The organism is Hydrogenophaga sp. (genome assembly GCF_051858985.1).
In the GTDB taxonomy this organism is placed as follows: domain Bacteria; phylum Pseudomonadota; class Gammaproteobacteria; order Burkholderiales; family Burkholderiaceae_C; genus Hydrogenophaga.
In genome coordinates, this window is sequence record NZ_JBHYGM010000003.1 from 165,944 (window position 1) to 279,776 (window position 113,833).

General features: G+C 65.7%; 99 protein-coding genes and 1 other RNA gene (2 of these 100 cut by a window edge). 64 read left to right on the top strand and 36 right to left on the bottom strand.

What is annotated here, in order from left to right; translation table 11 throughout:
* The 3 genes from ACTIEY_RS13225 to ACTIEY_RS13235 form a co-directional block, all read left to right on the top strand.
* On the top strand, positions 1-958 hold the 3' portion of the coding sequence (locus ACTIEY_RS13225; RefSeq protein ID WP_439519600.1) for an acyl-CoA dehydrogenase family protein. The gene continues 188 nt to the left of window position 1, outside the view; the window shows 958 of its 1,146 coding nt (coding positions 189-1,146); its start codon lies off the left edge, out of view; the stop codon is at positions 956-958.
* Positions 955-1,446, top strand: a complete 492-nt coding sequence (locus tag ACTIEY_RS13230) for a thioesterase family protein (protein ID WP_439519601.1) — start codon at positions 955-957, stop codon at positions 1,444-1,446. Before ACTIEY_RS13225 ends, ACTIEY_RS13230 begins: the two co-directional genes overlap by 4 nt.
* A gap of 123 nt (positions 1,447-1,569) precedes the next feature.
* The gene (locus tag ACTIEY_RS13235; RefSeq protein ID WP_439519602.1) at positions 1,570-2,190 is read left to right on the top strand and encodes a hypothetical protein; all 621 of its coding nucleotides are present in this window, start codon (positions 1,570-1,572) and stop codon (positions 2,188-2,190) included.
* A gap of 102 nt (positions 2,191-2,292) precedes the next feature.
* Here ACTIEY_RS13235 and ACTIEY_RS13240 read toward each other — a convergent pair whose 3' ends face one another.
* Together ACTIEY_RS13240 and ACTIEY_RS13245 are read right to left on the bottom strand one after the other, a co-directional pair.
* Positions 2,293-3,855, bottom strand: coding sequence for a hypothetical protein (locus ACTIEY_RS13240; RefSeq protein ID WP_439519603.1), 1,563 nt, complete (start codon positions 3,853-3,855; stop codon positions 2,293-2,295).
* Between the two features lie 156 nt (positions 3,856-4,011).
* Positions 4,012-4,764, bottom strand: coding sequence for an SOS response-associated peptidase (locus ACTIEY_RS13245; RefSeq protein WP_439519604.1), 753 nt, complete (start codon positions 4,762-4,764; stop codon positions 4,012-4,014).
* Positions 4,765-4,983: 219 nt separating this feature from the next.
* On the opposite strand from ACTIEY_RS13245, the gene ACTIEY_RS13250 reads away from it, so the two are divergent.
* The 4 genes from ACTIEY_RS13250 to ACTIEY_RS13265 are packed head-to-tail and all read left to right on the top strand — an operon-like array spanning position 4,984 to position 12,557.
* On the top strand, positions 4,984-6,543 hold the full coding sequence (locus ACTIEY_RS13250; RefSeq protein ID WP_439519605.1) for an ATP-binding protein: 1,560 nt from the start codon (positions 4,984-4,986) through the stop codon (positions 6,541-6,543).
* The gene (locus ACTIEY_RS13255) at positions 6,543-9,464 is read left to right on the top strand and encodes a Z1 domain-containing protein (RefSeq protein WP_439519606.1); all 2,922 of its coding nucleotides are present in this window, start codon (positions 6,543-6,545) and stop codon (positions 9,462-9,464) included. The genes ACTIEY_RS13250 and ACTIEY_RS13255 overlap by 1 nt, the downstream gene beginning before the upstream one ends.
* A complete protein-coding gene (locus tag ACTIEY_RS13260; RefSeq protein ID WP_439519607.1) occupies positions 9,454-10,485 on the top strand; it encodes a PD-(D/E)XK motif protein in 1,032 nt (343 codons plus the stop codon). The genes ACTIEY_RS13255 and ACTIEY_RS13260 overlap by 11 nt, the downstream gene beginning before the upstream one ends.
* A gap of 2 nt (positions 10,486-10,487) precedes the next feature.
* Positions 10,488-12,557, top strand: coding sequence for an AIPR family protein (locus ACTIEY_RS13265; protein WP_439519608.1), 2,070 nt, complete (start codon positions 10,488-10,490; stop codon positions 12,555-12,557).
* Positions 12,558-12,591: 34 nt separating this feature from the next.
* Here ACTIEY_RS13265 and ACTIEY_RS13270 read toward each other — a convergent pair whose 3' ends face one another.
* Together ACTIEY_RS13270 and ACTIEY_RS13275 are read right to left on the bottom strand one after the other, a co-directional pair.
* A complete protein-coding gene (locus ACTIEY_RS13270) occupies positions 12,592-14,151 on the bottom strand; it encodes a DNA cytosine methyltransferase (RefSeq protein ID WP_439519609.1) in 1,560 nt (519 codons plus the stop codon).
* Positions 14,151-14,636, bottom strand: coding sequence for a very short patch repair endonuclease (locus ACTIEY_RS13275; protein WP_439519610.1), 486 nt, complete (start codon positions 14,634-14,636; stop codon positions 14,151-14,153). The genes ACTIEY_RS13270 and ACTIEY_RS13275 overlap by 1 nt, the downstream gene beginning before the upstream one ends.
* Positions 14,637-14,910: 274 nt before the next feature.
* Here ACTIEY_RS13275 and ACTIEY_RS13280 point away from each other — a divergent pair, with 274 nt between their 5' ends.
* The 4 genes from ACTIEY_RS13280 (at position 14,911) to ACTIEY_RS13295 (ending at position 24,144) form a co-directional block, all read left to right on the top strand.
* Entirely contained in the window at positions 14,911-16,128 is a 1,218-nt protein-coding gene (locus ACTIEY_RS13280) for an efflux RND transporter periplasmic adaptor subunit (protein WP_439519611.1), read from the top strand.
* Positions 16,129-16,443: 315 nt separating this feature from the next.
* Positions 16,444-19,578, top strand: coding sequence for an efflux RND transporter permease subunit (locus ACTIEY_RS13285; RefSeq protein ID WP_439519612.1), 3,135 nt, complete (start codon positions 16,444-16,446; stop codon positions 19,576-19,578).
* A complete protein-coding gene (locus ACTIEY_RS13290) occupies positions 19,575-22,715 on the top strand; it encodes an efflux RND transporter permease subunit (RefSeq protein ID WP_439519613.1) in 3,141 nt (1,046 codons plus the stop codon). Before ACTIEY_RS13285 ends, ACTIEY_RS13290 begins: the two co-directional genes overlap by 4 nt.
* A gap of 4 nt (positions 22,716-22,719) precedes the next feature.
* On the top strand, positions 22,720-24,144 hold the full coding sequence (locus tag ACTIEY_RS13295) for an efflux transporter outer membrane subunit (RefSeq protein WP_439519614.1): 1,425 nt from the start codon (positions 22,720-22,722) through the stop codon (positions 24,142-24,144).
* Here the strand turns inward: ACTIEY_RS13295 and ACTIEY_RS13300 are convergent.
* On the bottom strand, positions 24,133-24,540 hold the full coding sequence (locus tag ACTIEY_RS13300) for a DUF2784 domain-containing protein (RefSeq protein WP_439519615.1): 408 nt from the start codon (positions 24,538-24,540) through the stop codon (positions 24,133-24,135). The two genes, ACTIEY_RS13295 and ACTIEY_RS13300, sit on opposite strands and share 12 nt — an antisense overlap.
* Positions 24,541-24,688: 148 nt before the next feature.
* Here ACTIEY_RS13300 and ACTIEY_RS13305 point away from each other — a divergent pair, with 148 nt between their 5' ends.
* Positions 24,689-26,023, top strand: coding sequence for a Fic family protein (locus ACTIEY_RS13305; protein WP_439519616.1), 1,335 nt, complete (start codon positions 24,689-24,691; stop codon positions 26,021-26,023).
* A gap of 87 nt (positions 26,024-26,110) precedes the next feature.
* Here the strand turns inward: ACTIEY_RS13305 and ACTIEY_RS13310 are convergent, their stop codons facing one another.
* Genes ACTIEY_RS13310 through ACTIEY_RS13335 form a run of 6 tightly spaced genes read right to left on the bottom strand, consistent with a single transcriptional unit; the run spans position 26,111 to position 32,784 of the window.
* Positions 26,111-27,295, bottom strand: a complete 1,185-nt coding sequence (locus ACTIEY_RS13310) for an ABC transporter substrate-binding protein (protein WP_439519617.1) — start codon at positions 27,293-27,295, stop codon at positions 26,111-26,113.
* Between the two features lie 53 nt (positions 27,296-27,348).
* Positions 27,349-29,205 carry an AMP-dependent synthetase/ligase gene (locus ACTIEY_RS13315; RefSeq protein ID WP_439519618.1) on the bottom strand — a complete coding sequence of 619 codons (1,857 nt, stop codon included), beginning with the start codon at positions 29,203-29,205 and terminating at the stop codon, positions 27,349-27,351.
* Between the two features lie 5 nt (positions 29,206-29,210).
* A complete protein-coding gene (locus ACTIEY_RS13320; protein ID WP_439519619.1) occupies positions 29,211-29,999 on the bottom strand; it encodes an ABC transporter ATP-binding protein in 789 nt (262 codons plus the stop codon).
* Positions 29,996-30,823, bottom strand: coding sequence for an ABC transporter ATP-binding protein (locus ACTIEY_RS13325; RefSeq protein WP_439519620.1), 828 nt, complete (start codon positions 30,821-30,823; stop codon positions 29,996-29,998). The genes ACTIEY_RS13320 and ACTIEY_RS13325 overlap by 4 nt, the downstream gene beginning before the upstream one ends.
* Entirely contained in the window at positions 30,820-31,896 is a 1,077-nt protein-coding gene (locus ACTIEY_RS13330; RefSeq protein WP_439519621.1) for a branched-chain amino acid ABC transporter permease, read from the bottom strand. The genes ACTIEY_RS13325 and ACTIEY_RS13330 overlap by 4 nt, the downstream gene beginning before the upstream one ends.
* Before the next feature lie 12 nt (positions 31,897-31,908).
* Complete coding sequence (locus tag ACTIEY_RS13335) at positions 31,909-32,784, bottom strand: branched-chain amino acid ABC transporter permease (RefSeq protein ID WP_439519622.1); 876 nt, start codon at positions 32,782-32,784, stop codon at positions 31,909-31,911.
* A gap of 168 nt (positions 32,785-32,952) precedes the next feature.
* Between ACTIEY_RS13335 and ACTIEY_RS13340 the strand changes: the two genes are divergently transcribed.
* Genes ACTIEY_RS13340 through ACTIEY_RS13360 form a run of 5 tightly spaced genes read left to right on the top strand, consistent with a single transcriptional unit; the run spans position 32,953 to position 37,115 of the window.
* Complete coding sequence (locus ACTIEY_RS13340; protein ID WP_439519623.1) at positions 32,953-34,356, top strand: acyclic terpene utilization AtuA family protein; 1,404 nt, start codon at positions 32,953-32,955, stop codon at positions 34,354-34,356.
* Positions 34,353-34,727, top strand: coding sequence for an AtuA-related protein (locus ACTIEY_RS13345; RefSeq protein ID WP_439519624.1), 375 nt, complete (start codon positions 34,353-34,355; stop codon positions 34,725-34,727). The genes ACTIEY_RS13340 and ACTIEY_RS13345 overlap by 4 nt, the downstream gene beginning before the upstream one ends.
* A complete protein-coding gene (locus ACTIEY_RS13350; RefSeq protein ID WP_439519625.1) occupies positions 34,724-35,524 on the top strand; it encodes a crotonase/enoyl-CoA hydratase family protein in 801 nt (266 codons plus the stop codon). Before ACTIEY_RS13345 ends, ACTIEY_RS13350 begins: the two co-directional genes overlap by 4 nt.
* A gap of 9 nt (positions 35,525-35,533) precedes the next feature.
* Complete coding sequence (locus ACTIEY_RS13355) at positions 35,534-36,370, top strand: hypothetical protein (protein WP_439519626.1); 837 nt, start codon at positions 35,534-35,536, stop codon at positions 36,368-36,370.
* Positions 36,371-36,380: 10 nt separating this feature from the next.
* Positions 36,381-37,115 carry a type 1 glutamine amidotransferase gene (locus tag ACTIEY_RS13360; RefSeq protein ID WP_439519627.1) on the top strand — a complete coding sequence of 245 codons (735 nt, stop codon included), beginning with the start codon at positions 36,381-36,383 and terminating at the stop codon, positions 37,113-37,115.
* Here the strand turns inward: ACTIEY_RS13360 and ACTIEY_RS13365 are convergent, their stop codons facing one another.
* The gene (locus ACTIEY_RS13365) at positions 37,116-37,556 is read right to left on the bottom strand and encodes an acyl-CoA thioesterase (RefSeq protein ID WP_439519628.1); all 441 of its coding nucleotides are present in this window, start codon (positions 37,554-37,556) and stop codon (positions 37,116-37,118) included.
* Positions 37,557-37,593: 37 nt separating this feature from the next.
* On the opposite strand from ACTIEY_RS13365, the gene ACTIEY_RS13370 reads away from it, so the two are divergent.
* From ACTIEY_RS13370 to htpX, 5 genes are all read left to right on the top strand, one after another.
* Positions 37,594-39,441, top strand: a complete 1,848-nt coding sequence (locus tag ACTIEY_RS13370; protein WP_439519629.1) for an ABCB family ABC transporter ATP-binding protein/permease — start codon at positions 37,594-37,596, stop codon at positions 39,439-39,441.
* A gap of 61 nt (positions 39,442-39,502) precedes the next feature.
* Positions 39,503-40,429, top strand: coding sequence for a LysR substrate-binding domain-containing protein (locus ACTIEY_RS13375; protein WP_439519630.1), 927 nt, complete (start codon positions 39,503-39,505; stop codon positions 40,427-40,429).
* Between the two features lie 13 nt (positions 40,430-40,442).
* Positions 40,443-41,498, top strand: coding sequence for a dihydroorotase (pyrC, locus tag ACTIEY_RS13380; RefSeq protein WP_439519631.1), 1,056 nt, complete (start codon positions 40,443-40,445; stop codon positions 41,496-41,498).
* The gene (locus ACTIEY_RS13385; RefSeq protein WP_439519632.1) at positions 41,480-42,235 is read left to right on the top strand and encodes a DUF3025 domain-containing protein; all 756 of its coding nucleotides are present in this window, start codon (positions 41,480-41,482) and stop codon (positions 42,233-42,235) included. The genes pyrC and ACTIEY_RS13385 overlap by 19 nt, the downstream gene beginning before the upstream one ends.
* A gap of 162 nt (positions 42,236-42,397) precedes the next feature.
* Positions 42,398-43,267, top strand: a complete 870-nt coding sequence (gene htpX, locus ACTIEY_RS13390; protein WP_439519633.1) for a protease HtpX — start codon at positions 42,398-42,400, stop codon at positions 43,265-43,267.
* A gap of 145 nt (positions 43,268-43,412) precedes the next feature.
* On the opposite strand, the gene ACTIEY_RS13395 is transcribed toward htpX, so the two are convergent.
* Both ACTIEY_RS13395 and ACTIEY_RS13400 read right to left on the bottom strand, forming a co-directional pair.
* Entirely contained in the window at positions 43,413-44,117 is a 705-nt protein-coding gene (locus ACTIEY_RS13395; RefSeq protein ID WP_439519634.1) for a glycine zipper 2TM domain-containing protein, read from the bottom strand.
* A 45-nt stretch (positions 44,118-44,162) separates the two neighbouring features.
* Complete coding sequence (locus ACTIEY_RS13400) at positions 44,163-46,028, bottom strand: NAD(P)/FAD-dependent oxidoreductase (RefSeq protein WP_439519635.1); 1,866 nt, start codon at positions 46,026-46,028, stop codon at positions 44,163-44,165.
* Positions 46,029-46,157: 129 nt separating this feature from the next.
* On the opposite strand from ACTIEY_RS13400, the gene ACTIEY_RS13405 reads away from it, so the two are divergent.
* The 3 genes from ACTIEY_RS13405 (at position 46,158) to rnpB (ending at position 48,490) form a co-directional block, all read left to right on the top strand.
* Positions 46,158-46,727 (top strand): DUF2239 family protein, encoded by a 570-nt coding sequence (locus ACTIEY_RS13405; protein ID WP_439519636.1) that lies wholly within the window; start codon positions 46,158-46,160, stop codon positions 46,725-46,727.
* Between the two features lie 26 nt (positions 46,728-46,753).
* Positions 46,754-48,109 (top strand): MATE family efflux transporter, encoded by a 1,356-nt coding sequence (locus ACTIEY_RS13410; RefSeq protein ID WP_439519637.1) that lies wholly within the window; start codon positions 46,754-46,756, stop codon positions 48,107-48,109.
* Between the two features lie 31 nt (positions 48,110-48,140).
* An RNA gene (rnpB, locus tag ACTIEY_RS13415) (RNase P RNA component class A) lies at positions 48,141-48,490 on the top strand.
* Here rnpB and ACTIEY_RS13420 read toward each other — a convergent pair.
* Positions 48,485-49,177, bottom strand: coding sequence for a Crp/Fnr family transcriptional regulator (locus ACTIEY_RS13420; RefSeq protein ID WP_439519638.1), 693 nt, complete (start codon positions 49,175-49,177; stop codon positions 48,485-48,487). The genes rnpB and ACTIEY_RS13420 overlap by 6 nt on opposite strands.
* Before the next feature lie 279 nt (positions 49,178-49,456).
* On the opposite strand from ACTIEY_RS13420, the gene ACTIEY_RS13425 reads away from it, so the two are divergent.
* Positions 49,457-50,176 (top strand): Crp/Fnr family transcriptional regulator, encoded by a 720-nt coding sequence (locus tag ACTIEY_RS13425; protein ID WP_439519639.1) that lies wholly within the window; start codon positions 49,457-49,459, stop codon positions 50,174-50,176.
* Here ACTIEY_RS13425 and ACTIEY_RS13430 read toward each other — a convergent pair.
* The 7 genes from ACTIEY_RS13430 to ACTIEY_RS13460 all read right to left on the bottom strand — a co-directional run bounded on the left by ACTIEY_RS13430 (position 50,173) and on the right by ACTIEY_RS13460 (position 57,632).
* Positions 50,173-51,894: an MBL fold metallo-hydrolase gene (locus tag ACTIEY_RS13430; protein WP_439519640.1), complete on the bottom strand. Its 1,722-nt coding sequence runs from the start codon at positions 51,892-51,894 to the stop codon at positions 50,173-50,175. The genes ACTIEY_RS13425 and ACTIEY_RS13430 overlap by 4 nt on opposite strands.
* 96 nt (positions 51,895-51,990) lie before the next feature.
* Positions 51,991-52,746, bottom strand: coding sequence for an aspartate/glutamate racemase family protein (locus ACTIEY_RS13435; protein WP_439519641.1), 756 nt, complete (start codon positions 52,744-52,746; stop codon positions 51,991-51,993).
* Between the two features lies 1 nt (position 52,747).
* Positions 52,748-53,452, bottom strand: a complete 705-nt coding sequence (locus ACTIEY_RS13440) for a GntR family transcriptional regulator (RefSeq protein WP_439519642.1) — start codon at positions 53,450-53,452, stop codon at positions 52,748-52,750.
* Positions 53,449-54,348, bottom strand: coding sequence for an ABC transporter permease (locus tag ACTIEY_RS13445; RefSeq protein WP_439519643.1), 900 nt, complete (start codon positions 54,346-54,348; stop codon positions 53,449-53,451). The genes ACTIEY_RS13440 and ACTIEY_RS13445 overlap by 4 nt, the downstream gene beginning before the upstream one ends.
* Positions 54,349-54,350: 2 nt before the next feature.
* Positions 54,351-55,250, bottom strand: a complete 900-nt coding sequence (locus ACTIEY_RS13450; protein ID WP_439519644.1) for an ABC transporter permease — start codon at positions 55,248-55,250, stop codon at positions 54,351-54,353.
* A gap of 5 nt (positions 55,251-55,255) precedes the next feature.
* A complete protein-coding gene (locus tag ACTIEY_RS13455; RefSeq protein WP_439519645.1) occupies positions 55,256-56,548 on the bottom strand; it encodes an ABC transporter substrate-binding protein in 1,293 nt (430 codons plus the stop codon).
* Between the two features lie 58 nt (positions 56,549-56,606).
* Entirely contained in the window at positions 56,607-57,632 is a 1,026-nt protein-coding gene (locus ACTIEY_RS13460) for an ABC transporter ATP-binding protein (RefSeq protein WP_439519646.1), read from the bottom strand.
* A 194-nt stretch (positions 57,633-57,826) separates the two neighbouring features.
* On the opposite strand from ACTIEY_RS13460, the gene dapF reads away from it, so the two are divergent.
* The 26 genes from dapF to ACTIEY_RS13590 all read left to right on the top strand — a co-directional run bounded on the left by dapF (position 57,827) and on the right by ACTIEY_RS13590 (position 86,836).
* Positions 57,827-58,702 (top strand): diaminopimelate epimerase, encoded by an 876-nt coding sequence (gene dapF / locus ACTIEY_RS13465; protein WP_439519647.1) that lies wholly within the window; start codon positions 57,827-57,829, stop codon positions 58,700-58,702.
* A 26-nt stretch (positions 58,703-58,728) separates the two neighbouring features.
* Positions 58,729-59,409 (top strand): DUF484 family protein, encoded by a 681-nt coding sequence (locus tag ACTIEY_RS13470; protein WP_439519648.1) that lies wholly within the window; start codon positions 58,729-58,731, stop codon positions 59,407-59,409.
* The gene (locus ACTIEY_RS13475; protein ID WP_439519649.1) at positions 59,406-60,413 is read left to right on the top strand and encodes a tyrosine recombinase XerC; all 1,008 of its coding nucleotides are present in this window, start codon (positions 59,406-59,408) and stop codon (positions 60,411-60,413) included. The genes ACTIEY_RS13470 and ACTIEY_RS13475 overlap by 4 nt, the downstream gene beginning before the upstream one ends.
* A 106-nt stretch (positions 60,414-60,519) precedes the next feature.
* Entirely contained in the window at positions 60,520-60,912 is a 393-nt protein-coding gene (locus ACTIEY_RS13480; RefSeq protein WP_439520291.1) for a DsrE family protein, read from the top strand.
* A gap of 84 nt (positions 60,913-60,996) precedes the next feature.
* A complete protein-coding gene (locus ACTIEY_RS13485) occupies positions 60,997-62,079 on the top strand; it encodes a CobW family GTP-binding protein (RefSeq protein WP_439519650.1) in 1,083 nt (360 codons plus the stop codon).
* A 320-nt stretch (positions 62,080-62,399) separates the two neighbouring features.
* Entirely contained in the window at positions 62,400-63,500 is a 1,101-nt protein-coding gene (gene dksA, locus ACTIEY_RS13490; protein WP_439519651.1) for an RNA polymerase-binding protein DksA, read from the top strand.
* Between the two features lie 42 nt (positions 63,501-63,542).
* On the top strand, positions 63,543-65,429 hold the full coding sequence (locus ACTIEY_RS13495) for an STAS domain-containing protein (protein WP_439519652.1): 1,887 nt from the start codon (positions 63,543-63,545) through the stop codon (positions 65,427-65,429).
* Between the two features lie 100 nt (positions 65,430-65,529).
* Positions 65,530-66,075 (top strand): ATP-dependent protease subunit HslV, encoded by a 546-nt coding sequence (gene hslV, locus ACTIEY_RS13500; protein WP_439519653.1) that lies wholly within the window; start codon positions 65,530-65,532, stop codon positions 66,073-66,075.
* A 1-nt stretch (position 66,076) separates the two neighbouring features.
* Positions 66,077-67,417 (top strand): ATP-dependent protease ATPase subunit HslU, encoded by a 1,341-nt coding sequence (gene hslU, locus ACTIEY_RS13505; RefSeq protein WP_439519654.1) that lies wholly within the window; start codon positions 66,077-66,079, stop codon positions 67,415-67,417.
* 269 nt (positions 67,418-67,686) lie between these two features.
* Positions 67,687-68,112, top strand: a complete 426-nt coding sequence (mraZ, locus tag ACTIEY_RS13510; protein WP_439520292.1) for a division/cell wall cluster transcriptional repressor MraZ — start codon at positions 67,687-67,689, stop codon at positions 68,110-68,112.
* Positions 68,113-68,117: 5 nt separating this feature from the next.
* Positions 68,118-69,044 carry a 16S rRNA (cytosine(1402)-N(4))-methyltransferase RsmH gene (rsmH, locus tag ACTIEY_RS13515; RefSeq protein ID WP_439520293.1) on the top strand — a complete coding sequence of 309 codons (927 nt, stop codon included), beginning with the start codon at positions 68,118-68,120 and terminating at the stop codon, positions 69,042-69,044.
* A complete protein-coding gene (gene ftsL, locus ACTIEY_RS13520) occupies positions 69,041-69,349 on the top strand; it encodes a cell division protein FtsL (protein ID WP_439519655.1) in 309 nt (102 codons plus the stop codon). The genes rsmH and ftsL overlap by 4 nt, the downstream gene beginning before the upstream one ends.
* On the top strand, positions 69,346-71,079 hold the full coding sequence (locus tag ACTIEY_RS13525; RefSeq protein WP_439519656.1) for a peptidoglycan D,D-transpeptidase FtsI family protein: 1,734 nt from the start codon (positions 69,346-69,348) through the stop codon (positions 71,077-71,079). The genes ftsL and ACTIEY_RS13525 overlap by 4 nt, the downstream gene beginning before the upstream one ends.
* Positions 71,080-71,081: 2 nt before the next feature.
* The gene (locus ACTIEY_RS13530; protein ID WP_439519657.1) at positions 71,082-72,635 is read left to right on the top strand and encodes a UDP-N-acetylmuramoyl-L-alanyl-D-glutamate--2,6-diaminopimelate ligase; all 1,554 of its coding nucleotides are present in this window, start codon (positions 71,082-71,084) and stop codon (positions 72,633-72,635) included.
* A complete protein-coding gene (locus ACTIEY_RS13535) occupies positions 72,632-74,068 on the top strand; it encodes a UDP-N-acetylmuramoyl-tripeptide--D-alanyl-D-alanine ligase (RefSeq protein ID WP_439519658.1) in 1,437 nt (478 codons plus the stop codon). Before ACTIEY_RS13530 ends, ACTIEY_RS13535 begins: the two co-directional genes overlap by 4 nt.
* A complete protein-coding gene (gene mraY / locus ACTIEY_RS13540) occupies positions 74,058-75,236 on the top strand; it encodes a phospho-N-acetylmuramoyl-pentapeptide-transferase (protein ID WP_439519659.1) in 1,179 nt (392 codons plus the stop codon). Before ACTIEY_RS13535 ends, mraY begins: the two co-directional genes overlap by 11 nt.
* Positions 75,237-75,336: 100 nt before the next feature.
* The gene (murD, locus tag ACTIEY_RS13545) at positions 75,337-77,121 is read left to right on the top strand and encodes a UDP-N-acetylmuramoyl-L-alanine--D-glutamate ligase (protein WP_439519660.1); all 1,785 of its coding nucleotides are present in this window, start codon (positions 75,337-75,339) and stop codon (positions 77,119-77,121) included.
* Complete coding sequence (gene ftsW, locus ACTIEY_RS13550; RefSeq protein ID WP_439519661.1) at positions 77,118-78,425, top strand: putative lipid II flippase FtsW; 1,308 nt, start codon at positions 77,118-77,120, stop codon at positions 78,423-78,425. The genes murD and ftsW overlap by 4 nt, the downstream gene beginning before the upstream one ends.
* 23 nt (positions 78,426-78,448) lie before the next feature.
* On the top strand, positions 78,449-79,501 hold the full coding sequence (murG, locus tag ACTIEY_RS13555) for an undecaprenyldiphospho-muramoylpentapeptide beta-N-acetylglucosaminyltransferase (protein WP_439520294.1): 1,053 nt from the start codon (positions 78,449-78,451) through the stop codon (positions 79,499-79,501).
* Positions 79,498-80,907 carry a UDP-N-acetylmuramate--L-alanine ligase gene (gene murC / locus ACTIEY_RS13560; RefSeq protein WP_439519662.1) on the top strand — a complete coding sequence of 470 codons (1,410 nt, stop codon included), beginning with the start codon at positions 79,498-79,500 and terminating at the stop codon, positions 80,905-80,907. Before murG ends, murC begins: the two co-directional genes overlap by 4 nt.
* Positions 80,904-81,881, top strand: a complete 978-nt coding sequence (locus ACTIEY_RS13565) for a D-alanine--D-alanine ligase (RefSeq protein WP_439519663.1) — start codon at positions 80,904-80,906, stop codon at positions 81,879-81,881. Before murC ends, ACTIEY_RS13565 begins: the two co-directional genes overlap by 4 nt.
* An 18-nt stretch (positions 81,882-81,899) precedes the next feature.
* Complete coding sequence (locus tag ACTIEY_RS13570; RefSeq protein WP_439519664.1) at positions 81,900-82,706, top strand: cell division protein FtsQ/DivIB; 807 nt, start codon at positions 81,900-81,902, stop codon at positions 82,704-82,706.
* A 13-nt stretch (positions 82,707-82,719) separates the two neighbouring features.
* The gene (gene ftsA / locus ACTIEY_RS13575; RefSeq protein ID WP_439519665.1) at positions 82,720-83,949 is read left to right on the top strand and encodes a cell division protein FtsA; all 1,230 of its coding nucleotides are present in this window, start codon (positions 82,720-82,722) and stop codon (positions 83,947-83,949) included.
* 170 nt (positions 83,950-84,119) lie between these two features.
* Positions 84,120-85,334, top strand: coding sequence for a cell division protein FtsZ (ftsZ, locus tag ACTIEY_RS13580; protein ID WP_439519666.1), 1,215 nt, complete (start codon positions 84,120-84,122; stop codon positions 85,332-85,334).
* Between the two features lie 385 nt (positions 85,335-85,719).
* The gene (gene lpxC / locus ACTIEY_RS13585; protein WP_439519667.1) at positions 85,720-86,643 is read left to right on the top strand and encodes a UDP-3-O-acyl-N-acetylglucosamine deacetylase; all 924 of its coding nucleotides are present in this window, start codon (positions 85,720-85,722) and stop codon (positions 86,641-86,643) included.
* 16 nt (positions 86,644-86,659) lie between these two features.
* On the top strand, positions 86,660-86,836 hold the full coding sequence (locus ACTIEY_RS13590) for a hypothetical protein (RefSeq protein WP_439519668.1): 177 nt from the start codon (positions 86,660-86,662) through the stop codon (positions 86,834-86,836).
* Here the strand turns inward: ACTIEY_RS13590 and ACTIEY_RS13595 are convergent.
* From ACTIEY_RS13595 to ACTIEY_RS13630, 8 genes are all read right to left on the bottom strand, one after another.
* Positions 86,833-88,092, bottom strand: coding sequence for an MFS transporter (locus ACTIEY_RS13595; protein ID WP_439519669.1), 1,260 nt, complete (start codon positions 88,090-88,092; stop codon positions 86,833-86,835). The two genes, ACTIEY_RS13590 and ACTIEY_RS13595, sit on opposite strands and share 4 nt — an antisense overlap.
* A 63-nt stretch (positions 88,093-88,155) precedes the next feature.
* The gene (gene ruvC / locus ACTIEY_RS13600) at positions 88,156-88,704 is read right to left on the bottom strand and encodes a crossover junction endodeoxyribonuclease RuvC (protein ID WP_439519670.1); all 549 of its coding nucleotides are present in this window, start codon (positions 88,702-88,704) and stop codon (positions 88,156-88,158) included.
* Positions 88,701-89,693, bottom strand: coding sequence for a phosphatidate cytidylyltransferase (locus ACTIEY_RS13605; protein WP_439519671.1), 993 nt, complete (start codon positions 89,691-89,693; stop codon positions 88,701-88,703). Before ACTIEY_RS13605 ends, ruvC begins: the two co-directional genes overlap by 4 nt.
* Complete coding sequence (locus ACTIEY_RS13610) at positions 89,693-90,310, bottom strand: lysophospholipid acyltransferase family protein (protein ID WP_439519672.1); 618 nt, start codon at positions 90,308-90,310, stop codon at positions 89,693-89,695. Before ACTIEY_RS13610 ends, ACTIEY_RS13605 begins: the two co-directional genes overlap by 1 nt.
* Complete coding sequence (gene mtgA, locus ACTIEY_RS13615; protein ID WP_439519673.1) at positions 90,307-91,053, bottom strand: monofunctional biosynthetic peptidoglycan transglycosylase; 747 nt, start codon at positions 91,051-91,053, stop codon at positions 90,307-90,309. The genes ACTIEY_RS13610 and mtgA overlap by 4 nt, the downstream gene beginning before the upstream one ends.
* 12 nt (positions 91,054-91,065) lie before the next feature.
* The gene (locus tag ACTIEY_RS13620; protein ID WP_439519674.1) at positions 91,066-91,932 is read right to left on the bottom strand and encodes an energy transducer TonB; all 867 of its coding nucleotides are present in this window, start codon (positions 91,930-91,932) and stop codon (positions 91,066-91,068) included.
* Between the two features lie 34 nt (positions 91,933-91,966).
* On the bottom strand, positions 91,967-94,039 hold the full coding sequence (locus ACTIEY_RS13625; RefSeq protein WP_439519675.1) for a ribonuclease catalytic domain-containing protein: 2,073 nt from the start codon (positions 94,037-94,039) through the stop codon (positions 91,967-91,969).
* A gap of 42 nt (positions 94,040-94,081) precedes the next feature.
* Positions 94,082-94,702: a YqiA/YcfP family alpha/beta fold hydrolase gene (locus ACTIEY_RS13630; RefSeq protein WP_439519676.1), complete on the bottom strand. Its 621-nt coding sequence runs from the start codon at positions 94,700-94,702 to the stop codon at positions 94,082-94,084.
* 23 nt (positions 94,703-94,725) lie between these two features.
* On the opposite strand from ACTIEY_RS13630, the gene rodA reads away from it, so the two are divergent.
* From rodA to ACTIEY_RS13655, 5 genes are all read left to right on the top strand, one after another.
* A complete protein-coding gene (gene rodA / locus ACTIEY_RS13635; protein WP_439519677.1) occupies positions 94,726-95,880 on the top strand; it encodes a rod shape-determining protein RodA in 1,155 nt (384 codons plus the stop codon).
* Positions 95,877-96,773 (top strand): NAD(P)-dependent oxidoreductase, encoded by an 897-nt coding sequence (locus ACTIEY_RS13640; protein WP_439519678.1) that lies wholly within the window; start codon positions 95,877-95,879, stop codon positions 96,771-96,773. Before rodA ends, ACTIEY_RS13640 begins: the two co-directional genes overlap by 4 nt.
* Positions 96,774-96,810: 37 nt before the next feature.
* A complete protein-coding gene (gene tldD / locus ACTIEY_RS13645) occupies positions 96,811-98,271 on the top strand; it encodes a metalloprotease TldD (RefSeq protein ID WP_439519679.1) in 1,461 nt (486 codons plus the stop codon).
* Positions 98,272-98,480: 209 nt separating this feature from the next.
* Positions 98,481-99,614, top strand: a complete 1,134-nt coding sequence (locus ACTIEY_RS13650; RefSeq protein ID WP_439519680.1) for a 3-deoxy-7-phosphoheptulonate synthase — start codon at positions 98,481-98,483, stop codon at positions 99,612-99,614.
* Positions 99,615-99,684: 70 nt separating this feature from the next.
* Positions 99,685-100,005: a hypothetical protein gene (locus tag ACTIEY_RS13655; RefSeq protein WP_439519681.1), complete on the top strand. Its 321-nt coding sequence runs from the start codon at positions 99,685-99,687 to the stop codon at positions 100,003-100,005.
* Here ACTIEY_RS13655 and mpl read toward each other — a convergent pair.
* Positions 99,999-101,387 (bottom strand): UDP-N-acetylmuramate:L-alanyl-gamma-D-glutamyl-meso-diaminopimelate ligase, encoded by a 1,389-nt coding sequence (gene mpl / locus ACTIEY_RS13660; RefSeq protein WP_439519682.1) that lies wholly within the window; start codon positions 101,385-101,387, stop codon positions 99,999-100,001. The genes ACTIEY_RS13655 and mpl overlap by 7 nt on opposite strands.
* An 88-nt stretch (positions 101,388-101,475) precedes the next feature.
* Between mpl and ACTIEY_RS13665 the strand changes: the two genes are divergently transcribed.
* The 7 genes from ACTIEY_RS13665 (at position 101,476) to ACTIEY_RS13695 (ending at position 107,595) form a co-directional block, all read left to right on the top strand.
* Positions 101,476-102,102, top strand: coding sequence for a hypothetical protein (locus ACTIEY_RS13665; protein WP_439519683.1), 627 nt, complete (start codon positions 101,476-101,478; stop codon positions 102,100-102,102).
* A complete protein-coding gene (locus ACTIEY_RS13670; protein ID WP_439519684.1) occupies positions 102,099-102,626 on the top strand; it encodes a TlpA disulfide reductase family protein in 528 nt (175 codons plus the stop codon). The genes ACTIEY_RS13665 and ACTIEY_RS13670 overlap by 4 nt, the downstream gene beginning before the upstream one ends.
* Before the next feature lie 207 nt (positions 102,627-102,833).
* Entirely contained in the window at positions 102,834-103,295 is a 462-nt protein-coding gene (gene accB / locus ACTIEY_RS13675; RefSeq protein ID WP_439519685.1) for an acetyl-CoA carboxylase biotin carboxyl carrier protein, read from the top strand.
* 16 nt (positions 103,296-103,311) lie between these two features.
* Positions 103,312-104,661: an acetyl-CoA carboxylase biotin carboxylase subunit gene (gene accC, locus ACTIEY_RS13680; RefSeq protein ID WP_439519686.1), complete on the top strand. Its 1,350-nt coding sequence runs from the start codon at positions 103,312-103,314 to the stop codon at positions 104,659-104,661.
* 34 nt (positions 104,662-104,695) lie between these two features.
* Positions 104,696-105,580 (top strand): 50S ribosomal protein L11 methyltransferase, encoded by an 885-nt coding sequence (prmA, locus tag ACTIEY_RS13685; protein ID WP_439520295.1) that lies wholly within the window; start codon positions 104,696-104,698, stop codon positions 105,578-105,580.
* A 35-nt stretch (positions 105,581-105,615) separates the two neighbouring features.
* Positions 105,616-106,698, top strand: coding sequence for a DUF3426 domain-containing protein (locus ACTIEY_RS13690; RefSeq protein ID WP_439519687.1), 1,083 nt, complete (start codon positions 105,616-105,618; stop codon positions 106,696-106,698).
* Between the two features lie 15 nt (positions 106,699-106,713).
* Positions 106,714-107,595, top strand: coding sequence for a carbohydrate kinase family protein (locus ACTIEY_RS13695; RefSeq protein WP_439519688.1), 882 nt, complete (start codon positions 106,714-106,716; stop codon positions 107,593-107,595).
* A 65-nt stretch (positions 107,596-107,660) separates the two neighbouring features.
* On the opposite strand, the gene ACTIEY_RS13700 is transcribed toward ACTIEY_RS13695, so the two are convergent.
* From ACTIEY_RS13700 to ACTIEY_RS13720, 5 genes are all read right to left on the bottom strand, one after another.
* Positions 107,661-108,161 (bottom strand): histone H1-like DNA-binding protein, encoded by a 501-nt coding sequence (locus ACTIEY_RS13700; protein WP_086125287.1) that lies wholly within the window; start codon positions 108,159-108,161, stop codon positions 107,661-107,663.
* A gap of 232 nt (positions 108,162-108,393) precedes the next feature.
* Positions 108,394-109,584 (bottom strand): ribonucleotide-diphosphate reductase subunit beta, encoded by a 1,191-nt coding sequence (locus ACTIEY_RS13705; RefSeq protein ID WP_439519689.1) that lies wholly within the window; start codon positions 109,582-109,584, stop codon positions 108,394-108,396.
* 142 nt (positions 109,585-109,726) lie between these two features.
* Positions 109,727-112,594: a ribonucleoside-diphosphate reductase subunit alpha gene (locus ACTIEY_RS13710; RefSeq protein WP_439520296.1), complete on the bottom strand. Its 2,868-nt coding sequence runs from the start codon at positions 112,592-112,594 to the stop codon at positions 109,727-109,729.
* A gap of 464 nt (positions 112,595-113,058) precedes the next feature.
* On the bottom strand, positions 113,059-113,679 hold the full coding sequence (gene ampD / locus ACTIEY_RS13715) for a 1,6-anhydro-N-acetylmuramyl-L-alanine amidase AmpD (RefSeq protein WP_439519690.1): 621 nt from the start codon (positions 113,677-113,679) through the stop codon (positions 113,059-113,061).
* Positions 113,663-113,833, bottom strand: the 3' end of a protein-coding gene (locus ACTIEY_RS13720; RefSeq protein WP_439519691.1) for a sigma-54-dependent transcriptional regulator. It continues 1,329 nt past the right edge of the window; only the last 171 of its 1,500 coding nucleotides appear in the window; its start codon lies off the right edge, out of view; its stop codon occupies positions 113,663-113,665. Before ACTIEY_RS13720 ends, ampD begins: the two co-directional genes overlap by 17 nt.

A 113,833-nucleotide genomic window follows, 5' to 3' on the forward strand; every position in this document is an offset into this window, starting at 1 on the left:
CTGGCGCGCGCGCAACGCCTTGTCTCAAACGCTGGCGCGCTTTGGCGGCAGCGGCGGCGTGATGGCCAGCCTCTTCACGCACAACATCGGCCTGCCGCCCATCCTGAAACACGGCTCGCCCGAGCTGCAGGCCGAGGTCATTCCGCCCGTGCTGCGCGGCGAGCAGATCGCCGCCCTGGGCATCACCGAACCCGGCGGCGGATCTGACGTGGCCGCGCTGCGCACCACCGCGCAGCTCGACGGAGACCACTACGTCATCGACGGCGAGAAGGTGTTCATCACCTCCGGCATGCGCTGCGACTGGATCACCCTCGCCGTGAGGACGGACCTGAACAGCAAGGGCGCCAGCGGCATCAGCATGATCGTGGTGCCCTGCAGCGGACCCGGGGTTTCGCGCAGCCGGCTGGAGAAGATGGGCTGGCATTGCTCCGACACCGCGCACCTGCGCTTCGACGGCGTGCGCGTGCCGGCGCGCTACCGGCTGGGCGAAGAGGGCGCCGGCTTTCGCATGGTCATGACCAACTTCAACGGCGAGCGCCTGGCCATGTCCGCCATGGCGCTGGGGTTTGCCGAAGCGTGTTTCGACGAAGCCCTGGCCTGGGCGCGCCAGCGCAGCACCTTCGGCGCGCCCCTCATCGACCGCCAGGTGATCCGCCACAAGCTCATGGACATGCAGATGCGCATCCACTCCACCCAGGCCTGGCTCGATGCGCTGGGCGACCGGGTGGACGCGGGCGATGCCGGCAATGATTGGGTGGCGCAGGTGTGCCTGCTGAAAAACCACGCCACCCAGACCATGCAGTTCTGCGCCGACGCCGCCGTGCAGATCCTCGGCGCCATGGGCTTCATGCGCGGCACGGTGAGCGAGCGCGTGTACCGTGAAGTGAAGGTCATGATGATCGGCGGCGGCGCCGAGGAAATCATGAAGGAACTCGCCGCACGACAATCGGGCCTATGAGCAAGACCCACACCGCCCCCGCCAAGCCGGTGGAATTCGAACCCGAGTTCCTCTCCGCCCTCACGCAGATGTTCGAGGAAAAGATCGTCTTCAACCACGTGCTGGGCCTCAAGATCACCAGCATCCGCCCCGAACTCGTCACCGCCCGCATCGACATGAAGCCCGAGCTCATGGGCAGCTTCGTGCACAACCGCATCCACGGCGGCGTGGTCAGCGCGGGGTTGGACGCCATGGCCGGCCTGGCCTGCATGGCCGCGATCGGCGCCCGCCACATGGACGAAGCCCCGCTGCAACGCCTGCACCGCTTCGCCAAGCTCGGCACCATCGACCTGCGCGTGGACTACCTGCGCCCCGCCATCGGCGACCACTTCGAACTGCGCGCCGAAGTCCTGCGCCTGGGCTCCCGCGTGGCCAGCACGCGCATGGAATTTCTGGGAGCTGATGGCAAGCTGCTGTCGACCGGGGCGGGCGCTTACATCGTGTCTTGATGGGTCACACGCATGCAACCACCAATTCTGTTCTTCTCATCGCCCTGTTCATGGGTCCCTGCGCTTGCGCTCTGTCTTCTCGCCCACGCTCCGCATGCCCAGGCACAGTCCTACAGGGAGACCATGAGCGCGATGGCGGCGCAGGAGTTCTATGGCGACGTTCAGCGTCGAATCAGCGCTTCCACGCACGATGGCCCCACCTATTACCTGCGTGGAAACTACACGCTCACGCCGGAGCAGGAGCGTTATCTGGAAGAACGGCGCCAGAACGACGAGAAGCTCAACGAGCTCCGCAAAGACCCCGTGCTCATGCGGTATGTCAATGGCCACTGGCAGCACTACCAGGCCAGGTCTTCGGCCCTGCCTGGCGAGTTCTGCGCCGCCACCTACACCAACCTGCACGGCTCCATCACCCTGAACGGGGTCGACAAATCGTGGGAGGGCGGCCTGCTGACCTTCATTGGCAAGAAGATTCCCAGGCCGAACCAGTTTCGTGAGATCACGGCCACCCTCACGCAGTCGGGGGACGCGCCCGCCACCGTGAGAATCTTCAACGCCCCGGCGAGCCCGGCCATGCACGGCCACGGCACGCTCATCTTTGCGGTGCCGAGCATGAAGGCCGCGCTGGCCGGCATGTCGGACAAGCAGGATTTCGTCATCACCATCGAAGGGCAGGAGGTGTTCCGGATGGGATGGAAAGAAGGCAAGGGTGCCCGTGACAACCTGCAGAAATGCATGCGCTGATCGCTGAGTTGGAAAAGGCTTCGGGCCGGCGATCCTGCGGACCCGAGGCCATGGCTTCTCGGCTGTCGTCGTGGTCGTGCAGGGTGCCGTCCTGTCCCATCGCTACAACGAAGGCCCGCCTGCGGACCTGGGGGCATGGCTGGCACGTGATGGGTCGCGCTCTGCCATCAAGGCCCGCCGCCACTGCGGGACGGGTTCGCCGTTCATGATGGCCAGCACCTGCTGTCGCTGAGTGCCTTCGGGCAGCAGGGCGGCAGCATCCTTGAAGGCCTTGATCTCTTCGGCGCCGTAGGCGAGCACCTTCTCGCCGTTCGATGGCGTGAGAAGCTCGCGCAACACAGTGTCTCGATCGGTGCCGTCTTTCATGTGCGGGAGGTAAAAGGCCGCCCAGGCGATGAGATCACCCTGGCTTTTCGAGACGGCAGCAATCGTCTCCGGGTTGAGGAGTTTCGCCAGCGTGGATTGCTTTCTTTCTGTGTCGGGCAGCATGGTGGCCGCTGGCAACGCGTTCATGACATCCCGAGGCTCTGGCCAGTTGCAAAGGGCTTCCAGCGGAGCACCCTGCAGCAGCATGTCCGCCGCCGTCAGCCCCTTCTTGCCATCCTGCTTGTTCCAGTACGCCGTGGCGTACAGCACCTGGCCGAGAGCCACGGGTTCCGGGCGCGCCACTAGCGATTCGCAGGCGGCGCGAGAAGCAAGGGAGCCCATTGCCTGGGTGAGCTGGCCGACATTCGAGACCGACATGGCCGCCATCGCCATTCGCCCTATGGCACGCGGGTCTGCCGATGTCTCCAGGGACTTGCACACCTCTGGCGTGGCGATCCGGTCTGCCAGTTCGGTCTGCAATTGGCCATCGGGCAGGGCATCCACGAGCTTCGCTGCCCGGCCTATGGCCTCGTGTCCGCCGTGGAGACCGCTCGTGGCGGCATTCACCAGCGTATCGAGTGCCCGATCGGAGAACAGACGATCCGCCACCTCGTTGAGCCTTTCCGGGTCCCGTATGAATGACGCAGCGAATGCCATGGATCCAATTTCGACGTGACCGCCTCGATCCGCAACCTCGACACAAGTCTCGTCCGACAGATAGCGTTCCACCAAGTCGCTGCGATGCTCGAGGTTCTGGGTGAGCAAGGCGCCCTCCACCAGATACGCGTTGCTCACAGCGTCTGTGGGCTTTGGTGCGGGACGGGCCGGTATCAGCAGGGTCTGCAGCAGCCGCGCTTTGGTGGCGGCATCTGGTTGCAGTGAGACGGCCCGCGCCGCGTTGGCCAGTTGCGGCACGGTGGCCTCAGCAGCCAGCGTCATGCAGGCTTCTTCCGTCATCAGATGGTTGGCCAATCTCGCCTGCAGCTCGCGGTCGCTGCTTCCACCCTCAACGATGGCACGCGCCATGGTGGCGATGGTGAAGGCATCCGGTTTGGCTGCTGCACCAGACAGCGTGGACGGTGGCAGCAAATCGCGCAGAATCTCCATCTGCTTCTCTGGCGGCAGCGCCAGCACGACCAGGGAGGCCTTGGCGGCCAGCGGCGGAAACCGGGAAATGGTTTCACGGAGCTCGACGGGCGAGAGCTCATCAGCTAAAGCCCTCAGTGCAGATCGGGACGTCGAATCGCGCGCTTTGCGCTCGATCTCATTGCACAGGATGGTCAACTGTTGCAGCGTCATCGAATCGGGGACTGGTGGCATGGTCTGGTGGCCTGGCAGCGCCGGCAGTAGTGAAGATGCCCGGCAGCCTAGGTGGCCTCGTGCAAGCAGGCTGAAAAAGACACAGGCTGTTTGAATGCGGCCACCAAGCGCCACGAAGTGCCGCAAAGCGCCGGCTCAAGAGCGCGGCGGAGGCTTGTCGCTTGGCTCCGGCGCCGCGTCGAACAGATCCATCTGCGGCACCTTCAGCAGCGCCTGCGCCTCGGCCACCGTGCCCGCCAGCCACTGGCCCACGTCGCCCTGCTCGATCGGGATCACGCTGCGCTTGTCCTGCTGGTCTGGCGGCAGCGGCTGGCGCGTGGCCGGGTCCACCTCGGGCTTGTGCATGCGGCCCATGAGCGGGTGGCCATTCGCGTGCAGCGTGAGCATGGTGTAGCTCTCGTGCACCGCGCCCGAGCGGCGGTCCACCCAGCGGTGCCACAGCCCCGCCAGGCCCCAGGGCTCGCCATCGGCCCGCTGGAAGCGCCACCACACATTGCGGCCCGTCTCCCAGTTGGGCTCGTAGAACGCCGTGGCCGGAATGATGCAGCGCTGCCCCCGCGCCCAAGCATCCCGAAAACTCGCCTTGCTCGCCATCTCTTCCGAGCGCGCGTTGTAGGTGGCGAACTTCACATCCGGCGAAACCGCAAACGGCGGAATCAACCCCCAGCGCCCCGCCACCAGCTCCAGAGAGAAGCCCTCCACATCACCCCGCGAGCGCCGCAGAAACGGCCCCGTCTGCCGAGGAAACAACTCCACCCCGAACACCTGACGCAACCACGCCTCGCTGTTGTCGCGGCCAATGTGCCAGGCGCGCTCGATGGCGCCTTGTTCGGGGGAGATGTAGCGGGTGCACATGTGGATGGCCGATGCTTCACACAGACGTGTCATTGCGGAACGTAGATCGCTGCTTAATGCGCGCTTCAATGCACACGCCGTTCCGCGCGCAGACCCTACAAATCGCCTTAAAGGGGATTTTGGCTTTCAAGGAACTATTCCACGAATCTGCTATTGCAGTTGGTTGGGCGTTCGTCCAGAAAATTCTATGCGTCTACTATCAGCAGCATTGGATGCTTAGTTCGACCTTGAACTATTCAGCGAGGAGAACCCATGAGAAGTTCAATAACTCGGGGACTGATTGAAGCAGAACCCATATTTTCCCCGAAAGAGGAAGCGCATAGCGATCGCGCTGCTCCGAATCCTGCGGCCTTGATTGAGGCGATGCGCTCTTTGGGCTACACCCTTGAGACTGCAGTAGCCGACATCGTTGACAACAGCCTCTCACATGGCGCGAGCAATGTTCATATTCAATTTGACTGGGCTGGCCCCGCCTCGACGGTTTCAATTTCCGACGACGGCAACGGAATGAGTGAAAAGCGGTTAGTGGAGGCCATGCGCGCGGGATCACATGACCCGCGTGCGGAACGAGCAGCAGGAGATTTGGGCCGGTTCGGCTTGGGACTGAAAACGGCATCTTTTTCGCAGGCTAGTCGCTTGAGTGTGATGACGCGAGCCAAGGGGCTACCCGAAGCCATCCGAGTCTGGGATTTGCCGCATGTGTCCAAGGTGAACGACTGGCTGCTGTTGCGTGAGGTCAGCGCAAGCGCCTCTTTACAAGCGGAGTGGATGCGTAGCCAGTCCTCAGGCACATGCGTGGTTTGGGAGGGCGTGGATCGACTGGTAGGGGACGCGAGCGCAGATAACGTGAACGCACACAAAGCATTCATGGAAGCAGCCGACCGCGTCGCAATCCATCTGGCTATGGTGTTTGGCGAGTTCCTCATCGGCGCTAGCGCAGTGAAGATCACCATAGGAAATGTTGCGCTATCTCGCTGGGATCCCTTTCTGCGGGATCATTCTGCTACACAGGTACTTCCCCAGGAGCAGCTTGCTGACGGCCGACACGGTATTTCCGTGCAGCCATATGTCCTGCCGCACCACTCGCGACTATCCAAGAGCGAATTCGTGACAGCAGCGGGCGCCAAGGGATGGAACTCGCATCAGGGCTTTTACGTTTATCGGAATCGGAGACTGATCTCTGCAGGGGGCTGGCTCTCTTTGGGACTTACTCGCGATGAGCATCTGAAGCTCGCGCGAATTCGGATCGACTTGGGCAATGAAGTCGACTTCGACTGGAAGCTGGATGTGCGCAAGTCGGTGGCCAGCCCGCCGATTGCGTTGCGGCAGGAGTTGCGACGCATCGCGCGCCTGACGCGTGAACGTGCTCAAGAGGTTTATCGCCACCGTGGGCGGCGAATCGTGGCAGCCAGCCCGGATGACCAATCCACTGTCTGGGAGGCAAGACAGATGCGTGGCAAGACCTTGTTTCGCATCAGTAGAGATCACCCATTGGTCAGGGCATTGACAGGCCCAGATGAAAGTGGGCGCGCCACAGAGGCCCTGCTCAAACTAGTGGAGCAGACGATTCCATTGGCCTCGATCTACATTCGCCATGCTGAGGCTCCGAACGATCAACCGACTCCGTTTGATGACACAAAGGACGCGGCCTTTAAAGAGATGCTTTGTGACCTTTACCAAGGCATGCGGGTGGCAGGGCATAGCCACGAACAGGCAGTGGCTACCCTGTCCACGCTTAGCGCCGTCAAGACCCGACCGCATTTGATTGCCACGCTCCATTCAAATCCTCCTACGCTGTCTGAGCTCGACTGATGAACCTCTCAATCACCAACTTTCTCCCTGACGCTCAAAAAGAGGCACGTGCCCAAGCACGCACTGCCCTGACTCGCTTTCCAAATCCAGATCTGGAACGCATCCGCATCTGCTGCGACAAGGCACGTCGTTTTGTTGAGGAGGACTTCGGCCAAGGGTCTGTGGATGTCGAGGAGCTCGTCGATTACTTCGCTGCCAACAGCAACATCTTCGTGCCTCTTGCACAGACGCTGAAGGATTCAAAAGACCACGTTGATTGGCTAGCAGGGCGTAGGGGAGAGATTCCATGGAAGTTCTGGCAGCGCTATCAGACTTTTCTTCAGTCAATTGAGGAACTGCCAGATCCCGTCATTCGATCCATAGAGGTTCGTACAGAAGGGATTCTGGAGCTACTAGAAGACCCGCGGCGTCCTGGTCCATGGGACAGGCGTGGGCTTGTGGTGGGGAGCGTGCAGTCCGGCAAGACGGGCAACTTCCTAGGACTCGCCAGCAAGGCTCTGGATGCTGGCTACAAACTAGTGATCATCTTGGCAGGCATCCACAACAGCTTGCGCGCGCAGACGCAGATTCGGATGGAGGAAGGCTTGCTCGGTTACAACACTGACTCAAGCCTATTTTTTGAGGAGGCAAGTACGAAGGTCGGAGTTGGCACGCTCGCATTCCCGGATCTTCCGGTGAACTCGATGACTTCCCGAGCAGAGACAGGTGACTTCAAGGCTAGCAACCTTGGGACCGTGATGCACTTGGGCGAAACACCCTTCATCGTCGTCGTCAAGAAGCACGCCAGCATCCTAGAAAATCTGCGAAAGTGGCTAACGCTAAAGAATGGGGTGGAGCTTCCCGACGGAAGCAAACTTGTCAGGGACTTGCCTATGCTTGTAATCGACGACGAGGCTGATCATTCGTCGATCAACACCAGAAAGCTCACAAAGCTAAGCGCAGACGGGATCTCTGCAGAAGAGGTGGATCCCACTCGAATCAACCAGCGTATCCGGCAGTTGCTCCAAGCTTTCGACAAAAGCGCTTATGTCGGTTACACCGCAACACCGTTCGCGAACATCTTCGTGGATCCGAGAGCCAAGCATGAAAAGTTCGGCGAGGATTTATTTCCTCGAAGCTTCATTGTCTCGTTGCCTCCGCCAGAGAACTACTTCAGTGTTGAAAGGGCCTTCGGCAACGACGGGGACTGGGATTCGGGCATTGAGGCTACGCATGGGTTGCCCATAACGCGGCTGGTTGAGGATTTCCCAACAGGGGTCGGTTCCAGTTCCGCGCTCGCTGATTTACCGGGAACGCTCAAGGAGGCGATCAATGCATTCCTTCTTGTCTGTACGGCGCGTCACGCGCGCGGCCAGACGGCGAAGCACAATTCGATGTTGATCCATGTGGCTCGTTACATCGAGGCCCAAAGCAAGATTTCCGAACTTGTTCAGACAGAACTTTTGTTCTTGCAACGACGCATCGCGAATGAACGTGATGATGCAGCAGTATCTTTGCGCGATGAACTACGGAAGCTCTGGGAATCCGACTTTGTGAAGACAACGCGCGACATTGCGGAGTGGAGCTGCCCCGAAATGAGTTGGGGGGAAATCGAGCCGTCGCTCATCGCGGCTATCTCGAAAATTCAAGTTCGCGAAATCAATGGGAGTTCCGGCGACATCCTCGACTATGAGAAACACCGCGATGCTGGCATCAGCGTGATCGCAGTGGGGGGAGACAAGCTTTCGCGCGGACTGACGCTCGAGGGGCTGTCGGTGTCGTACTACATGCGCGTATCGAAAATGTACGACTCGTTGCTGCAGATGGGACGTTGGTTTGGCTACCGGCCTGGCTATGTTGACCTCTGTCGCATATACACGTCCCGAGAATTGATCGCTTGGTATCGTCACATTGCGCTTGCGGAAGCCGAGCTTCGTCGCGAGTTCGAACGAATGGCAGTGATCAAAGCCACGCCCGAGGAGTACGGCCTTCGAGTCCGTACCCACCCCGACGGAATGATGGTGACCGCCCTGAATAAAGCTAGAGCGAGTCAGAAAGTCCAAGTTTCGTACGAAGGAACACTAACCCAGTGCGTGGTTCTCGACACGGCAGTCCACGTACGCAAAAACAACGAGAGTGCGACAACAACCCTGATTCAGAGAATGGGAGACACCAGGATGCGCACCGAAGATGGCTTATCGCCAACGCGTATATGGTCGAGGATAGATGCCGAAGCAGTTTGCGCTTGGCTTGAAGCATTCCAGTCACCCATGGGTACAAACGGTTTCGACTCGCGTCGCATCAGCCAGTTCATTAGGCGGCAGCAAGGGAGCGGCGAACTTGTCGAATGGACGGTGGCCCTGGTCAGTGCTAATGGAGGTGCTGAATCCACGGTTGCAGATCTCAAGGTCCAACTCGCAAAGAGAAGTCATGCAGGAAGTCCTCGAGAGGGGCCGTATACGTTACTCAACAGTAACGTCCTCAACCCTCCAGACCAATGGATTGACCTGAAGGGAGCGGTGCTGGACGAGCTTTGGGTGAAACACCTATTGAAGAAGCGTGCCTTCAAGATAGAACACCATGGCGAGCGTGCGGTGGTCGAAGGCGCGGTGGGACGCGACGCGCTAGAAGTAGCCCAAGAACTGAGCCTACTGCGCTTTGAGGCAGATCGAGAAGCCGGGCGTACTCGCTCCAACCAAACGGCTCCGAAGAAGCCTTTGGGGTCCGTAGTACGCGATATTCGCCCAACGAGTTGCGGACTTTTGCTGATTTATCCCCTCGACAGCTCCCACGCAGGCTTCGTCCCTAGTGACCTGCCGTTCTACACCTGCGCGATAAGCTTCCCCGCTAGCGCGACTGCAGTGCCAATCGAGTATCAAGTGAACGAGGTTTACCGCAGACTGCACTTGGATCAGTTGGAGGAGCCTGATCGTGAGGATTGAGACGCTTGAGCAGTTCTGGCAAGAAATCGAGGCTTCCCCGAAGCCTGATCAGCTGGGCTGGGTGAGGAGATTAGCGAATGCAGGGGCCGTTGTGCCGGTACATGCTGCAGTCGCGTGCCGGGGAGGCACGCGATCCATCATGCTCGATATTCCGGTGACGGCCGTGATCCTTCTCCAGCATCTGCCCTCGACAAGCGGGCTCACAGTTGAACTCGTGCCTGCGCTGCAGAATGTGCCGGAAGGCATGCGAACTTTGGCTGTCGCGTTGGAGGACTACCAGTACGTCGACATTTTCAGCGTGTTCTGCGCCGATGTAGTGGACGGCATTTCGCGATGTGTAAAGGTGCAGGATGCCGTTTTGTTATTGCTTCAACGCTTTCAGCGCTGGCAGCAATTTCTGAGTAAAGCTGTAGATGGGCTGAGTCAACAAGCACTGATTGGTCTGTACGGTGAGCTTCAGGTGTTGCGCGAAATTCTGATTCCGCTCTGTGGGATTGGCATGGTTGCCGCTTGGTGCGGAGCTCAACGAACCCCGCAGGACTTCATAGTGCCAGGTATTTGCGCTGTGGAGGTAAAGAGCACTATGGCCAGATCGATGCTGCGAGTTCGCATCCATGGTGAACGCCAACTGGACGATAACGGACTGACTTCTCTGTTTTTGGTTTGCTTTCGGCTCCAACGGGAGGAGGGAAGCGGGGAAAGCCTGAACCAACTTGTCGACGAGTTGCGGCAGCGAGCCGCGATTGCACCGGAGTTTTCAATGATTCTTGACCAGCACTTGGCCGACGCAGGTTGGTTCGAACGGCATCGTCAACGGTACGAAGCTCAGAGACTGGTAGTCGCGCAGCGGCGCTTTTTTCGCGTCGGCGAAGGCTTTCCGCGACTGCTTCCTCGCTCGTTGGCTGCGGGCATTGATGAAGTCGAGTACCAGCTCGATCTGCGGTCTTGTGAATCCATGGAGTGTGGTTTTAAGGAATTTGAAGCCTCCTTGAGGGCCCTTGAGCTTGCTTCTGGCAAATGACGATGACGCTAAACGACTACTTTCAGCAGCTGCGCAACGAAGTTCTGAACGATGCGGGAACCGACGGTGGCGAGACCTTCGTCGCCGAAGCTTTTACTCGACGCTTCCTCGACCTGCTTGCTGAAGCTGGGGAAATTGCAGATGCGGATGTCAGCTATTACGCGCGCACAGGCATGCGTGTCGATGGATATGCAGCCGACGAGAACGAAGACACACTGGATTTGTTCGTGACGCTTCGCAATGGGGGCGAGGTTCCCGAGCCCATCGAAAAGCTTCGGGTCGATACGACCTTCCGGCAGTTGGCTGGCTTTTATGCAAAGGCGCAGGCAGGCCTGCATGCAAGGATGGAAGAGGTAGAACCAGCCTTTGAGCTCGCACAAAAGATTCACCTCCAGCATCAGCAGAACGAGGGCTTTAGCCGCGTTCGCCTGTTTCTCGTCACTGATGGGATAGTCAATGTCAACCGTCTGCCAGATCCGCCAGAACTTGGGGTGGCGAATGTCACTTTGCATGTTTGGGATTTGGAGCGACTGTTCCGGTGGTACAGCTCGGGCCGGGATCGCGAGGCTATCGAGGTAGTGCTGTCAGATCGTGACTTGCCGCCGGTTAGCTGCTTGGAATTCGACCAGCCCGGAGCAGACTACGTTAGTTATTTAGCGATCTTTCCGGCCGAGGTGCTGGTGTCGATTTACGGACGTTACGGACCACGCCTCCTCGAACGCAATGTTCGCTCGTTTCTGCAGGTTCGTGGTGAGATCAATAAGGGAATCCGCGCCACGATCATGGAGGAGCCGGACCGATTTTTCGCGTACAACAACGGCCTCACCGCAACTGCATCGGAGATCGAGGTAGAGAGGCAGCCGAGCGGTGCTTTGCGAATCACGCGGTTAGTTGACTTGCAGATAGTCAATGGCGGGCAGACTACAGCCTCGCTCTTTCGTGCTGTGCGTAAGGATCGGGCCGATATCAGTCGGATCGCGGTCCAAGTGAAGCTCAACCGGGTGCGTGACCATGAGGCGCTCAGCGAGCTGGTTGGACATATTTCCAAGTTCGCCAATTCGCAGAACAAGGTTAGCGTGTCCGACTTATCGGCGAATGATCCGTTTAATCAGAGACTCGAAGAGCTCTCTCGCACCGTCTGGGCTCCAGCTAAAGGTGGAGCTCAGCTTGAGACGAAGTGGTTTTATGAGAGGGCCCGGGCGCAGTACGCAGATGGACTAGCGAGTGCGGACACACCCGCGAGGAGGTCAAAGTTCGAAAGGGAATATCCAAAAATTCAGCTATTCGGAAAAACAGATGTCGCTAAGTACGAGATGGCTTGGAACCAGTATCCTCATGTGGTGAGCCGAGGAGCACAGAAGTGCTTCGTGGTTTTTAACGAAGAGATAACCAAACGCGGTACAAACTATCGGCCCGAGAAGAGTTTCTTCGTTCACCTCATCGCGCGAAAGATCCTGTTTGACGCCTTGGACAAGATCGTGTTGAAGAAGAAGTACAGCTACAAGGCACAGGTTGTCGCATATGCACTTTCCTGGCTTTCGTTCCAGACGCGAAAGCGATTTGACTTTGATGCTGTGTGGAACGATCAAGCGATTTCGACACCAGTCCTCTTGTTCCTTGAAGACTTGGCCGAGCTTGTGCATCCCGTGATCGCGAGTCCCCCCGGTGGAAAGAATGTGACGGACTGGTACAAAAGTGAAGCTTGCTGGAAGTCTGTTCAGTTGCTTGACCTGTCATTGCCCGAAGGGCTCAAGAGTTTGGTTGATGAATCCTTGTTATCAGAAGCCATTGGTATCGACGCTCCAACAAGCGAGGAAGAGGTCGAGATCATTTGGGCTAGATCCGTCTCCGCCGAAGTTTGGTTCGAGATCTCTGCTTGGGCCAAGAGGACAGATTCGCTCGCATCTTGGCAGCGCAGCATTGCGTTCAGCCTCGGTAAGCTGTCGGGCCAAGGCCGGGCACCCTCACGCAAGCAAGCAACTCAAGGGCGGAGGCTGTATGACGAAGCGGTACGCCAAGGGTTTGCAAGTTCTGCCAAACCCGGCGATGCCTTCCTGGCGCGCTCAGGGTAAACCCCCCATCCCGCTTGTTTGCAACACAATTGTTTCAAGGGCGCTGTGGTCGCTTGGTATTTGGACGAGTGCTTAGGACTTTTGCTACGAGGTGTGCAATTTGATGCGACAGCAGTGATGGCACCGCGTTGCCCACTTGGTGGTACTGCTGAGTGCGGTTGCCTTGGAAAAAGTAGTTGTCAGGAAAAGTCTGGAGCCTCGCAGCCTCTCGGACAGTGAGGCTGCGACATTGACTTGGATCCGGGTGAATGAAGTAGTGCCCATCCTTAGCGATGTGGCTGGTGACCGTTGTGCTCGGTTGGTCGTGGAGCTGCACCCGGAACCGGTCTACAAACTTGCCTGACTCCCAGTTCTTGTGGTCAGGCGCCAAACCTTCCAATGGAAAGTCCTTGTGGCTCTTCGGTGTCCTCTTGTTCAGCAGCCCAAACACCGAAGTGTAGAAGTACCGCCCCAGATCGCTATCCATGTGCGATCGAGATTCATGGTTAAGCCATACATCCAGTCGATCATCCTTTACCCAGTTCGCAAACGTGGAGGGCGATTCCAGTGCTTTTGTTTGTCGATATCGAAGAGCGCCAGTCTCCAGTGTCAGACCGAGCTTGATGGCAGCTCCTCTAAGTTGCAAAGCAAGTTGGTCAAACCCTTTGGACTCCGCATCCACAAGCAGCTTCTTCGCCATTCTTTGAACGACGAGTCTCCACTCATCATCGCTGTCGTTCTTGCTGAGTCTGCTTCTGAGTTGAGGGAGCGAAAAGATGGCGTTCTCGACGGTGAGAGATGGACGCTTTTCAAGCAGGTGTTGCCCCTCGTAACCCAGTTCTTCTCGTACACCCAGCAGGATGACTCGGTGTCTTGCTTGGGGTATTCCATATTTTTCAGCTTCGATGATGAAGGCGTTGGCGTCGATGAAGTCTGGCTCCATGTCAGCTTTGTACGTCGCCTCACTCACTAGGGAGTGGATGGTGTATCTGACGCCATCAGGATTGCCGAGTGCCTTTCCTGGTTCTGCCAGATCTCGCAGGATGTCGTGGAAGACCAGCTTTCCGTTCACCTTTGACGACAGAATCCCTTTCACGTTTTCCATCACAAAGACGGCGGGTCGTGTTGTATTCAGGATCCGCAAGTATTCACGGTAAAGAAAGTGTCTGTGGTCGTTCTCGGCCACATAGTCTCCCTTCCCTCGATTGCGTGAACGCCCCACCAGTGAGTACGCCTGACATGGTGGTCCTCCGATCAGTACGGTTTCGTCTTCTTTCAGACGCGCATTGCGAAGGAGCTCGTCAAGTAGAAGGTTGTGCGCCGGGTCACCGAGAGTCAGCTTGTGGGCTTCGGCCTTTGCTTCTTTCCAGGCGGCTGGCGCGAGATCCCCTGGATGAGCAGCTTCCGCAGAATGGCAGTAGTCATAGTACGCATTCAGCGCTCTTTGGTCACCCTGGATGCGCCTGAAGAAACTGCGGAGCGTCAGCGTCTTGTGTGCGCTCTCTTCCATCTCGGCAGAAACTGCTATCTCATAGCTCTTTCCGCCTGCATGAGAGGCGAAGCCCTCGCCCAGTCCCCCCGGACCAGCGAATAAATCCACGATCTTGTAAGTCATCAATCTGTCTTCTTCTCAGTTTCTATTCGTAGTGTCGGCAGCGCTCGAAGTTCGCCGATCTGCTGGTCAGACTCGATCCAGTCAGTCAGTGCGGTCTGAACATCAAGGAGCGATCTGGTTGTTCTCAGGAAACACTCCCAAACTAACAGCACTCTCCAGCCCATTTCTTGAAGTGCCGCTTCACATCTGGCATCCCGGGCCACATTTGCTTGGAGCTTCCCCGCCCAGAACTCGGGGCGCGTGGTGGGGAGTTTGGCGAAACGGCAATTCAGGTGGTGGTGCCAGAAGCAACCGTGTACGAAAACCGCAATTTTTCTGCCCGGCATGACCATATCGGGCTTTCCAGGCAGATCTCGTCGATGAAGGCGGTATCGGTACCCGGCCGCAAAAAGCGCCTTCCGAACAATCAGTTCAGGTTTGGTGTTGCTCCCGCGAATGCCGGACATCATGGCGCTTCGTTTTTCGGGAGATACGACGTCTACCAAGGCGGTTCCCTGTTGGAGGTCAGAGGGCGAGCAGGTCAATCAAGCCGGTTGATCGTACCAGGTTGCCCCGTGGAGCCAGTCCATTCTTTGGTGTTGCCATTGCTTATCCGTCGACCTTCTCCGGACAAGGGCGACTGTTTATCATGACGCACACCCTGGTCGCCGCGTCGTCTCAGGCCTCCCACCTGCGTTCCAGCGCGCGAGACAGGCATAGCCGCAGAGGCGGCGGTTCCGAGTTCTCCCTCACCCGCCCGCACCTCCTTCTCGTCCGTCCATGCAGTCCGACCGTCACGTTCAGGCCAACACCCCCGCCGCGCGCCAATCCCCCTGGCCACGCCGCGCGCTCTGGGTCGCCCTGCTGCTCGGCACAGGCTTCGCCGCTTGGTGGTTCCTCCTTCGCCCACCCGCTCCACCCCCAGCCACGCGCGGCCCTTGGGACATTCCCATCCCCGTGCGGGTGGAAACGGCGCTGGTGGAGGACTTCACCGTGCAGGCCCGCGCCGTGGGCACGGTGTCGCCTTACAACACGGTCACGGTGCGCAGCCGGGTGGATGGTCAGTTGGCGCGCGTGCTGGTGCGCGAAGGGCAGAAGGTGACCAAGGGCCAGTTGCTGGCCGAGATCGATCCCGAGCCTTTGCGGGTGGCGCTCTCGCAGGCGCAGGGCCAGCAGCAGCAGAACCAGGCCCAGCTTCGCAATGCAGAGAGCGAGCTGGCGCGCTACGACATGCTCTTCAAGCGCGACGCGGTGGCGCGCCAGGTGCTGGACAGGCAGGCCGCGCTGGTGCAGCAGCTGCGCGGCACGCTCAAGAGTGACCAGGCGCAGGTGGACAACGCGCAGTTGCAGCTCTCTTACACGCGCATCGTGGCGCCCATTGCCGGGCGTGTGGGCCTGCGCCGGGTGGACGCGGGCAACCTGATTTCGGCGAACGACGCCAATGGCTTGTTCACGTTGACGCAGACGCAGCCGGTGTCGGTGGTCTTCAATGTGCCCGAGCCGCTGGTGGCCGATGTGCGTGCCGCGCACGACGGCAAGACGCCGCCGCAGGCCGAAGCGTGGGACAGGGACAACCGCGCCCGTCTGGCGCTGGGCCGGCTGGACACGCTGGACAACCAGATCGACGCGGCCACTGCCACCCTGCGGCTCAAGGCGCGCTTCGAGAATGCGGACGACGCGCTGTTTCCCAACCAGTTCGTGAACGTGCGGCTCTCGCTGCGGCAGTTGCCCGGCGCCATCACCATCCCCACCGACGCCGTGCAACACGGTTCGCGCGGGAGCTATGTGTATGTGATCGTGGAGGGCAAGGCCCGGGTGCGGGATTTGTCGCTGGGCCCGGCGAGCGGTGGGCGCACGGTGGTGACGAAGGGGCTGGCTGCCGGTGAGCCGGTGGTGCTGGAAGGGCTCGACAGGCTGGAGGACGGCCGCGCGGTGAACATCGTGCAGCAGGCGGGGCAGGTGCCGGTTGCTTCGCCGCTGGCGCCGGACGCGAAGTGAAACACGTACCGTTCGGGCTGAGCCTATTTCCGTTCGGGCTGAGTCCATCTCGCTTAGGGATGAGCCCATCTCCCTTAGGGCTTAGCCCATCTCCGTTCGGGCTGAGCTTGTGTCCGTTCGGGCTGAGCTCGTCTCCGTTCGGGCTGAGCTTGTCGAAGCCTTTCCACGCCTGCACCACCAGACCCCTTCGACAAGCTCAGGGCGAACGGGAGCGTGGGCAGGCTCGGGCCCTTCGACAGGCTCAGGGCGAACGGGGGCGTGGGCAGGCTCGGGCCCTTCGACAAGCTCAGGGCGAACGGGGGCGTGGGGGCTGACATGTCTACCTCCGCCGCCGCACCGGTTTCCATCTCCCGGCCTTTCATCCTGCGGCCGGTGGCCACCTCGCTGCTGATGCTGGCGATGCTGATTGCCGGTTTGCTGGCCTGGCGGCAGTTGCCGGTGTCGGCTTTGCCGCAGGTGGATTACCCGGTCATCCAGGTGTTCACCTTCCAGCCCGGCGCCAGCCCGGACGTGACCGCGCGCACCGTCACCGCGCCGCTGGAAAGGCGCTTGGGGCAGATTCCGGGGCTGGTGCAGATGTCGTCCACCAGCTCGGGCGGGGCGTCGGTCATCACCATGAAGTTCGCGCTGGAGGTGAACCTGGGCGTGGCCGAGCAGGACGTGCAGGCCGCGCTGCAAAGCGCCAACAGCCTGCTGCCTTCCGACCTGCCCGCGCCGCCGATCTACCGCAAGGTGAACCCGGCGGACGCGCCCATCCTCACGCTGGCCATCGGGTCTGAAACGCTGCCGCTGCCGCGCGTGGTGGACCTGGTGGACACGCGCATGGCGGGCCAGCTCTCGCGCCTGCAGGGCGTGGGCCTGGTGAGCCTGGCGGGTGGGCAGCGCCCGGCCATTCGGGTGCAGGCCAACAGCCGCGCGCTGGCCGCCAACGGGCTCACGCTGGAAGAGCTGCGCACGGCCATTGCCGCGGCCAACAACAACCAGCCCAAGGGCAGTTTTGATGGCGCGTTGCGCAGCACCATGCTGGACGCCAACGACCAGCTCCGCTCCGCCGCCGAATACCAGCGGCTCATCGTGGCCTGGCGCAACGGCGCGCCGCTGCGCCTGGCCGACGTGGCGCAGGTGGAAGAGGGCGCGGAAGACCGCTTTCTGGCCGCCTGGGCCGGCATGGCCTGCGCCGAGGGGCAGACCGATGGCTGTGGTCTCGCACCGGCGGTGCTGCTCAACATCCAGCGCCAGCCGGGCGCGAATGTGATCGCCGTGGCCGACCAGGTGCGCGCGCTGCTGCCGCAGCTCACGGCCACGCTGCCAGCCACCGTCAAGGTGCAGGTGGTTTCAGACCGCACCGAGAGCATCCGCGCTTCCGTGCGTGATGTGCAGAAAGAACTGCTGTTCGCCATTGCGCTGGTGGTGCTGGTCACCTTCGTGTTTCTGCGCACGCTGCCGGCCACGCTCATTCCCAGTGTGGCGGTGCCGCTCTCGCTCATTGGCACCTTCGCGGCCATGTATTTGCTCGGCTACTCGCTCAACAACCTGAGCCTGATGGCGCTCACCATCGCCACCGGTTTCGTGGTGGACGACGCCATCGTCATGCTGGAAAACATTGCCCGCCACCGCGAAGACGGCGCCGCGCCGATGGAGGCCGCGCTCAAGGGCGCGAGCGAGATCGGCTTCACGCTCATCTCGCTCACGGTCTCGCTGGTGGCGGTGCTGATTCCGCTGCTCTTCATGGCCGACGTGGTGGGCCGCCTGTTCCACGAATTCGCGGTCACGCTGGCGGTGGCCATCGGCATCTCGCTGGTGGTGTCGCTCACGCTCACGCCCATGATGGCGGCGCGCATGCTCAAGCGCGCACCCACGCACGACGGCGGGCGCGACTGGCTGAGCGGCACCATCGAACGCTACGGCCGCGGGCTGGACTGGGTGCTGGCGCGCCAGCCGCTGGCGCTGCTGGTGATGGCCGCCACGCTGCTGCTCACGGCGCTGCTGTATTTGTGGGTGCCCAAAGGCTTTTTCCCTGTGCAGGACGCGGGTTCCATCCAGGTGGTCACCGAAGCGCCGCAGAGCGTGTCGTTCGGCGCCATGGCCGAACGCCAGCAGGCGCTGGCCGAGGCGCTGCTGAAAGAGGCACCCGTGCAAAGCGTGTCGTCGTTCATCGGCGTGGACGGCAGCAACGCCACGCTCAACAGCGGGCGCATGCAGCTCACGCTGGCGCCGCACGCCGACCGCTCGGTGTCGGCCAGCGAGCTGATTGAACGCCTGCGCGAACGCGCGCGCGGCATCAGCGGCATCGAAGCGTGGTTCCAGCCGGTGCAGGAGCTGGGCATGGAAGACCGCATCAGCCGCACGCAATACCAGTTCACGCTCAGCTCGCCCGACCGCACGGTGCTGGCCGAATGGACCGGCCGCATGCAGCAGGCGCTGGCCGAGCGCCCGGAGCTGGCGGACGTGGCCAGCAACCTGCAGCGCGAAGGCCTGCAGGCTTTCCTGGAGATCGACCGCGACGCCGCCGCGCGCCTGGGCCTGCGCATGAGCGACATTGCTTCTGCCCTGCAGAGCGCGTTTGGCCAGCGGCAGGTGAGCACGCTGTTCACGCACGCCAGCCAGTACCGCGTGGTGCTGGAGACCGACGACGCGAAGCAGGGCGGGCTGCAGGCGCTGGAAGGCGTGTTCGTGAAGCCGGCCACGGGTGGAGCCAGCGCAGTGCCGGTGCCGCTCTCGGCCGTGGCGCGCGCGGTGGAGCGGCGCGCGCCGCTGGCCATCGACCACCAGGGCCAGTTCCCGGCGGTCACGCTGTCGTTCAACCTCGCGCCCGGCCATTCGCTGGGCGAGGCGGTGGCGGCCATTGAGGAAGTCCAGGTGCAGGTGGCGCTGCCGGCCTCGGTGGAGCTCGCGTTCCAGGGCGCTGCCGAAGGCTTCCGCAACTCGCTGGCCAACACGCTGTGGCTGGTGCTGGCGGCGGTGGTGGTGATGTACCTGGTGTTGGGCATGCTGTACGAGAGCGCGGTCCACCCGCTCACCATTCTGTCCACGCTGCCGTCGGCCACGGTGGGCGCGCTGGCCGCGCTGCTGCTGGCGGGGCGGCCGCTCGATCTGATCGCCATCATCGGCATCGTGCTGCTGATCGGGCTGGTGAAGAAGAACGGCATCATGATGGTGGACTTCGCGCTCGACGCGCAGCGCCGCCTCGGCATGACGCCGCGCGAAGCCATCCACCGAGCGGCGCTGCTGCGCTTTCGCCCCATCCTCATGACGACGCTGGCCGCGCTGTTCGGTGCCGTGCCGCTCATGCTGGCCAGCGGCTCCGGGGCCGAGCTGCGCCAGCCGCTGGGCATCGTCATAGTGGGTGGGCTCATCGTCAGCCAGGTGTTGACGCTGTTCACCACGCCGGTGGTGTATCTGGCGTTTGATCGGCTGACGCGGCGGCGCAAACCGGCGGCGGCGCCATGAACACGCTCGCCCGCTTCTTCATTCGCCGCCCGGTGGCCAGTTGCATGCTCGCCATCAGCATCGTGCTCGCCGGCTTGCTGGCGCTGCGCATGCTCCCTGTGTCGCCGCTGCCGCGCGTGGACTTCCCGGTGATCTCTGTGCGGGCCAGCCTGCCCGGCGCCAGCCCGGAGAGCATGGCCTCCACCGTGGCCGCGCCGCTCGAACGCGCGCTGGGCAGCATCGCGGGGGTGATCAGTATCCGCTCCAGCAGCAACCAGGGCAGCACCAGCGTGACGCTGAACTTCGACCTGGACCGCGACATCGACGAGGCCGCGCGCGAGGTGCAGGCCGCCATCAACGCCTCGCGCGGGCAACTGCCCTCGGGCATGACGGGCAACCCCACGTTCTTCAAGATCAACCCCTCGCAGGCGCCCATCATGGCGCTGGCGCTGTCGTCGCCCCGGCTGCCGCCTTCGGCGCTGTACGACAACGCCTCCACCGTCATCGCGCAGAAGCTGGCGCAGATCGTGGGCGTGGGCGAGGTGTCGGTGGAAGGCTCGTCGCTGCCGGCGGTGCGCGTGCAGGCGCGGCCCGATGCGCTGGCGCACCAGGGCATGTCGCTGGACGACGTGCGCCGCGCCATTGCGGACGCCAACGCCTGGCGCCCGCTGGGCCAGGTGGAGCAGGACGCGCAGCGCTGGCAGATTGCGCTGCCCGAGCCGCTGCGCACCGCGGCCGACTTTGCGCCGCTGGTGGTGCGCAACCAGAACGGCGCGCTGGTGCGCCTGTCCGACGTGGCCGAGGTCACCGACTCTGTAGAGAACCGCTTCACCAGCGGTTACCACAACGACCAGCCCGCCGTGCTGCTCATGATCAGCCGGCGCGCAGACGCCAACATCGTGCAGACGATCGACGCGATCCACGCGCAGTTGCCGCAGTTGCGCGCGCTGCTGCCGGCCGACGCGCAACTCAGCGCGGTGATCGACCGCTCCCCGGGCATCCGCGCCACGCTGCGTGAAGCGCGCTTCACGCTGGTGCTCTCGGGCGTGCTGGTGCTGGTGGTGGTGTGGGGTTTCCTGGGCAGCCTGCGCACCGCGCTCATTCCGGCGCTGGCGCTGCCGGTGGCGCTCATCGGCGCCTTTGCGGTGATGTGGTGGCAGGGCTTCTCGCTCAACAACCTCTCGCTCATGGCGCTCATCGTGGCCGCCGGGCTGGTGGTGGACGACGCCATCGTGGTGATGGAGAACATCCAGCGCCACATCGAACGCGCCCGCGCCGCGCAGGCCGCGGCGGGGCAGAAGGAAGTGGGGCGGCGCACCGTGTGGCGCGCGGCCATGCAGGGCGCGGGCGAAGTCGGTTTCACGCTGCTGGCCATGAACCTCGCGCTCATCGTGGTGTTTCTCTCCATCCTGTTCATGGGCGGCGTGGTGGAGCGGCTGTTCCGCGAGTTCTCCATCACGCTGGTGGCCGCCATGCTGATCTCGCTGGCGGTGTCGGTCACGCTCACGCCCGCGCTGTGCGCCCACGGCCTGCCCGCCGGCCCGCGCACGCGCGCGCCCGGTCCGGTGGCGGGCTTCATCGCCAGCCTGCTGGCCGACGTGCAGTCGGGCTACGCGCGCAGCCTGGGGTTTGCGCTGCGCCACCGCGTGTTCACCCTGCTGCTGCTGGCGGGCACGGTGGCGCTGAACGTGTGGCTGTACGTGGCCATTCCCAAAGGCATGCTGCCGCAGCAGGACACCGGCCAGCTCGGCGCCTTCGTGCGCGGCGACGACGGCTTTTCTTTCCAGGGCATGAAGCCCAAGTCCGACGCCTACCGGCGCATCCTGATGGCCGACCCGGCGGTGGCCGACGTGGCGGGCTCCAGCGGCGGGCGCCACGGCATCAGCAATTCGTGGTTTCGCGTGCGCCTGAAACCGCTGGCCGAACGCGGCGAGTCGGCGCAGGCGGTGGTGGCGCGGCTGCGGGCCACGGCGCCGCCCATGCCCGGCGGCGTGCTCTACATGTCGGTCGACCAGGACATCCGCCTCTCCAGCGGCGGCGGCGAAGGCGAATACCTGTTCGTGATGCGCTCCGATTCCCTGGCCGACCTGCGCGCCTTCACCAAACCCGTGGGCGAGGCGTTGCGCGCGTTGCCCGAGCTGCGCGACGTGGACTTTGGCGCCGGCGAGGACGCGCAGCAGGTGGTGCTGAACGTGGACCGCGAGGCCGCGCGCCGCCTGGGCGTGCGCATGGACACCGTGACGACCGCGCTGAACAACGCGTATTCGCAGCGGCAGGTGGCCACGCTGTACGACCCGCTGAACCAGTACCGCGTGGTGATGGAAGCCGATCCGCGCGGCAACAGCGAACCCACGTCGCTGGAGAAGGTGGACCTGCAGAACGACGCCGGCCAGCGCGTGCCGCTCTCGGCCATCGCCACCTGGAGCTACGGCCTCACGCGCGACCGCGTGCAGCACGACGCGCAGTTCGCGTCCGCCGGCATCAGCTATGCGGTGGCGCCGGGCGTGAGCCTGCAGCAGGCGCAGCAGGCCATCGACCGCGCCGTGGGCAGCCTGCTGCTGCCCACCAGCATTTCCACCGGCGAGCGCAGCGGCGACCCGAGCAGCCTGCGCGCCACGCTCCAGCGCCAGCCCTGGCTGCTGCTGGCCGTGCTGGCCACGGTGTACCTGGTGCTGGGCATGCTGTACGAGAGCCTGCTGCACCCGCTCACCATCCTGTCCACGCTGCCTTCGGCCGGCGTGGGCGCGTTGCTGGCGCTGCGCATCTCCGACACCGAGTTCAGCCTGATTGCGCTGCTGGGCCTGTTCCTGCTGATCGGCGTGGTGATGAAGAACGCCATCCTGATGATCGACTTCGCGCTGGCCGCGCAGCGCACGCGCGCTCTGGCGCCGCAGGAGGCGATTCACGAAGCCGCGCTGCGCCGGCTGCGCCCCATCCTCATGACCAATCTGGCAGCGCTGCTGGGCGCGGTGCCGCTGGCGCTGGGCCTGGGAGAAGGCGCCGAACTGCGTCGCCCGCTCGGCATCGCCATCATCGGCGGCCTGGCCGTGAGCCAGCTGCTCACGCTCTACACCACGCCGGTGGTTTATCTTGCGCTGGAGCGCCTGCGCCGCCGCGTGTGGCGCGAACCCTCGCCCCTGGCCACCCGCACCGCCTGAACCCATGTTGCTACGGATGTCCTTGCCCTCCTTTCGTCTGGCGCCTGCTGCGCTGGCGGCGCTGCTTGCGGCCTGCGCCTCGGTGGACGAACACCGCGCGCCCGACATGGCCTTGCCCACGGAGTTCCTCTACGCCTCGCCGCGCGTGGACGCCACAGCACCCACCGCCGCCATCGATGCCGCGTGGTGGCGCGTGTACGGCGACGCTGAGCTCAGCCGGCTGTTGCAACGCGTGGGCGAGGCGAATGCCGAAATCGCCCAGGCCGAGGCGCGCTGGCGCCAGGCGATGGCGCAGGTGGACGCTGCCCGCGCGCTCGCGTTTCCGCAGGTGGGCGTGGGCGCATCCATCACGCGCAGTGGCGGCAACGCCGCTGCCGTGGGCACGGGCGCGCGGCAGATCTACGCCGCGGGCGCGGATGTGTCCTGGGCGCCCGACCTCTGGGGCCGGGTGGGGCGCACGCGCGACGCCGCCGAGGCGGACGCGGCGGCGCTGGCCGCCCTGCGCGATGCAGCGCGCCTGGCCCTGCAGCTCGCTGCCGCGCAGGGCTATGTGCGCATGCGCGCGCTGGATGCCACGCTGGCGCTGCAGGCGCAGGCCGACGTGGCCTACGCGCGTTCGCTGCAGGTGACGCAGCTGCAATACGACGCCGGTCTGGTGGCGCGCGCCGATGTGATCCAGGCGGAGACGCAACTGCAGTCGCTGCGCACGCAGGTGTTCACGCTGCAGCGGCAGCGTTCGCTGGAGGCCAACGCGCTGGCGCTGCTGGCCGGCTCCACGCCGGCCGAGTTCCCGCTGTTGCCGATCGATGCCGCCTTGCCCGCCGTGCCGCCGGTGCCGGCCGCTCTGCCCGGCGAGCTGCTGCGCCGCCGGCCGGATCTTGCCGCTGCCGAACGCCAGCTCGCCGCCGCACACGCCCGGCTGGGCGTGGCGCAAACCGCCTGGCTGCCCGACTTCACGCTCTCGGCCAGCGGCACGCTGCAGGCCAGCAGCCTCGCGCGGCTGCTGGATGCGCCCGCGCGCGTGTGGTCGCTCGGCCCGCAGATCGCGGCCACCCTGTTCGACGGCGGCGCGCGCCGTGCCAACGAAGTGGCGTTCACCGCCGCGTACGACGAGCAGGCAGCCGCCTGGCGCGGCAGCGTGCTCTCGGCGGTGCGCGAAACCGAGGACGCGCTGGTGCAGGTGTCGACCCTGGCCGAGCAGGAGCGGCAACAACAGCGGCTGGTGGAACTCGCCACCGAAAACGAACGCGTGGTGGGCTTTCGCTACGAGGCCGGCGAGATCAGTTTCCTGGAAGTGGCCACCGCGCAGAACCTGGCACTGTCGGCCCGCCGCGCGGCCATCGACGTGCGGGCGGAGCGTCTGGCGGCCAGCATGGCGCTGGTGGCTGCACTCGGTGGTGGGTGGCAGCCGCCCGCGTCAGCGCGATGAGGCACGGGGCCTGACCCACCACCACGCCAGCGCCACCAGCGCGGCGAACGCGGTGTAGGCCGCCACGAACACCCACCAGGGCGCCTCCCAGTACAGCAGTCGAGACAGCCAGTGCTCGATGAAGCTCTCCTGGTAGCTGCCCTGCCCGGCCATGCGCCGCAGGTCCTGCTCCCACACCGTGAGCGGACACAACTGACCGAGCCAGGCCTGCACCGCAATGAAGCCCATCAAACCCAGGTGCGTCAGCCGCAAACCGAAATGCCGCACCCAGCGCCAACCCAGCGCGCCGCCCAGCAGCACCAGCGGCAGCAGCCCGACCACGAACACGACGATGCCCACGTGCAACGCCAGGATGGCGTCGGCGAGGAGGGTGGCGGTGGTGGGGGAGAGCGTCATTGAGGTCGTGTCGCAGAAAACCGATTCTGGCGACACGTGGTGCGCTTGTGTCGCTGGCGGCGACACAAGTATCTGCTCAAAGCATCGAATATTCGCTCAAATTTGTTAATATGCAGTCATTATGAGCAGATATTGAGCTGATACCAGCATGAAAGTCACGCGCGAACTCGTGCTTGAGGCGCTGCGGCGCCAGGCCGACACCGATGTACCGGGGATGTCTTCCTCGGAGGTGGTTGAAATCACCGGGGGCAGTTCCGCGACCGTGCGCCGTCACCTGGCTGCGCTGTCCGCCAGTGGCGAACTGGTGCGCAGTGGTCATGCGCGGGCGACACGCTATCGACTTGCGATACATCGGCCCCTGCTGGCGGCCGAACCCGACGGGCATACAGGCTGGTCGCCCGCCGCACGCCAACTGCGCCGCCGGCTGGACGTTCCCCTGGCCGCGCGGGACCCCGTCACTTACCAGCGCGACTTCGTGGACCGCTACGTGCCCAACACCACGTGGCTGATGCCGCAGGAACTGGCCAGCGAGTTGTATCGACTCGGACGCCTGCAGGACCAGCAACCGGCGGGAACCTATGCCCGCAAGGTGCTGGAGCAGTTGCTGATCGACCTCTCGTGGGCGTCGTCTCGCCTGGAGGGCAACCGCTACACCTTGCTGGCCACGGAGGAGCTCTTCAAGCGCGGTGGTGCGGGCACCGATGTGGATTCGGTGATGCTGCTCAACCACAAGACCGCCATCGAGTTCCTGGTGGACGCCGTGCCGATGCAGGGACTCTCCACGTCGCTGGTGAGGAACCTGCACGCTGTATTGATGCAGGACCTGCTGGCCGACAGCAACGCGTTGGGCACGATTCGTCAGAAGGTGGTCAACATCAGCGACACGGTTTATGTGCCGACCCAGGTGCCCAGCTTGCTCGAAGAGATGCTGGAGAGCCTGGTCGACAAGGCCAGGCTCATCAAGAACCCCATCGAGGCCGCGTTCTTTCTCTGGGTGAACCTCGCGTACCTTCAGCCGTTCGAGGACGGCAACAAGCGCACCAGCCGCCTGGCGGCCAACATCCCTCTGATGCTCTACAACTGCTCGCCACTTTCGTTCCTGGATGTGGACGTGCACGAGTACGCGCGGGCCATGCTGGGCGTGTACGAGTTCCAAGACGTCTCGCTGGCGGTCGACCTGTTCGGCTCTGCCTACCGGCGCTCGCTGAAGAAATACGCGGTGGTCAGGGAGTCGTTGGGAGCACCCGATCTGACACGGCTGCGTTACCGCGAACGTTTGACCGATGCGATGGGGATGATCGTGCGGGAGCGCATGCCTGTGCAGGCGGCTTTGGAGGAACTGGCACTCTCCGACGACACCGCACCCGGATTCAGGGAGCTGCTGCTGGACGAGTTGAAGAAGCTCGAGGTGTTCAACTGCGCCCGGTACCGCCTGACCCTCTCGGCCACCGAGGCCTGGATTGCAGCGGGCCGGCCGATCTGAACCATAAAAAAAACCGCCAGCACACAAGGCACTGGCGGCTGCACGCAGGGCCTGCCGAGGCAGGCGGCGTCATACCTGTGGTTCAGATCACTTCGCGGCGTCGAGCTTCATGTATTCGCCCACCACCTTCCAGCGGTTGTCGACCAGTTGCGAGTAACGGGTCGCGTTGCTGCCAAGGCGCTTTTGCGGGCCGAAGGTCATCTCGGAGCTGCCGAAGATGTCGGGCGGGATGGTCATGGTGTCCATGGCCTTGATGAAGCTTTCGGTGCTCAGGTTGTTGCCAGCCTTGCCCGCAGCGCGCAGGAAGGCGTCGATGACGGTGTAGCCGTACACCGAGAACACGGTGGGGTCTTCGTTGAACTTGGTCTTGTACTTGTTGGCCCAGAAGCGGATGGGTTGCGAGGCTTCGTCGGTGTAGGGGTTCTGCACCGTCATGGCGGCGTAGAAACCGTTCATGGCCGGGCCGCCCAGCTTGTGGATGAGGTCGGTGTAGGCGGCGCTGGAGCCCACGAAGGTGGGATTGAAGCCCAGGCGCTTGGCGGTGGCGATGCCGCCAATCGTCTCGCGGATGATGGTGCCGAGCACGACCATGTCGCACTGCTCGGAAGCCAGCTTCTGCATCTGGCTGGCGAAGTCGGTGGCGCCGCGCTTGTAGGTGGTTTCCACGGCCAGGCTCATGCCAGCGGCCTTCAGGCCGTCTTCGGCGCCGCGTTTCACTTCCAGGCCGAACTCGTCGTCCTGGTACATGGCGCACACCTTCTTGGCGCCCTTTTCCTTGGCCAGCTTGGGCACCACCAGCTTCATCTGGTCGTAGTAGGTGGCGGCGAAGCTGTACTTGAGCTTGTGGAAGGGTTCGTACATTTCGCGCGCGGCCGTCACCGGGAAGAAGTTGATCACGTTCTTCTGGAACTGCACCGGCATGGCGGCCATGTTCTGCGCGGTGCCGATGTGGCCCACCATCATGAAGATCTTGTCCTGGTTCACGAGCTTCTGCGCGGCCAGCACGGCGTTGCGCGGGTCGTACTTGGAGTCTTCCACCAGCAGCTTGATCTTGCGGCCGTTGATGCCGCCCTGCTCGTTGACTTCGTCCACGCGCAGCATCATGCCCAGGCGAACCTGCTTGCCGAAGCCGGCGATGGGGCCGGAGAGATCCTGGATCGAGCCGAGGACGATCTCGTCCTTGCTCACGCCCTGGGTCTGCGCGTGGGCCGCGCCGGCCGCCAGCGCAAGGGCCGCAGCGGCGGCGGTGGTGAAAGTCGATCGGGTCTTCATGGTGTGTCTCCTGGGGTGGACGGTCAGGGGTTGGAAAGGCGTTGGCTTTTTGGTCAGCGGTACATGGCTTCGATCTGGGGCTCGTACTTCGTCTGCACCAGCTTGCGCTTGAGCTTCATGGTGGGCGTGAGCTCTTCGTCTTCCGCGCTGAGCTGGGTGTCGAGCAGGAAGAACTTCTTGATCTGCTCGACGCGGGCGAACTTCTTGTTCACGCGGTCGATCTCGGCCTGGATGAGCGCCTGCACCTCGGGTGCGCGGGTGAGGCTGGCGTAGTTGGAGAACGGCACGTCGTTGTCCTGCGCATATTTCTCCACGTTTTCCTGGTCGATCATGATGATCACGGTGAGGTAGGGCCTCTTGTCACCGATCACCACGGCATCGGTCACGTAGGGCGAGAACTTCAGTTCGTTCTCCAGTTCACTCGGCGTGATGTTCTTGCCGCCTGCGGTGATGATGATGTCTTTCATGCGGTCGGTGATGCGGAAAAACCCTTCCTCATCGACCACGCCCACATCGCCCGTGTGCAGCCAGCCATCGGCGTCGATGGTCTCGGCGGTCTTCTCGGGCAGGTTCAGGTAGCCCATGAACACGTTGGGCCCCCGGACCAGGATCTCGCCCGTGGCCGGGTCGAGCTTCACTTCGTTGTAGCTCGCGGCAGGCCCGATGCTGCCAGGCTTCATGCGCTCGACCGGGATGCCGGTGGACGCACCGCAGGTTTCGGTCATGCCCCAGACCTCGAGCATGGGCACACCCAGCGCGAGGTACCAGCGCACGAGCTCCGGCGAAATGGGCGCGGCGCCCGTGACCAGGAAGCGCGCTCGGTGGATGCCGATCAGCTTGCGCACGTTGTCCAGCACCAGCAGCCGCGCCACGGTGAAGCGCATGCGAAGGCTCGATGGCACCGGCTGCCCGGCCATCACCAGGTCGGCCACCTGCTGGCCCACGCCGATGGCCCAGGCATAGGCGGCCTGCTGCGCCTTGCTGGCTTCCTTGAGCGTGATCATCACGCCCGAATAGAACTTCTCCCACACGCGTGGCACCGCAGTGAACACGGTCGGCGCGATCTCGCGCACGTTCTCCGGCACGGTTTCCGGGTTCTCGACGAAATTGAGCTTCGCGCCGGTGTAGAGCGAGAAATACTCGCCGCCCATGCGCTCGGCGATGTGGCAAAGCGGAAGGAAACACATGCACTCGTCGCTCTCGCTGCGAGCGATCAGCGTGTTGTAGCCGCGCACGGTGTACACCAGCCCGTGGTGGCTGTGCATGGCGCCTTTGGGTCGGCCGGTGGTGCCGGAGGTGTAGACCAGGATGGCGAGGTCTTCGGGCTTCACGGCCGCCACGCGCGCCTCCACCGCGCCCGGGAACTGCTGCAGGTGCGTGCGACCCAACGCCCGCAGCGCATCCAGGCTCATCACCTGCGGGTCGTTCAGTTCGCGCAGGCCTTCCATGTTGCCCACGACGATCTTCTTGAGCAGCGGCAGCTGCGCGCGCACTTCCAGCGCCTTGTCCAGTTGCTCGTCGTCCTCGACGAACAGCACGGTGGTGCGCGAGTCGGCGCAGAGGTACTGCACCTGTTCGGCCGCGTCGGTGGGGTAGATGCCGTTGGCCACGCCGCCGGCGCTGAGCACCGCCAGGTCGCACAGCACCCATTCGATGGTGGTGTTGGAGAGGATGGACGCGGTCTCATGCGCCTCGAAGCCCAGCGCCATCAGCCCATGGGCAATCTCGCGCACGGCCTCGCCGGTCTGGTTCCAGGTCCAGCTGCGCCAGATGCCGTAGTCCTTCTGCCGCATCCAGATGTTGGGGCCGCGTTCCTTCACGCCGTTCCAGAAGAGCGCGGGAATGGTGTCGCCCTGCAGGACGACCTGCGTCTGCGGCTTGATGCTGGAAAGATCCCAAAGGTTGCTCATGTGCCTTATCTCCAGTTCTTCTTCTTCTTCCACCTGCGCTCGCCGCGCTCACCCGTTTCCTTCATGCCCAGGTAGAACTCCTTGATGTCGTCCTTCTCGCGAAGGTGCGCGCAGGTGTCTTCCATCACGATGCGGCCGTTCTCCAGCACATAACCGTAGTCGGAGGCGTTCAGGGCCATGTTGGCGTTCTGCTCGACCAGCAGGATGGTGGTGCCGCGTTCGCGGTTGATGCGCACCACGATCTCGAAGATCTCCTTCGTGAGCTTGGGACTCAGGCCCAGGCTGGGCTCATCGAGCAGGATCAGGTCGGGGTTGGCCATCAGCGCACGGCTGATGGAGAGCATCTGCTGCTGCCCGCCCGAGAGCAGGCCGGCGTCCTGGGCGGCGCGTTCGCGCAGGATGGGGAAGTAGTTGAACACCGCCTCCATGTCGCGCGCCACGCCGTCGCGGTCCTTGCGCGTGTAGGCGCCCATCAGCAGGTTGTCGCGCACGCTGAGCAGGGGAAACACCTCGCGCCCCTCTGGCACGTGCGAGAGGCCCCGCTGCACGATGGCCGCCGGATCCTGGGCGGTGATGTTCTCGCCCTTGAACTCGATGCTGCCCTTGCGCGGATCGATGATGCCGCTGATGGTCTTGAGGATGGTCGTCTTGCCCGCGCCGTTGGAGCCCAGCACGGTGGCGATCTCGCTGCGGCGCACCTGCAGGCTCACGCCACGGATGGCCTTGATGGGGCCGTACGCGCTCTCCACGTTGAGCAGCTTGAGCACCGGCGCGTCGGATGTCGCAACGCTCATGCTGCCACCTTGTGGTTCTCGCGGCGCAGGCTGGACACGTCGTCCACCGAGCCCAGGTAGGCTTCGATCACGCCCGCGTCGGCCTGCACTTGCGCGGGTGTGCCGGTGGCCAGCTCGGTGCCCATGCTCATGGCGAGCACGCGGTCGCTCACCTTGGAGACCAGGCTCATGTCGTGTTCCACCATCAGCACCGTGATGCCCAGTTCCTTCTGGATGTCGCTGATCCAGAACGCCATGTCTTCGGTCTCTTCCACGTTGAGGCCGGAAGAGGGTTCGTCCAGCAGCAGCAGGCGCGGTTCGGTGCACAGCGCGCGCGCCAGCTCCACCACCTTGCGCACGCCATAGGGCAGGCCGGCCACGAGCGACTCGCGGTGGTGCTGAAGGTCCAGCAGTTCGATGACGTGCTCCACTTTCTCCCGCGCCTCGATTTCGGCCGCGCGCGTCTTGCCGGTGAAGAACAGCTCGCTCCAAAGCCCCGTGCGACGGTGCGTGTGACGACCGATCAGCAGGTTCTGCAGCACGGTGGCGTGCTCGAACAGCTCGATGTTCTGGAAGGTGCGCGCGATGCCCAGCTTGGCAATGCGGTGCGGCGCCTGGTCGGTCAGGCGCAGCGTGCCGTCCGGGCCGGCGTAGTCGATGGTGCCGGTGGTGGGCGTGTAGATGCGGCTGATGAGGTTGAACACGGTCGTCTTGCCCGCGCCGTTGGGGCCGATCAACGTGAACACCTCGCCGCGCTTGACGTCGAAGCTCACGTTGTTCACCGCCAGCACGCCGCCAAAGCGCACGCTGAGGTTTTTTGCTGAAAGAAGGATGTCGTCGTTCATTTCAGTCTGTCGGATTTCTGGAAGGTCTTCTGCCGCTTGAACATGCCCTTGCGGTAGAAGGGGAACAGCTGGAAGTAGGCGCGCACCTTGAGCCAGCGGCCGTACAGCCCCATGGGCTCGAACAGCACGAAGGCGATCAGCACCATGCCGTAGACCGCACCCTGCAGGCCGGCGGCCTGGCCGATGGCTGCGGGCAGGAAGTCCTTGCCCAGCGAAATGAGCTGCGGCATGACGATGAGGAAGATGGCGCCGAGGAACGCGCCGTGGATCGAGCCCAGCCCACCGATCACCACCATCAGCAACAGGTCGATCGACTGGATGATGCTGAACTGCTCCGGCGAGAGGAACTGGATCTTGTGCGCATACAGCGCGCCGCCCACGCCGGCGAGTGCGGCCGAGAGCGCGAAGCTCAGGGTCTTGTAGCGGGCCAGGTGAATGCCCATGCTCTGCGCGGAAATCTCCGAATCGCGGATGGCAACGAATGCCCGGCCGGTGGATGAGCGCATGAGGTTGACCACACCCAGCGTGGCCAGCACCGTGACCAACAGACAGAGGAAATAGAACTCGTTGGTGGAGTCCAGGTCCCAGCCGAAAAGGCTGGGGTAGTTCACCATCAGGCCCTTGTTGCCGCCGGTGAGCGACTCCCAGCGCGCGATGACTTCCTCGACGATGAAGCCGAAGGCCAGCGTGGCCATGCCGAGGTAGATGCCCTTCACGCGCAGCGCCGGCAACCCCACCACCATGCCCACCGCGGCCGAGAGCAGGCCGGCACAGGCCAGCGCAATCGGGAACGGAATCCCTGCATTGACCATGATGGCCTGCGTGTACGCACCCACGCCGAGGAAGGCCGCGTGGCCAAGAGAGAACAGCCCGGTGAAGCCTGCCAGCACCATGAGCCCCAGGCCCACGATGGAGTAGATCAGCACGAAGGTGAGCTGCGCCAGCCAGTATTCCTGGATCACCCACGGTGCGGTGACGAGGAACAGGCCCAGCAGGCTGTACCAGAACCTGTGCCCGCCGTGCTTGGCCAGCTTGATGTCCTGGTTGTAGTCGGTCTTGAAAATAAAGCGCATGACGTGCTGCCCTCAGACCTTCTTGCGCAGCTTTTCGCCGAACAAGCCGTTGGGCTTGAGCACGAGCATGAGCAGGACCACGACGTACGGGGCCACGTCCTTGAAGCCTTCGGGCAGATAGAAGCCCGAGAGCGCCTCGACGATGCCGATAATGAGACCGCCCACGATGGCGCCGGGCAGGCTGCCGAAGCCGCCCACCACCGCCGCCGGAAAGGCCTTGAGGCCGATGAAGCCCATGTTGGCGTGGACGAAGGTGATGGGTGCCAGCAGAAGACCAGCGATGGCCGCCACGCCCGCGGCCAGGCCCCACACCAGGCCGTTCAGGCGCTTGACGGGAATGCCCATGTAGTAGGCGGCGAGCTGGTTCTGCGACGACGCCTGCATGGCGATGCCGAGCTTGCTGTAGCGGAACATGGCGAAGAGGCCGGCGCACAGCAGCGCGGTGGAGCCGATCACCACCACCTGCTCGGCCGACACCACCAGGCCGCCCATGCGCAGCACCTCGTTGGCGTAGGGCACCGGCAGGGTGTGCGTTTCGGTGCCGATGTCCGGGATCATGGTGATGAGACCGCGCAGCACATAGCCCACGCCGATGGTGAGCATGACGATGGAGAACGCGGGTTGCCCCAGGATGGGGCGGATCACCACGCGCTCGAGCACCACGCCGAAGAGCCCCATGCCGATGATGGCCGCCGGCACCGAGAGCCAGAACGGGAAGCCCAGCATGGTCATGGCCGCGAGACCGAAGAAGGCGCCGACCATCATGAGATCGCCCTGCGCGAAGCTCACGGTTTCGGTCGCTTTGTAGATCAGCACGAAGCCCAGGGCGATGAGGCCGTAGATACAGCCCTGGGCCACGCCGCTGATCAGCAGCTGCAGCAATTGCACTCGATGTCTCCTGTGTGTTCTTGTTCGCCTTGGCGGCGGGGTCTGCTGCAAACTTTGTTGCAACCTTCCCAGCAGGTGAGCGCAATTTATAGCTGTCTTGCGTGAGACTGCCGCTAGGGGTTGTCCCCCATCAGGAGTCGCCGACGCGCCATCAAGATGAAGTCCATCATGAAATCCATTCGAATCGGCGCCGGCCTCGGTTTCTACGGCGACCACTGGGAACCCGTGGCCGCCAGCATCGAGCGCGGCGGTGTGCAGTTCATTGCCAGCGACCACCTCGCCGAGCTCACGCTCGCCATCCTGCAGAAGGACCGGCAGCGCGATCCCACGCTGGGCTACGCGCGCGACGTGGTGCCCATGCTGCTCAGGCTGTGGCCGCTCATGCGCGAGCGCGGTGTGCGCTTTGTGTGCAACGCGGGCGGCCTGAATCCTCAGGGTGCGGCGCAGGCGGTGCTGGCGGCCTTTGCCCAAAAGGGCTGGAAGGCGCGCATCGCTGTGGTGAGCGGCGACGATGTGTTGCCGCGCCTGCAGCGCGATGGCACGCCCACCGGCGCGTTCGACCACCTTTTCACGGGCGAGGCGCTGTCGCAGGTGCGCAGCAGGCTTGTGTTCGGCAACGCCTACCTCGGCGCGCGCCCCATCGTGCAGGCGCTCGATGAAGGCGCGGACATCGTCATCACCGGCCGGGTGGCCGATGCGGCGCTGTTCCTGGGTCCGCTGGTGCATGGCCTGGGCTGGACGCTGGAAGGCGCCACCCGCCGCGAAGACCTGGACCGCCTCGCGCAGGGCCTCACCGTGGGCCACCTGCTGGAATGTTCGGGCCAGGGCAGCGGCGGCAACTTCGGCAGCCAGGGCGCTTGGCAGGCCATTCCCGATCTGGCGCACATCGGTTACCCCATCGCCGAAGTGTGGACAGACGGCAGCGCGCTCATCACCAAGGCGCCAGGCACCGGCGGGCGCGTGAACTTCGACACCGTGCGCCAGCAGCTGCTGTATGAGGTGCACAACCCGCACGCCTATGTGTCGCCCGACGTGGTGCTGGACATGGGCGGCATCCAGTTGAAGGACGAGGGCGAGGACCGCGTGCACCTGACCGGTGCGCGCGGCACGGCGCCCACCGACACGCTCAAGGTGGTGGCGGGTTTTCGCGATGGCTACAAGGCCGAGGTGACGTGGGGTTTCTCGTGGCCCGATGCGTGGGACAAGGCGCAGGCCGCGCAGTCCACCATCCGCACGCTGCTGAAAGACAAGCGCGTTCCACATGACGAGCTGTACGTGGAGTACCCAGGCTTGAACTCGGCCCACGGTGCGCTCGCACCGCTGCCGGCGGCCGATGCGCTGAACCAGAGCAACGAAATCTGGACGCGGCTGGTGCTGCGCACGCAGGACAAGGCCGCGGCCGACGGTTTTGGCCGCCTGTTTCCCTGGATGGGACTGAGCGGACCGGCCTACACCTGCGGCTTCACGGGGCTGCACAACACCAGCGAGCTGCTGGGCATCTGGCCCACGCTCATTGCGCGTGCCGACGTGGAAGCCGGCGTGAAGGTCGAGTTCATGGGAGACGCGGCATGAGCACCGTGCGCATTCCTCTCGTTCGAATCGCCCATGCCCGCAGCGGCGACAAGGCCGACTGGGTCGACTTCGGCCTGTTCGCCTGGAACGAAGCCGGCTACCGGCTGCTGGCGCGCGAGGTGAGCGCCGAACGCGTGCAGGCGCATTTCGCGCCCTGGCTCCGTGGCGAGGTGGACGCCTGGCCGCTGCCGAACATCCTGGCGCTGAAGTTCGTGTTGCGCGGCGCGCTGCAGGGCGGCGGCGCGCGCAATCTGCGGCTGGACAACCTGGGCAAGGCGATGGCCGGTGCCCTGTTGAGAATGGAGATCGACGTGACACAGGAAGAACTGAGCGAAGCCCTGAACCAGCCGCGCGTGGGGGTGTGGCCATGAGCACGGTGGATGCGGTGCGCACCGAGAAGCTGGGCGAAGTCTGGGTGGTCACGCTCGACCGCCCCGACGTGCGCAACGCGGTGGACAACCCGACCGCCCGCGCCCTGTTCGACACGTTCCTCGCCTTCGAGGACGACGCGGAGGCGAGGGTGGCGGTGTTCCACGGCGCGCACGGCCACTTCTGTGCCGGCTGGGATCTGCAGTACGGTGCGCGCCTGTCCGAGTCGGGCGACACCGGCGGGCTCGATCTGGATTTCGACGCCAGCGATGCGCGTCCGCTCGGCCCCATGGGCCCTTCGCGCCTGCAACTGGGCAAACCCGTGATCGCTGCGGTGAGCGGCGCGGCGGTGGCCGGCGGCATGGAGCTGGCGCTGTGGTGCGACATGCGCGTGGTGGAGGAAGACGCCTACTTCGGCGTCTATTGCCGCCGCTTCGGGGTGCCGCTGATCGACGGCGGCACCGTGCGCCTGCCGCGCCTGGTCGGCATGGGCCATGCGATGGACCTGATCCTCACCGGCCGCAAGGTGGAAGCCACCGAGGCGCTGCAGATGGGTCTGGCCAACCGCGTGGTGCCCACCGGCCAGGCGCGCGAAGCCGCCATCGCCCTCGCGCGGCAGCTCGCCGCGTTTCCGCAGGCCACGATGCGCGCCGACCGCGAAAGCGCGCTGCGCCAGTGGGACTTGCCGCTGGGCGAGGCGCTGCACCAGGAGTGGGCGCGCGGTCGCGAGCGCATTCCCGACGCGCTGGAAGGCGCGCGGCGCTTCGCTTCCGGGCAGGGGCGCCACGGGAAGTTCTGAGCGGCGGCGATGCAACACGCCTGGCTGCTCGCCGCACTGCTCGCCAGTGGCCTGGCGTACGCACAGCCTGCACCGCTGACGTGTGGCGAGGTGGTGACCCTTGACGCGCAGCCGGGCACCACGCTGCGCTACGCCTGGCAGCCGCCCACGGGCACGGCCTCGCCCACCACCCTGGTGCTGCTTCCCGGTGGCGATGGCTACCCCAGGCTGGACGCGCAGGGGTGCGCACGGCGACTCAAAGGCAACTGGCTGGTGCGCTCCCTGAGCCTGTTTCAGGCGGCCGGTTTCGGCACGGCGCTGGTGGATGCGCCCACCGGCTGGCAGGGCGAGGACGGCCTGGCTGGCTACCGGGTGGACCCGCGACACGCCCAGGACCTGGGCCGCGTGATCGCCGACGTGCGTGTGCGCACCCGGGGCGCGGTGTGGGTGATGGGCACCAGCCGGGGCGCGATCTCGGCGGTGAACGCGGCATCGCGGCTGGTGGGTGATGCCGCGCCCGACGGGATCGTGCTCTCCTCGTCGGTGGTCTCGGGCCAGGTCGGTGCCCGCAAGCCGTGGGTGGCGCATTCGGTGTTCGATCTGCCGCTGGAGAACATTCGCCAGCACGTGCTGGTGGTGGGCCACGCCGCAGATGCCTGCATCCGGTCGCCCGCGAGCCTGATGGCGCGCATCACCGAGCGCACCCAGGGTGCGCGCGAGCAGGTGGTGACCGTGACCGGCGGACCGGGGGGTGCGCACCTCTCCAGCGTGGACGCCTGCGAAGGCCGTTCGCCACACGGCTTCCTGGACCAGGAAGCCGAGGTGGCCGCGGGCATCGAGCGCTTCGTGCGCGGGGCGCGCTATTAGGATCGGGGCCATGCAGCCCGACCTCGCCGACGTCCTGATCCTTCAACACCTCAACGAGGACGGGCCCGGCTACCTGGGTGAGTGGCTCGACGCGCAGGGCGTTGCGTGGCACGTGCGCTGCGCCGAAGCCGGTGAAAGCTACCCGCAGAGCGTGCGCGGCTACCGGGGCCTGGCGGTGCTGGGGGGCGCGTGGAGCGCCAACGACGATCGCACCAGCCTGCGCCAGGCCGAGGCCCTGATCCGCGAGGCCGATTCGCTCGGCATCCCTGTGATCGGGCACTGCCTGGGCGGGCAGCTCATGGCGAAGGCGCTGGGTGGGCGCGTGGAAACGCTGGCCGTGCCCGAAGTGGGCTGGTGGCCGATGGCGCACACGGGCAGTGCGGCGGCGCGCGCATGGTTCGGCGAAACGACCACGCACACGGTGTACCAGTGGCACCAGGATGGATTCGTCGAATTGCCGGCCGGCGCGGAGTTGCTGGCATCGTCGCCCGCCTGCGCCCACCAGGCGTTTGCCATCGGGCCGCACCTGGGCATGCAGTTCCATATCGAGATCACGCCCCGGAAGATCGCCATCTGGCTGGACCAGCCGGGTGAGGCCTACCGGGCAAACGTGCCGCGCTTTCCCGGCAGTGTGCAGGACCCGGATGCCATGAACGCCGCCACGCCCCGCCACCAGCCTGGCAGCCAGGCGCTGGCCGATCGCATCTATGCCACGTGGCGCGCGCGTTGGCCTGAGAGAAACTGATCAGCCAGCCAGCCCGGGCAGGTTCACCCCGTCGCGCGGAATCGGCCGGGGCTTGCCTTCCATGTCGATGGCCACATACGTCAGGCTGGCCTCGGTCACCTTCACGTACTGGCCCTGCGTGAGGAAGCGCTCGGCGTACACCTCCACCTGCACGGTGATGGACGTGCGACCCACGCGCGTGACGTGCGCGAAGAAGCTCAGGATGTCGCCTACCCGCACCGGCTGCTTGAAGATGAACTGGTTCACCGCCACCGTGGCCATGCGCCCGCGCACGTAGCGAGCGGGCAGCACGGCACCGGCCAGATCGACCTGCGCCATGACCCAGCCGCCGAAGATGTCGCCATTGGCGTTGCAATCCGCCGGCATGGGAATGACCTTGAGCACCAGTTCCCGGTCTTTGGGCAGGGTGGTTTCGGGGTTCGGGCTTGATTCGAGTGACATGGGCACAATCTCTGGACGACGATCTCCATTCTCCTGCATGCGCCCCGATTCCTCCGCCCAGCCCGCCATCGCCTTGCCCGCCAACCCTGGCGCGCCCGATCCGAAGGCGGCGCCACGGTCCGACTGGGCCACCCTCAAGCGCCTGCTTCCCTACCTCTGGCAATACAAGGTGCGCGTGGTGCTGGCGCTGGCCTTCATGGTGGCGGCCAAGATGGCCAATGTGAGCGTGCCGCTGCTGCTCAAGCAACTGGTGGACGCCATGACCATCAAGCCCGGCAGCGTGGAAGCGCTGCTGGTGGTGCCGCTGGGGCTGCTGCTCGCGTATGGCTTGCTGCGCCTGTCCACCAGCGTGTTCACCGAACTGCGCGAGCTGGTTTTCGCCAAGGCCACCGAAGGCGCCACCCGCAGCATCGCGCTGCAGGTGTTCGGCCACCTGCATGCGCTGTCCCTGCGCTTCCACCTGGAGCGCCAGACCGGCGGCATGACGCGCGACATCGAGCGCGGCACGCGCGGCGTGCAGTCGCTCATCTCGTATTCGCTCTACAGCATCATCCCCACCCTGATCGAAGTGGCCATGGTGCTGGCGCTGCTGGGCACGCAGTTCGACATGGGCTACGTCTGGATCACGCTGGTCGCGCTGGTGCTCTATGTGACCTTCACCGTGGTGGTGACCGAGTGGCGCACCAAGTTCCGCCGGCAGATGAACGAGCTGGAGTCCACCAGCCAGAGCCGCGCCATCGACTCGCTGCTGAACTACGAGACGGTGAAGTACTTCAACAACGAGAACTTCGAGGCGCGCCGCTACGACGAGGCGCTGGAGAAGTTGCGCCGCGCGCGCATCAAGAGCCAGACCACGCTGTCCATGCTCAACGCCGGGCAGCAGGTGGTGATTGCCGTGGCGCTGGTGCTCATGCTGTACCGCGCCACGCAGGGTGTGGTCAGCGGCGAACTCACGCTGGGCGACCTGGTGATGGTCAACGCCTTCATGATCCAGCTCTACATTCCGCTCGGTTTCCTGGGCGTGCTGTACCGCGAGATCAAGCAGAGCCTGACCGACCTGGACAAGATGTTCGTGCTGCTGGAGAAAGAGCGCGAAGTGGCCGACGAACCGGGTGCGCAACCGCTGGCGCTGGCAGGTCCGCCGGCGGTGCGCTTCGAGAACGTGCATTTCTCCTACGAGCCCGCGCGCGAGATCCTGCACGGCATCAGCTTCGAGATTCCGCCCGGCAAGACGGTGGCGGTGGTCGGGCCGTCGGGTTCTGGCAAGAGCACGCTGGCGCGCCTGCTGTACCGCTTCTACGATGTGAGCAATGCGGACGAGGGTGGGCGCATCACGCTCGACGACCAGGACATCAAGGCCGTGACCCAATCCAGCCTGCGCCAGGCCATCGGCATCGTGCCGCAGGACACGGTGCTGTTCAACGACACCATCGAATACAACATCCTTTATGGCCGCCCGGACGCCGGGCACGAGGCGGCGGTGCAGGCCGCTCAGGCGGCGCACATCCACAGCTTCATCGAACGCCTGCCGCTGGGCTACAGGACCATGGTGGGTGAGCGCGGCCTGAAACTCTCCGGTGGCGAAAAGCAGCGCGTGGCGATCGCGCGCACCCTGCTCAAGAATCCGCCCATCGTGATCTTCGACGAAGCCACTTCGGCCCTGGACTCGGCCAACGAGCGCGCCATCCAGGCCGAGCTGAGGTCCGCCGCCCGCAACAAGACCACGCTGGTGATCGCGCACCGGCTGTCCACGGTGGTGGACGCGCACGAGATCCTGGTGCTGGTGAACGGCGAGATCGTGGAGCGCGGGGCGCATGCAGATCTTGTCGCTCGGGACGGTGTGTACGCGGGGATGTGGGCATTGCAGCAGAGCGGGGCGGATTGAACTGGAGGCTGGTGTAACTCCCACCCGTTGGCCCTTCAGCGCCGCCCCATAATCGCGCGTCATGGAAACCAAATGGCTTGAAGACTTCGTGAGTCTGGCGGAAACCCGAAGCTTCAGCCGCTCGGCGCAGTTGCGCCACGTCACCCAGCCCGCCTTCTCCCGGCGCATCCAGTCGCTCGAGGCCTGGGCCGGCACCGATCTGGTGGACCGGTCTTCCTACCCCACGCGGCTCACGCCCGCCGGCCAGACGCTGTACGACCAGGCTCTGGAGATGCTGCAGTCGCTCCAGAGCACGCGCGCCATGCTGCGCGCGCACACCGCCGCCGCGCAGGACGTGATCGAGTTCGCAGTGCCGCACACGCTGGCCTTCACCTTCTTTCCGTCCTGGCTCTCGGGCCTGCGCGACACCTGCGGCCCGATCAAGAGCCGGCTGATTGCGATGAACGTGCACGATGCCGTGATGCGGCTGGTGGAAGGCAGTTGCGACCTGCTCATTGCGTACGACCACGCCGCGCAACCCATCCAGCTGGATGCCGCGCGCTACGAGATGCTGCCGCTGGGCAAGGAACTGCTGGCGCCGTATGTGAAGCCCACCGCCAAGGGCGCTCCCATGTACGCACTGCCCGGCACCGCCAGCCATCCCCAGCCTTACCTGGCCTATGCCCCGGGCGCTTACCTGGGCCGCGCGGTGGACCAGATGCTCAAGCAGAGCACCACGCCCATGCACCTGGACCGGCTGTACGAGACCGACATGGCCGAAGGCCTGAAAGCCATGGCGCTCGAAGGCCACGGCATCGCGTTCCTCCCGGCCAGCGCGGTGCGCAACGAAGTGGCTGCCCGAAAGCTGGTGTCGGCCGGCGACGGGCTGGAAACCTCGCTGGACATCCGCATCTACCGCGCCCGCCCGCTGGACGCGCAGAAGGGCAAGCGGGCGGTGCAGGTGTTCTGGAGCCGGCTGGGCGAGAGCCTGGGCAGCCCGGCGGTTTGAGACAATCGGGCGCATGAACGCCGCCTCAAGCCCCTCCCCCGACACCCTGACCCTCACCCGCCCCGACGACTGGCACCTGCATGTGCGCGATGGCGACGCGCTCGCCACCGTGGTGCCGCACACCGCCGCCCAGTTCGGCCGCGCGATCATCATGCCCAACCTCAAGCCGCCAGTGACCACGGCGGCGCAGGCCATGGCCTACCGCGATCGCATCCGCGCGGCTGTGCCGCGGGGATTGAGCTTCGAGCCGCTGATGACGCTCTACCTCACCGACAACCTGCCGCCCGACGAGATCGCGCGGGCGAAGGATGCCGGCGTCGTCGCGCTCAAGCTCTATCCCGCCGGTGCCACCACCAACAGCGACGCCGGCGTGACCGACATCCGCAAGACGTACAAGACGCTCGAAGCCATGCAGCGCGCCGGCCTGCTGCTGCTGGTGCACGGAGAGGTCACCTCGCCCGACATCGACCTGTTCGACCGTGAGGCGGTGTTCATCGACGAGCAGCTCATCCCGCTGCGGCGCGATTTCCCTGAACTCAAGATCGTCATGGAGCACATCACCACCCGAGAGGCGGCGCAGTACGTGGCCGATGCCGGCGCACACACGGCGGCCACGCTCACCGCGCACCACCTGCTGTTCAACCGCAACGCCATCTTCACCGGCGGCATCCGGCCGCATTACTACTGCCTGCCGGTGCTCAAGCGCGAAACGCACCGCCAGGCGCTGCTGGCCGCAGCCACCAGCGGCAGCGACAGGTTCTTTCTCGGCACCGACAGCGCGCCGCACCCGGCGCACCTGAAGGAACACGCCATGGGCTGCGCAGGTTGCTACACGGCGCACGCCGCGATCGAGATGTACGCCGAAGCTTTCGATTCGGTGAACGCGCTCGACCGGCTCGAAGGCTTCGCCAGCCTTCATGGCCCGTCTTTCTATGGCCTGCCGAAGAACGCCGGCACCATCACCCTGAAGCGGGAGAGCTGGACCACGCCCGAGAGCTTCCGCTTCGGCCAGGCCGACCTGAAGCCGTTGCGCGGCGGCGAGGCGCTGCCGTGGAGGCTGGTGGCCTGACGCCCTCGCCCGACTGGAGCGCGCCCTGGTTCGCGCCGCTGGCGCACCAGGGCAGGGCGGTGTCGAGCGCCATCGAGAAGGGCCAACCGCTGCCGCAGGCGCTGGGAGCCCAGCCAACCTGTCCCGTGCGTTTCGTCTCGCAAGAAGCGCTGCCGCCCGGTGTGGCCTACGAGCGGTTCATCTTCGACACCGGCCAGGTGCCCACGCGCGAGAACCTGCACGACTTCTTCAACGGTCTGTGCTGGCAGCGCTATCCGCTCACCAAGCAACGGTTGAACCGGCTTCAGGCGACGGAGATCGCCGCCGCCGGCATTGGCGCCGTGCGCGGCCCGGTGCGCGACGCGCTGACGCTGTTCGACGAAAACGCCGCGCTGCTGCAGGCGCCCGATGCGATCTGGAATGCGCTGCTGGCGCGCGACTGGCACGCCTTGTTCGTGACACACCGTGCGCAGTGGGCACATGCGCGCCTGGTGCTGTTCGGCCACGCGTTGCTGGAGAAACTGGCTGCGCCCTACAAGTCCATCACCGCGCACGTGCTGCGCGAGCCGGTGCCGCTCGCCCTGCGGGATGACCTTGCGGCCTGGGATGCCTGGACGGCGGAGCGGCTGAGCGCGCCGTGGCTCGCCAGCAAGCCCTTCACGCCGCTGCCGGTGCTGGGCGTGCCCGGCTGGTGGCCACCCAACGAAGCGCCCGATTTCTACGCCGATGCGGCGGTGTTCCGGGCGCCGCGCGCTTGATTTCCGGGGCGGCGGCCCCATACTCGAATCTCGGTATCATGCGCCGTCCCTGGCGGGGCGGCACCTCGTGCCGACACCCCCGAAGCATCGGGAACCTGAATGGTCCGCAAGGATCACAAGCGCAGCCGGCGACCCCGACGCCGCTGCCACAACGGAGAAAACATGAAGCGCATCCTGCTGTTCGTTCTGACCAACTTCGCCGTCATGGCGGTGCTGCTGGTCACCACCCGTCTGCTGGGTGTGGACCGGTTCCTCACGGCCAACGGGCTGAACCTGACGGCGCTGGCCGGGTTCTCGCTCGTGATCGGCTTTGGCGGCGCCATCATCTCGCTGCTGATCAGCAAGCCCATGGCCAAATTCAGCACGGGTGCGCGCGTGATCAACCAGCCGCAGACGGCCGACGAAGCCTGGATCGTGGAAACCGTGCGCCGCTTCGCCGACAAGGCCGGCATCGGCATGCCCGAAGTCGCCATCTTCGAAGGCGCACCGAACGCGTTTGCCACCGGAGCGTTCAAGAACTCGGCGCTGGTCGCGGTGTCCACCGGCCTGCTGCAGAACATGACCAAGGAAGAGGTCGAGGCCGTCATCGGTCACGAGGTCGCGCACGTGGCCAATGGCGACATGGTCACCATGACGCTGATCCAGGGCGTGATGAACACTTTCGTGGTGTTCCTCAGCCGCGTCATCGGCTACGCGGTCGACGCGTTCCTGCGCCGTGGCAGCGACAGCAATTCCGGTCCCGGCATCGGCTACTACGTCACCACCATCGTGATGGACATCGTGCTGGGTTTCCTGGCCGCCATCATCGTGGCCTGGTTCAGCCGCCAGCGCGAGTTCCGCGCCGACGCGGGCGCCGCCGGCCTCATGGGCCGCAAGCAGCCCATGATCAACGCGCTGGCCCGCCTGGGCGGCCTCACCCCGGGCGAGTTGCCCAAGACGATGCAGGCGCTCGGCATCACCGGCAACCTGGGCAAGTTGTTCAGCACCCACCCGCCGATCGAAGAACGCATTGCCGCATTGCAGAGGAATTGATCCCGCGCGCCGCTTGCGGCGTCACCCCCAAGGGGGGCGCAGCTGGCGGCCTGGCAAAGCCAGTTCCGCGGCTGCTCTCGAACAAAGGCGCGTGACCCGGCCATGAAAAAGCGACCCGGGGGTCGCTTTTTCTTTGGTGGTGAGATCAGCGGTTGCGTTCCCAGCGGTCGTTGTCGCGGCGGTGGTGTCCGTCGTGGCGTGGATGCTGGTAATGGCCCGGGCCCCAGCGGTAGCCATGGATCGGCACCACGGCCTGTCCACCGTAGGGGTAGTACTGCGTGCCGATGATGATGCGGGTGGTGGGCTCCACATACTGCACTTGGGGTCGGTAGGCGGGGTAGGTCACGACCGGTGGCGGCGGGGGCATGGCATCCGCCGGCGTGACGTTCAGGCGCACGAAGCGGCCGGGATCCTGCGGCATCTGAACGCGGTACTGGCGGCCAGCGTATTCGTAGACCACGTCGTACGCCACCGGGCGGTTCTCGTAGTAGGTCTGCGTGCTGCACTGGCGGTAGGTTTCGGTGTGGGGCTGGCCCGGGCCTTCCACCCGATTGCCGACCATGGCACCGCCGATCAGGCCGATCACGGTGGCGGCGGCGCGGCCACTGCCGTTGCCGATGGCATTGCCCATGGCCCCGCCGGCGATGCCGCCAATGAGGGCACCGGCACCGGATTTCTGGCCCTGGTAGGTGACGCTCTCATCGCTGCACACTTCGCGGGGCACAGCCACCTGCTGGATGACCGGCGTGCTGCTGATGACGCGGCCTTGTTCTTCCTGCGCCTGCGCGACGCCACTGCCGGCCAGGGCAAGCAGGCCGGTCATCACGGGAATCAGAACGGGGGTTTTCATGGGGAAGCTCCTGATGGGGGTAGTCTGGACTCTGCGCCCGTCATGTCAAGCCGGCATGCGCTCTTTGTAAAGATTCGTTGCAGGATCGTGAGAAATGCCCAGCAGCTCGCAGGCCAGTGCCTCGGCCACCTTCAAGCCGTCCACCCCGGCCGACAGGATGCCGCCGGCGTATCCCGCGCCTTCGCCGGCCGGATAGAGACCACGGGTGTTCAGGCTCTGCAGGTCCGCGCCGCGCGTGATGCGCAGGGGTGAGGAGGTGCGTGTTTCCACGCCGGTCAGCACGGCGTCGGCCATGTCGTAGCCCTGGATCTTGCGACCGAACACCGGAATCGCCTCGCGCATGGCCTCGATGGCGTAGGCGGGCAGGGCGGGCGCGAGGTCGCCCAGCTTGACGCCCGGCTGGTAGGACGGTTCCACCGAGCCGAGCACGCTGGACGGCCGCAGCTGCAGGAAGTCGCCCACCAGTTGGCCCGGTGCGTCGTAGTTGCCACCGCCGAGCTGGTAGGCGCTCGCCTCCAGGGTGCGTTGGAGCACGATGCCGGCCAGGGGGTGCGCCTGCCCCTGCCGGGCGAGTGCCTCGGCCTGGCTGGCGTAGCGCGTGCCGTCGGCTTCGCCGAACGCCGCGGTCCAGTCGGGGAGGTGCTGCGGAAAGGACAGCGGGAAATCCGTGGGCTCGATGCCCACCACCAACCCGGCATTGGCATTGCGCTCGTTGCGCGAGTACTGGCTCATGCCGTTGGTGACCACGCGTCCGGGCTCGGAGGTGGCGGCCACCACCATGCCGCCCGGGCACATGCAGAAGCTGTAGACGGCGCGCCCGTTCTTCGCGTGGTGCACCAGCTTGTAGTCGGCCGCGCCCAGCAGAGGGTGGCCGGCGTGGCGGCCCCAGCGCGCGCGATCGATCAAACCCTGCGGGTGCTCGATGCGAAAACCGATGGAGAACGGCTTGGCTTCCATGAACACGCCCGCGTCCCACAGGTGCGCAAAGGTATCGCGCGAACTGTGGCCGAGCGCCAGCACCACGCGCTGCACTGGCTGGTGGACGGACTCGCCGGTGTCCAGGCGCTTCACGTGCAGCCCGACCACGCGTTGGCTGGCGCCTTCGCCAGCGAGCTCGAAACCCTGGACCTGGTGCTGGAAAAGGATCTCGCCGCCGAGGGCGATGATCTTCTCGCGCATGGCCTCGACCACGCGCACCAGCTTGAAGGTGCCGATGTGCGGGTGCGCGGTGTAGAGGATCTCGGGCGGTGCGCCGGCTTCCACGAACTCGTGCATCACCTTGCGGCCCAGGAAGCGCGGGTCCTTGATCTGGCTGTAGAGCTTGCCGTCGGAAAACAGGCCGGCACCGCCTTCGCCGTACTGCACGTTGCTTTCGGGATGGAGCACGTGGCGGCGCCACAGCCCCCAGGTGTCCCTGGTGCGCTTGCGCACCGGTTTGCCACGCTCGAGCACGATGGGTTTGAGGCCCATCTGTGCCAGCGCCAGCGCCGCAAACAGGCCACAGGGACCGAGCCCGATCACCACCGGTCGATCGGCCTCATGGGCCGGCCATCCCGCCGGCGCCTCGCCGGGCGCGCGCCAGGCCATGTCCGGCGTCGGCTGCACATGCGGCATGCCCGCGTGTCGGGCCAGCAGAAGAGCTTCCTGCGCGGGATCGGTGAGTGCCACATCGACGATGTAGACCGCCAGCAGGTCGGCCTTGCGCGCGTCGAAGCTGCGCTTGAAGACATGAAGCTGCGCGATGGCGGTCGCTTCGATGCCGAGCGCGGTCGCCGCCAGCCGGTTCAGCGCGTCCACAGGATGCGGTGGTGGTTCCCGGTCGAGGTCGGTCTCCGCGGGCGCGTCGGCGGCGCGGCGGTGTTCGGCCGGCACTTCGGCCAGCGGCAGCTTGAGTTCGGAGAGGCGGATCATGGGTCGTGGGGCTTGTGTTGATCAAGCAGATGACGAAGCCCCGGTATTGTCGTCAATGCCGAACCACCTGCATTCAGCGATGGAAAAATAACCCGGGTAAAAAGATTAAATCCGGGTACAATCCGCCGCATGAACCCATCCAGCCCGGCTTCCTGTACCGCCTTCCTGGGCGCAAGACGCGTGGCGTTCGGCACCTACCACGAGGTCGCCGACGCCCTGGCGGCGCTCGACCTTTCCGCGGGTGGTCTGCTCGTGTTCGATGACGCCACGGGTGCCCAGGTGGATCACCCCTGGCCTCGCGGGAGGGTCGAAAACCCGACGCCGGAAGATTCGGCGCCGGCCGCCGCACCGCAAGTGGGACGTCCGCGCATGGGCGTGGTGGCGCGCGAGGTGACGCTGCTGCCCCGCCATTGGGCATGGCTGGCCGAGCAACCGGGCGGAGCGTCCGCCGCCTTGAGGCGCCTGGTCGAGGAGGCCCGGCGCGTTCATGGGGATCGCGACGGCCAGCGGCTGGCCAAGGAACGCGCGTACCGGTGCATGAGCGCGCTGGCCGGTGGTTTCGCGGGATTCGAGGAAGCTTCCCGCGCGCTGTTTGCTCACGACGCCCAGGCCTTCTCCCAGCGCATCGCCCACTGGCCACCGGACGTGCAGGCGCACCTGGCCTGGCTCGCGCGCGACGCGTTCGCGCCCGACGCCTGACTTCAAGTTTCTTCCATCGGACTTCCATGCAGAACCCACCCCAGCGCCCGCTCTGGCGCGTCTACCTCGTTTTTCTCGTGCCCATGGTGCTGTCCAACATCCTTCAGGGACTGTCGGGCACGATCAATGGCATCTACATCGGCCAGATGCTGGGCACGCACGCGCTGGCGGCGGTCTCGGGCATGTTTCCCATCGTGTTCTTCTTCATCTCGCTCGTCATCGGCATCGGTGCCGGTGCCTCGGTGCTGATCGGTCAGGCGTGGGGCGCCCGCGAGCCTGGCAAGGTGAAAGCCATCGCCGGCACGGCGCTGATGCTCGGCGCGATGATCGGCGTGGGAGCAGCGGTGCTGGGGGTGGTGTTCGCGCGGCCGGCCATGCAGGCACTCGGCACGCCGCTGGACGTGATCGATGACGCTGTGGCGTATGCCCGCGTGATGCTGCTCATCATGCCGCTGCTGCTGGTGTTCATCCTCTTCACGCAACTCCTGCGCGGCGTGAGCGACACCGTCTCGCCACTGCTGGCGCTGATGCTGTCGACCACGCTGGGCCTGCTGCTCACGCCCGCGCTCATCAAGGGCTGGCTGGGCTTGCCGCCCCTGGGTATCCAGAGCGCGGCCTACGCGGGGCTGGTGTCGTACGCGGTGGCGTTGGGCTTCCTGGTGTGGCGGCTGCGCCGATTGGGCCATGTGCTGGCCTTCGACCGCGAACTGCTGGCTGCCCTCAAGCTGGACCGCGCCATCCTGGCCAAGGTGATGCGCATCGGCCTGCCGACCGGTCTGCAGATGGTCGTGCTCTCGTTGTCCGAACTGGTGATACTGGCGCTGGTGAACGGTCACGGATCGCAGGCCACCGCGGCGTATGGCGCGGTCACGCAGATCGTGAACTACGTGCAGTTCCCGGCGCTCTCCATCGCCATCACCGCATCCATCCTGGCCGCACAGTCCATCGGGGCAGGGCGCGTCGATCGCCTGGGCGCCATCCTGCGCACGGGCCTGTGGCTGAATGCCGCGCTCACGGGCGGGCTCGTCCTGCTGGGGTACGCGCTGTCGCACCTGCTGCTGGGCCTCTTCCTGACCGAGCCCGATGTGCGCCTGCAGGCCGAGCACCTGCTGCACATCATGCTGTGGAGCATCCTCGTGTTCGGGTTCCAGGCCGTGGTGGGCGGCATCATGCGGGCCAGTGGTGTGGTGCTGGTGCCGATGGCGATCTCCATCTTCTGCATCGTCGCCATCCAGTTGCCGGCAGCCTATCTGCTCGACGCGCACCTGGGGCTGCCGGGCGTGTGGATCGCGTTCCCGGTGGCCTACGTGGCCATGCTGGTGCTGCAGACCGCCTACTACCGGATGGTGTGGCGCCACCGCAGGATCGAGCGGCTGGTCTGAGCGTCTGGGTGGCAGGGGATAATCGCGCCGTGAAGCGCACCAGGCCGTCGCTGGCACGACATCCCGAAAGGGTGTGCTGGAGGAACGTCCGGACTGCACAGGACAGCGTAGGAGGTAACACCTCTCCACCGACAAGCCCGAAGAGTTCGCTCGACGGGCCCTAAGGTGAGGATCAGAGCAACAGAGACGAGCCGATTCAGTTCGGGTGAAACGGGCAATCTCTACGCGCAGCAATACCAAATAGGCCAGCGTTGACGTGGTTCCGCGGAGCTGGCGGGTAGGTAGCACCGAGCCAGGGAGCGATCCCCGGCCCAGATGAATGGCGGTCACATCCGGGGCAACCCGGATGCACAGAATCCGGCGTAACGGTGCGCTTCACACTTTTGGCTTCCCGCCGTTGCCTTGACCATTGGCGCCCGGTAGCGCATTGGCCACCGCCTCCAGTCCCGCGGTGTCCACGATCTGGATGCGACCGCGCTGGTAGTTCACCAATCCCATCGCCTTCAGTTCCCTGGCGGCCAGCGTCACGCCGGCACGGCGCACACCCAGCATCTCGGCCAGATGGAGGTGCGTGAGCTGCATGTCGACCTGCTGCGATCGCGCGTGACTGAGCAGGATCCAGCGCGCCAGACGGGCCCGGATGTCCTGAAGCTGCGCGGCGGCTGCCAGCATGGCGACCTCCTGGGAAAAGCCCCAGAGGTAGTTGGCGAATACGCGGGTCATGCCCATGCGTCGGTTCGCGAGGCGGTGCATCGCCGCGCCTTCGGCGCGAAACGCGCCCCCGCCTTGTTGCACCAGCAGCGTGAGGCTGCCCGTGCCCATGCCGAACGCGAGCTGGAGTCCGACAGCACCTTCCCGGCCGGCCAGCCCGACGGCAAGCCCGCTGTCACCCTGTCGCACCACCAGTGCCACGCAGGCGCTGGTGAGGAAGTGGACATGGCCATCGTCCTGATCGGGCAACGACAGGACGTCGCCCGCGGTCAGCTCGACCGGCTCGCAGCGGCGCAGCAGCAGGCCTTGGTCGGCCGGCGGCAACTGCGCCACCAGGCCGTTGTGCAACAGGTTCAAACGAGCTCCCGTTCATGGTTGAAAGACAACACTGCGACGAGAGTTCATGGGCTAAGCCGCCAGCGCGAGCGGTCCTCGCGCCGGTGCAGTGTACGTGTCTGCGCCCAACTTCTCACGCAAAGGCCACCGGCGAAACCGGTTCAGCATTTCGCGCGCGCGTTGGCCTTCCGGCCCTTGTGTACGGTACCGAACATTCAAGGATGGCTTTGCGCCTACACTGCTTCACAGCCGGCACCGCCGCCACTGCATCCCCGATCGCCCCCGGGCGGGAGCCTGAAATTGCCTGCCGATCACCCGACCAACCGGCTTCTTGCCGCCCTGTCGCGCGCCAGGGTCCCGCACTGGCATTCGCGCCTCGAGAAGGTCGAACTGGGTGTGCAACACCCTTTGCAGACACCCGGTGAGCCGATCGAGTTCGTGCACTTTCCGCAGGACGCACTGGTGGGGCTGCTGCACGTGGGCCCCGGTGGCGCCGCAGAAGCGCCGGTGGCGCTGGTGGGCAACGACGGCGTGGTGGGCGTGGCCCCTTTCCTGGGTGAGGTGCTTGAAGGCGTGCGGGCCGTGGTGCTGCACCCGGGCAGCGCCTGGCGCCTGCCCACCGCCGCACTGCGCGCCCAGCCGTCAGAGGGCGCGGTGATGCTGCATGTGGTGTTGCGATACCTGCAAGCGCTGAATGTCCAGATTTCGCAGGCCGCGCTGTGTCGGCTTCACCACACGGTGCCGCAGCGACTCTGCCGGTGGCTGCAGGACGCATTCGATCGCGTGCCCGGTGAGACGCTGGACATCGACGTGACGGCGCTGGGCGCCTGGCTGGACGCCGATGGCGAAGCCGTGCAGCAGGCCGCGAACCTGCTGGTCAGGGATGGTGTGATCCGCATGCAGCCGGGCCGCACCGTGCTGCTCGACCGCCCAGCGCTCGCGCTGCGCGCCTGCAATTGCCATGCCCTGGTCAAGCTCCAGGCCCAGCAACTTTTTCCTCAGGCCGACCGAGCCCTCTAGAGGTTGAAACCGCCCAGGCTCTGGATGCGCTCCACGTGCGCCATCAGCGAGCGCTTGGCCACGGGCCACAGCCTTTCGGGCACGTCGTCGTAAGCGAGCTTCACCCAGTCGTCGGCCGAGCCTTCGGGCAGGGCCTGCAGCGCCTGGGCCACCTTGGCTTCGCGCTTGAGCCGGTGCGCCTTGAGTTGTGCGATCGCGGCGCGCGCCCCGCCGTCGACCGGAGCAGAAGGGTTGCCCTCGGTTCGCCGGAGGTCGCCCAGCACGTGCCCGTGCGCGGGCAGGATGAACTCGATGCAGTGGCGTTCGCAGGCGGCGTCGAGCTTGTCCAGCGAATCCAGATAGGCGCCCATGTTGCCGTCGGGTGGGTCGATGACCGTGGTGCTGCCGTTGAGGATGTGGTCGCCGGTGAACAGCAGGCCGTCTTCCACCAGCGCCAGGCACAGGTGGTTGGCGGCGTGGCCCGGGGTGTGCAGGACCTCCAGGGTGTGCGACACCATGCCCTCGCCCGACTGGCCCACCAGCACGATCTGCTCGCCATCGGCCAGCGTGCGTTCCGGTGAAAAGCGGCTGTTCTCGCGCGCCGTGGCGGCGCTCGGAAGACCCAGGATGGGTGGCCGTGCCAGGCCGGCGTCGGTGCACAGGGCCTGCAGGCGCGGCGCGCCAGGGGAATGGTCGGGGTGCGAGTGGGTGCAGACGATGGCGTTGATGCGCCCTCCGGTCGCGCGCCACAGGCGTTCGATGTGTTCGGGTTCATCCGGGCCGGGATCGATCACCACGTGGCCGCTGGCCGGGTCGCCGACGATGTAGCTGTTGGTGCCGGGTCCGGTCATGTAGCCCGGGTTCGGCGCGGTCAGCCGCTGCACATTCTTCAGAAGCTGCACGGGTTGTTCGTGCTGCCAGTCCAGGCTGTGCACGATCTGGCCGTCCGGGCAGACCATGGCGAGTTCGCCGAACGGCGCTTCGTGCTCCATGTGGCGGGATTCGGCGCCGCGCGTGAGGCCCGCGCGCGGGCAACTCGTCCACAGCGGCTGATCGTTTTCCGCACAGGCCTGCAACACCGCCTGCACGCTGGCATAGGCCTGCAGTCGTTCCAGCGTGCGGATGGTGGGGAAGATGATGAAGAAGCCACCGGCCTTGTGCCGCTCCAGCGCATCGACCGGGCGCACCCAGCAGGGCTCGAACTGCTCGGCGTCGTCCGCCACCGGGGCCTGGCCCTCGGGCATGCGCGCCACGAGGAAAGGCACGTCGAAGCGGCGCGGCAGATCGCGGTCGGTGATCCAGTGGGCGAGCACGAACACCCCGGCGCCATCCAGCGTCAGGCCGCGGGCATGGCATTGCTCGGCGAAGGGGGCCTGGCGGTCCAGGGTGGCGATGTCGCTGTCGTCCACGGGCGATCCATCGGCGCGATGGGCGAGCAGCACGCCCAGTTCCTCGAAGCTCTCGCGGATGGCGGCGATCGCCTGCGTGAGGTGCAGGTCGCTCTGCGTGGGTCGGCGCGTGGCGATGGCGTGTGCCGCGGCATCGGCGGCGTCGATGCCACCACCGGGAAACACGTAGGCGCCGGGCGCGAAGCTGGCCGTCATGGAGCGGCGCGTCATGAGCACTTCGACGCCGGGGCGGGCCGGGTCGGTGCTGTCGCGCAGCAGCAGCACGGTGGCGGCGGGGCGAACGGCCACGCTGGGGCGGGAAGAATGCAGGAGTTGGGTGGGTCGGACCATTTCCGCATTTTGCGGCAAGGCGTCCTTGCTCGCCGGCACGCAAACAACGCCGTTCGCACCGAGCTTGTCGAAGTGCTCGCGAAGGCTTCGACAAGCTCAGCCCGAACGGAGGGCGGGTGTGATGCCCAAAGAAGTCATTTCGGACGACAAGTTTTGCCAGGTGACGTCGAAGCCCGCTCGTTCGCGCGCGGGCGGCAGCGGCGCATTGCGCAGGGCCCAGTGCGCGCCTGCCAGCACGCTGTCGATCACGGGAATCGGTACGTCTGCCTGCACCGCCGCCGCCATGCCGGCCAGTCCAGCGCCGCCGAGAATGACGGCGTCCACGCCCAGTTGGCGCGAAGCATCCCGACAGGCCTGGGCGAGCAGGGCGCGTGCGGCCCCCGGGTCAGCGGCGAGTTGCGCGCCCGTGGGTGCCACGGTGTGGATGCCGGCGAGTTGCTGGGCCTGGCCGAGCGCCTGTGCCAGCCGTTGCAGCATGGGTCCCCATCGAACCCCACCGGTGACGATGGCGTAGCGCCCGTGGCGCGCGGCTTCGATGAACGCCGCTTCCGCCAGACCGGTGACGGGCACCGGGCTGCTCTCGCGCAGCGCCATCAGGCCGGGGTCACCGAAGCAGCCGATCAGCACGGCGTCGGGCCCACGGGCTTCGGTCACGAGATCGCAGGCCCAGGCGTCGAGCGTGGCGTGCGAGGCCACCGCGTAGCTGGCCTCGTCGGCGATGTAGGGCGAGCCAAAGCGGGCGGTGACGGTGCGAACGTTCACGTGAAGTCCAGCCGCCTGTTGCACATGGGCCTGCAGCAGCGCACTCACGCTGGCCGAGGTGTTGGGGTTGATGACCAGCAACTGCCGCATGTCAGGGCACGGGGGCGAACAGGCTCTCAAGGTCGGGCAGCTTGCCGCCAGGGGGCGAGAAGTCCAGCTCGGACTCCAGCCGGTCGAGGTGCTCGCGCATCAGGCGCGCGGCCTCTCGGGCATCGCGCAGGCGGATGGCCGCCAGCAGCGCGCGGTGCTCCACACAGCCACAGGCGGTGGCGTCGCGCCGCGCCTGGGCGTGGCTGCTGCTGTAGGTCATGAGGATGAGCGAGGTGCGCGAGACCATCTCACGCAGGATGCGACCCATGGTGTGCTGCCCGGCGCGGTCGGCGATGTGCAGGTGGAAGTCGCCCGAGAGCCGGATGGCGCGGCGCATCTCGCCGGCTTCGCGGGCGGCCTCCTCGTCGCGAATGCACTGGTTGAGCAGCTGGATGTCGTCGCGCTCTGCGCGGTCCACGAATCGCTCGACCAGCTGCGACTCGATCATGCGGCGCACCTCGAACACCTCGCGCGCTTCCTGCTCGCTCGGCTGGGCGATGGTGGCACCGCGGTTGGGAGTGAGGGTGACGATCTGCTCGTTGGCCAGGCGAACGAGCACCGGGCGAATGAGCGTGCGCGACACGCCGAACGCGCTGGCCAGACGGTCTTCCACCAGTTTGGTGCCAGGCGGGAGTCGGTGGTCAAGGATGGCATCGACCACGCGTTCATAGATCGTCTGGTCCGAGCCCGCAGCCGCAGCGGTCATGCCAAGCGTCCTTTTTTCTGCCGCTTGCCCAGCCACAGGGCCAGTGACACTGCCACGCCCATCACCAGCAGGGAGACCACAGTGGTCACGGTGCCCAGCGCGTAGATGGCTGGCGTGGTCACGGTCGAGGTGAGGCCCTGCAGTTCGAGCGGCAGCGTGTTGACGTCGCCAATGGCCTGCGAGGTGCGCGCGATCTCGTCCCAGCTGAGCGTGAAGCCGAACATGCCGATGCCCACCACCGAGGGGCCGATCAGCGGCAGCACCACGTGGCGGAACCCTTGCCAGGGCGTGGCCCCCAGGTCGCGCGCGGCTTCTTCATAGGCGGGGTTGAAGCGGTTGAACACCGCGAACATGATCAGAAGACCGAATGGCAGCGTCCAGGTAAGGTGGGCGCCGAGGGCGGACGTCATGAGGCCAAGTGCCGTGCCGTAGTTCTCCAGCGTGCCGGTGGCGCCCACCGCCTCCAGCAGCCACTTGATCCCGCCATCGAGCAGACGGAACTGCAGGCCGATGCCCAGCGAGACGATGATGGACGGCATGATCAGGCTCGCCACCGTCATGTAGAACAGTGCGTTTCCACCGCGCAGCGGTTTGCGGAACGCCAGGCCGGCGAGCACCGAGAGCACCACGGTGAACAGCATCACCACGCCACCGAGCAACAGCGAACGCAGGAAGGCCGCACCGATGTCCACCGTGCCCAGGCCTTCGGCGAGCTTGTGGAACCAGTGCAGCGAGACGCCGCGCAGCGGAAACGTGAGCCCGCCTTCGGGCCCCTGGAAGCTGAGCACGAAGATGACGAACATCGGTCCGTACATGAACAGCACGAAGAGTGCGAAGACGATCGCCAGGGGCCAGAAGCCGGGGGCGCGAGGTTCGGAAATGCGCTGGGTGGCCATGCTCAGAGCTCCTTTCTGATGTCGACCAGGCGCGTCAGCCCCCAGATGATCATCAGCACGATGGCCAGCAGGATCACCGCGTTGGCCGCAGCCAGCGGAAACTGCAGGTACGAGGTCTGCACCTGGATGATCTTGCCCACCGAGGCAATCTGCTGCCCGCCCATCACGCCGATGGTGACGAAGTCGCCCATGACGATGGTGATGACGAAGATCGAGCCGATGATGATGCCGGTCTTGGACAGCGGCACGATGACGTTCCACAGCGTCTGCCAGCTGCTCGCGCCACTGTCGCTGGCGGCTTCGAGCAGGCTGCGGTCGATGCGCATCATGCTGTTGAAGATCGGCACGATCATGAACATGGTGTAGAGGTGCACGAAAGCGAGCACCACCGAGAAGTCGGAGAACAGCAGCCATTCCACCGGCTCGTTGATGAGGCCCGCGCCCATGAGGCCCTGGTTCACCAGCCCGTTGCGCCCCAGCAGCGGCACCCAGGAAATCATGCGGATGACGTTGGACGTCCAGAACGGCACGGTGCACAGCACGAACAGCAGCGTCTGCATGCCCGGCGAGCGAACGTGGAAGGCGAGGAAATAAGCCACCGCAAAACCCACCACGAGCGTGATGCCCCAGACCAGGAGGCAGAACTTGAGCGTCGAGAGGTAGGTGGAGAGCGAAACGCAGAAATCGCCGTGCTCGGTGAGCACCGAGCAACCTTCAAAGATGGCGGCGTAGTTGCGCAGCGTGAAGCCGGGGATGAGCTCGTATTCGTTGAAGTTCCAGAAGCTCACCATGACGGTGAGCGCCAGCGGGATGAGGAAAAACACCACGAACACCAGCGTGAACGGCGCGGCCTGCCACCAGGCACGCACGGTCTTGATGGGGTTCGTGGTGGAGGTGGTCATGGCGTTCAGGCTGCGACGAACTCGTTCCACTTCCTGACCATGTACTCGTTCTCGTCCATCACCGCGTTCCAGCAGGCGATGCCGCCCATGCGCGCCTCGTAGCTGCCGCCATCGCGCACAGCGCCGGCCTTGGCTAGCACGTCGCCGTTGGGGCTCTTGATGTCCTGCGAGGCGGGCTTGCCTTCCATCCAGTAGGCCCACTCATAGGCTTCCATCTTGGTCTTGGCCGTGTCGAGCACCGCGCTGTAGTAGCCCTGGCGGTTCAGGTAGGCGCCGGCCCAGCCGTCGAGGAACCAGTTGATGAACTCGTAGGCGCCATCCTGCTTGCGCCCGCTGAGCGTGGTGGGCAGGCCGAAGCCGGCGGCCCACGCGCGGTATCCCTCTTTCAGCGGCTGGAAGTTGCAGGCAATGCCCTTGGTGCGCACGGCCGTCACCGCCGGGCTCCACATCGACTGGATCACCACCTCGCCCGAGGCCATGAGGTTCACCGACTCGTTGAAGTCCTTCCACAGCGCGCGGAACTGGCCGGCCTTCTTGGCTTCGATCAGGGTCTTGATCGTCAGGTCGATCTCGGCCTTGCTCATGTTGCCCTTGTCCTTGTACTTGTGGATGCCCTTGGCCTCCACCACCATCGCGGCGTCCATGATGCCGATGGACGGGATGTTCAGGATCGCCGCCTTGCCCTTGAACTCGGGGTTGAGCAGCTCGGCCCAGCTTTCAATGGGGCGCCTGATGAGGTCGGGCCGGATGCCCAGCGTGTCGGCGTTGTAGACCGTGGGGATCAGCGACATGTACTGAGTGGGCGCGGTGGCGAACTTCTTGCTCTTCTCGCCCTCAAGGTAGATCACCTTCTTCGGCGCCGTGCCCTGGTCGCCCACGGTCTTGCCTGCCACCGTGCCGGTGGTGAACAGCGGCGTGATCTTGTCGGCGTTCTTGATCTTTTTGGTGTCGATGCCCTTGAGGTTGCCCGTGGGCACGATCTTCTTCAGCGAGAAGTATTCGGTGTCGATCAGGTCGAAGCTGTTGGGCGCGGTCACGGCACGCTTGGTCACGTCGTCGGTGGTCACGGCCACGTACTGGATCTCGATGCCGGTGTCGGCCTTGAACTTCTCGGCGATGGCCTTGTCCTGGTTCACGGCGGTGCCGAGGTAGCGCAGGACGATCTTGTCTTGCGCGTGCACGGCGGGCGCCATGCCTGTGGCCAGTATGCCGGCCATGCCGGCAGTGCCTTGCAGCAGGCTGCGGCGGCTCAGGCCGGTCGGGGTGGCGAGGGTGGGCTCTTGATCGGGCTTGGACATGGCAAATCTCCTGCGGTGCGGTGGTGGGAAGGAAACGAAAGAAAACGACGCCTGGGTGTCAGGCGTGCAGCGAAGGCGCAAAGCTGTGCGCCTGCCAGGCCGCCCAGCTCAGGCTGACCCGGTCTCCAGGCGCATACGGACGCTGGGCAAAACTCGCCTCGGGCAGCATCACCGAGACGCTCTCTCCCGCATGGCCTTCGGCCAGGTGCAGGCCGAGCAGCACATAGCTGCCCTGGTACTCGACATCGTTCACCGTGGCCGGCCAGCCGTTTTCACCGGCGTCCAGCGGCGCGACGCGGATGTGGTCGTTGCGAACGGCCACCTTGCCCTGCGTGGTCTGCAGCACGTTGTGTCCGCCCATGAAGCGGGCCACGAACTCGCTGGCCGGCCGGTTGTAGACCTCGTGCGGCGAGCCCACCTGTTCGATGCGGCCGTGGTCCATCACCACCATGGTGTCGGCCAGGGCCATCGCTTCTTCCTGCGAATGCGTGACGTGGATGAAGGTCAGGCCCAGATCTCTCTGCCAGCGGCGCAACTCGGCGCGCATCTGCACGCGCAGGAAAGGATCCAGCGCAGAAAGGGGTTCGTCGAGCAGCAGCACGCGCGGCTGCGTGATGAGGGCGCGCGCCAGCGCCACGCGCTGCTGCTGGCCACCCGAGAGCTCACCCGGCTTGCGCGCGCTGAGGTGTCCCATGGCCACGCGTTCCAGCAGGTCCTGCGCCTGCTTGTGGCGTGCGTCCTTCGCCACGCCCTTCATCTTCAGGCTGAACGCCACGTTGTCGAGCGCAGAGAGGTGCGGAAAGAGCGCAAAGCTCTGGAACATCATGGCCGTGCCGCGCCCGGCGGCAGGAAGGTGGGTGATGTTGCGGTTCTCCAGCAGGATGTCGCCGCTGGTGGTGGTCTCGTGACCCGCGATCATGCGAAGCGTGGTGCTCTTGCCGCAACCCGACGGCCCGAGCAGGCAGCAGTAGCTCCCGCTGGCAATGCGCAGGTTGATGGCGTCCACCGCCACGCTGCCTGCGGCGTACTGCTTGGTCAGCGCGATGAGTTCAATGCCGGCGGCCTGGGGCGTGGGATCGTTCATGCAGATCGCATCTGCATAACGCGTGCCAGGCAGTTTGTACGCAGTTTTCACCAGATTGCGTACAAAAAGGCACCCGGTTTGTGCGCACTCGCGCGGTGGAGTCCGGTTTCCATCCATCGCGGTGCAGGTCACCCGCACCAGCTTGTCGCTTCGCGCCAGCCCGGTGCGTGGCCCTCTCGGCAGATAATCCCGCCATGCACATCCGATTCACCAAGATGCAGGGCGCGGGCAACGATTTCGTCGTGCTCGACGAGACGCAGGGACGCCTGGGCCTGAGCACCGCCCAGTACCGCTTCCTGGCCGACCGGCATTTTGGTGTGGGCGCCGACCAGATCCTGAGCGTGCGGCCGTCGCCCGGCGCCGGCCTGGACTTCGAATACGCCATCCACAACGCCGACGGCGGCGAGGTGGAGCACTGCGGCAACGGCGCCCGCTGCTTCGTGCGCTACGTGCACGACAAGGGCCTGAGCCTGAAGAACCCGCTGCGCGTGAAGGTGACCCATGGCGAACTGGAACTGCGCATGCACGCCGACGGCCGCGTCACCGTGGACATGGGGCCGCCGGTGTTCGCGCTGGACCGCGTGCCTTTCCTCTCCAAGGACCTGAAGAGCGACGCCATGGGCGATTTCGAGCGCTGGCCGCTGTCGCTCCCTTACGTGGGCGACGTGCCGGTGGCCGTGCTGTCCATGGGCAATCCGCACGCGGTGCTGGTGGTCGAAGACGTCGAGACCGCCTCCGTGCAGGCCTGGGGTCCGTGGATCGAATCGCACGAACGCTTCCCGCAGCGCGTCAACGCCGGATTCCTGCAGGTGGTCAACCGCGGCGAAGTGCGCTTGCGCGTGTACGAGCGCGGCGCCGGCGAAACCCTGGCCTGCGGCACCGGCGCGTGCGCCGCCGTGGTGGCGGGCATCCGTCTGGGGCTGCTGGACGCCAGGGTGGATGTTCACACCCGTGGCGGTGTGCTCACCATCGAATGGCAGAACAGCCCGGCGCATGACCAGCCGGTTTACATGACCGGCCCGGCCACCACCGTGTTCGACGGCGAGATCGACGTGCCCGATCTCGTTTGAGCGCCTCTACCGTACAGTGCAGGACCATGAACCCCAACCAGATTCCGCCCATCACCGAAGACGACATCGCCAACTACCTGGCGAACACGCCCGACTTCTTCGAGCGTCACGCCAGCCTGCTGGCCGCCGTGCAGCTCACCAGCCCGCACGGCCAGCGCGCCGTGAGCCTGCAGGAGCGCCAGGCGGAGATGCTGCGCGAGAAGATCCGTGGCCTGGAGCTCAAGGCCGCCGAGATGATCCGCAACGGCCATGAGAACACCACCATCGCCGACAAGCTGCAGCGCTGGACCCGCGAGCTGCTCCTCACGCGGGAGGCGGTCGAACTGCCCACCGTGGCCGCGCGCGCGATCGGCGAGCACTTCCTGGTGCCGCAGGTGGCCATCAAAGTGTGGGACGTGGCACCTGAATACACCGATGAAGATTTTGCGCAGGGCGCCAGCGACGACGTGAGGGCCTTTGCCTCCTCGCTCATGCACCCGTATTGCGGTGCCAACCCGGGGCTGGAGGCCGCGCAGTGGCTGGCCGACCCGGCCTCTGCCGCTTCGCTGGCGCTGATTCCCCTGCGCGCCGGCCTGGCTCCGCAGGCCTTCGGACTGCTGGTGCTGGCTTCGGCCGACCACCAGCGCTTTGCCGCCGACATGGGCACCGATTTCCTGGAGCGCATCGGCGAACTCTCTAGCGCTGCGCTTTCTCGGTTGCGGCCATGAGTGAATCCACCAGCGCCGAAGACGCCGCGCTGGTGACGGCCTACCTGAACCACGTTCGCGTGGAAAAACGCCTGGCCGATCGCACGGTCGAGCTCTACACCCTGGACCTGGAAAAACTGGCTGCGCACGCCAGCGAGGCGGGCGTGTCCCTCACGCAAGTACAAAGCCCGCACATCCGGCGGTGGGTGGCGAAGATGCACGGTGGGGGCCGCAGCGCACGCGGCATCGCGCTCATCCTTTCGGGCTGGCGCGGGTTTTACGTCTGGTTGGGGCGCCAGGGCACCATTCATCACAACCCGGTGCAGGACGTGCGTGCGCCCAAGGCCGGCAAGCCCCTGCCCAAGGCGCTGGGCGTGGACGAGGCGGTGCAACTGGCCTCGCACCACGAGGCAGCGGATCACCCGGCACTGGAGGCGCGAGACGCCTGCATCACCGAACTGCTCTACGGCTGCGGCATGCGCATCGGCGAACTGGTGGGGCTGGACGTGGCCGCCAGCGCGCACGCCCGTGGCTGGATCGACGCGCAGGATGGCGAGGCGCACGTGCTGGGCAAGGGTTCGAAACGGCGCAGCGTGCCGGTGGGCCGCCAGGCGCTTGAAGCGCTGGCGCGCTGGATCGAATGGCGCGCCGCGTGGGCGCGCGCCGACACGCCGGCGCTGTTCATCGGTGCGCGCGGCCAGCGTCTCACGCCGCAGCACATTCGCCTGCGGCTCAAGCGCCGCTCCCGGTTGGCTGGCCTGGCCACACCGGTGCACCCGCACATGCTGCGCCATTCCTTCGCCAGCCACGTGCTGCAGTCCAGCGGCGACCTGCGTGCGGTGCAGGAGCTGCTCGGCCACGCCAGCATCAGCACCACGCAGGTCTACACCCGGCTCGATTTCCAGCACCTGGCCAAGGCCTACGACGCGGCCCATCCGAGGGCGCATGCGCGCGGTCCTGCTCCGGCAGCCGCGAACGATCCGCCTTCTCCCGCACCCTCGGGGCGCCCGCGTTCTCCCCGCTGAGACCCTGGTCGGGCCATTGCTTGTAGGATGCGCGATTGCCCATCCCGTGGAGACCGCCGTGTTCAAGTTTCTTGTCGCTTTCAAATCGCTGCTGCTTGCCGCCGTCATGGCCACTTCGCTGCCGGCGCAGGCCCAGACACCGCCCGCCATCAAGGTCGTTTACCACCTGAGCGACGGCATTCCCCAGGCCTCACGCGCCATCGCCAACATTCGAAACCACCTGGCGGCCGATCCCACGGCGAAGATCGTGGTCGTCACGCACGGGGCGGGCATCGATTTCCTGCTCGACGGCGCCAACAACACGGCCAACCAGTCGTTCGCGGGTGCCATCGGCGACCTCTCGGCCAAGGGCGTGGGTTTCTTCGTCTGCAACAACACGCTGGTCTCGCGCAACATCGACGCGTCCAAGGTGGCCATGGAAGCGAAAGTGGTGCCTTCGGGCGTGGCCGAAGTGGCGCGGCTGCAAGCCCGCGAGGGTTACGTCTACCTGCGCCCCTGAGCGGCCCCCTGCACCTGTCACGGGGCTGGCATACACTCCCCGCCTGCTTTTTCGACCCCCCTTCACCGATCGCCTCCGAACGCCATGTCACTCATTCCTGCCACCATCCTCACCGGCTTCCTTGGCTCGGGCAAAACCACGCTGCTCAAGCGCGTGCTCTCGGAGGCCCACGGTCAGAAGATCGCCGTGGTGGAAAACGAGTTCGGTGAAGAAAACATCGACAACGAGATCCTGGTCGCCGACACGCAGGAAAACATCATCCAGATGAGCAACGGCTGCATCTGCTGCACCATCCGCGACGACCTGCGCGCAACACTGCAGGACCTGGCGCAGAAGAAGCGCAAGGGTGAACTGGACTTCGACCGCGTGGTGATCGAGACCACCGGCCTGGCCGACCCGGGGCCGGTGGCGCAGACCTTCTTCATGGACGATGAAGTCGCCGAACAGTACCTGCTGGACTCCATCCTGACGCTGGTGGACGCCAAGCACGCCGCCGGGCAACTCAACGAGCGCCAGGAAGCGCGTCGGCAGGTGGGCTTTGCCGACCAGATCTTCATCAGCAAGTCGGACCTGGTGGACGCCGACGAACTGTCTGCGCTGACGCACCGGCTCAAGCACATGAACCCGCGCGCGCCGATGCGCCCTGTGCATTTCGGCGAGGTGTCGCTCAAGGAAGTGTTCGATCTTCGGGGCTTCAACCTCAACGCCAAGCTCGACATCGACCCCGACTTCCTCAAGGTCGACGATCACGGACATGACCACGATCATGGTCACGATCACCACGATCATGAGCACGGTGAGCACTGCGACCATCCCTCGCACCAGCACGACCACGGTGACCACGGGCATGGCCATCACCACCATCACGACGACGACGTGAAAAGCTTCGTCTACCGCGCCACGAAGCCTTTCAATCCGGCCAAGCTCGAAGATTTCCTGGGCGCCATCGTCCAGGTGTACGGTCCGCGCATGCTGCGCTACAAGGGCGTGCTGCACATGGAGGGCACCGACCGCAAGGTGATCTTTCAGGGCGTGCACCAGCTCATGGGCAGCGACCTCGGGCCGGTCTGGGCCGATGGCGAGCCCCGCGTGAGCAAGATGGTGTTCATCGGGATCGACCTGCCCAAGGACATCCTGGTCCAGGGCCTGGACCAGAGCCTGGCCTGAGGACGCGACTGCGCGTCTTGCGTGCGCCTTCGCTGACCGGCCGAACATGTTGTTTGTCTCGCTTCTCCAACGTCCCGCCTCGGCCGCCGGGAAGGAATCCGGGTTGCCTGAACCAGTGTCGATACAATCGCGGCCCAAGTCGGCAGGCCGGCGTTCTGCCCCGATCGACCTCCGGAGGCGTTCGAAGGCGCTCGGCAAAGGGCGTATAACGACGAGTTTGCCGGCTCGGCCGGTCCGTCGAAGCGCATCTTGGGACCCTGCCCGCAGCAGCGCCCACGCCGCTCGATTCCGCATCGTCAGGAACCCACAGGAGACCCGTTGTGAAAGCCCCGGCAACCAGGACAGCGAAATCAGGCAAACCCGCCGCATCGGGAGCCAAGGCACGCGCGCCGGTGGCCAGGAAGCCCGCACCTGCCAAGGCGCCGACGAAGGCAAAGCCCGCAGCCAGACCCGCGGCCAAGGCGCCCGCGAAGAAAGCCCCGGTGAAGGCGGCCGCGAAACCCGTGGCCAGGAAAGCCGTGGCCAAGCCCGCCGCCAAGCCGGTGGCCAAACCCGTTGCCAAACCGGCTGCCAAGAAGCCCGCCGCTCGCCCGGTGTCCAGATCGCCGGCCGCCAAGGCGCCCACACCCTCCAAGAAGACCCCCAGCGCGGCACCCGCCGCCAGAACCAAGATCCAGCCCGTTGCCAAGGCGGCTGCTCCCAAAGTGATTCCACCGGTTACCAAGGCCGCCCCCGTGGCGGCAACTGCTCCCAAGCCTTCCAGCGCCAAGCGCGCCCCCACCCCGGCGCCCGTGGTGGTGGAGCCCACGCCGCGCCCGTTGGGAAAGCGGGCCGCCAAGAAAGTCATGATGGAGCAGATGACCCAGGCTGCGGTGGTGCCCACCCACGCCCCGGACGCTGCCAAAGCGACCTTTTCCCAAATGAACGAACGCGCCGTCATGACCCCACCCGTGCCCTCATCCATTCAGAAAGACCCCAAGCGGGCCAACAACTGGAAGACCCTGTCGGTTGAGCAACTCACCGACCAGGACGTGCAGGCCATGCCCGACAGCGAGTACATGAGCGACCTGCAACTCGCATTCTTCCGCCGCAAGCTCTCCCAGCTCAAGGCCGACATGCTGGCCAACGCCGGTGAGACCACCGAACACCTGCGCGAGGACACCGTGGTCGTGCCCGATCCTGCCGACCGCGCCACGATCGAGGAAGAGCACGCCCTGGAGTTGCGCACCCGGGACCGCGAACGCAAGCTGCTCAAGAAGATCGAGCAGGCGATCGCCCGCATCGACTCCGGCGACTACGGTTACTGCGAGGAGACCGGCGAGCCGATCGGGGTAGGCCGGCTCATGGCCCGCCCCACGGCCAGCCTGTCGCTCGAGGCGCAACAGCGCCGCGAACTCAAGCAGAAGATGTTCGGCGACTGATCCCGGTCCGGAACCCTTTTCCTTTTGCGGTAACGAACCCCCATGTCCAAGGACGACTCCAACGGCGGCTTCCTGTCCAAGGTGGTGAAGTTCGTTCGCCACCCCACGACGAGTTGGTCGGACCTGGACACCCGCACCGCGGATCGCGAGAGCGAATACAGCAAGGCTGCACTCAAGGAAATGATCGAGCGCAAGCGGCGCAACGACTTCGTGCGCAAGCGCGAGTTCGACATGCTGCGCAAGATCCGCAGTCGCGAGGGCACGCCGGGCGAGGGGCAGGGCATGCGCCCCTCCTTCTTCCAGAGCAGCCTGCCCTCCAAGCCGGACGATCGCGCCGAGACGCTGAAGAAGATCGACGAGATCGAAGCCCAGATGTCGATGCAGTGGTGGAAGACCAAAGGGCCGGATTCTCTGGTGAGCACCGGTTCCGGTCTGAACACCGCACCGCACGGCCCGGGTGGCCCCAATTCGAAGAAGGACGACAACGCGTCCGTTCCCGCGGCGCCCGACCCCAACGTCAAGCAGCGCAAGGCCCAGTACGACGAGACCGAGCCCGGTCCCTTGCCCAACCCGGCCTCTACCGGCCCGAATTCGGCCGCCCAGAAGCTCGAGCGTTCCATGCTGGACACCCAGCCCGCCAGCGCGCCCGCCTCGTTGCGCAAGGCGTGGTCGCCCTCGCGGGAGCGGCAGGTGGCCGAAGCCCCGCCGCCGCCCGCGGCCACGCCGCCGGCCCGCACCGGTTTGATGGCGCCCACCTCGCAGCGACAGTCGGGCAGCCCGGCTTCGCAGTTCTCGGCCTCGCATTTCTATGCGCTGGACGTTCAGGAGATTGCGCAGGATCCGGAGGTCGAGGAGGCCGCCATCCGCTTTGCCAACGGCGACGACGCCGGTGCCGAGGCAGGCCTGCTCGAAGTGCTGGGCGAAGGCGGCGCCAAGGCCGACGAGCAGGAAGACTGGCTGGCGTTGTTCGACCTCTACCGCGCCACGGGCCAGCTCGCGCCGTTCGAAAGCCGGGCGGTGGACTTCGTCAACCGCTTCGATCGCTCCGCGCCGCAGTGGTACGACATGCCCGATGCGGTTTCGCGCATGACGGGCAAGGTCTACACGCCGTCCACCGGCCACAACCGCGCCGTTTGGGTGAGCGAACCCGAACTCGATGCCCACGCCGTGGGAACCCTGCAGAACGTGCTGCTGCGCGCTCCCCAGCCCTGGGTGCTGGACTGGACACCGCTGGAGAGCATGGACCTCAAGGCCGCGCGTGCGCTGCTCGGTATCTTCACCCTCTGGGGCGACCAGGACGTGGAACTCCGTTTCCAGGGAGCGGCCTCGTTCCGCGACCTGCTCAAGAGCCAGACGCCGTCGAGCCGGCGCGATGTGGAGCAGCTCTGGTGGGAGTTGCGCATGGCGGTGCTGCGCATCATGAACCGTCCCGACGAGTTCGAGCTCACCGCGCTCGATTTCTGCGTCACCTACGAGGTGTCACCCCCGGGTTGGGAGAAGCCGCGCTGTCACTACACATCGGTGGCCAATCACCAGCCGGGTGAAGCGGGCCAGTCGGTGCTGGGCGAATCGGTGCTGGAGCAGGTGGCCTCTGGCTACCCTGGCAGCGGTGAGTCCCTGCTCGACAGTCAGGGCACGGAAACCAGCCAGCTCGGCCTGGTGGAACTGTCGGGCGAGATCCGTGGGGATCCGCAGACCACGCTGGATGCACTCGAGCGCAAGCTCAAGGGCGCTGACGTGCTGATCATTTCCTGCCGTCACCTGATCCGGGTGGACTTTTCGGCCGCAGGCACGCTGTTGAACTGGGTCTCCAGCCACCACGCCGAAGGCCGCCTCGTGCAGTTCGTGGATGCCCACCGCCTGGTGTCCGCCTTCTTCCACGTCATCGGTATCACCGAGTACGCCAAGGTCGTCGTTCGCGTCGACTAGTCGCCAAGCGCTCGCGCGTCGCGACCCCGGTACCATCTGTTGCACGGCCCGCCCGCTATGGGCGGTTGCAATTCCCCTGCCTGACCCCAGATCGAACCTCATGGAATCCTTTCACGGCACCACCATCGTCTGCGTCCGCCGGCAGACCCCTCAAGGCGTTCAGGTGGCCATTGGCGGCGATGGACAGGTCACGTTGGGCCACATCGTCGTCAAGGGCACGGCCCGCAAGGTGCGCAAGCTTTACCACGACAAGGTGCTGGCGGGCTTCGCTGGCGCCACCGCTGACGCGTTCACCCTGTTCGAGCGCTTCGAAGCCAAGCTGGAAAAGCACCAGGGCCACCTGGTTCGTGCCGCCATCGAACTCACCCGCGACTGGCGTACCGACCGCGTGCTGCGCCGCCTGGAAGCCATGCTGGCTGTGGCCGACCACAGCGCATCGCTCATCATCACCGGCAACGGCGACGTGCTGGAACCCGAGCACGGCATCGTCGCCATCGGCTCTGGGGGCGCCTACGCGCAGGCTGCAGCCAAGGCGCTGATCGACCACACCGAGCTCAGCGCGGAAGAACTGGTGCGCAAGTCGCTCTCCATTGCCGGCGAGCTCTGCATCTACACCAACATGAACCACACGGTCGAGGTCCTCTGACATGTCCGCCATGACGCCGCAAGAGATCGTCTCCGAGCTCGACCGTTTCATCATCGGCCAGAAAGGTGCCAAGCGCGCCGTGGCCATCGCCCTGCGCAACCGCTGGCGCCGACAGCAGGTCGACGACAAGCTGCGCCCTGAGATCACGCCCAAGAACATCCTCATGATCGGCCCCACGGGCGTGGGCAAGACCGAGATTGCGCGGCGCCTGGCGCGCCTGGCCGACGCCCCCTTCATCAAGGTCGAGGCGACCAAGTTCACCGAGGTCGGCTACGTGGGCAAGGACGTGGACAGCATCATCCGCGACCTGGCCGAGATCGCCATCAAGCAGACGCGTGAAGTGGAAATGCGCAAGCAGCGCACCCGCGCAGAAGACGCAGCGGAAAACCGCATCCTCGACATCCTGATTCCGCCGCCGCGTGGCATGGCGGCCGAGCCGGCCAGCGTGGTGGCCACCACCGAGGGCGCGGCGCGCCAGAACTTCCGCAAGAAATTGCGTGAGGGCGAACTCGACGATCGAGAGATCGAGATCGACCTGATCGAGCAGCGGCCGGCCATGGAGATCATGGGCCCGGCGGGCATGGAGGAAATGGCCGAGCAACTGCGTGGCATGTTCAGCCAGATGGGTGCGACCAAGCGCCAGACGCGCAAGCTGCCGATTGCCGAGGCGATGAAGCTCCTCATCGAGGAGGAGGCCGGCAAGCTCGTCAACGAGGATGAGATCCGCACGCGCGCGCTGCACAACGCCGAACAGAATGGCATCGTCTTCATCGACGAGATCGACAAGGTGACGTCGCGCAATGAGGGGGGCGGCAATGCCGAGGTCTCGCGTCAGGGCGTGCAGCGCGATCTGCTGCCGCTGGTGGAGGGCACCGCGGTCACCACCAAATACGGCGTGATCAAGACCGACCACATCCTCTTCATTGCCAGTGGCGCATTCCACCTGGCCAAACCGAGTGACCTGATCCCCGAGCTGCAGGGCCGCTTCCCGATCCGCGTGGAACTGCAATCGCTCTCCGTCGACGACTTCGAGGCAATCCTCACGCAGACGCACGCCTCGCTGGTGCGCCAGTACCAGGCGCTGCTCGCCACGGAGGGTGTCACCATCGAGTTCAACCCCGAGGGCATCCGTCGCTTGGCGCAGATCGCCTGCGACGTGAACGAACGCACCGAGAACATCGGTGCGCGCCGTCTGGCCACCGTCATGGAGCACCTCCTCGACGAGGTCAGCTTCGACGCCGCCCACCTCAGCGGCCAGACCATCGCCATCGATGCGGCTTATGTCGATGGACGCCTGGGCGAACTCAGCCAGAACGAAGACCTGTCCCGCTACATCCTCTGACGGGTAGGGCGCTTCTGCTGCGCCCTTGCAACTGATTGCCCATACAGCCCTGTCTGCCGCAGGGTTTTCAAGCATCACATGCAGTGCTTGAGCTAAGTGCTTGCTTTTAATGCGCTTTTGGTTCTGCGGAGCCGGTGCACCTTTGCGCCCTAAGTGCTTGATTTCATTGAAAAAAACTGTAGCCGCGCGCTTGCAGCTCCACCGTTTCCTGCTAAAGTGGAGAAAAGTGCAATTAAGTGGTGAAAAGTGTTTTTCAAGGACTGATCGCGGTGTTCCAGGGTGCGTCTCATCTCAATCTCGATGCCAAGGGTCGGCTCTCCGTCCCCACGCGGCACCGTGATGCCCTGGGCGCGGGTTCGAGCCAGCTCACCATCACCAAGCACCCCCATGGCTGCCTGATGATCTTTCCACGCAGTGCGTGGGAGGAATTTCGTGATCGCATTGCGGCGCAGCCCATGTCGGCCCAGTGGTGGAAGCGCATTTTCCTGGGAAACGCCATGGACGTCGAGATGGACGGCACTGGGCGTGTGCTGGTCTCGCCCGAACTGCGCGCTGGTGCCGGCATCAGCCGTGACGTGGTCCTGCTGGGCATGGGCGCCTACCTTGAGCTGTGGGACGCGCAGGCCTATGCGGCGCAGGAAGCCGAAGCCATGAAGGCCGACATGCCCGATGTCTTCAAAGACTTCTCCTTCTAAGGGCGATGGTGCAAGGCACATGGATTCACCACACCGTCCTGTTGAACGAAGCTGTGCAGGCACTGTCGATCAACCCGGATGGTCACTACGTCGACGCCACCTTCGGGCGCGGCGGCCACGCGCGCCTGTTGCTGGGGAGCCTGTCTTCGAAGGGACGGCTGACCGCCTTCGACAAGGATCCACAGGCTGTTGCGGTGGCGCAGCAACTGGCGGCCAGCGATGGCCGTTTTTCCATTCGGCACGAGGGTTTTGCGCAGTTGGCCGCGCTGGGTGCGGCAAGCGCGGACGGCGTGCTCATGGATCTGGGTGTGAGTTCACCGCAGATCGACGACCCCCAGCGGGGGTTTTCCTTTCGCCACGATGGACCTCTGGACATGCGCATGGATACCACGCGCGGCCAGAGCGTGGCGCAGTGGCTGGAGACGGCCGAGGTTTCCACCCTGGCGGAGGTCATTCGTGACTATGGCGAAGAACGGTTTGCTCAATCGATTGCAAAGGCGATTGATCGTCGCCGACAGGAACGGGGCGCTTTTCGAACCACCAGCGAGCTGGCCGAAGTCGTGGCTGGCGCGGTCAAAACCCGCGAGCCGGGCAAGGACCCTGCAACGCGCACATTTCAGGCTCTTCGGATTTTCATCAACGCCGAGCTTGAAGAGTTGCAACAAGCGCTAGAGGCCAGTCTCAACGTGTTGCGTCCCGGAGGAAAACTGGTGGTCATCAGCTTTCATTCGCTCGAAGACCGCATGGTCAAGCAGTTCATGGCTCGCCATTCGCGCGCCGTGGTGGACCGCCGCATTCCCTTTGCCGAACCCGCGCCGATGGCGTTGCGCGGCCTCAAGCGCGTCATGCCCTCCGATGAGGAGGTCAAAGGCAATCCACGCTCACGCAGCGCGGTGATGCGTGTGGCCGAGCGCACGGAGGCGCCGGCATGATCCGCCTCAATCTGGTGCTGCTGGCGGCGGTGATCGCCAGCGCCTTCTACCTCGTGCACACGCAGTACGAATCGCGCCGGCTTTACGCTGCGCTGGACCGCTCGCAGGCACAGTCTCGCAAGCTCGACTCCGAGCACGAGCAGCTGCAGGTGCAAAAGCGCGCCCAGGCCACGCCCGCGCGTGTGCAGCTGATCGCCGCACGCCAGTTGCAGATGCGACCGGTGACGCCCGGCATCACGCAGTACGTGACCGGCGGCCAGCTGCAGCCCGCCCCGGCCGCGGTCGAACCGGGGCGCCGTCCATGAGTCGCAGCATCAACTACTCTGCAAGCCCGCTGCTGGCCAGCCGCACGCCGGTCTGGCGCAGCAAGTTCATCGTGGCCGCGCTGGCTGTGGCCTTTGCCGCGCTGGCTGGACGAGCGGCCTATGTGCAGGTATTCGGCAACGACTTCTTCCAGCGCCAGGGCGAAGTCCGGTTTGCCCGCACGCTGGAGTTGCCCGCCAACCGGGGCCGGGTGCTCGATCGCAATGGCCTCATCCTCGCTTCGAGCGTGGTGGCCCAGAGCATCTGGGCCATCCCTGAAGACGTGGACCGCGCCGAGCCCAAATTGCGGCAGCTGGCGAAGCTGCTGGAGATGCCGATGGCGGATCTGCGCAAGCGGCTGGCCAACGAAGACAAGACCTTCGTGTGGATCAAGCGCCAGGTGGACGACCCGGTGGCCAAAAAGATCGCCGAACTCGGCATCAAGGGCATCTACCAGCGCCGTGAATACAAGCGCGAATACCCCGAAGGCGAAGCCGCTGCGCACGTGGTGGGCTTCACCAACGTGGAGGACATCGGCCAGGAAGGCGTGGAGCTTGCTTTCAACGCCAGACTGGCCGGCAAGAGTGGTTCGCGGCGCGTGATCAAGGACCGGCTCGGCCGCGTGGTCGAAGACGTGCGCGACGTGGTGCCGCCGGTGGACGGGCCCGACCTGCAGCTCTCGATCGACAGCAAGGTCCAGTACTTCGCCTACCAGAAGCTCAAGGACGCGGTCTTGCAGCACAAGGCCCGCGCGGGCAGTGTGGTGGTGATCGACACGCTCACCGGCGAGGTGCTGGCGCTGGCGAACTACCCCAGCTACAACCCCAACCGTCGCCAGAACCTCACGGGCGAGCAGTTGCGCAACCGCGTGCTCACCGACAGCTTCGAACCCGGTTCGACGATGAAACCGTTCATCGTCGGCCTGGCGCTGGACAAGGGCATGGTCACGCCCAACACGCCCATCAACACCGCGCCGGGGCGCATCTCGATCGGCGGCTCCACCATCAGCGATTCGCACCCCAACGAGGTGCTCACGGTCTCGCAGGTGATCCAGAAATCCAGCAACGTGGGCACTGTGAAGATGGCGATGCAGATGAGCCCGCGCGAGATGTGGGAAACCTACGCCCAGGCGGGCTTCGGGCAGAAGCCGCAGGTGCCGTTCCCCGGCGCCGTGGCCGGCCGGCTGCGCCCCTACAAGAGCTGGCGCCCGATCGAGCAGGCGACCATGAGCTATGGCTACGGGCTGTCGACCTCGCTGTTCCAGCTGGCGCAGGCTTACACCGTGTTCGCGCGCGACGGAGAACTCATTCCCGTGACGCTGCAGAAGTCCGCAGACACGGTGGCCGGCGTGCGGGTGTTCAGTGCGAAGAACGCGATGGCCGTGCGACAGATGCTGGGCCTGGCCGCAGGACCAGGCGGTACCGGCTCTCGGGCGCAGACCATGGGTTACTCGGTCGGTGGCAAGAGCGGCACCGCGCGCAAGCAGGAAGGTAAGGGCTACGCCGACAAGAAGTACCGCAGCTGGTTCGTGGGCCTGGCGCCGGTGGAGTCGCCCCGCATCGTGGTGGCGGTGATGGTGGATGAGCCGAGCAACGGTGCCTTCTACGGCGGCGTGGTCGCGGCTCCGGTCTTCAGCGAGACCGTGCAGCAGACGCTGCGCATCCTCGGTGTGCAGCCCGACATGAACGTCAAGCCGCAGATCGTCACCGAAGTGGTGGAAGAGTCGTTCTGACCATGCGCACCATCCTTCACCCCCATGCCGTGGCTGAGTGGCTGCGCGAACGCGTGACCGGCGAACTGCATTGCGACAGCCGCCGACTGCGCGCCGGGGATGGTTTTGTGGCCTGGCCGGGTGCGGCCACCGACGGTCGCCGCTTCGTGGCCGACGCCCTGCGCGCCGGCGCCACCGCGGCGCTGGTCGAGCTCGACGGCGTGGAATCCCATGGCTTCACCGACGAGCGCATCGCGGCGGTGCCTGGACTCAAGGCCTCGGCAGGCGCCATCGCCAGCGCCTTCCATGGCATGCCGAGCGCGGCGCTGGACGTGGTGGCCATCACCGGCACCAACGGCAAGACCTCCACCGCCTGGTGGACCGCGCAGTTGCTCTCGGCCTGCCAGAAGCCCTGCGCGGTGGTGGGCACGCTGGGCATGGGTCGACCGCCGACGGCGGCGAGTCAGGGCGTCGAGCTGGTGCCCACCGGGCTCACCACGCCCGATCCTGTGATGCTGCAGACGCAGTTGCGCCGGTTTGTGGACGACGGGGTGAAGGCCTGCGCGATCGAAGCGTCGTCCATCGGGCTCGTGGAAGGTCGCCTGAACGCCACGCGCCTGCGGGTGGCCGTGTTCACCAACTTCACGCAGGACCACCTCGACTACCACGGCAGCATGGAGGCTTACTGGTCTGCCAAGTCCGCCCTCTTCGACTGGCCTGCGCTGGCCAGCGCCGTGGTGAACCTGGACGATCCGCGTGGCGTGCCGCTGGCGGCCTCGCTGGCCAGCCGGGGGCTGGATCTGTGGACCGTGTCGATCGAAACCGAGGGCGCCGGTGCCGAACGCCTGGCGCGGTCGCGCCTGTTCGCCAGAGCACTTCGCTTCACCGACCACGGTATGGCGCTGCAGATCGGCGAACGTCATGCCCAGGGCCGGGTGCTGGAAACGCACGAGCTCACCCTGCCGCTGGTGGGCCGGTACAACGTGTCGAACCTCCTGTGTGTGCTGGCAACGGCCCGGGCACTGGGCATTGCGCTGCGTCAAGCCGTGCGTGCCTGCGCTGCGCTCACACCGGTGCCTGGTCGCATGGAGCAGGTGTCTGCGACGCCCGGACAGCCTCTGGTCCTGGTGGACTACGCTCACACGCCCGACGCCTTGCACAAGGCCTTGCAGGCGCTGCAGCCGCTGGCGCAGCAGCGCGGCGGCGCGCTGTGGGTGGTGGTGGGCTGCGGCGGTGACCGCGATGCCGGCAAGCGGCCCCTGATGGCGGCCGCTGCCGAAAGCGAGGCGCGCCAGCCCGTGCTCACCAGCGACAACCCTCGCAGCGAGGATCCGCAGGCCATCCTGCGCCAGATGGTGGCGGGACTTTCCAACCCCGCGGCGGCGCTGGTCGAGCCCGATCGGGCGCAGGCCATCGAACTGGCCGTGTCGCGGGCCGACGCGCACGATGTGGTGCTGATCGCGGGCAAGGGCCACGAGGACTACCAGGAGGTGATGGGCATCCGGCGCCCGTTCTCCGACCTACACGAAGCGCGCGAAGCACTGCAGCGGCGCGCCCGCCAGGGAGCCACCGCATGAAAACCATCGGTCAGTTGCTCGCGCAGCTTGGCGCCGCCCGCGTGGTGGGCGATGTGGACCAACCCTTCACCCGTGTGCACACCGACACACGCAGCCTCCAACCCGGCGACCTGTTCGTCGCGCTCAAGGGCGAGCGCTTTGACGCGCATGAATTCCTGCCGCAGGCCCGTGCGCAGGGCGCGCTGGCCGCCATGGCCGACCACGGCCTGGTTGAATCCGGACTGCCTGGCGTGGTGGTGCCCGACACGCGGCGGGCGCTGGGCGAGCTGGCGGGCCTGTGGCGTGCACAGTTCCACCTGCCCCTGGTCGCCGTGACGGGCAGCAACGGCAAGACCACCGTGACGCAGATGATCGCGTCCATCCTGCGCGCGGCCGCTGGCGATGCGGCTCACGCCACCCTGGGCAATTTCAACAACGACATCGGCGTGCCGCTCACGCTGCTGCGCCTGAACGCGGGCCACCGGTTGTCGGTGGTCGAGCTCGGCATGAACCACCCGGGCGAGATCGCCGAACTCGCCGCCATGGCCCGCCCCACCGTGGCGCTGGTGAACAACGCCCAGCGGGAGCACCAGGAATTCATGGCCACCGTGGAAGCGGTGGCGCTGGAAAACGGCCAGGTCATCCTGGCGCTGCGTGAAGACGGCGTGGCCGTGTTCCCTTACGACGACAACTTCACTCCTCTGTGGCGCCGGCTGGCTGCCCCGCGTCGGGTGCTCACTTTCAGCGATGCCGACCCCGGTGCCGACGTCAACGCCGTCAGCGCGCAATGGCAGGGCGGGGCGTGGGCACTGCGCCTGAATTCGGCTGCTGGCCAGGCCGACGTGCGGCTGCACATCGCGGGTCGGCACAACGTGCGCAATGCGCTGGCGGCCGCCGCGTGTGCCCTGGCCGCGGGGGTGTCGCTGGACGCGATCGCTCGTGGGCTGGACGCATTCGAACCGGTGGGCGGTCGATCGCGTGCGCTTTCGTTGCGCGTGGGCGAACGTCAGCTCACGCTGATCGACGACACCTACAACGCCAACCCCGACTCGGTTCGCGCCGCCATCGACGTGCTGGCCGAATTGCCTGCGCCGCGCCTGCTGGCGTTGGGCGACATGGGTGAGGTGGGGGACCAGGGGCTCGCGTTTCACGAAGAAGTGCTGCGCCACGCCCAGGCCCGCGGCATCGAGGCGGTGCACGTCACGGGCGAATGGATGGCGCGCGCCTGCGCCGCGCTGCGTGAAGCGGGCGGCGCCGAACCGATCCACTGGGTCGAGGTGCCGGCCATGGCGGGCGCCGTGTGTGCTGCGGTCACCGACGATCGGCCGGTCTTTCGCAGTGTGCTCGTGAAGGGCTCGCGTTTCATGCGCATGGAGCGCGTGGTGCAGGCGCTGCAGGCGCTGGAGCACGCACGACAGCCCGACAACAACAAGGACAACCCCCATGCTGCCTAGCCTGGCCCTCTGGCTCCAGGGCCTGTCGCCCGAATTCGGTTCGCTGCGGGTGTTCCAGTACCTGACGTTTCGCGCCGTCATGGCCGCGTTGACGGCCCTGCTGGTGGGCTTGGTGGCGGGACCCTTCTTCATTCGTCGGCTCGCCGCGCTCAAGATCGGCCAGCCGATCCGCGAATACGCCATGCAGACGCACCTGAGCAAGGGCGGCACGCCCACGATGGGCGGCGTGCTGATCCTGTTTGCCATTGCGCTCTCCACGCTGCTCTGGTTCGACCTCTCCAACCGCTTCGTCTGGATCGTCTTGCTGGTCACGCTGGGATTCGGCGCCATTGGCTGGGTCGACGACTGGCGCAAGGTGGTGCACAAGGACCCGGAAGGCATGCGCTCGCGCGAAAAGTACTTCTGGCAATCGGTGATCGGCCTCGTGGCGGCCTTCTACCTGGTGTTCAGCGTGTCCGAGAGCAGCAACCTGCGCGTGCTGGAACTGTTCGTCGAGTGGGTGAGCTCGGGCTTCACCGTGGACCTGCCTCCCCAGGCCGGCCTGCTGGTGCCGTTCTTCAAGGAAATCAGTTATCCGCTCGGCGTGTTCGGCTTCGTGGTCATGACCTACCTGGTCATCGTCGGTTCGAGCAACGCCGTCAACCTCACCGATGGCCTGGACGGCCTGGCCATCATGCCGGTGGTGATGGTGGGTTCTGCGCTCGGCGTGTTCGCCTACGTCACCGGCAACTCGGTGTTCTCGCGTTACCTCCTGCTGCCGCACATTCCGGGCGCGGGCGAGTTGCTGATCTTCTGCGCCGCCATGGCGGGTGCCGGCCTGGCCTTCCTCTGGTTCAACACGCACCCGGCACAGGTCTTCATGGGCGACGTGGGCGCGCTCGCGCTCGGTGGCGCACTCGGCACCATCGCCGTGATCGTCCGGCAGGAGATCGTGCTGGCCATCATGGGCGGCATCTTTGTGGTGGAAGCGCTGTCGGTGATGTTGCAGGTCACGTGGTTCAAGTACACCAAGCGCCGCTACGGCACGGGCCGCCGCCTGTTCCAGATGGCACCGCTGCACCACCACTTCGAGAAGAAGGGCTGGAAGGAGACGCAGGTCGTCGTGCGCTTCTGGATCATCACCATGCTCCTGTGCCTCGTGGGCCTGTCCACCCTCAAGCTCCGATGAAAATGAACACCCCTGCCGCGCTTCGCGCGACCCCCTCAAGGGGGCAACACCTGCAGCCCGGCGAAGCCGGTGCTGCGGTGTTTCGCGATGGCGCACGGGCATGCCTGCACGGGAGCGGCTTGTGAACGGTGCCCCTGTCCTTATCCTCGGGCTCGGCGCATCCGGCCTGGCCATGGCACGCTGGTGCCAGCGCCAGGGTGCGCGCGTGACCGTGGCCGACACGCGCGAGGCACCGCCGCAACTCGCCGCCCTGCTGGCCGAGTGCCCGCAGGCCACCTTTGTCTCAGGCACGTTTGACGCCACCCTGCTGGCGCGCGAAGAGTGGCAAGTGATCGCCCGCAGCCCGGGTCTTGCCCCCGCGTCGTTGCAGGCGGTGCTCGACTGGGCCGGGCAACGCAGCGTGGCCGTGGTGGGCGAACTGGATCTGTTCGCCCGCGCACTGGACGAGCTCGCGCAGCGCGAGCGCCTGCCCTACCGGCCCAAGGTGCTTGCCATCACCGGCACCAATGGCAAGACCACCGTCACCGCGCTCACCGGCCTGCTGCTGCAACGCGCGGGGGTGAATGTGGCCGTGGCCGGCAACATCGGGCCGTCGCTGCTCGATGTGCTCACGGCCGCGCTGGATCACGAAACTGCCGCACAGCAGGCCGACGACGAGCGCGCCGCAGCCGAGGCCGTGGAGAATCCGCAGGCCACCGCGGTCGCTGCGCCCCTCGAAGAAGCCCTGGACGAAGACGCGGTCGAAACCGGTGCTGAAGAGCCCTTGCCTGGCGTCGAAGGCGATGACGAACCCCCGACGCAGCTCGTGCCACCGCCCATCGAACCGCCGCAGCCGGCCCACCTGCCGTCGGTGTGGGTGCTCGAACTCTCCAGCTTCCAGCTCGACCGCACGACCGGCGGCGCCTGGGACCGGGTGCCCACCGCATCGACCGTGCTCAACCTCACCGAAGACCACCTCGACTGGCACGGCGACATGGCCGCCTACACCCAGGCCAAGGCGGCCGTGTTCGGCGCACAGGCGCTCATGCTGCTCAACCGCGACGATCCGCTCGTCATGGCCTTGCAGCCTGGCCTGGTGACGGTGAAGGTGGGCAACCGCAACCGCCAGCAAAGCGCGAGGCCGTGGGCCAGTTTCGGCTTTGACGTGCCCACGCGCGCCGGCGACTGGGGCATCGAGACCGTGAACGGCATGGCATGGCTCGTTCGCGCCCACGCGCTGGACGAAACGCGCAAGCGCGGCCGTGGTGCCGACGAAGAGGAAGAGCTTTACCTGCAGCGCCTCATGCCCGTGGACGCGCTGCGCATTCGCGGTCGCCACAATGCGGCCAACGCACTGGCCGCGCTGGCGCTGGCCACTTCCACCGGCGCCGCGCTCGGGCCCATGCTGCATGGCCTGCGCGAGTACCGCGGCGAACCGCACCGTGTGGAACCGGTGGCCATCGTCGACGACGTGGAGTACTTCGACGACAGCAAGGGCACCAACGTCGGCGCGACGCTGGCGGCGGTGCGCGGCCTGGGCGTCGAGCGGCGGCTGGTCGTGATCCTCGGTGGCGACGGTAAGGGTCAGGACTTCGCGCCGCTCGCCGACCCGCTGGCCCGCCACGCCCGGGCCGTGGTCTACATCGGCCGCGACGCCGCCCTGCTGCGCGCGGCCGTGGGTGCCGCGCTCGATGAAGCCGGCGTGCAGCAACTGGAAGCCGGCACGCTGCCCGAGGCGGTGGGCCTGGCCGCACAGCAGGCCCGTTCAGGCGATGCCGTGCTGATGTCGCCGGCCTGCGCGAGCCTGGACATGTTCGACAACTACGTGCACCGAGCGCGCGTGTTCGTGGACGCGGTCCACTCGCTCGCCCTCGAACACGGCCTGAGCCTGGAGAGTGGTGGATGAAAAAGAAGCCTGCACCCGCCAAGCCCTGGCTGCAAAGGCTGCGCGAGAGTCTGCCGCAGCTCGGCGGGCGCGACCTCGCGGGTGCGCTGGCCGGCGGCTCCTCGCGCGACGACCTGCCGGTGCGGCTCTCCAACCGCACCTACGCCGGCACACGCAACGTGGCCGTGCGCGAACTGGGCTTCGACCAGCCCCTGCTGTGGGTGGTGGTGGCGCTGCTGGCCTGGGGTCTGGTGATGGTCTATTCGGCCTCCATCGCCTTGCCCGACAACCCGCGTTTTGCCAACTACGCACACACGCACTTCGTCCTGCGGCACGGCATCTCCATGGTCATTGGCGTGATCGCGGCTATGGTGGCGTTCCAGTTCCCGATGCGTTCGTGGGAAAAGATGGCGCCCTGGCTGTTTGCTGCCGCGCTGCTTCTGCTCGTGCTGGTGTTGATCCCGGGCATTGGCAAGGGTGTGAACGGTGCGCGGCGCTGGATCTCGCTGGGCATCATGAATTTCCAGCCCTCCGAGCTGGGCAAGCTGGCCGTGTTGCTCTACGCCGCCAGCTACATGGTGCGCAAGATGGAGGTCAAGGAGCGCTTCTTCCACGCCGTGGCACCCATGGCGGTGGCCGTGGGCGTGGTGGGCATGCTGCTGCTGGCCGAGCCCGACATGGGCGCCTTCATGGTGATCGTGGTGATCGCCATGGGCATCCTTTTCCTGGGTGGCGTGAACGCGCGCATGTTCTTCCTCATTGCGGCTGTGGTGGTCGGGGCCTTTGCGCTGATGATCATGGCCAGCGAGTGGCGGCGCGATCGCATCTTTGCCTACCTGGATCCCTGGAGCGTGGAGCACGCACTGGGCAAGGGCTACCAGCTGTCGCACTCCCTCATCGCGTTCGGCCGGGGCGAAATCTTCGGTGTGGGGCTGGGCGGCAGCGTGGAGAAACTGCACTGGCTCCCCGAAGCCCACACCGACTTCCTGCTCGCCGTCATCGGCGAAGAATTCGGACTCGTCGGCGTGGTGGTGCTCATTGGCCTGTTCCTCTGGCTCACGCGCCGCATCATGCACATCGGCCGCCAGGCCATCGCACTCGACCAGGTGTTTGCGGGCCTCGTGGCGCAGGGCGTGGGCCTGTGGGTGGGATTCCAGTCCTTCATCAACATCGGCGTGAACCTCGGCGCGCTGCCCACCAAGGGGCTCACGCTGCCGCTCATGAGCTACGGCGGTTCGGCCATCCTGCTCAACCTGGTGGCCATCGCCATCGTGCTGCGCGTGGACTACGAGAACCGGCAGATGATGCGGGGAGGGCGCTCTTGAACCAGCAACCTTGCGCCCTCGTGATGGCTGGCGGGACCGGCGGTCACATCTTTCCGGGGCTGGCCGTGGCCGAAGCGCTGCGCGAGCGCGGCTGGCGCGTGCACTGGCTGGGCGCGCCCGGCAGCATGGAGAGCCGCCTGGTTCCGCCGCGCGGCTTCACGCTGGAGACGATCGACTTTGGCGGCGTGCGTGGCAAGGGTGTGCTCACGATCGCCCTGCTACCGCTGCGCCTGCTGCGCGCCTTCTGGCAATCGCTTCAGGTGGTGCGCAAGGTGCGGCCCGACGTGGTGCTGGGCCTGGGGGGCTATATCAGTTTTCCCGGCGGCATGATGGGCGTGCTCGCCGGCAAGCCGCTGGTGCTGCACGAACAGAACTCGGTGGCCGGCATGGCCAACCGGGTGCTGGCAGGCGTGGCAGATCGCGTGTTCACGGCCTTCCCCCATGTGTTCAAGAAGGCCGAGTGGGTGGGCAACCCTTTGCGCTCCGCGTTCCTGAATCAGCCTGCGCCCGCCGAGCGCTTTGCGGGACGCAGCGGACCTCTGCGTCTGGTGGTGGTGGGTGGCAGTCTGGGAGCGAAGGCGCTCAACGACACCGTGCCGCAGGCGCTGGCCCTGCTGCCCGAAGCCGAGCGCCCCCAGGTCACGCACCAGAGCGGCGAGAAGCAGATCGATGCGCTGCGCGCCAGCTACGCCGCAGCCGGCGTTCAGGCCGAACTCACGCCCTTCATCGACGACACGGCGCAGGCCTTTGCCGATGCCGACCTCATCGTGTGCCGTGCCGGCGCCAGCACCGTGACCGAGATCGCCGCCGTGGGCGCGGCCGCCATGTTCGTTCCCTTCCCCGCTGCGGTGGACGATCACCAGACCACCAACGCCCGCTTCCTCGTGGACGCCGGCGGCGCCTGGCTGGTGCCGCAACCCGAGTTCACGCCCCAGTCGCTCGCGCGGACGCTGCAGACCGTGCAGCGCGCCCAGCTGCTGGAGATGGCGCAGAAAGCCCGACAGATGCAGAAGACAGAAGCCGTGGCGGCCGTGGTGTCCGCCTGCGAGCAACTCGCGAAGGTCCAGACCTCATGAAGCACGCCATTCGACACATCCATTTTGTCGGCATCGGCGGCGCCGGCATGAGCGGCATCGCCGAGGTGCTGCTCAACCAGGGCTACCGCATCTCTGGCAGCGACCTGGGCGAAAGCACGGTCACCCGCCGGCTGGTGGCGCTGGGCGCCGAGGTGTTCGTCGGTCACGATGCGGGGCACATCGAGGGCGCGGACGCCATCGTCACGTCCACCGCGGTCAAGGAAGACAACCCTGAAGTCGTCGCCGCGCACGCCAGGCTCATTCCCGTGGTGCCGCGCGCGGTGATGCTGGCCGAACTGATGCGCATGAAGAAGGGCGTGGCGATTGCCGGCACGCACGGCAAGACCACGACCACCAGCCTGGTCACCAGCGTGCTCGCCGCCGGCCACCTGGACCCCACATTCGTGATCGGCGGACGCCTGAACAGCGCGAACGCCAATGCCCAGCTCGGCTCGGGCGAGTACATCGTGGTCGAGGCCGACGAATCCGACGCGTCCTTCCTCAACCTGCTGCCCGTGCTTTCGGTCGTCACCAATATCGACGCCGACCACATGGACACCTACGGTCACGACTTCGGCAACCTCAAGTCGGCCTTCGTCGACTTCCTGCACAAGATGCCGTTCTATGGCGCAGCAGTGGTGTGCGTGGACGACCCCGCCATCCGCGAGATCCTGCCGCGCATTGCCCGGCCGATCACCAGCTACGGTTTCTCGGAAGACGCTCAGGTTCGGGCCGTCAACGTGCGTGCGGTCGACACCCAGATGCACTTCACCGTGCAACGCCGCAACGGCGTGGAACTGCCCGACCTGGACATCGTGCTCAACCTGCCCGGCGAGCACAACGTGCTCAATGCGCTGGCCGCCATCGGCATTGCGGTGGAACTGGGCGTGGAAGACGCTGCCGTGCAACAGGCGTTGGCCGAGTTCAAGGGTGTGGGCCGGCGCTTCCAGCGCTACGGCGAAGCCTCGCTGCCGGGCGGCGGCCACTGCACCGTGGTGGACGACTACGGCCACCACCCCGTTGAAATGGCGGCCACGCTCGCCGCGGCGCGCGGCGCCTATCCCGGGCGGCGGCTGGTGCTGGCGTTCCAGCCGCACCGCTACACCCGCACACGCGATTGCTTCGAGGATTTTGTCAAGGTCATCGGCCAGGCCGATGCCGTGCTGCTGGCCGAGGTCTATGCGGCCGGCGAGGCGCCCATCGTGGCGGCCGACGGACGCTCGCTGGCGCGCGCGCTGCGCGTGGCGGGCAAGCTCGAACCGGTGTTCGTGGACGACATCGCCGCCATGGCGCAGGCCGTGCTGGACAACGCGCGCGACGGCGATGTGGTGCTCTGCATGGGTGCTGGCACGGTGGGCAACGTGGCTGGCCAGGTGATCGAACTGGCGCAGGGAGTCCAGGCATGAACGGAATGGAGAAGACGGTGGTGAACACGCAGGCGTTGGGCAAGGTCGCGGTGCTCATGGGTGGCAGCTCGGCCGAGCGCGAGGTGTCGATGATGTCGGGCACGGGCGTGCTGGCCGCGCTCCAGTCCAGGGGCGTGGACGCGCACGCCTTCGACCCCGCCGAGCGCGATCTGGGTGACCTCAAGCGCGAAGGGTTCCAGCGCTGCTTCATCACGCTGCACGGCCGCCACGGCGAGGACGGCACGGTGCAGGGCGCGCTGGAGCTGCTGGGCATTCCCTACACCGGTCCGGGCGTGCTGGCATCGGCCATTGCCATGGACAAGGTGATGACCAAACGCATGTGGATCGCCGAAGGCCTGCCGACGCCGCGCTACGTGGTGCTGGCGCCAGGGCACCAGGCGCCCGAGGACACGCGCGGCGTGCCCGATGTGCTGGGCCTGCCTCTCATCGTGAAGCCGCCGCGCGAGGGCTCTTCCATTGGTGTCAGCAAGGTGCGCGGCTATTCGGACATGCACGATGCCGTGGCGCTCTCGGTGCGCTACGACCCCGATGTGCTGTGCGAGGAGTTCATCGACGGCGAGGAAGTGACCTGCCCGGTGCTGGGCACCGGCGAGCACGCGCGTGCCCTGCCGGTGGTGCGCATCGTCGCGCCCGATGGAGCCTACGACTACGAGAACAAGTACTTCACCGACGCGGTCAAGTACCACTGCCCGAGCGGCCTGCCTGAAGCGGAGGAGCGCGAGATCCAGCGCATCGTGCTGGCCAGCTACCGCGCCCTGGGCTGCCGCGGCTGGGGTCGCGCCGACGTGATGATCCGCGCCAGCGACCGCAAGCCCTTCCTCCTCGAGATCAACACCTCGCCGGGCATGACCAGCCATTCGCTCGTGCCGATGTCGGCCAGGGCCGCGGGCCTGTCCTACGAAGAACTCTGCGTGCAACTGATCGCCAGTGCTGCGCTGGACAACCCGGCCTGATCGCCGAGCAACCCTGCCATGGCCACCACCCGACACACCCCGCTGCCACTGGACGTCAGGCTCATGACGCTGGTCACGCACGTGCTCGTGGGGGTGTTCGCGCTGTTGTGCGCCGGTTTGCTGGCCACCTGGCTGGTGCAGCACCCGGTGTGGTCGGTGCGGGCCATCACGGTGCAGGGCGACGTGGCGCACCAGAACGCCGTGAGCTTTCGCGCCCAGCTGGCCAAGCAGATGAAGTCGCGGCTGACCGGCAGCTTCCTCACGGTGGACCTGGGCGAAGTGCGTGAAGTGTTCGAGGCCGTGCCGTGGGTCCGCAAGGCTGTGGTGCAGCGCGAGTTCCCGAACCGCCTGCGCGTCACCCTGGAAGAACACCAGGCGGTGGCGTGGTGGGGCCAGTCGGGTTCGGGCCAGCTCGTCAACACCCAGGGCGAGGTGTTTGACGCCAGTCCGGACGACGGCGATGGCCTGCCCGAACTGGCAGGCCCGGCGGAGCAATCGGGCCAGGTGTGGGCGCTTTACCAGGCCCTGGGCGCCGAGTTCGCGCAGCTGCAGCTGGTCCTGGAACGGCTGGAACTGAGCGAACGCGGCGGCTGGCAGGCGCGCCTGGACAACGGTGCCGTGATCGAACTGGGTCGTGGCACACCCGCCGACCTGATGGAGCGCACGCGCCGCTTCACCGCCACCCTGGGCCAGCTCACCGAACGCTACGCCGGCGCTGCGGTGCAGTCCGCCGATCTCCGCTATCCCAACGGCTACGCCCTGCGCATGCGCGGCGTGACCACCGTCACCGACATCCCCGCCGGGACAACGCAAAACCCGAGGTAATCAAGAAGCAATCATGGCCAAGGAATACAAGGATTTGGTGGTCGGACTCGACATAGGCACCGCCAAGATCATGGTGGTGGTCGCCGAGGTCCAGCCCAATGGCGATCTCAAGCTCGCGGGGCTGGGCGTGTCGGCCAGCCATGGCTTGAAGCGCGGCGTGGTGGTCAACATCGACGCCACGGTGCAAAGCATCCAGCAGGCGCTCAAGGAGGCCGAGCTGATGGCCGACTGCCGCATCGCGCGCGTCTACACGGGCATCACCGGCAGCCACATCCGGGGCATCAACTCCAGCGGCATGGTGGCCATCAAGGACCGCGAGGTGAGTGCCACCGACGTGGCGCGCGTGATCGAGACCGCCAAGGCGATCAACATCTCGACCGACCAGCGCCTGCTGCTGGTGGAGCCGCAGGAGTTCGTGATCGATGGCCAGGAGGTCAAGGAACCCATCGGCATGAGCGGCATCCGCCTGGAGGCCAAGGTGCACATCGTCACCGGCGCGCAGAGTGCGGCGGAAAACATCATCAAGTGCGTGCGCCGGTGCGGCCTGGAAGTGGACCAGCTCATGCTGAACCCGCTGGCATCGAGCCAGGCCATCCTGACGGACGATGAGAAGGAACTCGGCGTGGCGCTGGTCGACATCGGCGCGGGCACGACCGATGTGGCGATCTTCTCGGGCGGCGCGATCCGCCACACGGCGGTGATCCCGATCGCAGGCGACCTCATCACCAGCGACATTGCCATGGCGCTGCGCACGCCGACCAAGGACGCCGAGGACATCAAGGTCGAGAGCGGCTGCGCCAAGCAGTTGCTGGCCGATCCCGACACGCAGGTGGAAGTGCCCGGCCTGGGCGACCGCGGACCGCGCATGCTCAGCCGCCAGGCGCTGGCCGGTGTGATCGAACCGCGTGTGGAAGAAATCTTCTCGCTGGTGCAGCAGGTGCTGCGCGATTCCGGTCACGAGGAAATGCTGTCTTCGGGCATCGTGCTCACCGGCGGCAGCGCCGTCATGCCCGGCATGGTGGAACTGGGCGAAGACATCTTCCTCAAGCCGGTTCGCCGGGGCATTCCCAATTACCACAGTGCCCTGTCCGACATGGTGGCGCAGACCCGCGCGGCCACGGTGATGGGCCTGCTCGAAGAGGCGCGCCTGGCGCGCGTGCGCGGGCACAAGGTGTCGCAGAAGGCGGGCTCCGTGCAGGGCGCCTTCGAACGGGTGAAGAACTGGTTTGTGGGGACGTTCTGATGAACACGATCACCTTCGTTCCTTTCCCGACGCCACGCACCCGACCCAGACCCCGATGTGCGGAATGCACCGGACCGCCTGGCTGAATTCCGACTTCCCGTTTTTCCTGAATCCAAAGCGTTTTATTTGAATCACCGGCGCCCTGAGAAGGGCCACACAAGGAGCACCACATGAGCATCGAAATGATTGAAGTCGAAGAATTCAACCTGGGTACGCAGATCAAGGTCATCGGCGTGGGTGGCGGCGGCGGCAACGCGGTCGAGCACATGATCTCGCGCAGCGTGCAGGGCGTGGAGTTCATCTGCGCCAACACCGATGCGCAGTCGCTCTCGCGAAGCGCCGCGCACAAGACCATCCAGCTGGGCACGAGCGGCCTGGGTGCAGGCAGCAAGCCCGAGAAGGGCCGCGAAGCGGCCGAGGTGGCGGTGGACGACATCCGCGAAGCCATTGCCGGCGCGCACATGCTGTTCATCACCGCCGGCATGGGTGGCGGCACCGGCACCGGCGCGGCGCCGGTGATCGCCCGCGTGGCCAAGGAAATGGGCATCCTCACGGTGGGCGTGGTCACCAAGCCGTTCGACTGGGAGGGCGGTCGCCGCATGACGAATGCAGACAACGGCCTGTCCGAACTGGAAGCGAACGTGGATTCGCTGATCGTGGTGCTGAACGAGAAACTGCTCGAGGTGCTGGGCGATGACGTGACGCAGGACGAGGCGTTTGCCCACGCCAACGACGTGCTGAAGAACGCCGTGGGCGGCATTGCCGAGATCATCAACGAGTACGGCAACGTGAACGTCGACTTCGAGGACGTGCGCACGGTGATGGGCGAGCCGGGCAAGGCGATGATGGGCACGGCCGTGGCTTCCGGCCCGGACCGCGCGCGCATCGCCGCCGAGCAGGCCGTGGCCTGCCCGTTGCTGGAAGGCATCGACCTCTCGGGCGCCAAGGGCGTGCTGGTGCTGGTGACGGCGGCCAAGGGTTCGCTCAAGCTGTCGGAGTCGAAGCTGGCGATGAACACGATCCGCGCCTACGCTTCGCCGGAAGCGCACGTGATCTACGGCGCGGCCTACGACGACAACCTGGGCGACGAGATGCGCGTCACCGTGGTGGCCACGGGCCTGTCGCGCCAGGGTGCTCGCCGCACGGCGCCGCCGCTGCAGGTGCTGCGCACCGGCACGGACAACGTGCCGTTCAACGTGCCGACCGTGAACGCCGCCGTAGGTGGCCCGGGCGTGGGCGCTGCGCAGCCGGACTACAACTCCATGGCGGTGCCCAGCGTGTGGCGCACCAACCGCACGCAGGCGGCGGCCAAGGTCGATGCGCTGGCTTCGGGGGGCATGGACGATTTCGAGATTCCTGCCTTTTTGCGGAAGCAGGCGGACTGAGGGTGGATGGGGTCTGGGTGCGTTTCGCTTGGACCTCCCGGGCTCGCGGGCGCACGGCGCTCTGCTCCGCGAATGTCCTCCGGACCGGCTTCGCCGGTCCTCCCCCTTTATTTCGCTGCGCAGAGCGCCGTGCGCCCGCGAGCCTGTGGCATCGCGGCGCACCAACCTTCCGTATGCCTTGAGGTCGACGCCTGCCGGGGTGAGCGGCGCAGCGAAATTAAGGAGGAGAGGCGGCGAAGCCGACTCGGGGGACATTCGCGGAGCCGCTCACCCCGGTAGGCGTCGACCGTCGCAGCCGGAGAGAAGCCCCAAACAATGCCTTTCTCAATCGCGGCCATCACCTTTCCCAAAAGCACCCAGGCAGCGTAAAACCTAAAATCGTCGAATGCTCGCGCAACGCACCCTCAAATCCCTGACCAAGGCCGTCGGCGTCGGCCTGCACAGCGGCCAGCGCGTGGAGCTCACCCTGCGCCCAGCCGCGCCCGACACCGGCATCGTGTTTCGACGCGTGGACCTTTCGGTGCCGGTGGAGATTCCCGTCAACGCAGAGGCGGTGTCCGACACACGCCTGGCCTCCACCATCTCCAACGGCGGCGTCAAGGTGCACACCATCGAGCACCTCATGAGCGCGTGCGCCGGCCTGGGGCTGGACAATCTCTATGTCGACATCACCGCCGAAGAGGTCCCCATCCTCGACGGCTCATCGGCCTCCTTCGTCTACCTGCTCCAGAGCGCCGGCATCGTCATGCAGAAGGCGCCCAAGCGCTTCATCCGGGTGACCCGGCCGGTGGAAGTGCGCGAAGGTGAAGGGCGCGCGCTCAAGTGGGCGCGGCTCGACCCCTTCCATGGTTACAAGCTGGCTTTCGAAATCGAGTTCGATCACCCCGCCGTCACTTCCACCGGCCAGCGCGTTGAATTCGACTTCGGCAGTGGCCAATACGCGCGCGAGATCGCCCGTGCCCGCACCTTCGGCTTCACGCGCGACGTGGAAATGATGCGGTCCAACGGCCTGGCCATGGGCGGCGGGCTGGACAACGCCATCGTGATGGACGACGTAAAGGTGCTCAATGCCGATGGCCTTCGCTACCGCGACGAGTTCGTCAAGCACAAGATCCTCGATGCCATGGGCGACCTCTACATCATCGGCAAGCCGCTGCTGGCCGCCTACAGCGCGTTTCGCAGTGGCCACGCCATGAACAACCAGTTGCTGCGTGCGCTGCTGGCGCGACCCGACGCGTACGAAGTGGTGAGTTTCGAGCAGGACCGCGAAGCCCCGAGCGGTTTCGCCCAGCTGGCACCCGCCTGGTAAGCCGGCACCACCGCGCATGCTGCTGTTTCGCTGGACTGTCCTGCTGCTGCTGCTTGCCGCGGGCGTGTGCTTCGCCTTCTACATCGGCACGGGTCAGATGCGCTTCCGCAACTGGGGGATCGTCATCCTCAAGTGGACCGTGCTGGCCGCCCTGGGCTTTTTTGCCGTGCTGATCCTCGAGCGCCTGATCTAGGTGCTGACGCGCCGGGCGGCCGGTTTGATCCGCACCGGCAGGCTCATCGATACCACCGCAGCGGCCACCAGCAGGGCACTTGCCGACCCGAACGACACCCAGTGCGTGCCGAACGAGTCGAACGCCCAGCCGCCCATGAGCGAGCTGATGGTGGCGCCCACCTGGTGACCGAGGTAGGTCCAGCCGTACAAGACGCCGACCAGGCGCACGCCGTACGCATCGGCCAGGATGGCCGAGGACAGCGCGATGCTGCCGGCCCAGGCCAGGCCGCCGATGGCCGCTGTGGTGTAAAGCTCCCAGTGCAGCGTGACGGCGGTCATGGCGAAGAAGCCGATGCCACGCACCAGATAAATCGCAGCCAGCAGCGTGCGGCGTGGCATCACATCTGAAAGCCGGCCCAACACCAGCGTACTGAAGATCGCGACCAGTCCGATGGTCCCGATGCCCAGCGAACTGGTCACGGCATCGAAGCCGTGGTCCATCAGCATGGGCATGCCGTGCGTGCCCATCAGGTTCATGCTGAAGCCGCAGGTGAACAGGCCAAACGCGATCTGCCAGAAAGTGGCCGTGCGAAGCGCATCACGCACTCGTGTGAACGGTGGCGGCGCGGTGGCGGCGTTCGCGGTTGCAACGGCGATGTCTTGTGGCCGCTGGTCGGCATGCGTCGGCGCATCGTCGCGCACCACGAACAGCACGGTGGGCAGGGCCAGCAATGCGAATGCCGCCGCGAAGCCAAGCAGGGTGTATTGCCAGCCAAACGCCGCAATCGCCCACGAAAACACGGGCGTGAGGATGGCAATGCCGGCCATGGAACCGGTCGAGAGGAAGAACAGCGCGGTGCCCCTGCGCCGCACGAACCATCGGCTGAGCACCGGCGTCAACGCCACCGGGCTGGTGAACGCCAGGCCGATCGACGAGCACACCCCAAAGGCCAGGAAGAAGCTCACCGGATCGCGCGCGAGCACGGTCCAGATGGTGGAGGCGATGATGATGGCCGTGCCGGTCAGCAGCACGAAGCGCGTGCCGCGAATCGCCACCAGGTACCCCGCCAGCGGCATGCCGATTCCGTAGCAGAGCATGCCGGCGGCCACGATGCCCGAGAGGAGGCTGCGGCTGAAGCCCAGGTCTTCGGCCATGGGCAGGAAAAACGGTCCGATGCTCATGCGCATGCCCACCGTGAGCAGCGTCAGCACGGTGGCGGCAGCCACGATGTTCCAGCCGAAATACCAGGATTCCCTGGGTTGCTGTGGATTCACGTTCACGTCTCCTGGTGTCGGGGAAATATACCCGAGGGAGATGGAATGGTCATACCAAAAGTGTCAGTAGCTCCGTCCACCCTTGTAAGCGCCGTGCGTGCGCGCCTGCAAGGTCGATACCTTGTTGATCGCCATGGTCGTTCGGCTGACCTGCGCGTGCGTGATGGCCAAGCCCAGCGCGTCGGCGGCGTCCTTGCCGGGCAGACCGGGCAACTGCAGCAGGCGCTTCACCATTTCCTGCACCTGCGGCTTGGCCGCCTTGCCATAACCGACCACGGCCTTCTTGAGCTGCAGGGCGGTGTACTCGGCCACCGGCATGCCGTTGGCCACCAGCGCGGTCAGGCAGGCGCCGCGCGCCTGGCCCAGCAGCAAGGTGGCCTGGGGGTTGACGTTGACGAACACGATCTCGCAGGCCGACACCTCGGGCTGGTAGCGTTGAACCACCTCGGAGATGCCGTCGAACAGCACCTTGAGGCGGGCGGGCAGCAGCGCGCCGTCTTTCGGGCTGGTCTGGATGGTGCCGCTGGCCACATAGCTCAGGTGCCCGCCTTCGGTGTCGATCACGCCGAAACCGGTGCATTGCAGGCCCGGGTCGATGCCGAGGATCCTCATAGGTTGAACGTCCAGCGCACCGAGTGGAAGAACACTGGCGCGGCGAAGCACAGAGCATCCACACGGTCCAGCAGCCCGCTGGCCCCGGTGACGGATCGACCCCCGAGGCCCCAGTGCGTCACGCCACGGTCGCGTTTGATGGCCTTCATCACCAGGTGGCCCAGGCTGCCCGCCACGCAGGCAACCAGTGCCATGGCCAGCGCGGGCAAGGGTTTGAATGGGGTGAAGCCCGACAGGGCCGCGCCCAGCAGGCCACCGGCAGCAAGGCCCAGAGCCCAGCTTCGCCAGTGAAAGCTGTTGCTGATGGCTGGGGCTGCAGGTTTGCGCAGCCCGCGTGCCGCCAGGTGCTGCACCAGCATGCAGGTCTGCACCACGAGGACGAGGAAGAACACGAGGAAAGCGGTCTTGCCGGCAAATCCAGGGAAATTCAGCAGCAGCAGCGCGGGCACATGGCTCATGCCGTAGACGCAGACCATGATGCCCCACTGCAGCTTGGCGTTGCGTTCCAGAAAACGCTGTGGGTCGTTGCCGAGGGCGCTCACCACCGGGATCAGCAGAAACACATAGACCGGAATGAACACGGTGAACAGGTTGAAGCGTTCGGTCCAGACCAGCGCGTACTGCAGCGGCAGCACGATGAAGAAGGCCAGCACCAGACTGCGGTGGTCGCCGCGCCGCGTGGGCGAGAGGCTGATGAATTCGCGCAGCACGAAGAACGACACCAGCCCGAACAGCACGATCGCGAACCCTTCGCCCATCGCCCAGCCCACCCAGAACACCAGCACCATCATCCAGGAACTGCGCAACAGGGCCTGGTTGTCCTGCATGAACAAGGCGCGCAGGCCTGTGGCGTCGTCGTCAGCGGCGCGGCGTTCGCGCAGCGACAGCAACACGCCCACGCCGCTGGCGATCAACAGAAGGCCGAACAGCACCACGAAGACGAGGCTGACCTGCTGGTCGGGGGTGAGGTTGCGCAGGAAGGAGCCCATCAGACCTCCCGGAGGGCAATGACGGCGTCGCGCGCGCGCTTGAGGAAATCGGCACGCGGCTCTTCGGCGCCCAGGGCCATCGGTTCACCGAAAGTGACCGAGCACAGCACCGGCACGGGCACCACCTCGCCCTTGGGCATGACGCGCTGCACGTTGTGGATCCACGCCGGCACCAGCACCACGCCGGGAAAACGCTGCGCCAGGTTGTACAGGCCGGACTTGAACGGCTGAGGATCTTCCTCGTGGCCCCGCGTGCCTTCTGGAAAAAGGATCAACGAATCGCCACTGTCCAGGGCCTGGATGAGCGGTGCCAACGGGTCCTCGTCGCCCTTGCGCTCGCGCTCCACATAGACCGCATTGAACACCTCGGTGGTGATCCAGCGCTTGAAGCCGGAAGCGGTCCAGTAGTCCTTGGCGGCGATCGGGCGCGTGATGCTGCGCAACTCCTGCGGCAGCGCAGCCCAGATGAGCACCAGATCGGCGTGGCTCTGGTGGTTGGCGAAATAGATGCGCTGCTCGGCCTTGGGTGGGCAGCCATGCCAGCGTGCCTGCGCGCCCGTGAGCAGGCGGACCAGGCCCAGCAAGAACACGCTCATGAGGGTGGCGGGGATTTTCATGGCGGCGTGACCGCGCCCATGCGCGCGACGATGGTGCCCGTGCGCCGCGCGAGATACGCCGAACCCTGGCGTGTCTCGAAGAACTTGGGCGAGGGCAGCATCACGGCCAGGCGCGCTGCCTCGTGCGGCGTGAGGCGACTCGCAGGCTTGTTGAAGTAACGCTGCGCGGCCGCTTCGGCGCCGAACACGCCTTCGCCCCACTCGACGCTGTTGAGGTAGATCTCCAGGATGCGGCGCTTGTCCAGCAGCGCTTCGAGCAGCAGCGCCAGCACCAGCTCCTGCCCCTTGCGCAGCAGCTGCCTTTCGCCCGAAAGCAGCAGGTTCTTGGCCAGTTGCTGCGTGATGGTGGAGCCGCCCACGATCTTCGGCTCGCGCGCGGGTTTCTCGGGCTGGCGTTCGGCCCGTTTCTCGGCCTGTTGCTGGCGTCGCTCGTTCTTCTGCCAGGCGCCCTCGATCGCCGCCCAGTCCACGCCACCGTGCGCGGTGAAGCCGGCGTCTTCCGAGGCGATCACCGCACGCTTGAGGTGCGGGCTGATCTGCGCATCGTCCACCCACTGGTGGGACCACGTCCAGGCTTTGTCGCTCCCCCGGCTGGCGCCGGCCGTGCGCCAGGCTTCGGAGCGCATGAAGGTGGTGCTGGCCGGGTCCAGGACCACCATCAGCGCGATGCGACCCACGAAGAACAGTTGCAGTGCAACGCCTGCGAGCAGGATCCAGAGCAACCAGCGTCCGAACGATCTCATGCGGTGCAGCGCCTACTGGCCGGAGAGCTGGGTCTGCAGCGTCTCATCTCGCGTGAAGCGGAAACGCGACACGACGACGATCTGGTCGGCCTGGCGGCGCATGGCGTCGTTGAAGCGGCCAAACGCGAGGCTGCGCACGATGGCCTGTGCGCGGCGGTCCAGCAGGGGCGTGCCCGACGTCTGCACGACTTCGGTGTCGAGCACCGCACCGCTGTGGTTGACCGTGATGATCATGGTGAGCTCGCCATACAGCTTGCGTCCACCCGCTTCGGGGAAGTTGGACGTGCCGCGGTCCTCGATCTTGCGGCGCAGCTCGTCGTAGTAGACGGCGTAGACCTCCTCGCGCGTGGCCGGGCTGATGTAGCGCTTCTTGGGCCGGGCGTTCTCTTCATTGATGCGCTTCTCGATCTCGGCGAGGATCTTCACCAGCGCCTTGCGCTTCTGCTCGCGCTCCACCGACTCGCGGCTGGGCGTGACCGATTCCAGGTCGGGCGGGGGCATGGTGGCGAGCTCGCGGCGAACCTGCGCGAGCAACTGGCTCTGCTGCTCGCGCAACGCTTCGATCATGCGCTCGTCTTCCTCGGGCGTGTCTCCGATGCGCGCCACCGTGGCGGGTGGCAACGGCGACGTGGCGCGCCCGCGCTCTGCATCGCCGCCACCCGCGAGCGAGGCCTGCGCAATGGCGGTGGCCTTCTCGGGCTTCTCGTCGCTGCGGGCATTGACCAGGATCACTTCCAGCGGCGTGTCCTGGAACACACGGTTGAAGCCCTCGGGGTTCACGAAGTGAACCGTGAGCAAGGCGGCGTGCACCAACACCGAAACGGCCAGCGCGAGTTGCAGCGTGCTCAGTTGCTTCAGGAACTTGGCGGGAGACTTCACGGGCGCATTATCTGTGTTGAAACCGGCCGGGTGGTCAGTGCGTCGCCGGGTCGGGCGTTTGGGGCGGCTGGGCGGCTTCCTCGGTCTCGTTCATGTCAATGGCCAGGGCCAGCGGCGCGGCCAGCTCCTCCTCCTCTCCATCCTCGCCCGCACCGTTCTCCTCGGCCATGTCGTCCACGGGCAGGTCCAGCCGTTCGATGACCGTGCCATGCACGTCCAGCGTGATGTCGTCGATCTCGCCCAGGCGCACCCGCACATGCGCACCCCGCGGGAGGCCGTCAGCGCCCATCACCGGCAGCACCAGCGGCAGCGTGTCGGCGCGAACGAGGTTGTCCTTGATCAGCGTCGCGGTGATGTCGGTGGTGCCGTGCTGGCGCAGGTGCTGCAGGGTCCAGTAGCGTTCCATGCCGTTCTGGAAACCGTTGTAGGCGGTGTAGGCGGCGTCGAACGCGCTGATCACGGAGAACAGGTTGGCGTCTTTCGGCTTGAACGGGGCCACCAGCGCGGCGGTGCGGCCGTGGCGGGCACAGGCAATGATCTGCCACTGGTTGACGAGATCGACGTAGCGACGCAGCGGCGAAGTGCTCCACGCATAGCTCTTGACGCCGATGCCGGCGTGTGGCTGCGCCTTGGTGCCCATGCGCACCTTCACGCCCGGCGCCAAGCTGGCCTGGCTGCGGTAGATGCCGGGCACGCCGCACTCGGCCAGCCAGTTGCCCCAGGTGCTGTTGGCCAGGATCATGGCCTCGGCCACCATGAGGTCGAGGGGCGAACCGCGCTGGCGTGTGCCGATCACAACCCGTTCGTTGCCTGCGGGCTCGTTGCCCTGCACGCCTTCCAGGCGGAAGGTGTAGTCGGGCCGGTTGAAATTCTCGGGCTTGCCGCGCACCACTTCGCGCTGCGCCTTCAGGTGGCGCGCCAGGCGGTGCAGGAAAGCCAGCTCGGGCTGCAGGGCGGCGATCTCGGGCGAGGCCTGGCTGGCCGGCAGTTCCCCGCTGAGCCAGGCCTCGGTGATCACGGTGTCGAGCTGGTCGTGCCGCAGGTTGAGTGCGATGGGCACGCGCTCGAGCACGGTGCGGCTCTCGCGCTGCTCCAGCGTGGTCTCGTCAAAGCTCACGTACAGCGAGACGGCCGGGCAATCGCGCCCGGCCATGAGTGTGTAGGCCTGCACCACCTCGTCCGGCAGCATGGTGATCTTGTGGCCCGGCATGTAGACGGTGGACAAACGGTGGCGCGCGACCTGATCCAGGGCGCCCTCCGGCTGGATCGCCAGGCCCGGTGCCGCGATGTGGATGCCCAGCGTGATGCTGCCGCTCCCCAGGCCCTGCACCGAGAGCGCGTCGTCGATTTCCGTGGTCTGCGAATCGTCGATGGAGAACGCCTGCACCGATGCCAGCGGCAGCTCGTCGGTGATGGCGGGCGCCTGGAGCGCGGGAAACCCGGTGCCCTTGGGAAACTGATCGAACAGGAAACGCTGCCAGTGGAACTGGTAGGCGCTGGAGATGGCGCCCGCTTTTTGCAGCAGGACCAGCGGCGCGGTGTGGCTCAGGTGCGCAGCCTCCACCACGGCCTTGTACTCCGGTGCGTTCTTGTCCGGCCGGAACAGGATGCGGTAGAGCTGTTCCCGCACGGGCTCCGGGCAATGGCCGGCGGCGAGCTCGGCTGCCCAGGTGTCGATCTGCGCCTGCACCTGTTTCTTCTTCTCGATGGCGGCCAGTGCCTGGGCCAGCACTTCGGGCGGTGCCTTCTTGTAGCGGCCCTTGCCCGCACGGCGGAAATAGTGGGGTGCGCCTTGCAGGCACAGCAGGGCAGCCACCTGTTCGGGCGTGCTGGCGCTGGCGCTGAAGTACTCGTGGGCAAGGTCGGCAAAACCGAATTCGTCCTCCGGCGCGAACTCGTAGGCCAGTTCCAGTTCCATCGACTCGGCGAGGGTCGTGGCCGCGGGCATGAGCTGGGCGGGTGCGGGTTTGTCGAAGCGCAGCAGGGCGTTGGCGGCCTTGACCTTGACGCGCTTGCCGGATTCAAGCTCGACCTGGAGCGAATTCTCCGCTTCGGACAGCAGGCGGCCGGTCATCAACTTGCCGGCTTCATCAAACAGAATGTGCATGGGGCGGATTGTCCCATGCGGGTGGGTGCGGGCCCGTCAGTACTACGCGGTGGGAAAGAGGAATTCGAGGACGGCGCCGATGTGGTCGTCGAAATCGCTGATGGCGTGGTCGCTGCCAGGCAACAGGCGGATCGCACCGCCAGCGCAGAAGGCCTGCATCTCGCGCCAGTCCAGCACCTCGTCACCCTGGGCCACGATGGCTATTAGTCGCTCAGGCGTCGTCGCGTGCCCGGGGGCCAGCCGCGCGATGTCCGCCTGGAGCTGGAGCAGCTCGTCGACATAGCCCGGCTGAAAGAAGAAGCGCTCTTCGGGGTCGTGCCAAGACGTCTGCTCGCCAATGTACTTCGACAGGTCCCGGGCCGGAAACGCAGCTGGGTTGAGCAGCACCGCCCGGCAGCCGGTCTGCAGCGCGACCCACCGGGCGTAGAAGCCCCCCAGCGAAGACCCCACCACCGCCATGCTGTCGCGCGGCCAGTCTGAGATGCCCTGCATCACCTCATCCATGGCCTGGGCCGGAGAAGGCGGCAACTGAGGGCACCACCACCGCACGTCCGGATGGTCGGAGCGAACGCGGTGCGACATCTTCTGCGCCTTCATCGAGCTGGGAGACGAACGGAAGCCATGCAGGTACAGCAGGTGGGTGGTGGCGGCGACGGGATGCATGGAGCGAAGGATAATCGGCGCTCATGGCCGTCGTCTTTGACAAACCCTCCCCGCTTCAGCGAATCGCCCCGGTGTTCCAGGGTTTCGACCTGCCCTTGCTGCTCGCGATCCTCATCATGGCCGGCGCGGGCCTGCTCACCATGTACTCGGTGGGCTTCGACCACGGCACCCGCTTCGCCAACCATGGTCGCAACATGATGCTGGCCGCCGGCGTGCTGTTCATCGTCTCGCAGATTCCGCCGCACCGCCTGATGGCACTGGCGGTGCCCATCTACCTGCTCGGGGTCATGCTCTTGCTGGGGGTGGAACTGTTCGGCATTGCGCGCAAGGGCGCGCAACGCTGGCTCGATGTGGGCATCGTCATCCAGCCCAGTGAATTGCTCAAGATCGCCATGCCGCTGATGCTGGCCTGGTGGTTCCATCGGCGCGAGGGCCAGCTCAAGCCACTGGACTTCGTGGTCGCCGGCATCCTGCTGCTGTTTCCCTTTGCACTCATCATGAGACAACCCGACCTGGGCACCTCGCTGCTGGTGTTGTCCTCAGGGCTGTTCGTCATCTTCTTCGCGGGCCTGACCTGGAAACTCATCCTGCCGCCCGTGGTGCTGGGTGCCGTGGGCATTCTGGTCCTGATCTTCATGGAGCCCCAGTTGTGCGCCCCCGATGTCGACTGGCGCGTGCTGCACGAATACCAGCGCCAGCGCGTGTGCACGCTGCTCGACCCCTCCAAGGACCCGCTGGGCAAGGGGTTTCACATCATCCAGGGCATGATCGCCATCGGCTCCGGCGGGGTGTGGGGCAAGGGCTTCATGCAGGGAACGCAGACGCACCTGGAGTTCATTCCCGAACGCACCACCGATTTCATCTATGCCGCGTTCTCCGAGGAATTCGGTCTCGTGGGGGTGCTGGCCCTGATGGCCGGATTCCTGTTCCTCATCGCACGAGGCCTGATCATTGCCGTGGAGGCGCCCACGCTGTTCTCCCGCCTGCTGGCCGGCGCCATCACGCTCAACATCTTCGTCTATGCCTTCGTCAACATGGGCATGGTCAGCGGCATCCTGCCGGTGGTGGGCGTGCCGCTGCCCTTCGTGAGTTATGGCGGCACCGCCATGGTGACCATGGGGGTGGGCCTGGGCATCCTCATGTCGATTGCGAAGTCGAGAAGGTTCATGCAGTCATGAGCCGCCCTGCCGTGGGCGTGATCGGCGCGGGCAACATGGGCGGCGCCATGGTCGAGCGCCTGTGCGAAGCCGGCTGGGACCTGAACGTGTGCGACGTCGATCCGTCGCGGCAGCGTCAGGCCATGGCCGCGGGGGCCACGCTTGCGGCCTCACCCGTGCAACTCGCCCGTTCGCTCGGAGCCGGCAGTGCCCTGATCATCGTGGTGGTGGATGCCGCCCAGGTGCGCGATGTCCTGTGGGGGGCGGGTGGTGCGGCGCAGGCCCTTCAGCCCGGCCAGACCGTGCTGCTTTGCCCCACCATCGCGCCGGAAGACGTGGAGGCCATAGCCGTCCAGCTCGCCGGCCAGGGCGTGCATTGCATCGACGCGCCGCTGTCGGGCGGCCCGGTGCGCGCCCGCGACGGGCGCATGAGCCTGATGGTGGCTGCCCCGGAGCCTGTGCTGGCGGGGCAGGCCACGTTGCTGGCCGCGCTGTCGGACCACGTGATGCGCATCAGCGAACGCGTGGGCGATGGCGCCCGGACCAAGCTGGTCAACAACCTGCTCGCCGGCATCAACCTGGTGGGCGCGGCCGAAGTGCTGGCCATGGCCGAGCGCATGGGCTTGAACCTGTCCACCACGCTGGACGTGATCGAGCGGTCCAGCGGCCAGAGCTGGATCGGCAGCGACCGCATGCGCCGGGCCGTGGCGGGAGATTTCGAACCCCGCGCCCATATGACCCTGCTCGAGAAGGACACCCGGCTGGCCGTGGCGGCGGGCCGCGCGGCAGGGTTCGACGGTCCGCTCGGTGCGCACGCATCGCAAGTGTTCGAACAAGCCCATGAAGCCGGCATGGCCCACCTGGACGACGGAGCGCTGTTGCAACTGCTGCGCCAGCGCGCACCAAGACCCTGATGCCCGCGCGCGGGGCCAGGGTTCTTACAATGGACCGATGATTGCTCGCGAACCCACCCTGGCCCGCCTGGCCACCGCCCAAAGTCTCCTGCTCGAACCGTTCGGCCTGAGTCCCTCTCACCTTCAGCGCGCGCTGGGCGAGATCATGTCGCACGGCGTGGACGATGCCGACCTGTATTTCCAGACCACGCGCAGCGAAGGCTGGAGCCTGGAAGAGGGCATCGTGAAGACCGGCAGCTTCAGCATCGACCAGGGTGTGGGCGTGCGGGCGGTCAGCGGCGAGAAGACGGCCTTTGCCTACTCCGACGACCTGTCCTGGGATTCGCTGCTGGATGCCGCCCACACCGTGCGATCCATTTCTGCGCAGGGCCAGGGTCGCAAGGCGCGTGTGCCTTCGGCGAAGGTCGCGAAGTCGCGCTCGCTCTACCCGGGCATCGACCCCATTGCCACGCTCGACAGCACCGCCAAGGTGGCCCTGCTGGAGAAGGTGGAACGCATGGCGAAAGCCAAGGATCCCCGCGTCAAGCAGGTCATGGCCGGCCTGGCCAGCGAATACGACGTGGTGCTGGTGGCGCGCGCCGACGGCACGCTGGCGGCCGATGTGCGCCCGCTGATCCGCCTGTCGGTCACCGTGATTGCCGAACAGTCGGGCCGGCGCGAATCGGGTTCGTCGGGCGGCGGTGGCCGCTACGGCCTGGCTTATTTCGACGACGACATGGTGCAGTCCTACGTGGACGAAGCCGTGTCCTATGCCCTGACCAACCTGGAGGCGCGCCCCGCACCGGCCGGTGAAATGGTGGTGGTGCTGGGCTCGGGCTGGCCGGGCATCCTGCTGCACGAAGCGGTGGGCCATGGCCTGGAAGGCGACTTCAACCGCAAGGGCTCCAGCGCGTTCGCCGGCCGCATCGGCCAGCGCGTCGCGTCCAAGGGCGTGACCGTGCTCGACGATGGCACCATCGCCGACCGACGGGGTTCGCTCAACGTGGACGATGAAGGCCACGCCTCGCAGCGCAACGTGCTCATTGAAGACGGCATCCTGCGCGGTTACATCCAGGACTCGATGAATGCGCGCCTGATGGGCGTGAAGCCCACAGGCAACGGCCGGCGCGAAAGCTACGCCCACGTGCCCATGCCGCGCATGACCAACACCTACATGCTCGGCGGCGACAAGGCGCCCGAGGAGATCGTGGCCAGCATCAAGAAGGGCCTGTACGCCACCAACTTCGGCGGCGGCCAGGTCGACATCACCTCCGGCAAGTTCGTCTTCTCCGCCAGCCAGGCGTATTGGGTGGAAAACGGACAGATCCAGTACCCGGTGAAAGGCGCCACGCTGGTGGGCAACGGACCCGACGCACTGACCCGCGTGTCCATGATCGGCAACGACATGAAGCTCGACAGCGGCGTGGGCACCTGTGGCAAGGAAGGCCAGAGCGTGCCGGTGGGCGTGGGCCAGCCGACCTTGCGCATCGATGGGCTGACGGTAGGCGGTACTGCCTGAGTGGCTTTCGATTTGCCTGTGCTACATTTCGATCCCATGTCTTCGCGCTTCGCCTTTTTTGCCTTTTACTTCTGGTTCTCTGTCCCCGGCGGACGAGAGGCGAGGCTGTAAGCGCATCACCGAATCTCGAAACAACCGCCGGAGCCCAAAGCCCGGCGGTTTTTTTTCGTCCCATCTCCCCAATCCAGACCACCTCCAGGAGCACCGTGATGAATGCGAAAACCGTCCCCGCCAGCACCGACGCCTGGCATGCCCGTCCTGTCGACAAGACCAGCCAGACCGACGACGAACGCATCAAGGACATCACCGTGCTGCCCCCGCCCGAACACCTCATTCGCTTCTTTCCCATTGGCGGCACGCCGGTGGAAGCCCTGATCAGCCAGACCCGTCGGCGCATTCATCGCATCCTGCACGGGCAGGATGACCGCCTTCTGGTGGTGATTGGTCCGTGTTCCATTCACGACCCGGCCGCTGCGCTGGACTACGCACGCCGCCTCAAGACCCTGCGCGACAAGTACGCGGATTCGCTGGAGATCGTGATGCGCGTGTATTTCGAGAAGCCGCGCACCACCGTGGGCTGGAAAGGCCTCATCAACGACCCCTACCTGGATGAGAGCTTCCGCATCGACGAAGGCCTGCGCATCGCACGGCAGTTGCTGATCGATATCAACCGCCTGGGCGTGCCGGCGGGCAGCGAGTTCCTGGACGTGATCTCACCCCAGTACATCGGCGACCTGATCGCCTGGGGAGCGATCGGCGCGCGCACCACCGAGAGCCAGGTGCACCGCGAGCTGGCCTCGGGGCTGTCGGCACCCATCGGCTTCAAGAACGGCACGGATGGCAACATCAAGATAGCCACCGACGCCATCCAGGCGGCGTCGCGCGGCCACCATTTCCTGTCCGTGCACAAGAACGGACAGGTGGCCATCGTGCAGACCAACGGCAACAAGGATTGCCACGTGATCCTTCGCGGGGGCAAGGCGCCCAACTACGACGCTGCCAGTGTCGCGGCTTCCGTGAAGGAGCTGGAGTCTGCGAAGCTGCCTCCGCGTCTGATGGTGGACTGCAGCCACGCCAACAGCAGCAAGCAGCACGAGAAACAGCTTGAGGTTGCGCGAGACATCGCGGGCCAGATCGGCGCAGGTTCGCGCAGCGTGTTCGGCGTGATGATCGAGAGCCACATCGAAGCGGGCGCCCAGAAGTTCACACCGGGGAAGGAGAAGGTGGCGGACCTGAAGTACGGCCAGAGCATCACCGACGCCTGCCTGGGCTGGGCCGACTCCTTGCAGGCACTGGAAGTGTTGTCAGGCGCGGTGCTGGCCGCCCGACGTTCGAAGGCTTGATCCCTCGGGGTTTCACGAGTGGGACGGTCCGGGTGCGCGGTCCACAATGGTGCTCCACCGGAGAAATGCCATGCGCAGCCAAGTCATCGTGAGCTGGGGTCAGCCATCCACCTACCACTTCGACCTCGAGGAAGTGCAGCCCATGCCGCACGACCTGGCGCGTCAGTGGCTTGACGATCAGTTCACCTTTCTCGGCTGCGATCCCATTCGGCCGACCGGCAAGGTGCTGACCGCCGACAAGATCCTGTGTGTGGCGCAGGCCGCGGGCGAGGTGCGGTTTCGCGAAACGGCCCACCGCCCCTGGGCCATGGCGTTTGCCCGCGCCGCCAGCGCGGCGCTGGCCAAGCCCGTCGTTTCCGTCGATGTACCGGGCCAGGCGTTGAGTTACTGAGCCTGCAGGGCCTTGAGCAGACGCTCGTGCACGCCCGAAAAGCCGCCATTGCTCATGCACACGATGTGATCGCCCGCCCGCGCGGCATCGCTCACGAGGCCCACCAGTTCCTCGATGTTGCGGCCCACCTGCGCGCGTGAGCCCATGGGGGCCAGGGCTTCGGTGGCGTCCCAGTCGAGTCCGCCCGAATGGCAGAAGGCCAGATCGGCCGCTTCCAGGGCCCAGGGCAGTTGCGACTTCATCGTGCCCAGCTTCATGGTGTTGCTGCGCGGCTCGAACACGGCCAGGATGCGCCCGGGCGCCGTACCCAGCCGGCGGTGCAGGCCGTCCAGGGTGGTGCGGATGGCCGTGGGGTGATGGGCAAAATCGTCGTAGACCGTGATCTCGCCGCCGGGACGCACCACGGTGCCACGCACCTCCATGCGGCGTCGGACGTTCTCGAACGAGCCGAGCGCCCGCGCAGCAGCGGCTGGTGCCACGCCCACATGCTCAGCCGCGGCGATGGCGGCCAGTGCGTTGAGCTGATTGTGTGTGCCTGTGAGTGCCCACTCCACGCGTCCCACCGATTGACCCTTGTGCAGCACGTCAAACGCGTGGGGCTCGCCGTGCGCGGTGAAGTCGCTCACGGCGGCCCCGAAACTGCGCACCTCACTCCACAAACCTTTGTGCAGCACGCGTTCCAGGCTGCCCTCGAAGCCGTTCACCACCACGCGGCCGCTGGCCGGTACGGTGCGCACGAGGTGGTGGAACTGCCGCTCGATCGCTGGCAGGTCGTCGAAGATGTCGGCGTGGTCGAACTCCAGGTTGTTCAGGATCGCGGTGCGCGGCCGGTAATGAACGAACTTGCTGCGCTTGTCGAAGAAGGCGGTGTCGTACTCGTCGGCTTCGATGGTGAAGGTGTTGCCGGCCCCGAGCCTGGCCGACACACCGAAGTTCATGGGCACGCCACCGATGAGGAAGCCAGGCTCCAGACCGGCAGATTCCAGGATCCAGGTGAGCATGGCGGTGGTGGTGGTCTTGCCATGGGTGCCTGCCACGGCCAGCACATGGCGCCCCTGCAGCACATGCTCGGCCAGCCACTGCGGTCCGCTGGTGTAGGGCGCACCGCTGTCCATGATGGCCTCCATCAAGGGGAACTTGGGTGTGCCGTCGGCCAAGCGCGCGCGGCTCACCACATTGCCCACCACGAAAAGGTCGGGTTTGAGCATGAGCTGGTCGGCGCCGAAGCCTTCGATGAGGTCGATGCCGAGAGCGCGCAACTGGTCGCTCATGGGGGGGTAGACACCGGCATCGCAGCCGGTGACGCGGTGCCCTGCTTCGCGTGCCAGGGCGGCCAGGCCACCCATGAAAGTGCCGCAAATGCCCAGAATGTGTATGTGCATGCGGCGATTCTAGGGGGCTGGCGCGCCCTTCTGCGGGTATGGCAGCGCGCTGGGCGCTGACCCGTTCAAGCGGGCACAATCGTTCCCCATGGACCTGCGCCGAGAAGACATCACTGCCGAGATTGCCGCCGTGGCCGCGCGCTTCGTGGTCGACGAAGGTCTGGAGTACGCCGCCGCCAAGCGCCGCGCGGTCAAGCAACTGGGCTTGCCCGCGCGCACGGCGCTACCGGACAACGCGGCGCTCGACGCCGCGGTGCGGGAAGACATCGCCGTGTTCTGCGCCGACACCCAGCCCGCAGAACTGCTTGCGCTGCGCGAAGTGGCGCTGGTGTGGATGGATCGGCTGCAGGCTTTCCGGCCCCATCTGGGGGGTGCGGTGTGGCATGGAACGGCCACCCGCCACAGCGACATTTACATCCAGCTCTTTTGCGACGATCCCAAAGCGCCCGAATGGGCGTTGATGGACCACCGCGTGGACTACCACCCGGGCGAAGTGTCCGGCTGGCGCGGTGAACCGGTGCAGGCCCTGAGCCTGCGCGATCGCAGCGATGCCTTGGGTCAATGGGTGCTGGTTCACCTGATGGTGCATGAGCACGACGATCTGCGCGGCGCCCTGAAGCCCGATGCGCAAGGCCGCAAGCCTCGTGGAGATGCGACTGCGTTGCGCCGCCTCATGGCCGCTGAAGGGGCATCCCAGGACGAGGCCGCCACATGACGCTGAGGCGGCGCACCCTCTGGATGGGCGGCGTGGCGCTGGCCGCTGCCAGCGCGGGCGCTTGGTGGTCGCAGCGCCGGTTGCAGCTGCAGAGCGTTCCCGACGCGGCTGAAGCGGCCTTCTGGCAGGGCGCGTTCGAGGGTCCCCATGGCGAGACGGTGCGCGTGGCCGATTTCCGGGGCAAGCCCCTGCTCGTGAATTTCTGGGCCACGTGGTGCCCGCCCTGCGTGGAAGAGTTGCCCCTGCTCAAGGCCTTTCAACAGGCGCAGTCCGCGCGCGGCTGGCAAGTGCTGGGCCTGGCGGTGGACCAGCCGAGCGCGGTGCGAGGTTTCCTCAACAAGTTGCCACTGAACTTCCCTGTGGGCATGGCCGGGTTCGGCGGCACGGAACTCAGCCGCACGCTGGGCAACGTGTCCGGCGCACTGCCGTTCAGCGTGGTGTTTGGCGCCTCGGGCGTGGTTCTCCACCGCAAGTTGGGCAAGTTGTCCGAGGCCGACCTGGGCCAGTGGGCGGAGTTGGTTTAGCCCCGGCTCACCTTTGGTCATCTCGCGCGAAACAGATGACAAGACAGGGGTAAATTCCGACTTCTCGCCAAAAGCCGCAGCAGTTGCGCCAACTCCCTATTCATTGCGCACTCGTGTACACTGCGGCACCCCGGCAGATTGACGGCGTTCATTTTCGTGAAGTTGAATGCTTTTAGATCAATTTGACCGAAATTCGTTGGAGAAATCATGGATTTGAGAAAACTGAAGACCTTGATCGACCTCGTCTCGGAATCAAACGTGTCCGAGTTGGAGATCACGGAAGCCGAAGGCAAGGTCCGCATCGTCAAGAGTGCACCGGTCTCCGCCGCCGCACCCATCACCTACAGCATGCCGCCGGCTCCCGTGGCGCCAGCCGTGCCGGTGGTGGATGTGACGCCTGCACCTGTGGCCACCGCCGCGCCGGTGGCACCCGCTGGCCACACCGTCAAGTCACCCATGGTGGGCACGTTCTACCGGGCATCGAGCCCGGGTGCCAAACCCTTCGTCGAAGTGGGCGACACCATCAAGGAAGGCGAGACCATCTGCATCGTGGAGGCGATGAAGATCCTCAACGAAATCGAAGCCGACAAGTCTGGCACCGTCACCCAGATCCTGGTGGAGAACGGCCAGGCGGTGGAATACGGCCAGCCCCTGTACGTGATCGAATAAAGAAGACCCCGATTCCATGTTCAAGAAAATCCTGATCGCCAACCGGGGGGAGATCGCGTTGCGCGTGCAGCGCGCCTGCCGGGAGATGGGCATCAAGGCGGTGATGGTGTATTCCGAGGCCGACCGCGACGCCAAGTACGTGCGCCTGGCCGACGAGGCGGTGTGCATCGGCCCGGCGGCCAGTGCGCAGAGCTACCTCAGCATGCCAGCCATCATCTCGGCCGCTGAAGTGACCGACGCCGAGGCCATCCACCCAGGCTACGGCTTCCTGTCAGAAAACGCCGACTTCGCCGAGCGGGTGGAAAAAAGCGGCTTCACCTTCATCGGTCCCACGCCCGATTCGATCCGCACCATGGGTGACAAGGTCTCGGCCAAGCAGGCCATGATCCGCGCGGGCGTGCCCTGCGTGCCCGGATCGGAGGGCGCACTGCCCGACGATCCGGTGGTGATCAAGCGCACCGCCAAGGCCGTGGGCTACCCCGTGATCATCAAGGCCGCCGGCGGCGGCGGCGGGCGCGGCATGCGCGTGGTGCACACCGAAGCGGCGCTGCTGCACGCGGTGCAGACCACCAAGGCGGAAGCGGGTGCGGCATTTGGCAACCCCGAGGTCTATATGGAGAAGTTTCTCCAGAACCCGCGCCACATCGAGATTCAGATCCTGGCCGACCAGCACCGCAACGCGGTGTATCTGGGCGAGCGCGACTGCTCCATGCAGCGGCGCCACCAGAAGGTGATTGAAGAAGCGCCTGCGCCCGGCATTCCGCGCCGCCTGATCGAGAAGATCGGCGAGCGTTGCGCGGCCGCGTGCAAGAAGATTGGCTACCGGGGCGCAGGCACCTTCGAGTTCCTGTTCGAGAACGGCGAGTTCTACTTCATCGAGATGAACACGCGCGTGCAGGTGGAGCATCCCGTGACCGAATGGATCACCGGCATCGACATCGTGCGCACGCAGATCGCGGTGGCCGCTGGCGAGAAGCTGCCCTTCACCCAGCGACAGATCCAGCTGCGCGGGCACGCCATCGAGTGCCGCATCAACGCCGAGGACGCCTACAAGTTCACGCCCTCGCCGGGTCGCATCACGACCTGGCATGCGCCGGGCGGCCCTGGGGTGCGGGTGGACTCGCACGCCTACGCCAACTACTTCGTGCCCCCCAACTACGACTCGATGATCGGCAAGATCATCGTGCACGGCGATACGCGCGAACAGGCGCTGGCGCGCATGCGCACGGCGCTGGCCGAGACGGTGATCGAAGGCATCAAGACCAACATCCCGCTGCACCGCGAGCTGATGGTGGACGCCAGCTTCGTGGCCGGTGGTACCAACATTCACTACCTGGAAGAGTGGCTGTCCCAACGTGAGCGCTGAAGCTTCCATGCTGACCCTGCCGCCGGCGGGGACCCTGTTCGAACTGGTGCTCCTCGTGCCGGAGGCGGCTGTGGACGACGTGGGTGATGCTTTCGTGGCGCTCGATGCGCTGAGCGTGTCGGTGGAAGACGCCGACGCCATGACGGACGCCGAATCGGCCTTGTTCGGTGAACCCGGCATGCCGCCTCCCAAGGGCGGGTGGCAGCGCTCGCGCGTGGTGGCCCTGTTTCCCACCGAAGCGGCGGCCAGGGAGGCGGCGGCCTTGCTCAAGCTGCAGGATTTCTTTGAAGGCTGCGTGGTGCAAGGCGTGCGAGCCGTGCTGGAGCAGGATTGGGTGCGGCTGACGCAGTCGCAGTTCGAACCGGTGGCCATCACGCCCGAGTTCTGGATCGTCCCCACCTGGCACGAACCGCCGGCTGAGGCGAAGCAGGTGATCCGGCTCGACCCCGGCCTGGCGTTTGGCACCGGCACGCATCCCACCACGCGCATGTGCCTGCGCTGGATCGCGGAGCATCCCCCGACCGACCAGCGCGTGCTCGACTACGGCTGCGGGTCCGGCATCCTGGCCATTGGCGCGGCGAAGTTCGGTGCGCGCGAGATCGTCGCGGTGGACATCGATCCTTCAGCGGTCGAGTCGACCCGGCTCAATGCCGAAGCCAACCAGGCCGCACTTGAGGCTGGCCTGCCCACGGTCGCCTCCGGCGAATACGACCTGGTGCTCGCCAACATCCTGGCCACGCCGTTGCGGGTGCTGGCGCCGCTGCTGTGCGCCCATGTGCGAGCGGGCGGACAGCTGGTGCTGGCGGGCATCCTCAGTCGCCAGCTCGATGAACTTCGCCAGGCCTATGCGCCCTGGGTGGCGCTGGACGTGAGCGACGAAGAGGACGGCTGGATCCTCATGACCGCACGCAAGGCTTGAGGTTTCGGGCGACGCCCGCCTGCAATAATCGGCGCATGAGTTTCACCACCCGTTGCCCCGCGTGCGGAACGATGTTCAGGGTCGTTGCCGACCAGCTGAAAATCTCCGAGGGCTGGGTGCGTTGTGGTCATTGCGCCGATGTGTTCGACGCAACCCTGTACCTGCAGCCCTGGACCGCACCGGGCGCGTCTGCCGCAGCCGATGGACAACAGCCACAGGTCGAGCCCGAACCCGAATACCGTCCCGATGACGAGCCCGAGACCGCCATCATGGAGGACTCGGAAATGTCGGGCGAATGGGGCGAGCTGGAAGGGTCGCGCAGGGTTCAGGAAGAGCCCGAAGCGTGGCCCTCTGCACCGGCGACTCCAGCGGTCGAGCTGGCGGCTTCGGAATATGAAGATTCCGACCCCTCGGATTTCCACACCGATCTGCAGAGGTTCGCTGCGGGGGTAGGTCGCGCCGAGGAACCCGACTTTGAAGAATCGTCGGGCGGTATCGCCGCCGAGGTCAGCGCCGCTGCCGATGCTGCGCGCGGTGTTCCGAGCACCAACTCGGGTGCACCGGAGCTGCAAGCCAGCGATCTCGAAGATCCGCAAGCCGTGCCTGGCTTTGTCCGTCAGGCGCGGAGGCGCGCGTTCTGGTCGTCGCGGGGCATGCGCGCCGTGCTGGTCGTCCTTGTCTTGCTGCTCGGCGCCGTGCTGCTGGGACAACTGGCCCTGCACGAACGCGACCGGTTGGCGGCGGCGCGCCCGGATCTCCAGCCCCTGTTGCAAAGCGCCTGCGAAGCGCTGGGCTGCCAGATCTCACCGGTGCGCCGGATCGATGCCATCGTCATCGACAGCACCGCGCTGGTTCGCCGACTGGGCGATTTCTACTCGTTCGACCTGGTGCTCAAGAACACCGCCTCCACACCCCTGGCCCTTCCCGCGCTCGAACTCAGTCTCACCGACACACGCGATCAAGTCATCGCGCGACGGGTTTTTCTGCCCGAGGAATGGCCCGATGCGCCCTCGCTGCTCCCTGCGCAGGGCTCCGTCAGCGTGAGCCTGCGGCTCGCATTGGCGCTCGGAGACGCCACGCCCATGGCGGGTTATCGCGCCCTCGTTTTTTATCCCTGACCACGGAAACTTCCCATGCCCATTCTTGTTTGCGGCTCACTCGCCTTCGACACCATCATGACGTTCGAGGGTCGCTTCGCCGAACAGATCCTGCCGAGCCAGTTGCACATCCTCAATGTGTCCTTCCTGGTGCCCGGGCTGCGCCGTGAGTACGGCGGATGCGCGGGCAACATCGCCTACGGGCTTCGCCAGCTGGGCGCGCAGGCCGTGCCCCTGGCCATGCTGGGCAACGATGGCCAGGAATACCTGGAGCGGATGAAGTCACTGGGTGTGGACACGCGACACGTCTCGACGACCGCCGAGAGCTACACCGCGCAGGCCATGATCATGACCGACCGCGACAACAACCAGATCACAGCGTTCCATCCGGGCGCGATGTCCATGGCTCACGACAACCCGGTGCCGTCGCGCGCGGATCTGGCCGTGGCCATCATCTCGCCAGACGGTCGCGAGGCCATGCTCACCCATTCACGCCAGTTGCACGCGGCGGGCGTGCCCTTTGTGTTCGATCCGGGGCAGGGCCTGCCGATGTTCAACGGCGAGGAATTGCGTCAGTTCATCGAACTCGCCACCTGGGTCACGCTCAACGACTACGAGGCGCAGATGCTGTGCGACCGCACCGGGCTCACACTCGACGACATCGCCGCGCAGGTGAAGGGGCTCATCGTCACGCTGGGCGCCGAAGGGTGCGACGTGTGGGACGGCGGCAGCAAGGTGCATGTACCGGGCGTGGTGGCTTCCGAGGTGGTGGACCCCACCGGCTGTGGCGATGCGTTTCGCGCGGCTCTCCTCCACGGACTTGAACAGGGCTGGCCGCTGCAACGCTGCGTTGAACTCGGCAACCGCATGGGCGCCGCGAAGATCGCCAGCCGGGGCGGTCAGAACTACACGGTCTGAACCAGCCAGAAACGAAAAAGCCCGGCGCTTTCGCGCCGGGCTGCAGGGTCATCTCAACGAGAGAATCAGGGCTTGCTGGACGTGGGGAACGGCCAGGCAGCCTGAGGGTTGAGCTTCGTCTGCGCCGCAGGTGCTGCAGCAGGGGCTGCCGGCTTCTTGGCCGGCTCAGCTTTTTTTGCTGGGGCTGCCTTCTTCGCAGGGGCCTTCTTCGCAGCGGCCTTTTTCGCAGGAGCCTTCTTCGCAGCGGCTTTCTTCGCCGGCGCTTTCTTGGCGGCAGCCTTCTTCGCAGGCGCCTTTTTCGCGGCGGCCTTCTTGGCAGGCGCCTTCTTGGCAGCGGCCTTCTTCGCCGGAGCCTTCTTCGCTGCGACCTTCTTGGCCGGAGCCTTCTTCGCCGGAGCTGCCTTCTTCTTGGCCGGTGCGGCTTTCTTCGCCGGGGCCTTCTTCACAGCGGCTTTCTTGGCCGGAGCCTTTTTGGCCGGAGCTGCTTTCTTCGCAGCGGGTTTCTTGGCCGGAGCCTTCTTAGCCGGTGCGGCCTTTTTGGCCGGGGCTTTTTTTGCAGTTGCCATTGTTTTCTCCTTGATCAAGTTGCAAAGAGCACTTCATCCGGTCAGGTTGCCGGTGAAGTGATTCAGCGCCCTGGAGCCGCGTGGATGCATCCGCGGCTGGCCCCAAGGTGTTGAATCCTGTGACAAGACCCTGCCACCGGCGCCATCGCGTCGGGTACAGGGTCTTGAATGAACGGTACACATTTCAATTTCAGGTTGTTTCGGGCAATGCAGCCCCGGCTGTGGTGTGGCATCAATCCCAGGAAAGAGCCCCGCCGGACTGGTATTCGATCACGCGGGTTTCAAAGAAATTGCGTTCCTTCTTGAGATCGATCATCTCGCTCATCCAGGGGAACGGATTTTCTTCATTCGGGAACATCGGCTCCAGGCCGATCTGCGTGGCGCGCCGGTTGGCGATGTAGCGCAGGTAGCCTTTGAACATCGAGGCGTTGAGACCCAGCACGCCGCGCGGCATGGTGTCTTCAGCGTAGCGGTATTCGAGCTCAACGGCCTTCAGGAACAGTTCCTTGATCTCGGCCTTGAACTCGCTGGTCCACAACATCGGGTTCTCCATCTTGATCGCGTTGATCAGATCGATGCCGAAGTTGCAGTGCATGGACTCGTCGCGCAGGATGTACTGGTACTGCTCGGCGGCACCGGTCATCTTGTTCTGGCGACCCAGCGCCAGGATCTGCGTGAAGCCCACGTAGAAGAACAGACCTTCCATCAGGCAGGCAAAGACGATCAGGCTCTTGAGCAGGGTCTGGTCGGTTTCGGGCGTCCCGGTGTGGAAGTTGGGGTTCATGATCGCCTCGATGAAGGGGATCAGGAACTCGTCCTTGTCGCGGATGGACTGGACTTCGTTGTAGGCGTTGAAGATCTCGGATTCGTCCAGGCCGAGCGACTCCACGATGTACTGGTAGGCGTGCGTGTGGATGGCTTCCTCGAAGGCCTGGCGCAGCAGGAACTGGCGGCACTCGGGTGCGGTGATGTGGCGGTACGTGCCCAGCACGATGTTGTTGGCCGCGAGCGAATCGGCGGTGACGAAGAAGCCGAGGTTGCGCTTGACGATGCGGCGTTCGTCTTCGGTCAGGCCGTTCGGATCTTTCCAGAGCGCGATGTCGCGGCTCATGTTCACTTCCTGCGGCATCCAGTGGTTGGCGCAGGTGGCGAGGTATTTTTCCCACGCCCACTTGTACTTGAACGGCACCAGCTGGTTGACGTCGGTCTGGCCGTTGATGATTCGCTTGTCCGCCACATTGATGCGGCGCGCGGGCGCAGCGGTTGACGTGGCGGCCTTGGGTGCGGAAGCGGTGGGGATCGAAGCGGAGAAGATGGGAGCGCGCTCACTGGACAGTGAGTCTTGCAGGCCCGACATGCTGTGAGGCAGTGGGCTGATCGCTGGCTTCGATGAGGGCGTGATGTGGTCGTCCCAGGTCAACATAGAGGTGTCCAATGCTCGGATTATCAAAGTGTCTGCTTGAATTGCAAAGTGATCATGTGCGTTGAGCCGCATTTGTGTTGCGGTGTTGCATCGAATGCGATCCGCATCGGATCGCATTCGTGTGCGTCAACGCACACACGCATCACTGGCAAGCCTCGCAGCCTGGATCGTCGATGGCGCAGAACTTGATGTCGGTCGCAGGTTCTGCATCGATCGTCGGTGCGCTCGCGATGGCCGTCTGCGTGGCCGTTGGCGTCAGCGACACCGCGTTGAGCTGGCCGGTGCGACCGGTCGATTTCTCGATCTGGGTGGCGGAGGTGGTGCGCAGGTAGTAGGTGGTCTTGAGACCGCGCAGCCACGCGAGTTTGTAGGTGTCGTCGAGCTTCTTGCCCGACGCGCCAGCCATGTAGATGTTCAGGCTCTGTGCCTGGTCGATCCACTTCTGACGGCGGGCCGCAGCCTCCACCAGCCAGAGCGGTTCAACTTCAAACGCGGTGGCGTACAGCGCCTTCACTTCCTGGGGCACGCGGTCGATGGGACGCAGCGAGCCGTCGAAGTGCTTGAGGTCCATGACCATCACGTCGTCCCACAGACCCAGGCGCTTGAGATCCTTCACCAGGTAGCTGTTGATGACCGTGAATTCGCCCGACAGGTTGGACTTCACCGACAGGTTGCCGAAGCAAGGCTCGATGGAAGCGTCCACGCCGATGATGTTGGAGATGGTCGCGGTGGGCGCAATGGCCACGCAGTTGGAATTGCGCATGCCGTCGGCCGCGATCTTCTTGCGCAGCGCCTCCCAGTCCAGCGTGCTGGAACGGTCCACGTCGACATAGCCGCCGCGTTCACGGGCGAGCAGGTCCAGCGTGTCGGAGGGCAGGATGCCCTTGTCCCACAACGATCCGCGGTAGCTGGCGTAACGGCCACGCTCGCGGGCGAGTTCGGTGGAAGCCCAGTAGGCGTAGTAGCAGACGGCTTCCATCGAGCGGTCAGCGAAATCCACGGCCTCGTTCGAGGCGTAGGGAATGCGAAGCTCGTACAGCGCATCCTGGAAGCCCATGACACCCAGGCCCACCGGGCGGTGGCGCATGTTGGAGTCCCGTGCCTTCTTCACCGCGTAGTAGTTGATGTCGATCACGTTGTCGAGCATGCGCATGGCGGTCTTGATGGTGACCTGCAGCTTGTCGTGATCGAGCACCTTGGCGCCGTCATCCGCGACCTTGATGTGGTTGAGCAGGTTGACCGAGCCCAGGTTGCAGACGGCGGTTTCGGTATCGCTGGTGTTGAGCGTGATTTCGGTGCACAGGTTGGAACTGTGGACCACGCCGGCGTGCTGCTGCGGGCTGCGCACGTTGCAGGCGTCCTTGAAGGTGATCCAGGGGTGGCCGGTCTCGAACAGCATCGAGAGCATCTTGCGCCACAGGTCGCTGGCGGGCACCTTGCGGTAAGGCTTGATCTCGCCCCGCGCGGCCTTTTCTTCGTAGGCCACGTAGGCCTTCTCGAAGTCAGCGCCAAACTTGTCGTGCAGATCGGGCACATTGTTGGGCGAGAACAGGCTCCATTCGCCCTTCTCCATCACGCGTTTCATGAACAGGTCGGGAATCCAGTTCGCTGTGTTCATGTCGTGGGTGCGGCGGCGGTCGTCGCCGGTGTTCTTGCGCAACTCCAGGAACTCTTCAATGTCCAGGTGCCAGGTTTCGAGGTAGGTGCAGACCGCGCCCTTGCGCTTGCCACCCTGGTTCACCGCCACGGCGGTGTCGTTCACCACCTTGAGGAAAGGCACGACACCTTGCGACTCGCCGTTGGTGCCCTTGATATGAGAGCCCAGCGCGCGAACGCGCGTCCAGTCGTTGCCCAGGCCGCCAGCGAACTTGGAGAGCAGTGCGTTCTCCTTGATCGACTCGTAGATGCCATCGAGGTCATCGGGCACGGTCGTCAGGTAGCAGCTGGAAAGCTGCGAGCGCAGGGTGCCGGCATTGAACAGCGTGGGCGTGGAGGACATGAAGTCGAACGAGGAAAGGACCTCGTAGAACTCGATGGCGCGGGCTTCCCGGTCGATCTCGCCCAGCGACAGTCCCATGGCCACGCGCATGAAGAAAGACTGCGGAAGCTCGATGCGGGTCTTGCGCACGTGCAGGAAGTAGCGGTCGTACAGGGTCTGCAGGCCGAGGTAGTCGAACTGCAGGTCGCGCTCGGGCTTGAGCGCCCTTCCCAGGCGGTCCAGATCGAACTGCAGCAGCTTCTCGTCCAGCAAGTCGTTGGCCACGCCCTTCTTGATGAAGGTCGGGAAGTACTCGGCGTAGCGCGCGCCCATTTCGGTGGAGGGCACTTCCTCGCCCATCACTTCCTTGACGATGGTGTGCAGCAGCAAACGTGCCGTGGCGTAGGTGTAGTCGGGATCTTTCTCGATCAGCGTGCGCGCGGCCAGGATGGAGGCCTTGTAGACCTCTTCGATCGGCACGCCGTCGTACAGGTTGCGCTTGGTTTCAGCAACGATCGGATCGGCCTGGACGTCCTTGCCCAGGCCTTTGCAGGCGTCTTCGATCAGGCCCTGCAGGCGCTGCAGGTCCAGCGGTACCCGCGCGCCGCCGTCGATGACATGCAGCGTGGGCTCGGCCGGTTGGGCCGCCACCGCCTGGTGGGCGCGCTCCTGGGTGCGGCGCTCGCGGTAAAGAACATACGCACGGGCGACTTCGTGGTGACCGCTGCGCATGAGGCCGAGTTCGACCTGGTCCTGCACGTCTTCAATGTGGAAGGTGCCGCCGCCAGGGCGTGAGCGCATCAGCGCGCGGGCCACGTTCTGGGTGAGTTCGTCCACCGTCTCGCGCACGCTGGCAGAGGCCGCGCCCTGCGTGCCGTGCACCGCCAGGAAGGCTTTCATCATGGCCACGGCGATCTTGCTGGGTTCGAACGGCACCACGGCGCCGTTGCGGCGGATGATCTGGTAGTGGGCAAAGACCGAGCTGCTCGCTGCCGGAGAAGCGATGCCGGGCATGCCGGCGGTGGGCTTCATCTGGGCTTGTGATGGCGTGAAGGTGGGAGAAGCGGTCAGCATGGTTCCTCTTTCATTTGTTGTGTGGTGACTGCACCGTGTTCGCGGCGTCAGGAGAAGGGTGCGTGGTCGCGGTGCCGTCGTCAGGGCAGGGCGCGCTGAGGCTCGACGAAGGCCACCTGAAGGACAGCGTTCAGGTGGAGTCGATGCTGGACGGGGGATGTTCCGAAACTCACAGCGCACACTATATCTGGTGTGTCGCCCCCATTCAAGCCACTACAGGTAGTGTTTGAAAAATACCACCGGGGCCAGGCGATCCGATGAAAGCACCTCTGCACGCACCTTGCGCAAGCAGGTGCTGGGAAGCGCCGGTGATTGCTTGCGATGGTTTCGAAGAGGCAGTCGGGCCGCGCGATCCGGGCCGATTTGTCGCCACATGCCGCGCCGTTGCGCACCCGTCCTGTGTGGCCTTGCCGGAGGACGCGTCAGGCTGGTGGCGTGGTCCGTTCGTCGCCAGGGGCGCACTCGGGAAAACACGCATGCGCCCAACCGAGTTCGCGGCGAAGCCGCGTCCATTCGAAGCCCGGTCCCGGGTCCTGCTTGCGTTGCGGCGCGATGTGCTCGTGCCCCGCGACCTGCGACACGGGGTACCGGCGCGCCAGTTCGGTGCACAGCTTCGCCAGCGTCTGGTACTGGGCTGGTTCGAAGGTGTCACCCTCCAGACCTTCAAGTTCGATGCCGATGGAATCGTCGTTGCGGTTCTCGCGCCCGTTCCACTGCGATGCGCCGGCGTGCCAGGCGCGCGCATCCACGTCGACGAACTGCACCAGCTCGCCATCGCGGCGGATGAAGAAATGGGCGGATACCTCCATCCCGCGTATCTGCTCGAAGTAAGGATGCGCCGTCCAGTCCAGCGCGTTGGTGAAGAGCTGCTCCACCTCGGGGCCGCCGTACTCGCCCGGGGGCAGGCTGATCGAGTGGATGACGATCAGGTCGATGTGGGCGCCGTGGGGCCTTGGGCCGTGGTTGACCGACGGGCAGTGGCGGGCGCCCTCGAACCAACCGGTGCGCCCGTCGATCCGCGACGTGTCAGGCGGCGTCGTCATCGGCGGTCGGCATGGCGATGCCCAGTCGCTGGATGCGGTAGCGGATCTGCCGAAGGTTCAGGCCCAGGCGCGCGGCCGCGGCCGTCCGGTTGAAGTCGCATTCACGCAGGGCCTTGAGCAGCACCAGTCGCTCCTGCTCGTCCAGGTACGCCTG

Excerpts from the sequence above, each read along its gene's own strand:
- ACTIEY_RS13265 (WP_439519608.1), top strand. The coding sequence starts at position 10,488 with ATGACGCTAAACGACTACTTTCAGCAGCTGCGCAACGAAGTTCTGAAC.
- ACTIEY_RS13640 (WP_439519678.1), top strand. The coding sequence starts at position 95,877 with ATGAGCCGCCCTGCCGTGGGCGTGATCGGCGCGGGCAACATGGGCGGC.
- mpl (WP_439519682.1), bottom strand. The coding sequence starts at position 101,387 with ATGCACATACACATTCTGGGCATTTGCGGCACTTTCATGGGTGGCCTG.
- ACTIEY_RS13630 (WP_439519676.1), bottom strand. The coding sequence starts at position 94,702 with ATGCATCCCGTCGCCGCCACCACCCACCTGCTGTACCTGCATGGCTTC.
- ACTIEY_RS13535 (WP_439519658.1), top strand. The coding sequence starts at position 72,632 with ATGAAAACCATCGGTCAGTTGCTCGCGCAGCTTGGCGCCGCCCGCGTG.
- mtgA (WP_439519673.1), bottom strand. The coding sequence starts at position 91,053 with ATGAGATCGTTCGGACGCTGGTTGCTCTGGATCCTGCTCGCAGGCGTT.
- ACTIEY_RS13570 (WP_439519664.1), top strand. The coding sequence starts at position 81,900 with ATGGCCACCACCCGACACACCCCGCTGCCACTGGACGTCAGGCTCATG.
- lpxC (WP_439519667.1), top strand. The coding sequence starts at position 85,720 with ATGCTCGCGCAACGCACCCTCAAATCCCTGACCAAGGCCGTCGGCGTC.
- ACTIEY_RS13625 (WP_439519675.1), bottom strand. The coding sequence starts at position 94,039 with ATGCACATTCTGTTTGATGAAGCCGGCAAGTTGATGACCGGCCGCCTG.
- ruvC (WP_439519670.1), bottom strand. The coding sequence starts at position 88,704 with ATGAGGATCCTCGGCATCGACCCGGGCCTGCAATGCACCGGTTTCGGC.
- ACTIEY_RS13695 (WP_439519688.1), top strand. The coding sequence starts at position 106,714 with ATGCCCATTCTTGTTTGCGGCTCACTCGCCTTCGACACCATCATGACG.
- ACTIEY_RS13495 (WP_439519652.1), top strand. The coding sequence starts at position 63,543 with ATGTCCAAGGACGACTCCAACGGCGGCTTCCTGTCCAAGGTGGTGAAG.
- pyrC (WP_439519631.1), top strand. The coding sequence starts at position 40,443 with ATGAACGCCGCCTCAAGCCCCTCCCCCGACACCCTGACCCTCACCCGC.
- ACTIEY_RS13440 (WP_439519642.1), bottom strand. The coding sequence starts at position 53,452 with ATGACCGCTGCGGCTGCGGGCTCGGACCAGACGATCTATGAACGCGTG.
- ACTIEY_RS13375 (WP_439519630.1), top strand. The coding sequence starts at position 39,503 with ATGGAAACCAAATGGCTTGAAGACTTCGTGAGTCTGGCGGAAACCCGA.
- ACTIEY_RS13365 (WP_439519628.1), bottom strand. The coding sequence starts at position 37,556 with ATGTCACTCGAATCAAGCCCGAACCCCGAAACCACCCTGCCCAAAGAC.
- ACTIEY_RS13320 (WP_439519619.1), bottom strand. The coding sequence starts at position 29,999 with ATGAGCGTTGCGACATCCGACGCGCCGGTGCTCAAGCTGCTCAACGTG.
- accC (WP_439519686.1), top strand. The coding sequence starts at position 103,312 with ATGTTCAAGAAAATCCTGATCGCCAACCGGGGGGAGATCGCGTTGCGC.
- ACTIEY_RS13250 (WP_439519605.1), top strand. The coding sequence starts at position 4,984 with ATGAGAAGTTCAATAACTCGGGGACTGATTGAAGCAGAACCCATATTT.
- ACTIEY_RS13565 (WP_439519663.1), top strand. The coding sequence starts at position 80,904 with ATGAACGGAATGGAGAAGACGGTGGTGAACACGCAGGCGTTGGGCAAG.
- ACTIEY_RS13340 (WP_439519623.1), top strand. The coding sequence starts at position 32,953 with ATGAAATCCATTCGAATCGGCGCCGGCCTCGGTTTCTACGGCGACCAC.
- ftsZ (WP_439519666.1), top strand. The coding sequence starts at position 84,120 with ATGAGCATCGAAATGATTGAAGTCGAAGAATTCAACCTGGGTACGCAG.
- ACTIEY_RS13245 (WP_439519604.1), bottom strand. The coding sequence starts at position 4,764 with ATGACACGTCTGTGTGAAGCATCGGCCATCCACATGTGCACCCGCTAC.
- ACTIEY_RS13395 (WP_439519634.1), bottom strand. The coding sequence starts at position 44,117 with ATGAAAACCCCCGTTCTGATTCCCGTGATGACCGGCCTGCTTGCCCTG.
- ftsW (WP_439519661.1), top strand. The coding sequence starts at position 77,118 with ATGAAAAAGAAGCCTGCACCCGCCAAGCCCTGGCTGCAAAGGCTGCGC.
- ACTIEY_RS13370 (WP_439519629.1), top strand. The coding sequence starts at position 37,594 with ATGCGCCCCGATTCCTCCGCCCAGCCCGCCATCGCCTTGCCCGCCAAC.
- ACTIEY_RS13325 (WP_439519620.1), bottom strand. The coding sequence starts at position 30,823 with ATGAACGACGACATCCTTCTTTCAGCAAAAAACCTCAGCGTGCGCTTT.
- ACTIEY_RS13270 (WP_439519609.1), bottom strand. The coding sequence starts at position 14,151 with ATGACTTACAAGATCGTGGATTTATTCGCTGGTCCGGGGGGACTGGGC.
- ACTIEY_RS13345 (WP_439519624.1), top strand. The coding sequence starts at position 34,353 with ATGAGCACCGTGCGCATTCCTCTCGTTCGAATCGCCCATGCCCGCAGC.
- ACTIEY_RS13405 (WP_439519636.1), top strand. The coding sequence starts at position 46,158 with ATGAACCCATCCAGCCCGGCTTCCTGTACCGCCTTCCTGGGCGCAAGA.
- ACTIEY_RS13650 (WP_439519680.1), top strand. The coding sequence starts at position 98,481 with ATGAATGCGAAAACCGTCCCCGCCAGCACCGACGCCTGGCATGCCCGT.
- ACTIEY_RS13690 (WP_439519687.1), top strand. The coding sequence starts at position 105,616 with ATGAGTTTCACCACCCGTTGCCCCGCGTGCGGAACGATGTTCAGGGTC.
- ACTIEY_RS13475 (WP_439519649.1), top strand. The coding sequence starts at position 59,406 with ATGAGTGAATCCACCAGCGCCGAAGACGCCGCGCTGGTGACGGCCTAC.
- ACTIEY_RS13360 (WP_439519627.1), top strand. The coding sequence starts at position 36,381 with ATGCAGCCCGACCTCGCCGACGTCCTGATCCTTCAACACCTCAACGAG.
- ACTIEY_RS13315 (WP_439519618.1), bottom strand. The coding sequence starts at position 29,205 with ATGAGCAACCTTTGGGATCTTTCCAGCATCAAGCCGCAGACGCAGGTC.
- ACTIEY_RS13285 (WP_439519612.1), top strand. The coding sequence starts at position 16,444 with ATGTCTACCTCCGCCGCCGCACCGGTTTCCATCTCCCGGCCTTTCATC.
- rsmH (WP_439520293.1), top strand. The coding sequence starts at position 68,118 with ATGGTGCAAGGCACATGGATTCACCACACCGTCCTGTTGAACGAAGCT.
- rodA (WP_439519677.1), top strand. The coding sequence starts at position 94,726 with ATGGCCGTCGTCTTTGACAAACCCTCCCCGCTTCAGCGAATCGCCCCG.
- ACTIEY_RS13450 (WP_439519644.1), bottom strand. The coding sequence starts at position 55,250 with ATGACCACCTCCACCACGAACCCCATCAAGACCGTGCGTGCCTGGTGG.
- ACTIEY_RS13460 (WP_439519646.1), bottom strand. The coding sequence starts at position 57,632 with ATGAACGATCCCACGCCCCAGGCCGCCGGCATTGAACTCATCGCGCTG.
- ACTIEY_RS13295 (WP_439519614.1), top strand. The coding sequence starts at position 22,720 with ATGTTGCTACGGATGTCCTTGCCCTCCTTTCGTCTGGCGCCTGCTGCG.
- ACTIEY_RS13280 (WP_439519611.1), top strand. The coding sequence starts at position 14,911 with ATGCAGTCCGACCGTCACGTTCAGGCCAACACCCCCGCCGCGCGCCAA.
- ACTIEY_RS13705 (WP_439519689.1), bottom strand. The coding sequence starts at position 109,584 with ATGTTGACCTGGGACGACCACATCACGCCCTCATCGAAGCCAGCGATC.
- murG (WP_439520294.1), top strand. The coding sequence starts at position 78,449 with ATGGCTGGCGGGACCGGCGGTCACATCTTTCCGGGGCTGGCCGTGGCC.
- ACTIEY_RS13530 (WP_439519657.1), top strand. The coding sequence starts at position 71,082 with ATGCGCACCATCCTTCACCCCCATGCCGTGGCTGAGTGGCTGCGCGAA.
- ACTIEY_RS13605 (WP_439519671.1), bottom strand. The coding sequence starts at position 89,693 with ATGGGCTCCTTCCTGCGCAACCTCACCCCCGACCAGCAGGTCAGCCTC.
- ACTIEY_RS13655 (WP_439519681.1), top strand. The coding sequence starts at position 99,685 with ATGCGCAGCCAAGTCATCGTGAGCTGGGGTCAGCCATCCACCTACCAC.
- ACTIEY_RS13305 (WP_439519616.1), top strand. The coding sequence starts at position 24,689 with ATGAAAGTCACGCGCGAACTCGTGCTTGAGGCGCTGCGGCGCCAGGCC.
- dapF (WP_439519647.1), top strand. The coding sequence starts at position 57,827 with ATGCACATCCGATTCACCAAGATGCAGGGCGCGGGCAACGATTTCGTC.
- ACTIEY_RS13240 (WP_439519603.1), bottom strand. The coding sequence starts at position 3,855 with ATGACGCTGCAACAGTTGACCATCCTGTGCAATGAGATCGAGCGCAAA.
- ACTIEY_RS13355 (WP_439519626.1), top strand. The coding sequence starts at position 35,534 with ATGCAACACGCCTGGCTGCTCGCCGCACTGCTCGCCAGTGGCCTGGCG.
- tldD (WP_439519679.1), top strand. The coding sequence starts at position 96,811 with ATGATTGCTCGCGAACCCACCCTGGCCCGCCTGGCCACCGCCCAAAGT.
- ACTIEY_RS13480 (WP_439520291.1), top strand. The coding sequence starts at position 60,520 with ATGGCCACTTCGCTGCCGGCGCAGGCCCAGACACCGCCCGCCATCAAG.
- hslV (WP_439519653.1), top strand. The coding sequence starts at position 65,530 with ATGGAATCCTTTCACGGCACCACCATCGTCTGCGTCCGCCGGCAGACC.
- ACTIEY_RS13350 (WP_439519625.1), top strand. The coding sequence starts at position 34,724 with ATGAGCACGGTGGATGCGGTGCGCACCGAGAAGCTGGGCGAAGTCTGG.
- ACTIEY_RS13330 (WP_439519621.1), bottom strand. The coding sequence starts at position 31,896 with ATGCGCTTTATTTTCAAGACCGACTACAACCAGGACATCAAGCTGGCC.
- ACTIEY_RS13235 (WP_439519602.1), top strand. The coding sequence starts at position 1,570 with ATGAGCGCGATGGCGGCGCAGGAGTTCTATGGCGACGTTCAGCGTCGA.
- ACTIEY_RS13310 (WP_439519617.1), bottom strand. The coding sequence starts at position 27,295 with ATGAAGACCCGATCGACTTTCACCACCGCCGCCGCTGCGGCCCTTGCG.
- ACTIEY_RS13455 (WP_439519645.1), bottom strand. The coding sequence starts at position 56,548 with ATGTCCAAGCCCGATCAAGAGCCCACCCTCGCCACCCCGACCGGCCTG.
- ftsA (WP_439519665.1), top strand. The coding sequence starts at position 82,720 with ATGGCCAAGGAATACAAGGATTTGGTGGTCGGACTCGACATAGGCACC.
- ACTIEY_RS13400 (WP_439519635.1), bottom strand. The coding sequence starts at position 46,028 with ATGATCCGCCTCTCCGAACTCAAGCTGCCGCTGGCCGAAGTGCCGGCC.
- ACTIEY_RS13430 (WP_439519640.1), bottom strand. The coding sequence starts at position 51,894 with ATGGTCCGACCCACCCAACTCCTGCATTCTTCCCGCCCCAGCGTGGCC.
- ACTIEY_RS13410 (WP_439519637.1), top strand. The coding sequence starts at position 46,754 with ATGCAGAACCCACCCCAGCGCCCGCTCTGGCGCGTCTACCTCGTTTTT.
- ACTIEY_RS13525 (WP_439519656.1), top strand. The coding sequence starts at position 69,346 with ATGAGTCGCAGCATCAACTACTCTGCAAGCCCGCTGCTGGCCAGCCGC.
- murC (WP_439519662.1), top strand. The coding sequence starts at position 79,498 with ATGAAGCACGCCATTCGACACATCCATTTTGTCGGCATCGGCGGCGCC.
- ACTIEY_RS13610 (WP_439519672.1), bottom strand. The coding sequence starts at position 90,310 with ATGAAAATCCCCGCCACCCTCATGAGCGTGTTCTTGCTGGGCCTGGTC.
- ACTIEY_RS13255 (WP_439519606.1), top strand. The coding sequence starts at position 6,543 with ATGAACCTCTCAATCACCAACTTTCTCCCTGACGCTCAAAAAGAGGCA.
- ACTIEY_RS13485 (WP_439519650.1), top strand. The coding sequence starts at position 60,997 with ATGTCACTCATTCCTGCCACCATCCTCACCGGCTTCCTTGGCTCGGGC.
- murD (WP_439519660.1), top strand. The coding sequence starts at position 75,337 with ATGCCTGCACGGGAGCGGCTTGTGAACGGTGCCCCTGTCCTTATCCTC.
- ACTIEY_RS13670 (WP_439519684.1), top strand. The coding sequence starts at position 102,099 with ATGACGCTGAGGCGGCGCACCCTCTGGATGGGCGGCGTGGCGCTGGCC.
- ACTIEY_RS13470 (WP_439519648.1), top strand. The coding sequence starts at position 58,729 with ATGAACCCCAACCAGATTCCGCCCATCACCGAAGACGACATCGCCAAC.
- ACTIEY_RS13665 (WP_439519683.1), top strand. The coding sequence starts at position 101,476 with ATGGACCTGCGCCGAGAAGACATCACTGCCGAGATTGCCGCCGTGGCC.
- ACTIEY_RS13435 (WP_439519641.1), bottom strand. The coding sequence starts at position 52,746 with ATGCGGCAGTTGCTGGTCATCAACCCCAACACCTCGGCCAGCGTGAGT.
- ACTIEY_RS13230 (WP_439519601.1), top strand. The coding sequence starts at position 955 with ATGAGCAAGACCCACACCGCCCCCGCCAAGCCGGTGGAATTCGAACCC.
- htpX (WP_439519633.1), top strand. The coding sequence starts at position 42,398 with ATGAAGCGCATCCTGCTGTTCGTTCTGACCAACTTCGCCGTCATGGCG.
- ACTIEY_RS13290 (WP_439519613.1), top strand. The coding sequence starts at position 19,575 with ATGAACACGCTCGCCCGCTTCTTCATTCGCCGCCCGGTGGCCAGTTGC.
- hslU (WP_439519654.1), top strand. The coding sequence starts at position 66,077 with ATGTCCGCCATGACGCCGCAAGAGATCGTCTCCGAGCTCGACCGTTTC.
- ACTIEY_RS13700 (WP_086125287.1), bottom strand. The coding sequence starts at position 108,161 with ATGGCAACTGCAAAAAAAGCCCCGGCCAAAAAGGCCGCACCGGCTAAG.
- ACTIEY_RS13445 (WP_439519643.1), bottom strand. The coding sequence starts at position 54,348 with ATGGCCACCCAGCGCATTTCCGAACCTCGCGCCCCCGGCTTCTGGCCC.
- ACTIEY_RS13590 (WP_439519668.1), top strand. The coding sequence starts at position 86,660 with ATGCTGCTGTTTCGCTGGACTGTCCTGCTGCTGCTGCTTGCCGCGGGC.
- accB (WP_439519685.1), top strand. The coding sequence starts at position 102,834 with ATGGATTTGAGAAAACTGAAGACCTTGATCGACCTCGTCTCGGAATCA.
- ACTIEY_RS13710 (WP_439520296.1), bottom strand. The coding sequence starts at position 112,594 with ATGAAGCCCACCGCCGGCATGCCCGGCATCGCTTCTCCGGCAGCGAGC.
- mraY (WP_439519659.1), top strand. The coding sequence starts at position 74,058 with ATGCTGCCTAGCCTGGCCCTCTGGCTCCAGGGCCTGTCGCCCGAATTC.
- ftsL (WP_439519655.1), top strand. The coding sequence starts at position 69,041 with ATGATCCGCCTCAATCTGGTGCTGCTGGCGGCGGTGATCGCCAGCGCC.
- ACTIEY_RS13300 (WP_439519615.1), bottom strand. The coding sequence starts at position 24,540 with ATGACGCTCTCCCCCACCACCGCCACCCTCCTCGCCGACGCCATCCTG.
- ampD (WP_439519690.1), bottom strand. The coding sequence starts at position 113,679 with ATGACGACGCCGCCTGACACGTCGCGGATCGACGGGCGCACCGGTTGG.